Origin of the sequence: Roseiconus lacunae (genome assembly GCF_008312935.1) — a bacterium.
Classification (GTDB): Bacteria; Planctomycetota; Planctomycetia; order Pirellulales; family Pirellulaceae; genus Stieleria; species Stieleria lacunae.
The window spans coordinates 57,672-173,014 of record NZ_VSZO01000010.1; the positions used below are offsets into that span (position 1 = coordinate 57,672).

Annotated in this window: 73 protein-coding genes, 1 tRNA gene and 1 pseudogene (2 of these 75 cut by a window edge); 32 read left to right on the forward strand and 43 right to left on the reverse strand. The window is 54.8% G+C overall.

Translation table 11 applies throughout. The features are described 5' to 3' along the window. A protein-coding gene (locus tag FYC48_RS14335) for a hypothetical protein (protein WP_149497414.1) crosses the window boundary here: on the forward strand, positions 1–1,440 show its end. Its footprint begins 2,304 nt before the window's first position; 1,440 of the gene's 3,744 nt are visible here — the last part of the coding sequence; its start codon lies off the left edge, out of view; the stop codon is at positions 1,438–1,440. A 210-nt stretch (positions 1,441–1,650) separates the two neighbouring features. Here the strand turns inward: FYC48_RS14335 and FYC48_RS14340 are convergent, their stop codons facing one another. After that, complete coding sequence (locus tag FYC48_RS14340; protein WP_149497415.1) at positions 1,651–2,490, reverse strand: hypothetical protein; 840 nt, start codon at positions 2,488–2,490, stop codon at positions 1,651–1,653. 152 nt (positions 2,491–2,642) lie between these two features. Here FYC48_RS14340 and FYC48_RS14345 point away from each other — a divergent pair, with 152 nt between their 5' ends. Beyond that, complete coding sequence (locus FYC48_RS14345; RefSeq protein WP_149497416.1) at positions 2,643–3,395, forward strand: SDR family oxidoreductase; 753 nt, start codon at positions 2,643–2,645, stop codon at positions 3,393–3,395. Between the two features lie 36 nt (positions 3,396–3,431). Here FYC48_RS14345 and FYC48_RS14350 read toward each other — a convergent pair whose 3' ends face one another. After that, a complete protein-coding gene (locus FYC48_RS14350) occupies positions 3,432–3,998 on the reverse strand; it encodes a sigma-70 family RNA polymerase sigma factor (RefSeq protein ID WP_149497417.1) in 567 nt (188 codons plus the stop codon). A 165-nt stretch (positions 3,999–4,163) separates the two neighbouring features. On the opposite strand from FYC48_RS14350, the gene FYC48_RS14355 reads away from it, so the two are divergent. The 4 genes from FYC48_RS14355 to FYC48_RS14370 all read left to right on the forward strand — a co-directional run bounded on the left by FYC48_RS14355 (position 4,164) and on the right by FYC48_RS14370 (position 9,405). Further along, positions 4,164–4,748 (forward strand): EF-hand domain-containing protein, encoded by a 585-nt coding sequence (locus FYC48_RS14355; RefSeq protein WP_149497418.1) that lies wholly within the window; start codon positions 4,164–4,166, stop codon positions 4,746–4,748. 9 nt (positions 4,749–4,757) lie between these two features. Beyond that, the gene (locus tag FYC48_RS14360; RefSeq protein WP_149497419.1) at positions 4,758–7,247 is read left to right on the forward strand and encodes a serine/threonine protein kinase; all 2,490 of its coding nucleotides are present in this window, start codon (positions 4,758–4,760) and stop codon (positions 7,245–7,247) included. Positions 7,248–7,538: 291 nt separating this feature from the next. Next, positions 7,539–8,165: a DUF3124 domain-containing protein gene (locus FYC48_RS14365; protein WP_149497420.1), complete on the forward strand. Its 627-nt coding sequence runs from the start codon at positions 7,539–7,541 to the stop codon at positions 8,163–8,165. Positions 8,166–8,553: 388 nt separating this feature from the next. Further along, entirely contained in the window at positions 8,554–9,405 is an 852-nt protein-coding gene (locus FYC48_RS14370) for a DUF1206 domain-containing protein (RefSeq protein ID WP_149497421.1), read from the forward strand. Between the two features lie 154 nt (positions 9,406–9,559). Here the strand turns inward: FYC48_RS14370 and FYC48_RS14375 are convergent, their stop codons facing one another. From FYC48_RS14375 to FYC48_RS14395, 5 genes are all read right to left on the reverse strand, one after another. Continuing rightward, entirely contained in the window at positions 9,560–10,960 is a 1,401-nt protein-coding gene (locus FYC48_RS14375) for an alkaline phosphatase PhoX (protein WP_149497422.1), read from the reverse strand. A 304-nt stretch (positions 10,961–11,264) separates the two neighbouring features. Continuing rightward, positions 11,265–11,984 carry a hypothetical protein gene (locus tag FYC48_RS14380; protein ID WP_149497423.1) on the reverse strand — a complete coding sequence of 240 codons (720 nt, stop codon included), beginning with the start codon at positions 11,982–11,984 and terminating at the stop codon, positions 11,265–11,267. Further along, a complete protein-coding gene (locus FYC48_RS14385) occupies positions 11,981–13,669 on the reverse strand; it encodes a nucleoside recognition domain-containing protein (RefSeq protein WP_149497424.1) in 1,689 nt (562 codons plus the stop codon). The genes FYC48_RS14380 and FYC48_RS14385 overlap by 4 nt, the downstream gene beginning before the upstream one ends. A gap of 114 nt (positions 13,670–13,783) precedes the next feature. Next, positions 13,784–14,917, reverse strand: a complete 1,134-nt coding sequence (locus FYC48_RS14390; protein ID WP_149497425.1) for an NAD(P)/FAD-dependent oxidoreductase — start codon at positions 14,915–14,917, stop codon at positions 13,784–13,786. A gap of 507 nt (positions 14,918–15,424) precedes the next feature. Further along, entirely contained in the window at positions 15,425–15,856 is a 432-nt protein-coding gene (locus FYC48_RS14395) for a Fur family transcriptional regulator (protein ID WP_149497426.1), read from the reverse strand. A gap of 264 nt (positions 15,857–16,120) precedes the next feature. On the opposite strand from FYC48_RS14395, the gene FYC48_RS27800 reads away from it, so the two are divergent. From FYC48_RS27800 to FYC48_RS14420, 5 genes are all read left to right on the forward strand, one after another. After that, entirely contained in the window at positions 16,121–16,438 is a 318-nt protein-coding gene (locus tag FYC48_RS27800; RefSeq protein ID WP_160149521.1) for a hypothetical protein, read from the forward strand. Between the two features lie 387 nt (positions 16,439–16,825). Further along, positions 16,826–23,467 carry a choice-of-anchor M domain-containing protein gene (locus tag FYC48_RS14405; RefSeq protein ID WP_160149522.1) on the forward strand — a complete coding sequence of 2,214 codons (6,642 nt, stop codon included), beginning with the start codon at positions 16,826–16,828 and terminating at the stop codon, positions 23,465–23,467. A 36-nt stretch (positions 23,468–23,503) separates the two neighbouring features. Next, positions 23,504–24,739, forward strand: a complete 1,236-nt coding sequence (locus tag FYC48_RS14410; protein WP_149497429.1) for a GTP-binding protein — start codon at positions 23,504–23,506, stop codon at positions 24,737–24,739. Between the two features lie 176 nt (positions 24,740–24,915). Continuing rightward, positions 24,916–25,383: a thioredoxin domain-containing protein gene (locus FYC48_RS14415; protein WP_160149523.1), complete on the forward strand. Its 468-nt coding sequence runs from the start codon at positions 24,916–24,918 to the stop codon at positions 25,381–25,383. Between the two features lie 112 nt (positions 25,384–25,495). Then, positions 25,496–26,347, forward strand: a complete 852-nt coding sequence (locus FYC48_RS14420; RefSeq protein WP_160149524.1) for a hypothetical protein — start codon at positions 25,496–25,498, stop codon at positions 26,345–26,347. Between the two features lie 286 nt (positions 26,348–26,633). Here the strand turns inward: FYC48_RS14420 and FYC48_RS14425 are convergent, their stop codons facing one another. Further along, a complete protein-coding gene (locus tag FYC48_RS14425; RefSeq protein WP_149497432.1) occupies positions 26,634–28,013 on the reverse strand; it encodes a hypothetical protein in 1,380 nt (459 codons plus the stop codon). A gap of 446 nt (positions 28,014–28,459) precedes the next feature. Then, on the reverse strand, positions 28,460–29,956 hold the full coding sequence (locus FYC48_RS14430) for a sulfatase family protein (RefSeq protein ID WP_235034257.1): 1,497 nt from the start codon (positions 29,954–29,956) through the stop codon (positions 28,460–28,462). Positions 29,957–30,375: 419 nt separating this feature from the next. On the opposite strand from FYC48_RS14430, the gene FYC48_RS14435 reads away from it, so the two are divergent. From FYC48_RS14435 to FYC48_RS14460, 6 genes are all read left to right on the forward strand, one after another. Next, complete coding sequence (locus tag FYC48_RS14435; RefSeq protein ID WP_149497433.1) at positions 30,376–31,458, forward strand: ThuA domain-containing protein; 1,083 nt, start codon at positions 30,376–30,378, stop codon at positions 31,456–31,458. 69 nt (positions 31,459–31,527) lie between these two features. Further along, complete coding sequence (locus FYC48_RS14440) at positions 31,528–33,063, forward strand: sulfatase family protein (RefSeq protein WP_235034258.1); 1,536 nt, start codon at positions 31,528–31,530, stop codon at positions 33,061–33,063. 403 nt (positions 33,064–33,466) lie between these two features. Continuing rightward, on the forward strand, positions 33,467–36,385 hold the full coding sequence (locus FYC48_RS14445; protein ID WP_149497434.1) for a protein kinase domain-containing protein: 2,919 nt from the start codon (positions 33,467–33,469) through the stop codon (positions 36,383–36,385). 138 nt (positions 36,386–36,523) lie between these two features. After that, positions 36,524–37,444: a GGDEF domain-containing protein gene (locus FYC48_RS14450; RefSeq protein ID WP_149497435.1), complete on the forward strand. Its 921-nt coding sequence runs from the start codon at positions 36,524–36,526 to the stop codon at positions 37,442–37,444. 111 nt (positions 37,445–37,555) lie between these two features. Continuing rightward, positions 37,556–39,895, forward strand: coding sequence for a TonB-dependent receptor domain-containing protein (locus FYC48_RS14455; RefSeq protein ID WP_235034259.1), 2,340 nt, complete (start codon positions 37,556–37,558; stop codon positions 39,893–39,895). Between the two features lie 148 nt (positions 39,896–40,043). Then, on the forward strand, positions 40,044–40,766 hold the full coding sequence (locus FYC48_RS14460) for a hypothetical protein (protein WP_149497436.1): 723 nt from the start codon (positions 40,044–40,046) through the stop codon (positions 40,764–40,766). Positions 40,767–40,894: 128 nt separating this feature from the next. Here FYC48_RS14460 and FYC48_RS14465 read toward each other — a convergent pair whose 3' ends face one another. The 5 genes from FYC48_RS14465 to FYC48_RS14475 form a co-directional block, all read right to left on the reverse strand. Further along, positions 40,895–42,373, reverse strand: coding sequence for a serine hydrolase (locus FYC48_RS14465; protein ID WP_149497437.1), 1,479 nt, complete (start codon positions 42,371–42,373; stop codon positions 40,895–40,897). A 35-nt stretch (positions 42,374–42,408) separates the two neighbouring features. Further along, a complete protein-coding gene (locus tag FYC48_RS27805) occupies positions 42,409–42,738 on the reverse strand; it encodes a hypothetical protein (protein WP_160149525.1) in 330 nt (109 codons plus the stop codon). A 263-nt stretch (positions 42,739–43,001) separates the two neighbouring features. Then, positions 43,002–43,754, reverse strand: a complete 753-nt coding sequence (locus tag FYC48_RS14470; RefSeq protein ID WP_149497438.1) for a trypsin-like peptidase domain-containing protein — start codon at positions 43,752–43,754, stop codon at positions 43,002–43,004. A 78-nt stretch (positions 43,755–43,832) separates the two neighbouring features. Then, complete coding sequence (locus FYC48_RS27810; protein WP_160149526.1) at positions 43,833–43,991, reverse strand: hypothetical protein; 159 nt, start codon at positions 43,989–43,991, stop codon at positions 43,833–43,835. Between the two features lie 77 nt (positions 43,992–44,068). Further along, positions 44,069–45,121 carry a DUF1559 domain-containing protein gene (locus tag FYC48_RS14475; protein ID WP_149497439.1) on the reverse strand — a complete coding sequence of 351 codons (1,053 nt, stop codon included), beginning with the start codon at positions 45,119–45,121 and terminating at the stop codon, positions 44,069–44,071. 1,098 nt (positions 45,122–46,219) lie between these two features. On the opposite strand from FYC48_RS14475, the gene FYC48_RS14480 reads away from it, so the two are divergent. The 3 genes from FYC48_RS14480 to FYC48_RS14490 all read left to right on the forward strand — a co-directional run bounded on the left by FYC48_RS14480 (position 46,220) and on the right by FYC48_RS14490 (position 56,208). Next, the gene (locus FYC48_RS14480) at positions 46,220–54,634 is read left to right on the forward strand and encodes a choice-of-anchor I family protein (protein WP_149497440.1); all 8,415 of its coding nucleotides are present in this window, start codon (positions 46,220–46,222) and stop codon (positions 54,632–54,634) included. Positions 54,635–54,676: 42 nt separating this feature from the next. Next, on the forward strand, positions 54,677–55,306 hold the full coding sequence (locus FYC48_RS14485) for a PEP-CTERM sorting domain-containing protein (RefSeq protein WP_149497441.1): 630 nt from the start codon (positions 54,677–54,679) through the stop codon (positions 55,304–55,306). 248 nt (positions 55,307–55,554) lie between these two features. Beyond that, complete coding sequence (locus FYC48_RS14490; RefSeq protein WP_160149527.1) at positions 55,555–56,208, forward strand: acetyl-CoA carboxylase biotin carboxyl carrier protein subunit; 654 nt, start codon at positions 55,555–55,557, stop codon at positions 56,206–56,208. Positions 56,209–56,228: 20 nt separating this feature from the next. Here the strand turns inward: FYC48_RS14490 and FYC48_RS14495 are convergent, their stop codons facing one another. From FYC48_RS14495 to FYC48_RS27815, 11 genes are all read right to left on the reverse strand, one after another. After that, complete coding sequence (locus FYC48_RS14495; protein ID WP_149497443.1) at positions 56,229–56,705, reverse strand: hypothetical protein; 477 nt, start codon at positions 56,703–56,705, stop codon at positions 56,229–56,231. Next, positions 56,702–57,703 (reverse strand): DUF1559 domain-containing protein, encoded by a 1,002-nt coding sequence (locus FYC48_RS14500; protein WP_149497444.1) that lies wholly within the window; start codon positions 57,701–57,703, stop codon positions 56,702–56,704. Before FYC48_RS14500 ends, FYC48_RS14495 begins: the two co-directional genes overlap by 4 nt. Then, complete coding sequence (locus FYC48_RS14505) at positions 57,703–58,506, reverse strand: PEP-CTERM sorting domain-containing protein (protein WP_160149528.1); 804 nt, start codon at positions 58,504–58,506, stop codon at positions 57,703–57,705. Before FYC48_RS14505 ends, FYC48_RS14500 begins: the two co-directional genes overlap by 1 nt. Positions 58,507–58,759: 253 nt before the next feature. Beyond that, complete coding sequence (locus FYC48_RS14510) at positions 58,760–59,638, reverse strand: DJ-1/PfpI family protein (RefSeq protein WP_200836611.1); 879 nt, start codon at positions 59,636–59,638, stop codon at positions 58,760–58,762. Between the two features lie 329 nt (positions 59,639–59,967). Continuing rightward, entirely contained in the window at positions 59,968–67,188 is a 7,221-nt protein-coding gene (locus tag FYC48_RS14515) for a condensation domain-containing protein (RefSeq protein WP_149497446.1), read from the reverse strand. Next, positions 67,185–67,745, reverse strand: coding sequence for an FcoT family thioesterase (locus FYC48_RS14520; RefSeq protein ID WP_149497447.1), 561 nt, complete (start codon positions 67,743–67,745; stop codon positions 67,185–67,187). Before FYC48_RS14520 ends, FYC48_RS14515 begins: the two co-directional genes overlap by 4 nt. Further along, positions 67,742–68,632 carry a TauD/TfdA dioxygenase family protein gene (locus FYC48_RS14525; protein ID WP_149497448.1) on the reverse strand — a complete coding sequence of 297 codons (891 nt, stop codon included), beginning with the start codon at positions 68,630–68,632 and terminating at the stop codon, positions 67,742–67,744. Before FYC48_RS14525 ends, FYC48_RS14520 begins: the two co-directional genes overlap by 4 nt. Positions 68,633–68,649: 17 nt before the next feature. Next, positions 68,650–70,221, reverse strand: a complete 1,572-nt coding sequence (locus tag FYC48_RS14530; protein WP_149497449.1) for a long-chain-fatty-acid--CoA ligase — start codon at positions 70,219–70,221, stop codon at positions 68,650–68,652. 15 nt (positions 70,222–70,236) lie between these two features. Beyond that, the gene (locus FYC48_RS14535; protein ID WP_149497450.1) at positions 70,237–71,091 is read right to left on the reverse strand and encodes a hypothetical protein; all 855 of its coding nucleotides are present in this window, start codon (positions 71,089–71,091) and stop codon (positions 70,237–70,239) included. 1,465 nt (positions 71,092–72,556) lie between these two features. Next, positions 72,557–73,303 (reverse strand): phytanoyl-CoA dioxygenase family protein, encoded by a 747-nt coding sequence (locus FYC48_RS14540; RefSeq protein WP_235034260.1) that lies wholly within the window; start codon positions 73,301–73,303, stop codon positions 72,557–72,559. A 382-nt stretch (positions 73,304–73,685) separates the two neighbouring features. Next, positions 73,686–73,862: a hypothetical protein gene (locus FYC48_RS27815; protein WP_160149529.1), complete on the reverse strand. Its 177-nt coding sequence runs from the start codon at positions 73,860–73,862 to the stop codon at positions 73,686–73,688. A gap of 787 nt (positions 73,863–74,649) precedes the next feature. Between FYC48_RS27815 and FYC48_RS14545 the strand changes: the two genes are divergently transcribed. Then, positions 74,650–77,625: an FG-GAP-like repeat-containing protein gene (locus FYC48_RS14545; RefSeq protein ID WP_160149530.1), complete on the forward strand. Its 2,976-nt coding sequence runs from the start codon at positions 74,650–74,652 to the stop codon at positions 77,623–77,625. After that, positions 77,622–80,672 carry an FG-GAP-like repeat-containing protein gene (locus tag FYC48_RS14550; RefSeq protein WP_149497452.1) on the forward strand — a complete coding sequence of 1,017 codons (3,051 nt, stop codon included), beginning with the start codon at positions 77,622–77,624 and terminating at the stop codon, positions 80,670–80,672. The genes FYC48_RS14545 and FYC48_RS14550 overlap by 4 nt, the downstream gene beginning before the upstream one ends. 111 nt (positions 80,673–80,783) lie before the next feature. Here FYC48_RS14550 and FYC48_RS14555 read toward each other — a convergent pair whose 3' ends face one another. Then, positions 80,784–83,408, reverse strand: coding sequence for a CRTAC1 family protein (locus FYC48_RS14555; RefSeq protein WP_160149531.1), 2,625 nt, complete (start codon positions 83,406–83,408; stop codon positions 80,784–80,786). A gap of 1,713 nt (positions 83,409–85,121) precedes the next feature. Between FYC48_RS14555 and FYC48_RS14560 the strand changes: the two genes are divergently transcribed. Continuing rightward, positions 85,122–86,354, forward strand: a complete 1,233-nt coding sequence (locus FYC48_RS14560; RefSeq protein ID WP_149497454.1) for a DUF1559 domain-containing protein — start codon at positions 85,122–85,124, stop codon at positions 86,352–86,354. A 145-nt stretch (positions 86,355–86,499) separates the two neighbouring features. Here the strand turns inward: FYC48_RS14560 and FYC48_RS14565 are convergent, their stop codons facing one another. The 4 genes from FYC48_RS14565 to FYC48_RS14580 all read right to left on the reverse strand — a co-directional run bounded on the left by FYC48_RS14565 (position 86,500) and on the right by FYC48_RS14580 (position 92,146). Further along, positions 86,500–88,620, reverse strand: a complete 2,121-nt coding sequence (locus FYC48_RS14565) for a transglutaminase family protein (protein ID WP_149497455.1) — start codon at positions 88,618–88,620, stop codon at positions 86,500–86,502. Between the two features lie 186 nt (positions 88,621–88,806). Next, a complete protein-coding gene (locus tag FYC48_RS14570; protein ID WP_235034261.1) occupies positions 88,807–89,937 on the reverse strand; it encodes a serine hydrolase domain-containing protein in 1,131 nt (376 codons plus the stop codon). A 362-nt stretch (positions 89,938–90,299) separates the two neighbouring features. Further along, entirely contained in the window at positions 90,300–91,226 is a 927-nt protein-coding gene (locus FYC48_RS14575) for a cobalamin-binding protein (protein ID WP_149497456.1), read from the reverse strand. Then, the gene (locus tag FYC48_RS14580) at positions 91,226–92,146 is read right to left on the reverse strand and encodes a LysR family transcriptional regulator (RefSeq protein WP_149497457.1); all 921 of its coding nucleotides are present in this window, start codon (positions 92,144–92,146) and stop codon (positions 91,226–91,228) included. The genes FYC48_RS14575 and FYC48_RS14580 overlap by 1 nt, the downstream gene beginning before the upstream one ends. A gap of 145 nt (positions 92,147–92,291) precedes the next feature. On the opposite strand from FYC48_RS14580, the gene metE reads away from it, so the two are divergent. Next, entirely contained in the window at positions 92,292–94,604 is a 2,313-nt protein-coding gene (gene metE, locus FYC48_RS14585; protein ID WP_149497458.1) for a 5-methyltetrahydropteroyltriglutamate--homocysteine S-methyltransferase, read from the forward strand. A gap of 45 nt (positions 94,605–94,649) precedes the next feature. Here the strand turns inward: metE and FYC48_RS14590 are convergent, their stop codons facing one another. The 3 genes from FYC48_RS14590 to FYC48_RS14600 all read right to left on the reverse strand — a co-directional run bounded on the left by FYC48_RS14590 (position 94,650) and on the right by FYC48_RS14600 (position 99,238). After that, positions 94,650–95,600, reverse strand: a complete 951-nt coding sequence (locus FYC48_RS14590) for a hypothetical protein (protein ID WP_149497459.1) — start codon at positions 95,598–95,600, stop codon at positions 94,650–94,652. 213 nt (positions 95,601–95,813) lie between these two features. Beyond that, positions 95,814–98,621 carry a serine/threonine-protein kinase gene (locus tag FYC48_RS14595; RefSeq protein ID WP_149497460.1) on the reverse strand — a complete coding sequence of 936 codons (2,808 nt, stop codon included), beginning with the start codon at positions 98,619–98,621 and terminating at the stop codon, positions 95,814–95,816. Beyond that, complete coding sequence (locus FYC48_RS14600; protein ID WP_160149532.1) at positions 98,618–99,238, reverse strand: RNA polymerase sigma factor; 621 nt, start codon at positions 99,236–99,238, stop codon at positions 98,618–98,620. The genes FYC48_RS14595 and FYC48_RS14600 overlap by 4 nt, the downstream gene beginning before the upstream one ends. Before the next feature lie 249 nt (positions 99,239–99,487). Between FYC48_RS14600 and FYC48_RS14605 the strand changes: the two genes are divergently transcribed. The 3 genes from FYC48_RS14605 to FYC48_RS14615 all read left to right on the forward strand — a co-directional run bounded on the left by FYC48_RS14605 (position 99,488) and on the right by FYC48_RS14615 (position 102,869). Next, positions 99,488–100,387: a hypothetical protein gene (locus FYC48_RS14605; RefSeq protein WP_149497462.1), complete on the forward strand. Its 900-nt coding sequence runs from the start codon at positions 99,488–99,490 to the stop codon at positions 100,385–100,387. Between the two features lie 185 nt (positions 100,388–100,572). After that, a complete protein-coding gene (locus FYC48_RS14610; RefSeq protein ID WP_149497463.1) occupies positions 100,573–101,904 on the forward strand; it encodes an alkaline phosphatase D family protein in 1,332 nt (443 codons plus the stop codon). Between the two features lie 278 nt (positions 101,905–102,182). Next, positions 102,183–102,869: a DUF374 domain-containing protein gene (locus tag FYC48_RS14615; RefSeq protein ID WP_149497464.1), complete on the forward strand. Its 687-nt coding sequence runs from the start codon at positions 102,183–102,185 to the stop codon at positions 102,867–102,869. Positions 102,870–102,902: 33 nt separating this feature from the next. On the opposite strand, the gene FYC48_RS14620 is transcribed toward FYC48_RS14615, so the two are convergent. Further along, positions 102,903–104,378 carry a sodium:solute symporter family protein gene (locus FYC48_RS14620; RefSeq protein ID WP_149497465.1) on the reverse strand — a complete coding sequence of 492 codons (1,476 nt, stop codon included), beginning with the start codon at positions 104,376–104,378 and terminating at the stop codon, positions 102,903–102,905. Between the two features lie 37 nt (positions 104,379–104,415). Next, positions 104,416–105,585: a type III PLP-dependent enzyme gene (locus FYC48_RS14625; RefSeq protein ID WP_160149533.1), complete on the reverse strand. Its 1,170-nt coding sequence runs from the start codon at positions 105,583–105,585 to the stop codon at positions 104,416–104,418. Positions 105,586–105,807: 222 nt separating this feature from the next. Between FYC48_RS14625 and FYC48_RS14630 the strand changes: the two genes are divergently transcribed. The 5 genes from FYC48_RS14630 (at position 105,808) to FYC48_RS28820 (ending at position 109,074) form a co-directional block, all read left to right on the forward strand. Continuing rightward, a complete protein-coding gene (locus FYC48_RS14630; protein ID WP_149497466.1) occupies positions 105,808–106,056 on the forward strand; it encodes a hypothetical protein in 249 nt (82 codons plus the stop codon). Positions 106,057–106,250: 194 nt separating this feature from the next. Next, on the forward strand, positions 106,251–107,018 hold the full coding sequence (locus FYC48_RS14635; RefSeq protein WP_149497467.1) for a CPBP family intramembrane glutamic endopeptidase: 768 nt from the start codon (positions 106,251–106,253) through the stop codon (positions 107,016–107,018). 177 nt (positions 107,019–107,195) lie between these two features. After that, positions 107,196–107,588 carry a suppressor of fused domain protein gene (locus FYC48_RS14640; protein ID WP_261345070.1) on the forward strand — a complete coding sequence of 131 codons (393 nt, stop codon included), beginning with the start codon at positions 107,196–107,198 and terminating at the stop codon, positions 107,586–107,588. Between the two features lie 50 nt (positions 107,589–107,638). Beyond that, positions 107,639–108,649: an imm11 family protein gene (locus FYC48_RS14645; RefSeq protein WP_149497469.1), complete on the forward strand. Its 1,011-nt coding sequence runs from the start codon at positions 107,639–107,641 to the stop codon at positions 108,647–108,649. A gap of 38 nt (positions 108,650–108,687) precedes the next feature. Continuing rightward, positions 108,688–109,074, forward strand: a complete 387-nt coding sequence (locus FYC48_RS28820; protein ID WP_390622134.1) for an Imm44 family immunity protein — start codon at positions 108,688–108,690, stop codon at positions 109,072–109,074. Here FYC48_RS28820 and FYC48_RS14655 read toward each other — a convergent pair. The 8 genes and pseudogenes from FYC48_RS14655 to FYC48_RS14690 form a co-directional block, all read right to left on the reverse strand. Next, positions 109,032–109,409 (reverse strand): annotated as a pseudogene (locus tag FYC48_RS14655) (class I SAM-dependent methyltransferase); the annotation flags it as partial. The gene FYC48_RS28820 and the pseudogene FYC48_RS14655 overlap by 43 nt on opposite strands. 293 nt (positions 109,410–109,702) lie before the next feature. Then, positions 109,703–110,029 (reverse strand): carboxymuconolactone decarboxylase family protein, encoded by a 327-nt coding sequence (locus FYC48_RS28160; RefSeq protein ID WP_261345071.1) that lies wholly within the window; start codon positions 110,027–110,029, stop codon positions 109,703–109,705. Positions 110,030–110,223: 194 nt separating this feature from the next. After that, entirely contained in the window at positions 110,224–111,249 is a 1,026-nt protein-coding gene (locus FYC48_RS14665) for an NAD(P)/FAD-dependent oxidoreductase (protein ID WP_149497471.1), read from the reverse strand. 13 nt (positions 111,250–111,262) lie between these two features. Beyond that, on the reverse strand, positions 111,263–111,961 hold the full coding sequence (locus FYC48_RS14670; RefSeq protein WP_149497472.1) for a class I SAM-dependent methyltransferase: 699 nt from the start codon (positions 111,959–111,961) through the stop codon (positions 111,263–111,265). Then, complete coding sequence (locus tag FYC48_RS14675; RefSeq protein WP_149497473.1) at positions 111,951–112,418, reverse strand: Rrf2 family transcriptional regulator; 468 nt, start codon at positions 112,416–112,418, stop codon at positions 111,951–111,953. Before FYC48_RS14675 ends, FYC48_RS14670 begins: the two co-directional genes overlap by 11 nt. Positions 112,419–113,230: 812 nt before the next feature. Further along, positions 113,231–113,305, reverse strand: a tRNA-Pro gene (locus tag FYC48_RS14680). A gap of 17 nt (positions 113,306–113,322) precedes the next feature. After that, positions 113,323–114,750 (reverse strand): hypothetical protein, encoded by a 1,428-nt coding sequence (locus FYC48_RS14685; protein WP_149497474.1) that lies wholly within the window; start codon positions 114,748–114,750, stop codon positions 113,323–113,325. Then, a protein-coding gene (locus FYC48_RS14690) for an MlaD family protein (protein WP_149497475.1) crosses the window boundary here: on the reverse strand, positions 114,750–115,343 show its 3' portion. It continues 501 nt past the right edge of the window; only the last 594 of its 1,095 coding nucleotides appear in the window; the start codon falls outside the window, past its right edge — the gene reads right to left on this strand; its stop codon occupies positions 114,750–114,752. Before FYC48_RS14690 ends, FYC48_RS14685 begins: the two co-directional genes overlap by 1 nt.

Here is a 115,343-nt window from a genome sequence, read left to right on the forward strand (position 1 = left end):
ACTCGTGATGGAAACCTTTGGAAATTCAATTCCAATTTGACCGGACAAAACCTCCAGATCTTTGAAGTCGCTTCCGGTGCGATCTCACCTCCCGGAACGTCGGCCGGTGCGTTTCAAGTTGCCCCGGCACTCGACGGTCGATTTTCAGGTAGCGGTTTTGCCAGCCCAAGCGGTCAGTCACCCAAAAGCGAAGTGATTTGGGCGGAACCTCGGATCAAGCTGTCCGGCCCGATCCTATACGATCCCGAAAGCGGCAGCCTCAAACTAGGCGCCCAACAATTTGCATGCGATTGGTTCGCCGGATCGCTCACCGGTGCGATGACCCCGATCGAAGGCGGCACCGAAGTGACATTATCGGGTCCGTCACGGATCAAACTCGATCTGTTGGCGACGCGTCTATCGGAATTGTTTGGTGCGTCGATCAACGCCGACGGTATTCATGAAAGTGAATTAACCGTCAAAGCATCGATCCCCGACCAGGATGACATGACCTATGACATTCGCACCGATGTCGGCTGGCAACGCTGCGATATCGCCGGTGTGCGTTTGGGACAAGCTAAACTACCGTTGCGAATTACCGAGACGGCGATACGTATCGATCGATCAACGGTACCAGTGCTCGACATCGCTCCGGCAACCGTTACTTCGATTCAAGCAAACTCACCTGAGGCCGCTCCTGCTCAAGCAACATTTGGATTGTCAATTGACCTGACCCAACCGAGCACGATCGTCCAACTCGATCAAGGGACATCGATACAGTCGCTTCGCATTTCACCGCAAGCCGCCGCGTCGTGGCTGAAGTACCTCACCCCGCTCGCCGCAGGCGCGGCGCAAGTCGAAGGAATCGCTTCGGCAACATTCGATGAATGTATCATCCGAACCGATGATCCCGCCGCCAGCGTGATTCGCGGGAACCTGGAAATCGGTCAAATGACCCTCTCCAGTGGCCCCCTGGCCAACCAACTGATTCAAGGTGTTCGCCAAGTTAAGTCGATGGCCCAATTGACCGGCGGTCAAGCACAATCTGTCGAATCCAAGACGCTGATTGAAATGCCACCTCAAACCGTTCCGTTTGCACTCGCAGACGCAGCAGTGGTCCATCAACGGATGTACTTCAAAATCGACAACGCCGAACTCATGACGAGCGGTCGTGTCGGACTCGATTCACAACTCGCTCTGGTCGCTCAAGTACCGCTCAATGCGAACTGGCTCGGTAGCGACTTAAAGGGCCTCGCAGGCCAAAATCTTGCCTTCCCCATTTCGGGCACGATTTCTCGGCCGCGTCTTGATGAGACCGCAGTTCGTCGTGTGATGGCCGAACTTGTCCCTAAGGCTGGTGCCGAAGTCATCCAGAATCGTTTAGATGGATTGATTCAAAAGCAGCTCGGCGACCAAGTTGACCAGATCAACGCCGGACTCGAAAAGATTTTCGGCTTTTAAAGCTGTGTGACACTTGGACGTTCGACGCGATCGAGCGATCCCCTTCGACTCCAGCACACCCACCTGACGAGCCCGGGATCCGTTCGACAATCAAACTCGCAATCTAAAAAGTGAAATCATCGGGACTCGCACCGTTGGTTCTTAGACCACATCGGAATGCAGGGTCACGCCCCACTGGTGGGCTCTCCTCGGACACTCTTGTTCGAAACATCATTGCTTGTTGGGATACTCGCCAAGCCCGCGTTCAAGATAGCTATCTGTCGCTGACCTTGGGTTGGTCCAGTACGATGCCACCTGATAGATCTCCTCGTGATCGAGTTCAAAGACCAAAGGACGCGAGGTCATTCGTGCGAGGGTGTAGGTCCACTGAGTACCGTTTGACTTCGGTTCCGGGTTATAACGAAGCACCACCAATGCTTCCGGATCATTAGTCTCGGCAAACCCGAAACACATGCCAAAGACTCCGGTCGAAGAATCCGACCATGCTGCCAACGGGCTAGCCAGTAATCGCAACTCTTGCTTGCTGTTGGAATCTTCGACCTCAATCATCTGAACCGAGAATCGCCGAATGATTTGACGCATCAACAACGCTTGTCGTCGAGCATCAGCGGGCGCAGCGGCTTTAACCCGGAAAGGCACATCGACCTGGGACATTTTTTCGGGGGTCCAGACCTGCCGTAATCCGAGGTCACAATTCAGTGACAATGATTTCAGCAATGTAAATTCGCAAAAGACCTTGCCGTTTCCGCGAACCGAAAGAGCCCCCACCATTGCGGGCTCGGATTCATGATTCCAAACGAACGCGACGCCATCGGTAAAGAAGTTGCGTACGGGATTGGTGTATCGCAAAATCGGTTGTTCGTCGAACTTCAAGGTCTGGCCAGACGTTCCGGCGATGGACATCTGAAAGCCGGACGCCTGCTGGGTGAGATAGTCGAGACGCTCTTGACGTTCTTGCTCGCGATTGTCGGGTTGGTCTTCGGCATGGACATCTCCCTGACATCCCAGTCCGGCCAAAAAGATCCAACATGCAATAGCACTCGTCGTCATTCGCATCATTTCGGACCTCACTGCTGAACGAAATAGAAACCAACCAGTGACAAGGGAATCGGTACCTACCGATATCGCACTTGACGATTGTAAAGGATATCGCGAAGACGTTTCGCCGCAGGCTTTAAATGATTCCCCAAAAAGATGTCGAGATGAATGAATCACGGAAGACGGCGATCGTAACCGGGGGTTCGGGAGCGATCGGCGGAGAAATCTGCCGAAGGCTTGCTGCTGACGGTTTTAATGTCGTCGTTCACTATGGCAGCGACCTGTCGGCAGCTGAGCGAGTCGTTGAAGCCATCAACCACAATCAACGCAAGTTCGGATCGGGGCAAGCCATCTTCGCACACGCCGATGTTCGTGATGAACTGGAAGTGAACCGTCTTTTTGATGAAACGTCACAACGCTTCGGTGGTGTGGATGTGGTGGTCGCCAATGCGGGAACAATCTGCAGCAACCCGATCGCCGATTTCAGCCTTGCCGAATTCGACAACCTGCTGTCGGTCAATCTTCGCGGTGCGTTCTTGACCATTCGGCAGGCCGCCCGCCAAGTCCGCGAGAATGGACGAATCATTTTCGTTTCGTCGCAGCTTGCCGAGCGTCCTCGTCCCGGAACTGGCGTCTATTCGGCGACCAAAGCCGCCATTGATGCGATGCTCGTTTCTCTGTCCAGGGAGGTCGGCAGTCGTGGTATCAGCGTCAACAGCGTTCGCCCAGGCGCGACCAGCCCTGGGATGGTAGACCAGCGTTCCGATGCTGAAAGACAAAGCTTCGCCGAGCTCTCTGCGTTTAGCCGTCTAGGAACTCCGACCGACATTGCGGCGGTCGTCTCCTTCTTGGCAAGTTCAGAAGCGGGCTGGATTACCGGCCAACACTTGCGAGCCGACGGTGGGATGTCAAACTAACCCGGGCAGCCGGTTCGAGGCCAAATGCAAGGATCATCAATGGCCGTCTCCACCCATTTCACGTTGCAACCAAGCGCGTGCGTAGGCCCAATTCCGTTTCGTCGTCCGCGGTGAAACACCGAGGACTTCGGCGGTTTCATCGATGGTCAGACCCGTGAAGTATCGCAGTTCAACCAACTTGGCTAATTGCTCATCTTCGGTGGCGAGCTTCGTAAGTGCTTCATCGAGAATCAACAAGTCGTCATTGCTGCTGGATTGATCGACACTGACATTGTCATTCAATTCTTGACGCTGAAAATCGCCGCCTCGTTTGACGCGGCCTTTTCGACGTGCGTTATCGATTAAAATTCTTCGCATCGCTTCGGCGGCCGCGGCGAAAAAGTGACCGCGCCCGTCCCATCGCTGTGAATCATCACCGACAAGTTTTAAAAAGACCTCGTGGACCAACGCTGTCGGTTGCAGTGTCTGCCCGGACCGTTCTTGGTTCATGCGACTGGCGGCTAATCGGCGGAGTTCCTCATACACCAGTGGAAGCAGTTCGCTCGCCGCGGCTCGATCACCTCGTTCGATGTCCGAGAGGATTTTAGTGACGTCTCGATTCATGACCTCTCTTCGGTGGCATGGTCGTCGATCGATGACCATCAGAAAGTAATTGGAAAAGTGTGGCCCGATCTGCCTCCGCACATCGCATTGAAGTCTGTCAGGCAATTGCTTGCCCTAACCAAACGTCGAAGCGATCGACACAGTGCGACCCTATAGGAAAATAGAATGTTCCGCCGTACTCTTCAATGTGCCGTTTTCTCTGGGGCCATCGCGGTTCCTGGCCTTTTGTTCGCTCAACCACCAGGCCGTGGCGGCCCGCAGGGTGGAATGCATGGCGGCCCGCCGACGGAAATGATCCTTCAACTGTTTCAGCAAGCCGACGCCAACGGCGATGGAAGCGTCACGAAGGCGGAACTGACCACCGCGTTGCAATCACAAACTCAATCACGTGGCAATCGATTCGGTCGCATGGCCCCACCTTCGCAGGACGGCCCGAACGGCCAATTCCGACGCCCCGAAGGCCCGCCTCCCAATGGTCCTCCACCAATTGATGGCGAAACAATCCTGTCACAAGACGCACATCAACCGGGACGCCCCGGGCCACCACAACCCGGACAAATCATCCCCGAACCGATGATCGCCGCACTAACACTCGACGTCCGCCAACAACGCCAGCTCGACGGACTCCAAGCGATCGTCGACAAACGCCTGGCTTCGATCCTGACCGCCGATCAAATGGAACAACTGAAAAATCATCGGCCCCCACACGGCCCAGGAATTCCCAACGGCGATGCCGAACGGAATGATTAAGATACGGTCATGCCAAACTTGAATGAACGAGAGATTTTTCTAGAAGCGATCGAAAAGGAGTCCCCTGACGATCGCTTCAAATACTTGGCTTCCGCCTGTGGCCAGGATCATCATCTTCGGGCTTCGGTCGATGCCCTCTTGGCCGCTCATGATCAGCCCGCCGCACTACTTGACCATCCAATCGGGGACGAACTGAGTCGGTCGCCATTGTTCCGTTCACCGATGGATTCACCGATCGATCATGTCGGCCTACAGATCGGCCCCTACAAACTCAAGGAACAGATCGGTGAAGGTGGTTTTGGACTCGTCTTCGTCGCCCAACAAGAACATCCGGTGCGCCGCAAGGTCGCGTTAAAAATCGTCAAACCGGGGATGGGATCCAAGGAAGTGATCGCCCGATTTGAAGCCGAACGCCAAGCCGTGGCGATGATGAATCATCCCAACATCGCGCAAATCTTTGATGTCGGGGTGACACCCGATGGGCGTCCCTACTTTGCCATGGAACTGGTTCGCGGACTACCGATCGCAGAGTTTTGCGACCGACAAAAGTTGAGTGTCGTCGAACGGCTTGAGTTGATGATCGACGTGTGTTCGGCGGTCCATCATGCGCATCAGAAGGGCATCATCCATCGAGACTTAAAACCCTCGAATGTCTTGGTCACACTTCACGACGGAAAACCTGTTGCCAAAGTGATCGACTTTGGGATCGCTAAGGCGATGGAAGAGAAGCTGACCGACAATTCGATCTATACGTGTTTCTTTTCGATGCTCGGAACCCCCTTGTACATGAGCCCCGAACAGGCCGAGATGAGCGGGCTGGACGTCGACACCCGTAGCGACATTTACTCCTTGGGCGTCATTCTCTACGAATTGCTCGCCGGCGCGACGCCGTTTGATCGAGTGCGATTGGATTCCGCCAAACTCGACGAAATCCGCCGTATCATTCGCGAAGAAGATCCGCCGCGTCCGAGTACGCGTCTCGCCACGTCACAGGCAGTACTCTCAACAATCGCTGACCGTCGCCGAGTGCAGCCGCATGAATTGACGCAAGCGTTAACGGGTGATCTCGACTGGGTTGTGATGAAGTCCTTGGAAAAGGATCGATCGCGTCGTTATGACACCGCATCGGCATTGTCGGACGACCTCCGACGCTATTTGCAAGATGAACCGGTCGAGGCTCGTCCGCCAAGCCGACTCTATCGCCTGCAAAAATACGCCCGGCGACATCGCATCGCATTCCTAACCGGCTCACTTGTCGGTATCGCATTGCTACTCGGGACCGCCGTCAGTCTTTGGCAAATGTCAAAAGTGATCGGCGAACGCAACGCCAAGGACGAAGCCTTGCGACAGGCCAACCTCGCCAAAGCGGATGCGATCGCGGCCAAGCAAGAGCTTGAAGAATTCGCCGAAAACCTTGTCCGTGCCAACGAGTTACTTGTCCGTGGCCAAGCTCACGCGAATGCCGATCGTTATGCGTCAGCCATCGAAGACTACAACTCCGCGGTTTCGATTCAACCGAGCTATTACCTTCCTCGATTGCATCGAGCTCTGCTGTATTGCAAACTTCAACTATGGCCAGAAGCGGCCGAGGATTTTCATGTCGCAAGCCAACTCGGGGCTTCGACACTACAGCCACAGTGGTGGGGCGTTCCCGCGTTGCTGTCTTACACCGGCAAGGAAGCATCTTTTGAAAGGCTTTCGCGGCAACGCCTCGAAGCGATCGTCGGTGAAACTTCGGTTGCCCAGTGGATGCTTTTACGCGATCTTTTGGTCAGTGATTCGTCTTCGACGATCGATCAAACTAAGTCTCTCGATGATACCATTCTCTTCGACATCGCGGAGCAATGGCTTCGAAATCCGGAATTCGATGACAGACCACCACCGCCGCCGCACGATAACGGGCCCCGGCCACACTTCGGACATGAGTTAGAAAAATTCCTTGGCCTCGATTTTCGACGTGATCGGAAACCGCCTCCCGGCTCTAGCCCTGGACAGGTACAAAGCCCGGGACAGGGCCGCGGACGCCCCCCGGCTCCCAGGAGAGACCGTTTCGGGCACCCTAACTTGCCAGATAGTCGATTACCAGACAGTACGCCTACCTGTATTCGTCACTATCTGACGGGACTGGCGGCGCTCCGTGCTGCCAACTATGAAGCAGCCATAGGTATGCTTCGTCAAGCCGAACGTGACCCACGGTGGCCCTCAAGGTATCTGGTCCATGCTCCGCTCGCGCTCGCACACTACCAGAGTGGCAACATCGCCCAGGCAACCGAAGCTCTGGACAAGTCAGATTCGGCACTGAGCGACCATCTCTTCCGAACCGACGAAGAAACATCCCGACGCCCAGAATTGCCCTGGTTTGATAAACTCGAAGGCGTGATGCTCAATCGGGAAGCGTGGATGGTGATCCGAGGAACCTCTCCAACACTTACGTCTCAATTGGATCAACACCGCGCCGAATCGCTGAAGCTAATCGAACGAGCAACCTCGTTGGACTAGTACTCCGTCTAGATCAACGGTTGGGTTTGGCTCATCAGCCGACGGGCATTGGCGACGGTTACCCTAAAGCTACAAGAGTAAACGCCGGTTGACTGGCGAGGCTCATCGATCGTTTCGAATAAAGATGCATTCACGATCGTTGGAAGTCGGAACGCAACTTGCGAAGTCGGAAAAATCGGCCCCGATGTTGACAACATGGCCATGGAAAGTTGCTAATTTGAATCACAACCCTTTCTCCGGCGGCCATGATTGAAGGGTTTCTTTCGACACCATTCCAAGGGACATGAAGCGATGGCGGGGCGAATCACAGACGAAAACGCGGACGGATTGTTTCGTCGTCTAAAGCTGCTGGCTTTTTTGACGATCGTGATTCCGGCGGTGATCTTGGTTGTATTCATTGAACTGCGTTTCCGATCGATCGAACAATCCATTCCTTTTCAGCAGGCCGGAACGCGGGATCGCTATCGCGAAGAAATCGACACACTACCGACCGACCCCGTCGCCGGGCAAACGTTGTACGCCCCAGCCTACTCACACATTTATCACCAAAAGGGCGCCCCCTATCTTTTGACCGTCACACTGTACGTCCGCAACACCGACCCCGAACACGAAATCGTGGTCAGCAGCGTTCGGTACTTTGATACGGGTGGTCGTGAAATCCGCTCTCTGTTGAATAAACCACTTCGTCTCGCACCACTCGCGGCAACCGAATTTGTGATCGAAAAAGAAGATCGCATCGGCGGCAGTGGGGCGAGCTTTCTCGTGCAGTGGCAAGCCAGCCAAGACGTAACCCGACCGGTAGTCGAGACTGTCAACGTCGATACCAGCGGCGCCCAAGGCATCTCGTTCATCGTGCCTGCGACGGTGATCTCTGAAAACCATCGGCATCATGATCCAGCGGCGACAGAAGAACCGTAACTGAAATCCGGTCTAGACTGCCCGGTTGTTTTCGGGCGTGATACGTTTCAAGTGCACAGGTCAGTCGGGTCTCCGATCGTTCCCTGTTGTCAGGCCCTGAATGAATCATGCTGCGTTTCACATTAGTTCACGCAGGATTTCATCTAAATTACAGGGTTAGCCGGACGGCGTATCCCAAGGTTTCGCGGCAAGCGGCACGGGTCATGCCCTTCGACTGACTGATCCACGCAAGGTTCACCGCGACGAACGCCTGACCTGCCAAATTGAGCTGAAAGCAATCGACGCGGATGCGTCAACTTCTAACGGTTGAAGCATGTTGGCATAGTGTTTGCGTCGACGATCTCACCATCGTCATACGCAATCACTCTCTCAACCCGCACGGTTTAATATGTCCAGCAACACCGCATCGAAATTCAAATGGAATGGCTTTCAAGTCGCCCAGTTACCGCAGGTTCCTTCATGGGTTGAAACGCTAGGCAGAGCCGGACATATCGCCAAAGGCTGTGTCTATTTTATCGTGGGCATTCTTGCGTTCCGCGTCGCGATCGATGCCGGTGGTGAAATCGGTGGCGCTCGAAATGCGATCGAGGAGATCGGAAAGCAGCCATTCGGACAAGCGTTGCTACTGCTTGTCGCGATCGGCTTGATCGGCTACACCGCTTGGCGGTGGGTTCAGGCAATACAAAATACGGAAGGCGCTGACGATGACGCCAAAGGGATCGCCAAACGTGTGGGCTATGGCGCGAGTGGAGTCACCTATCTCGGTCTTGGCTTGTATGCCGGTGCACTCGTCTTTGGATTTACTTCCGGCAGCGGAGATTCTGGCCAGCAACCCTCGTTCTTACTTGATTCCACCTGGGGTCGAGCGATGCTCGGAATCGTCGGGACGGGGATCGCAATCGCGGGTGGCTATTTTGTCTACCAAGGATGGAAGGCCAAGTTTATGGAACAATATAACTTGGCACGGATGTCGGAAACCCTTCGACAAACCGCCTATCACGCAGGCCGGATGGGGCTGATCACCCGAGGCATCGCGTTCGCCATCATCGGCTACTTTCTACTGCGCTCGGCATGGTTTGGTGCCAGCGGAGAGATCGCAGGCATGGGGGACGCGTTATCGGCAATCGCCGCGCAAACTTACGGCAAGTTTCTACTGGGAGTCGTCGGATTTGGATTGATGGCCTACGCGGTCCACATGGCCTTGTTGGGCTGGTACCGCCGCTTCAATGTCCAATCCTGATACGTCGGCGAGTTGCCTTTACCGACTTCTTCGCAATCATGTTTCTACTGCTGAGTCATACGGCAGTAAGATGGAAACACTGGGAAATTATTGAAACAATCACCCGTCTTGCATCTCTTCCCAGTCGCCCCTTTCTCAGTTAACCATGATCTGATCAACCATTGACAAGTGACTCCCAAGGGCCGGTAATTGCTACGGTGAAACCGGGTGTCTGGATGTTGGCGAACAACCATTCCCCGTCGGGACTGAACGTTGCGCCCGCCCATTCTCGGCCCCGGTAGTCTCCCTCAAATCCTTTCTCGCCCTTTAGTCTGACATCATTGAGCGCCAGTGGGACCAAAGTCCCTTCCTGTGATAGCAAGTGCATTCGCTGCGGATACTCGTCATCGCCGTAATCACCGTCCTCGCATAGCACCAACCCGCCATGCGGATTGACGCAGAGGTTATCGGGCATGTTTAACGTTTCCTTCCCAGGGCTTTCGAAAAGCATCGTTAACGTTTCGCTTTCAGGATCATATTTCCAGATTTGCCCGGCACTCGCTTCGCCGCCGCTGGTCGCATCGAAATAGATTCCCCCGTCACCGCTCCAACATCCCTCTAAGCGAGCGAACGTCGTTCCGCCGAGGCTTTTCCCTTGCTTGAACACACCAAGTTCGTCGGGCTCGGTGAGCCCACGTGTATTCGCCAAGGTCGGTTCCGGGATCGTATGCCAACGCACGTCGAACTGTGCACCTTGTTCGACATGACCACGAAGATCGTCTTGACCGACAACCTCTGCGACCTGCAACTTCCCGCCGGCGGCGAGATTTCCGTTCTGCTTTGGGATAAAACGATAGAAGCCCGCGGTACCGCGATCCTCTGTTTCATAGACGATGCCAGACTTCCGATCGAAGGCCACGGCTTCATGGACGAAGCGTCCCATTGCCTTCAGCGGAACAGGGTCCTCAACGCCACTCGGATCGACTTCGAAAATCCAACCATGATTCCTCTCGAACGCCCTCTCGGCGTTGGTTTCGTAGTTATCAACCGAACCGATCCCGAGCACGGTTTCTTCGGCAGTCAGCCACGTGCCCCAGGGCGTTACTCCACCGGCACAATTCCGGCTTGTCCCTGAAATGGAAACTCGGCTCTCCAGCCATTGACCGTCTCGGGTGTCAAATTTCAAAGTCGTACATCCGGCCCCGGCGAGTCTGTCAAATGGCCGCCCTCCTTTGATCGACAGCGCGCCACGGTCGTCACTGATTTCGTGATTTCGAACGATCGTCACGATCCCATCCGACTCGTCCACCACGCCCATGCCATCGTGGGCCGCTGGCGTCATGTTTCCGTCCGACATCGGGTCCCGAGTCCACCCATAGCTGATGTATCGAAACCCCTCCGGCAAATGGATTAATTCCAAACCGGTCGTCTCATCCTTGGCAGGTACGAGCTTAAGCTTCGATCGGGTAGCGTCACCCAGTGCGACTCGTCCTCCGAGGGCCGACAATGCCGCGGCGACACCAAAGCCTGATGCCGACGAAAAGGTTTCACTCAGGAATTCACGACGGGATTTCATAAAGGATCACTCAACCAAGAAACAGCGTGCATGATGAAGGTGACTGGACAACCGGTTCAGACGGCGGGCAACTTAGCTCAACAGAGCAACGACCTGAAGTGGATTCCTGCCCAACGACGGTCTGCTAAGCAGGTTATCCAACGATGATTTGCAGCGATCACGATGAATTGACGCCATGCCCGACTTCATGAAGTTATCGTGAATATGCGTCGCTCATCGGAAACGCCCCTCGGCGACCGAAGCCTTTTCCATACCGAACACTCTGGACAAGTTCCCCGGCGGTAGCGCGTTCGATTGACTTTAGTCAGGAACGCTGATCGTTCAGTCCCAGATAGGCCCCTGGGTTTTCGGCAAGGTGAAACGACATTTTGCGCCATGCCGATGCAAATGCCTCCGCCGGCGTAAACGAATTCTCACCGTCGTCCCAGTTCAGCAGGGTCGTCCGTCGGTAGTCGATCCCCAGCTGCTCGGTGATCGTGACTTCGTACTGACGAATCCAATCGATCAACGCGAGCGTCAGCGCGGCACAAACGTCTCGTTGTGAACGTCTTGGCGGCCGAAGTTTCGGTAAGTCTTTGTTCGACCAAGGCGGACACGCGAGCGTTCCCTGCTTGGTAAACCTTGGCTGAAATTCATATCGCGGCAAGAAGACTCCACCACGCTGATGATCTCCATAGAAAACGCCAAATCCGCGGAGCACAACACATCGCCGCTTGGGCAGTTCCAAAACATAAACGCTGGAGCAATCCTTCCGATCAGCCGGTGGCTCCAGGCGGTTGAAGCCAATCTCAAGTAGCCAATTCCCCTCCGGTCGCATGATGTCCCTTCCCCAGCACCATGCCTGTTGGCTCAACAACCCGACCGCTTGCGTTAGCGGATCACCCTTGCTCGCATCTTGTCGCGAGACATCCGAGATGCAGACATCACCCGAGGCGACCTCCGGGCGATCGTTTGACCTTTGCGAAACCTGCCGGTCTCGGCACCGCTTTTCCCGCTGAGCTTGTTGCTGATCGATAAAAATCACAGCAGCAATCTTCCTCCCCAAGCCAGGGCGATCGCAAATAGTGCGGCGAATCCTGCTTGTCTTGCCAGAAGTTTCGACGTCGTCTTCCAACCGGTTTCATGTCCGATCGTCATCGCGGTGACAAGGCACGGCAACAGAACCCCCGCCAAATAAACGGCCGTCAATGACTGCGCAGCCGTCATTGGGAATGACAACCCATCATTGGCCGTGAGTAAGAATATCCCATCCTTGCGTACCGACGCGAGCACAACCGGCAACGCTGCCTGTGAAGGCAAATCGAACAATCTCATCACGGGCGACAATACTTGGGAAGCAAGTTCAAGGACACCAAAATGCGCCAGCAAGGATGCGACGATACATATCACGACAAACACCGGCATCGCTTGAAAAAGAAATTGCCGAACAGTTCCCGCTGCCTCTCGCCACATTGACGATAGCGTCGGCCACTGCATAAACGGTCGGCTCGGTGTCATCAAAACATTGAGCGAATGGCGAGCCTGTTCGCTCGACGTCAGCCGTAGATAAATCAGCGTCGTGGCCAACAGGTAAGTGAGAAAGATCCAGGTCAGCACCGCCGCCGAACTCCCCGTCGCTACCGCCGCCCCGGAGAGCACCGCCAGTGTGGCGGGTAACTGATAACTACAAGCCGATCCAAACGCGATCCCCGAGATTGCGGCCCCGCGCGAACAGCTCGAACAAGAACGAGTGCTAATCACCGCCGGCACGTTGCATCCGAATCCCATCATCACCCGAACCACGTCTCGCCCACTGAGCCCGAACGGTCGTACGAGCGGATGGATCGAGACGTTAATTCGTTCGATCAAACCGCTCGTCTTATAAGCGCCTAGAATCAACGCGAACATCAATACGGTCGGGAACGCCCAAACCAAAAGGAATGGCCCCATATTTAGCAGCCCGTAGCCAAATTCACCCTGTTGGCCGACCAGGATGATTCGCAACCAGGTCGGGCAAGTAGTATTGACCGCCAAGATCAACGGATCAAACCAATTCGCGACGATCGGATGAAGCCAATCCGCGACCGTGTTGGCACCATAAATGGTCGCTAGCGCCGGAAGAAACAGTAACAGAATTGCCGCCAACGGCCCAATGATCCTCCCTTCCATCAATCCCGGTTTGGGCTCGATCCGCCATCCGGCACGGGCCGACAAAACCGACTTCTCCAAGACAGCCGGACGTCGGAGCGCGTCGACGATCCGTTGACGATCAGGATCGGATAACGTGCGGGCGTCAACCGTAACGAATGCGACGCACGCATCGGCTTCCAGACGTTCAATCGCTTCTTGCGCGGCCTCTCCCAACTGAACTTTGTCCCAGTAAGTGACGACGACGACGCAGCGTTTCCCGACGACCAGTGGCAGCATGTCCCTTAGATCCTGATCAAGACTGGTCGCTTGGACGATCAAAAGTACAACGTCGTGTTCGTCGAGGGCGTTTAATGCAAGCCGCGTGGTTTCCGTATCAGAATTACGCAGCACCCCGGGCGTATCGATGTACTCGGTGTCTCCGAGTCGATAGCGTTCGACGACGACCGTCGATCCACGGAAATTCGTCTCACCTGCCGATCGCCCCGTCAGTGAAGAAATAAGTTGTGACTTGCCAACACTTTCCTTGCCGACGACAAGAACGGTGCTTGATTCAGTTGGTACGATTACGTTGAAAACCATCTTGATCCAATGGGTATCTGCTCATTGCTTTTCCGGTCCCACCTTCGCCTTGAACGCTTCTTGATCTGCTACAGGCAAGTCACCACTTGAAAATGACGAAAGTGGCGTGCTTGCTCAGCAAACACACTCTTCACCGCAACAGGAGAGATCGTCGAGGTACATTCCCCACTTGCGGTAGTTTTCCAGTTCTTCCGCAGCTAAGCCGAGTGATGTCGCGATCGCTTTTGCGACGACGGCAAACCGCTGTCGGTATTTGTAGATAAAGCAGAAAACGTGGTGATCGTGGCGAACGGCCGGTCCACATAGGAATAGTCCCGGAACGATCGTTGATTCATCGTGATCGGTCAGTGCCGGATACCCATCTTCACGTCGTTCGAACAAGTCGGCGACCAACTTGCAACTCCCCTCAAAACCGCCCGCAAACAGCGGAGCCGTGGGCGTCGAAAACCATCGCCCATCGAGAGCGTTCACTTCGTAGCCGCCTTCAACGCGCGTTACCGATGCGATTGGCGTGTGTGGAAAAAGCTCAACCTGTTCTTCGAACCATTCCTCTCGCATCCGTTCGAGCGAATAAGTTGACAGGGCAACGCTGGGGTCGGAACTTTCGTCTTTCCAGGGGCACCCAGTATCAAAAAGCCGAATTTGCTTGTCATGAGACGCAAGGTGATACGCCGCATCGACCCCGCTTTCGTATCCTCCAATGATGATGAAGTCGTCGCCTTCCAATTCACCATAGCTGGCAATTGTCCCGGTATGCCTACACAACTCGCTTCCGTTGAATGTGCTAAGGCGCGGATACTGAAACTCTCCCGCAGCCCAGATCACATGGTTGGCGCGGAGCGTCTGTTCGTCGATATCGATTCGAAACCTGTCACCGACTTTGGTAACGCGTCTGACATTCGTCCCTTCTCGTATCGGCAATTCAAAAAACTGGGCGACCCCCTTCAAATGCGCCGCATACTCCTCTCCGGTCGGATGTTCGACCTCCAAACTAAATGCGGGTGACACACCGATCGCGATCGAATTCAGATCCAGCATCCCGATCGAATTCGTCGGGAACGACGGAGTAATAAACCGCGTCTCGGCAGGCCATGCGGCGAAAGAAGCACCGACAGAGTGCCGATCAATCACGACAAAATTATCGACTCCGGCATGCTTTAGTGCGATGGCCACTCCCACGCCCGCGGCACCAGCGCCGACAACCACGACATCAAAGTCCTCTTGTGTTTCCTCGGGTGGGTGATTCATGTCCTGGATCATGCTTTCTCTGCTGCTGATTCACGTTCGTAGTATTCAAATCCATCGGTGCGTTTGGACGAAATTCGCACGCAGTGTCACCCACGCGATCGATCAAACGGCACCTTCAACGGAAACGGGCCCCGCCAGAGACGAGACACGTATTTTTCCCGCCCCAGTGAGAAACACCTACCGATGACTACGGCTACCAAAACACGATACGACACTTGCAATTGATGTGCAAGTGCATCGGGAGTAATTCCAACCCGTAGGCGGCGACTGTCTGGAAAGCCCCACCAATCGCTACGCCCGGCGGCGGAAGAGCCCATAAAGCGGAAAGTTTTCTTCGCGGTTGTGACGAAATTCCCGTCGAGGAACCGATCATGATTCACCGTCATTGCCGCTTGGATTCGCGACGACGGACAGGAAATCAGCCCGAGATCGGCTCACTGGTTCGCCCCAATACACGTCCCCCGTTAATCCCCCGGGACTCCTTCACGAATACCGACTGGCATCGGATCATTTGCAATCGTTGCACCGACCACGCAACAGGATCTCGAACACTTCGCCCACCCTGCTGCTCTCGCAATAGCTGCTGGGGGTCAACTCGACGTTGTCGAGACACGAAACAGTCCCACAGACCGTACAGAGAAAGTGCGGATGACATTCGGAAGCGTCTTCGCCAGGGCGTATCTGCTCGAAGCGATAGACATGGTCACCAAGTTCTGCGCGGCGCACCAAGCCGGCATCGGTCATGTCGTTTAAGTTCCGAAAGGCCGTCGCCTTGTCGATCCCGTGCTCACACAGCCGATCGGCAACATCAGCATGCGTCAGCGGTGACGCGGCTTCTCGCAGTATCGCCAACGTTGCCACTCGAGCAGGCGTCGCCCTCAGCCCCGCGTCGCGTATGGCTTCCCTGATGGATCCATCCGTTGCAAAAATCGATTTCATTCCCGCTCGCTTCCTCGGAGCCTAGCTCGGGCCCCACGGCATCGCCTACCCAAGACATTACTTTCGGTCGAACAGGGTTAGAGATGAACCACCGAACGACTGCCGAGAGTTCGCCGAAAAACGCAAGTTCGTGGCGAAGGGCAATCAACCTGCACCCAACAGCCAGGCCGCGGCAACCGCCATTTCGACCTTTCGAAACGAATCGTCGACGAACACATCAACCGATAGTCAACATACCTCGACACTGCCGCTTTCGCAACTTCGATGCACCTACACAACCAACACAATGAAAGGAACCGAGAACCGCGTCTCTCGACGGACGAAGGGGCACCCCGACCATGGTTTGCCAACGCGCCGCGTCTCTCGGGCGGACGGCAGCGAGAACGCCTATTGATAGACCTCCGCAAGAACATCGGGCAGACCTATCGCGACCATTGCGTGAGTTCCTGGCTTCGCCCCTTCGTCTTCGCCGAGCAACAGGTGGCGGCATGGCGATTCCTCGGCCGCCAAAATTGGCAGCGGCAAGACCCGTCGCCGAAACAAACGCTTGACCACATCACGATCGGTCCAAAGCAACGATGATCGAACATCGCGTTACGGCACACCCTGACCCTATTGAGAATGTGGTGCCCGGCTCGCACCGCCACTTGGACTCGTGATTGCCGCGCCCCCCTAAGTGCGGTGAACGAAGTCAATGTTAATCGAAGGCTTTCTCGTCGGCGAGGCAAAGAACGACTGACCACCATTGTGGCCGGGTCGGTTGCATTCGCACATGCACACTCTTAGCATGTGACAAAGACTTGCATTTGCACCCCGCCGAGCCCGCCCCTGTGTTCGCCCCGCCCCGAGAGGATTGGATTGATGAGCGTATTTCGTTTTGGTCGCTGGTCTCGCTCGCGAAATCGCCTCAATAGGAAAGGATTGAAAACACACAGACTGCTTCCAGTAAATCCTCGTCGATCTTCGCGATTGGAACAGCTTGAGCGGCGGCAGCTGCTTGCGGCCGAATTAGATCACTTCTTGACCTCACGACACGTTGACATCAATGTCCAACATCACTTAGGCCAGTGGGAGTTGGGATTGGAATCCGAAGAATCAGGCAACGAAGTTCAGTACTCCACCGACCAAGCGTTACTTTACGCGGGTACTCCGACGGCAACGACGCTGCCGTCCGACGCACCACTCGAATTTATCGGTGTTGTACCAGGCGAGACGTTTTATCTGCTGCCACAGTCGCAAGCTCAAAATGCTGAAGCGGTCTTCCTCGGAGTTTCCGGATACGGTCTGGATGACTCGATCGATCAATATGACGCCTCGACTGAATCCAAAGGCCGCATCGGCGCGGAACCTTCACCCTGGGCCAAAGCTTCTCTATCGAACGTGAGGCACTTCAACCCCGATGGTACGCCGGGTACGGGAGAATTCTCGATGTGGCAGTCGGGAATTTTTGGTCAAACTGTCGTCTTCATGTCTTCCTTCGATGACGGCGTTTCTAATCCGAACGCGTTTGGCCTAGACACGACCGATGGCATTTCTGCTGATGACGCGGTTTGGATTTCGGCGGGAAGCCATTCGCACTATAACTTCGGATTCTCCCAGCCTGGGCGATATGAAATCGATCTGCGGTTGTCGGCCTATCTCGGCGATGACAACATGGCGACGGCCAACGAATCCGGCTTCAGCCAGAGCGATCCGATCACCGTCTATTTTTCGGTAGCAAGCGTCGGTCAGATACAATTTGATGCGTCTAGTTACAGCGTCGACGAGTCTACGAACACGGCTTCGATTGATGTCATTCGTACCGGAGGCAGCGATGGGCGAATCAGCGTTGACTATGCCACAAGCGATGGTTCAGCTGTAGCTGAGCTCGACTACACCGCGGTGTCTGGTCAAATCGTTTTCGCTGATGGACAGACACGAAAGACGATCGAAATCCCGATCCTCGATGACGCGACCGCCGAAGGTGACGAATCATTCGGTGTCGGTTTGCTAACCCCAACGCCAGTTGGCATTGATCATTACCTCAAGGAATCCGAAGACGATGTGAATGGATTGTTGGGCGACGTCGCTTCTGCCACGGTAACGATCCGGGCCAATGATGGGTCATTCGGTGTCGAAGGGATTGACGATTCTTACCTACCTGGCGACACCCTGAATGCCCGTGTCACGGGTGTGACTCTCGAAGAGGGGCAAGAGATTCAGTGGCGGATTCGCCCCGTAGGAACTGACTTCACGGGAACCGTCCTGAGCCGATTTATTCCAGAAACCGATAACGCGGATGCCCGCGCCGGCCAACTCGACATGCAACTCGACGCGTCCTACGACGGCTATGAAATCGTCGCTGCGGTCATGCAGGATGGTCAGGCGATCGCGACCACCGAGTGGTCGGGGCCGATCTCGGTGGCCAATGCGGTCGCCCCACTTTCACTGACGTACAGCGGACCGTCGCCGTTTCGCATCGGTGAAACAGCTTCGTTAGTCGCTACGGGCCGAGAACTTGCCGACGGGGAAAGTCTCAAGGTTGTGATCAATGCTTCCCTTGACCACTACAACCTATGGAGATCGGCGCGCGGTTACGACGCTCTTGATGCGCGCACGTTTGCCTTTGAGCCGCCAAGCAACACGATCTACCCGTTGGCTCTTCAAGTGATTCGCGATGGTCTCGTTGTGGCGCAATCCGAAGCGTTTGAGGTGGACGCGCAACGAGTCGAGTTTTTCTTTGAAGGAATGCAACCGGTTTATCGTGCCGGCCAAACCTTCAGTGCCACGATCACAGTCGATCCCGACTTGGGTGACAAGGTGACGTATTCGTGGGCGATGTATGACGACGACCAGAACCCGATGAAAGTTGCTCAGGGGGAAGAAGGGCGCACGTTTGAAATGCCGCTCACGGCCGACTTGGACGGCGAGCGGATGTACATCCAGGCGAGAGTGGCTTATGAGAGTGGCAACACCGCGCTTGTCGGTGGAGCCTATCCTTATCTCACGGTGATCGACAACGCGTCGGAACAACTGTTCTTATTTAGTTCCCTCCCCGATCACTTCCATCAAGGGGCACCGGTCGATCTTCAGCTATTCGCCGACCCGGGGGTTGGCGAGGGAGATTCGATTGTGTGGGAGTGGCGTTGGCCGGGCATGCAATGGGAAACGCTACCGAGTGCCGAAGGGCTAACCCATCAAATGATTGCCGAGCAATCGATGGACGGTGTGGAAATCCGAGCCACGCTTCAATTCGCAAGTCCTGAATTCGATCCGATGGTCGCCGGACCGGTAATGATCGAGATCGATGATCACGGCAGTGCTCCGGTGCAGCAACTGACGATCGCGGGTGATCTTTCGGTCATCGCTAACCATTCAGTGACCTTGACCGGTCAGCTGCCGCCCAATGTCAGTACCGTCCTCACCACTTATCTTTGGGAACATAAAGGCGCCGGCGAATCGACATTTTCGCCTATCGCTGGTCAAAGCGGCAGCACGCTGTCGTTCCCGGCGACCTTGGATGACGACGGAGCCGAATATCGCGTCTCGATCCTGAAGCCAGACGGAACAGTCGCCTATGGCCCGTCCCCGGCGGTGTCACTGAACGTGATCTCCGGTAGCGGCGTGGTGCCTTTTGCGTTGCCTAAGGTTGTCATCTCGGAACCCGGTTATGCGTACAATACGATCGGAGCCGACTTCAACGGTGATGGACTGCAGGATGCTCTAGTCAACGGCTTCGCTGACGTCACCTATCTTACCGAGGTCGTTTGGGCACCTAATTTGGGTGATGGGACGTTTGGGGAAAGGCAAACGATCTTGCCCGGAACATCTGATTTCATTGCCAACGTTTTTCCCATTGATGCGGACCAGGACGGCGATTTGGACGTTGTCGTTGTCGGGGGCGATGCCCTTCAATACCACGCGAACGATGGGAATGGGAACTTCGGCGCGCCGGTCTCGATCGCTGGTGCCGCCAGCCACCGGGACGCGTTCGGCGGCGATCTGGACGGCGATGGCGATGTCGATTTTGCCTCGATTACCACCGATGGCATCGTTCAATGGTTCCGAAACGAGGGCGGTACCTATGTTGCTCGAGACATCACCACCGGCCTGAATGGCGGTAACGCCATGACCGCCTTCGACGCGGACACCGATGGAGATATCGACTTGGTGGTCGGCTCCAACGATGTCAAGCAAATCACGCTGCTCGTCAACGATGGTACCGGTAGCTTCAGCAGTTCGGTTTTGGCTGATAGCGACATTGACGTTCGCAACCTCTACCCCGGGGATCTCGACGGGGACGGATTGATCGACATCGTTTCGGCGTCGTACTTCGACGGCGAGTTGGCGTACTTCCGAAACCAGGGTAACAACACGTTTGAAAAGCGTGTGGTGGACGTCAACGAGTCCGGCGTGTTCGGCGGTGACGTCGGCGACATCGACGGTGATGGCGACATGGACATCATTGCCGCAGGCTTCGACGATACATCAGTGTCGTGGTACGCCAACGATGGGGCGGGATCGTTTGGCGGCCGCCAGATCATTGCCATCGACGGTTCGGCAAAATTTTCGCTCTACGACGCCGGGCTGGCCGATTTCAACGCCGACGGTCAAATGGACGTGATCACCGGCGACACCGTGAACCCGTTCGCGATTGTGATTCACGAGAATCAGTTCGGCTCCTTCACCAACCAAGTGATCGCACCGGTCGACGGCATTTATCTCGAAGACGCGGCGGTCGATTTGCGCGTTCACTTTGGCGTCCCTGTCGATGTGACTGGCACACCAGGGGTCGAGTTGCAGATCGGTGGTCAAGCAGTGACGGCGGAGTATCTGTCGGGAACCGGCACGCCCACGCTGACATTCCGTTATGTGACCCAGGGAGATGATGTTGATTTGGATGGCATTGCGTTAGCTTCGACGAGGGTGGCTTTGCCAACCGGCGCGGCGATGACCGATCCGCTTGGCGATGACGTGGACCTGAGTTTGCCCGCTGTGGATCTAAGCGGCGTGGTGATCAACGGGTCGGCACCACGTGTTGCCAACATCGCTCGACTGGATCCGGCCGAGACCGCCGCCAATTCCGTTCGCTTTGCAATCTCGTTTAGCGAACCGGTCACGGGCGTGACCACGGACACCTTCGCAGCGAGCGCCACCGATGGTTTGACGGGCGCTGCGGTCACCGGTGTCAGTGGCGATGGGGCCGACTACGTCGTGTCGGTCGACACCGGCAGCGGTAGCGGAGCATTGGGTCTGACCAACGGAAACGAGGGGATCGCTGACCTGGAGGGCAATCCACTGGCGCTACCTATCCTCGGTGGCGAGGTGTACACGTTGCAGCGTCGCCCAGCGCGGACGATCAGCAACTACTTCGACGGCGGACACGCCGACGTCACGATCAACTACGGCAACAACCACTGGAGTATCCAAGCGCCGGATTACGACCTGGAAGTCAGTGAGGTTCTGATTGTCGGTGGCCCGGACAGTCAGATAGTTGCCCCGAGCGGCGACGAGTTTGACTTCTTGGGAGCGGCGCCGGGAAGCGACATTTACGTGCTGCCGGAGAGTGGTGCCCCGGCGACCGTGCCCGACTTGGGGATCAGCAACATTCCTAGGCCAAGAGACGCTTTCGCGACTTTTGCCAACACCGATCCGCGGGTCGATTCGACCGAAGCGTGGTTGCAATTGCAAATGGTCGGGATGCGAGGTCCGGAGGGTGGTGAGTTTAGCCTATACAACTCCGGGGTGACCGAACCGACGGTCTGGATGGCCACGAGCGATGGCATCGACGAATCGGACAGTTTGTTCGCGCCAGCGGGAGCCCACGGTCATTACAACTGGGCGTTCACTCAGCCGGGTAACTACGAGATTGACGTCTTCGCCAGTGGGTTGCTGGACACCAACGGCAACGGAACATTCGACGAAGGCATCGATGCCTACACCGAAAGCGGCATCACAACGCTGTACTTCCAAGTCAACGAATCGGGCGAGCCGATGCCCTACACGATCGCGGCGGAGGTTCAGACGGTTGACGTGCAACTGGTACCGGTCGCACTACCTTCCGACGCCGGCGTCACCGACCTGCCTACCGGTATCGACGCCGTCTCGGTCGGTGATCGCTACTATGTCGAAGTTTGGGTTCAAGACGTGAGCGGACAGTTGGGTGGGATCGCTGGCGGCCATGTTGACATTGAATACACCACCGATTTGCTGGACGCGTTGCAACTAACAAACGAAAACTTCGATGTGCTGCAATCTGGCTCGATCGACGATGCGGTTGGGTTAATCAATGACTTTGGCGGCGGAACTCTGATCCAACAACAAGCGCTCTCACCGCAGTGGGCTCGCCTTGGCTATGTCGAAGTCCTCGCTACCAGTGCCGGTGATGCGGAATATCGCTTACTCCCGGGTGCACTACCGTTTGCGAGCTTCGCCGACGGAAACATCGATTTTGCAGACGTCGACTTGAGTGACATAGCGACGGTCACGCACACCGAGTCTTTGCAACTTGATTTTGCAGTTTTACGAGAACCCACCGAGACGATGGGCGATGGCAGTGTCGACCAAATTCCCGATTCGGTTTCACACCTTCACGAATGGGAACCGTTCTACGTCGAAGTTTATTTGTCGAATGTCTCCGACCTTGCCGGAGTGGAGACGATTGCGTTCGACCTGAGCTACGACACGTCGATCACGACAGCGATAAAATTCAAACCGGGGCCGTCATTTGAGTTTCCGAATGGACTTCCGCTATTCGATGACATGGGCGGCACGGTGTCAAATATCCAGTTGATCGCAACGGATCTTGGTCTTGGCACGACGCCGGTGCTTCTCGGGCATTTCTTGTTTAGTCCGACTGGCTCGGACGGTGTCTCGGTGGACGAAGCAGGGGATCAGATCCTTGGGCCATGGGAACTCCATTTGACGGGAACCGCGGCCGCCGAAGTAGCGGGCCAGGAGGTCGACATCACGACCGCGACGGCGCCGGAAACTGCGATGTGGGGGGTGCCTTACGATGTGGACGACAGTGGCGTCATTGACTTCGCTGATTTCGCAGCGTTTGCCTCGGCCTTCGGTCATACCGTGGGCGATGCAGAACCTCCGTTTGCTCGCTGGGCTGACTTTGACGGCAGTGGTTTCGTTGACTATGCCGACCTTGCTTACTTCGACGCGAACCTCGGACTTTCGATCGGCGATTTCGAACTGCTGACGTTCAGCATGGCTTATCCGACCTCTGAACTTGCTTCGTCGTTGCCGCCAATCGTCCCCGAACTTTCACAAGCGGCACTGAAATCATTCTCTAGCTTTGGCCCGTTCAACAATGGGAAAAACGCTTCTGATGTCGACAACAGTGGTGCGACCTCACCTCTTGACGCGTTACTCGTCATCAATGCGTTAGCGTCACGATCGAATGCGCGTCCGTTTTTCCTGGACGTCAATAACGATGGCCAAATCTCACCGCTGGATGCGTTGTGGGTAATCAATCGATTGAGTCGTTCTCAATCTGAGCAAGCATCTGCGACGGACGAGGCACTCAGCACGTTCGATGCGTCCACGTCATCTCCGTTTTCAGAAGAGGTTGAAGACGAAGACTTGCTTGAGTTGATTGCTGCCGAACAACAGCTCTTTTAGTTACCCTACGTTTTCATGCCAATACGTCGTTGAATCATGGCCATCACGAACAAACTCCCCGTCACTGTCCTTTCTGGATTCCTTGGCGCGGGGAAAACCACGCTTCTCAATCATGTGCTGACTAACCGCGCCGGATTGCGTGTCGCGGTGATCGTCAACGACATGAGCGAAGTCAATATTGACGCCCAGTTGGTTGCCGGCGGAGACGCCGCCTTGAGCCGGACCGACGAGAAACTGGTGGAGATGACCAACGGTTGTATCTGCTGCACCCTCCGTGAAGACCTGCTACTGGAAGTAGCGAATCTGGCCAGGGAAGGCCGTTTCGATTATTTGCTCATCGAATCGACCGGGATTTCAGAACCCGCACCGGTCGCAGACACCTTCACATTTGCGATTGGGAACGGAGTCGCCCTTTCAGAGATCGCGGAACTGGACACGATGGTCACCGTCGTCGACGCCGCTAACTTCTTGGACGATCTTCGCATCGGAAATGATCTCCACAGCGTCGGACAAGCCGCCGACGAAAACGACCCACGAACTGTCGCTGACCTGCTAACCGAACAAGTGGAGTTCGCAAATGTCATCGTCTTTAATAAGACCGATTTGGTCGATAAGGATACCCTCGGTTCACTCGAGGCTTTCGTCGAACAACTGAACCCTCATGCGTTAAAACTCCGTTCTTCGTTTGGCAACGTCGAACCGACGAGAATCATGGGGACGGGACGATTCGATTTCGAGGTCGCAAAACAGAGCAAGGGATGGCAGCTAACTCTCCGCGATGACGGCGCCAGCGAAGTCGAAGAATACGGCGTAAATAGCTTCGTTTACCGCGCCCGTCGCCCGTTTCATCCACGGCGTTTCTTCGATCGCCTAAGCCAAGACTGGAGAGGTGTGCTTCGCAGCAAAGGCTTTTTCTGGTTGGCCAGTCGGCTCGGTAAGATCGGTATCTGGTCGCAAGCCGGCCGCGTCGCTCGACTCGACTTCGGCGGATTCTGGTGGGCGGCGATCCCCAGAGAACATTGGCCGGATGTCGACTCGATTCGAGCTGAAATCAAACGACGATGGAACGACGAAGTCGGAGACTGTCGCCAAGAGCTGGTCTTTATCGGAATCGGAATGGACGAGCTCGAACTCTACGATTCGCTTCAAGCATGCCTACTTACAGATGCCGAGATGGCTGCCGGGATCGAGTCATGGAAAACGTTGGACGATCCGTTCCCTCTGTGGAACATCACACTCGACGATGTCCTTGCCGCTTCGACGGCTCCGTAGTTCTCCCGCTAGATTAAATGTTTAGCTTCAATCACCAACCGGCGGGCTGTCGCCTCCATTATTACACTGACACCGTACGAAGACGATTCGGTTCATGCTAGTCTCAAAGAGTAACCAAACACTGGTCCAATGGTGCACCATGATTCGAGAGGTCCCACATGATAGTTTTTAGCTTGATGAGACACCCCATGATCAGTGACTTGGACAGGTTTATTGGGAGAGCACGAGCGATCATTGCGACTGGGTTATTCACCGTAGCCGTCGGTTGTGGCGTTCCGCCGGGGAGTCAATCTGAGATCGATTCGATCGAAAGTCTTCCGGTTGTCAGCGGAAGCGAACTACAGACATACCTTCAATCGAGCGATTCACCGGTACTTGTCGAGTTCGGTGTCGACTTCAATTGCTCTCGGTGTGTGCAAACCAAAAGCGACGTCGTACGGTTGCGTGAATCACTCAAAGGCACGGTCGATGTCATCCGTGTCGACTTCAATACCAACGTGCAGTTGGTGTCGCAACTCGGTGGTTCGATTTGCCCCACATACGTGCTTTTCGATCAACAAACGCCCGTCCTTACTCGCAGTTTCCCGGTATCGATCGATCTACTTGAGGGAGAAATCCTTAGGCAGTCTGAAACGCAGCAGTAATGACGCCTTGCGACGTAAATGAAAAACACACTGGACCACTTCGCAACTGACCATGACGTCGATCGATCCCCGATCAACCTGTAACCGACTACTTCAAACCAACGGTTTCCCAATGCCTCCCAGTCGATGGAATATGCCCGCGTTGCTCATCGTGACTCTGCTCGCGACAGAGCTACTCGTGATGGACCGGCTTGCCCCCGCTGTTGCCTATGGGCAATTCACTGATTTCTATACTGCTGGCCATGCTGATCTCGGGATCGAGTACAACGCGAGCCTTCAGGAATTCGAAACGCACCTACACGTCGGGAGAAACGCGATTGTCAATGGTGTCCCTTTAGTTGCCGAGACCGTGTACGATCTCGAGACAACCTTAGTAACCTCCGACGGCTTCGCTCAAAGACCCGATGACAGCGGTCTCGGTTTTGCATTTGCTCCACTGGGCATCGAGACAGGGGAACATTTTTGGTGGTTGCCACAGAACTATTTCGACGCCGTCTCCGGCGGAGACGATGGTCTTCCACACCTAGGCTGGTCGGCAAATGCGGCAGGAACCTTCGTAGACGATCAGTTAACATTGGCGCTTGTTGATGTCATGTCGCCCTCGGGAATCGGACTCTATTCTCTGTGGAGCAACAGTGGCATCTCCGCAAACTTCGTCCACGCAAACTTTGACGGCATCGACGCTAGCGACGCACTGACCCTCGCGACATCGGGGCACGACCACTTCAATTTGGCTTTTGCCGATCCCAACGGCCTCACGGCAGCCGAGGGTCTTTGGACCATTACTTATGGCGTCGAAGGCGAATTGCTAACCGGAGAAACAATCTCCAGCACATTTCGAGTCAATTACTGGATCGGAAACGGCTCTCCGGTTCCCGAACCGTCTTTTGCGCTCGCTTTCGTCGGTCTGGCAATGGCAGCAATGGTACCGAGAAAAAGAAGACATCCTCGGCATAGGCGTTAATCGACAACGCCTTGCACGAACCAATGCCTGACCGGCGTCAAGCCGGACCGATAGCGTTTCTCAACAGAGACAAATCAGTTAGCGTTCGCCACGATTTCGATGCGATGACCGTGGCTAACGCCCTTCGGCGATGAGCCGAACCAAGACATCGGTCCAGGCAAAGTCCTAGGGGCCTATCGATTCTCAGATTTGGCCTCTTCTAATATCGCCTTCTGCTCCGCAAAAGTTGCGTTGAGGGATCCTGCTTTTGTGGAGCGAAAGGCGACAATAGAGAACCACTAGACTTCTAGGCTCCGCGCCGTATTTGGACGATTTGCTGAGGAACCTTCTGCAAAACTCCGATCGCGATCGGTAGATGTTCGGGGCTGTCTTGCAACAACATTTGGAAATGCGATTGTGGGTCATCAAGCCATCGTTTGTATGCCGCTACGAAGAGATCAACAAACTCGTAGTCACAAGATCGCAGCGCACGAACAAAACATCTATCCAATGCCTTAAGAATGTGGTCCGGGATGGCAGTGAGTGTTGCGAGGGCGTACACACTGGCAAAAACAAGATGCTTCTGATTCGCCTCCAACATCATTGCCGCCGATTCGACGGTCGACTCATCCAGTTCGCCTAATCGCGCGACGGTACACAGTGTCTTCGCACGAACTTCGTCATCACGGTGCTCCGCTAAATGACGCAACTGGCGAATTACTGGTTCACTGACCTTCGCCTGCCGATCAATCCCCAATCGTTCAATTGCTGCAATCGCGTGAAGCATGATCGCTCGATTTGGAGATCGCAACTTATCGAGCAGCAGTGATACCTGCCGATCATCTAAGTTGCCCGGGCAATCCAGATGTCTGATCGCGACCACTTGCTTTGACACGGATGAACTGGACGCCAGTTGCCACCATTCGCGTTGCGATTGCCCCAACAAGAATTGCTTCTGCTGAGGTTGAAAAAACGAATCGTTCGTCTTCAGCAAGAATTTCAGAGAGTTCCGTATTGGGCGTTTGAGTTCGCTGGGCAAATCATTCAGCCACTCGGGAGTCGTATCACCTCGAGCCCACGCCGCCAACGCGTTGACATACGCAAGTGATTGACAGTCAAGGAATGGGCGTGGAGAGACATCCCACTGTGTTGAATCCCAGTACTTCGCCTGTTTCTTGACGAGGCTCACATGATTGCGGATCGCCCCGAGTCCCGTCGCAACCACGGCGAGTTCGACTCGTTCGGGATGGCTTGCCGAACCGAAATTGCTTTGGTGGAGCAGGTCGCAGACGACACCATTGATCAGTGCGGCCAGCCCCATCAGAGGATCGCTGTCGATCTCCATCTCAAGCGTAATCGATCGGTTGGACGCTTCGTAGTGTCCCGCCAGACCGCTAGGGCCACTGCAATTTCCACCTCCGCAACCACCGCTGCTGCAAGAACTCTGACTCTGCTGAGGTACGACTCGTAACTGAATCCCTCCGACGTCGTGTTTCAGATGGTCTCCCAAATGCTCGATCACATGCTGCGGGTTCTTTTCAGATTCGTACAAGTCTGACAATGACTTCCGGCTCAATACTGGAAGTGTCAAACGATCGAAGCCGACACATTCGGCGATCTGCTGAAGGTGAAACTCGATCCGCGACTTTTCGGCGTCGGACAAATTTGCTTTCAGCTTGAAGAACACGATAAATCACCTCGAAGTTGTGCAAGTTTCACGGAGCCGATGGAGACGTTGAATGACCATCAGCGTACAGAAACTCCAGTCCTCGAGCAGCGCCAATTTTAGTTGCGTCGTCGCACCGGTCCCCCCACGATGACATCCAATCCTCAGTATGACGACCAGTCAGGAAACAGCGATCTCGCACACATCGTTGCGAATCACCGAACGCAGCAGTGTGATTTTGACCGATCGTCACGCTCACGTTTTATCGGTCGGTAGAAAGCCTCAACGAAACGCCCCTTGCCGCTTCCCCTTGATCAAGCTTTTAGGGTCAGCTTGTCAGCCGGCGGCGGTCAGCCCCGGTTGTTGCACGGAATTCGTAGCGTACGCCAGTCGGTTAATCCAGATTTCGCCTTTTGACGAAGCATTCGGTCTACCTCACCTTTTTGGAAGTAACCTTTGATCGATCGTTATTCTTGGCTTTGGAACTGAGAATCGTTTGGGTCACCATTTTTCCAAAGCACAATCTTTTTGACATCGTTGCTTGATTCGGGACCGTCTGTGCTACGACCTCGTATGACGTCCTCGGTTAACAGACGCAGCAGACGTTCAGCCTGCGAAGCATGGGTCGGATACAAATTTTGCTGCTCACCGGCATCCGCCTCCAAGTTGTAAAGCTGCGCGACCGGCGCATCCTCAGGGACCTGCCCTTCTTTCGGTGACGTCCAGCCTCCTGATCCCTTCGCAAGACTCAGTTTCCATTTTCCCGTTCGGTAGGCAAAGTAACCCTGGACCGAATGATGGATCACACCGTTTCGGGTTGATTCGATCGACCGGCCGAAGAGCGCAGGTAAGAAACTAACGCTATCTTCGCATGTCCCATGAGGGATTTCTTTGTCGACCAGGTCGGCGACCGTCGCGAACAAGTCGGTCAGACAGATCAGTTGATGACATTGTGAGCCTGATGAAATCTTTCCAGGCCAGCGTACGATAAACGGAATACGGTGACCTCCGTCCCAGATATCGGCCTTGGATCCTCGCATGTGGGCGCTGACGAGATGACCTTGTTGGGCAAGCTCAGGGATGCCGGCGGCTTTCGAACAGCCATTGTCACTGGTAAAGATCAGCAACGTGTCGTCGGCCATACCGTTTCGAGACAATGCTTTGGAGACCTCGCCGACCACGTTGTCAGTCTGCATGACGAAGTCACCGTAACTGCCGAGCCCACTTTTGCCTTGCCACTCAGAAGTCGGAACGATCGGCGTGTGCGGTGACCCGAGTGGTAAGTAGAGAAAGAACGGGGCGTCCTTCCCAGAGCGAGAATCGATGTACTCAACCGCCTTTCGCGTCAGGCGCGGCAACATATTGATCTCGTCATCGTGTTCGATCACGACGTCATCTTCGATCACCGCCTTCATGTTTCGGGCGTGGTGAAATCCGTGGTAGTAATCAAAACCACGATGGATCGGCCCATCAGGAATCTTCGCACCGACGGGCGGTATTTTGTGCTTCTTCTGCTTGTATGCTTCACCAGTTTTTGGATCCAGGTATTCAAAATCCAGATGCCACTTGCCAATGACGGCCGTCGCGTAACCTTGCTCTTTCAAAAAGCCGGCAACGGTCATCCGATCGGCATCGATTAAACTTGGAGCAAACCCAGTCACGACACCCTTTTGCAAACGGGTTCGCCAACTGTATCGACCTGTCATGATTCCATACCGTGTCGGCGAACAAACAGACGATCCTGAATGTGCGTCAGTAAAGATCATTCCTTCACTGGCCAGTCGATCTGCATGTGGCGTCGGAATTTTGCTTGTCTCCGGGGCGAGGCATCGCACGTCCCCATACCCCAGGTCATCACAAATGACGTAAACGATGTTGGGTTGTTCAGCGACGACGGACTGCCCGGTGATCACCATGCAGTGGATGATCGCCCCGAGAAGCGATGCTTTGAATGTTGGTACCATTGGTTACCCTGATAATTTTTTGCCGACCGGAGAGGGCGTTGCTGCTTTGTTTAGAATTGCCATTAACGGAGATCATAAATCATCGACGGCAGGCGTGTGGCTTTCCTATTCGGTCAGACTCATTGCCTGACGTGTTCGATCATTTACCGAAGCTGAGGCCAACTGATTCCTGGTGCTGCATGTCCACTCAAGGTTCGGATCGACCATCAGCCGACAAGCGTTCGTTGCGGCGATTGTGGCGCAGCGGCGGGAAACACCAGAGGCCTGATCTCCATGACCGATTCCAAGCATGCCAGACGGATCGCTGTTAAATTTTCAATAACAGTGTCACACTCGACATCGCCGCGACAACGTTTGATAGACATCTGCCTATCTTTCGTTGCTAAATGTCCTTCGAACTGCCCATCCTAAGCTACCGCATGAACCCTACGTCGTGTTTTCCCCTGCCGCTCAGACTGACGACACTCGGCCTGCTGACGCTCGCACTTATCGGTTTCACCGGAGCCAATGAGTCGCATGGCCACGAACCGCTTGTCTACCAAGGATCAAACGGGCCGGGAAAGGGCAAGCACATTGTGTTCATCGCCGGTGACCACGAATACCGGAGTGAGGAAACACTGCCCGCATTGGCACGAATTCTCGCGAAGCATCATGGTTTTAAGTGCACGGTTCTGTTCACGGTTGATCCGAAAACCGGTGAAATCGTTCCCGGCAACAATAACATTCCGGGACTGGAAGCACTTCAGTCCGCCGACCTAATGGTGAACTTCCTTCGGTTTCAGGACCTTCCTGATGACCAGATGCAACACATCGTCAACTACCTCGACCGCGCCGGCCCCGTGGCCGGTTTACGAACGGCCTCCCACGCCTTTCGAATTCCGAATGAGAGCAAGTTTTCCAAGTACTCCTATAAGTCAACCGAATCCGGATACGAAGGTGGGTTTGGGCGACAAGTCCTAGGCGAAACATGGGTCGGTCACTACGGCAAGAATCATGTGATGAGCACTCGTTTGGATTTAGTGTCAGAGCAAAAATCGCACCCGGTCCTGCGAGGTGTTGATTCGGCATGGGTGGTCGCCGGCGGTTACTGGGCCGACCCGATGCCCGGAAGCACCGTGCTTGCGATGGCTCAACCACTCGACGGCATGTCACCGGATTCGAAACCCGCCGCCGACAAACCACCTTGCCCAGGAACATGGGTTCGAACCTACCATGGAAAGCAGGGCAAAGGCCGAGTGTACACGACGCTCTACGGTGCCTCAGAAGACATAGAGAATGAAGGTTTCCGCCGCATGTTCGTCAACGGCTGCTACTGGGCGATGGGTATGGAAGACGCCATCAATGCCGAGTTCGTTGTCGACTTGGTGGGCCCGTATCATCCGACGCCCTACAAGAACGGTGGGCACCGGCTGGGGATTAAACCGGCAGACTTGGCCGGCTTTGAAAGCCCGATCATGCCGACCGACCGACCTCTCTCCCAACGCAAGACCGACAAGCGATAAACCGGCCGATCGAAAGTATTCAAATGCGATTTGGCAATCAAGCCGCCTTCCCACGATTGAAATCACCACATGCTCACCTTTGATACCGCGACTAAGATGACGCTACATAAACATCCTTCTCCCCGACAACTGTTCGCGGGTCTGAGTTTACACCTCACCTTTGTCTTCAGTGTCTTCTTGGCGTGCTGCGTTCCCAGTGCGACAGCAATGGCGGTGACGCCGCCGAACATTGTATTGATCCTCGCCGATGACCTTGGCTATGGCGACGTCCAACCGCTGAACCCCGGCTCTAGGATCGCGACCCCCGCATTCAACCGACTCGCCAAAGAAGGCCTGACCTTTACAGATGCCCACACGCCATCGGCGGTTTGCACCCCGACACGCTATGGCCTGATCACTGGGCGTTACTGCTGGCGAACGCATCTAAAACGTGGTGTGATCAATGGCTATGGCAGACCGCTGATCGAGCCTGAACGCCCAACGCTGGGAAGCATTTTTTCTGCGGCCGGATACCGGACTACCGTCATCGGAAAGTGGCACCTTGGACTCGGACTCCACGGCGGCCCGGATGACCTCGACCTCAGCAAACCGTTGAGCCACCATCCCGGCACAGTTGGCTTTCAGGAATCGCTCGTCATTCCAGCCTCATTGGATTTCCCGCCCTACGTCTACTTCCGAAACGGCAATGCCACGACAACGCAAACCATCGTCGAACCCAAACGAGGCTTTCCTCAATATCTGCGACAAGGCCCTCGCGCGAAAGATTTTGACATCCAAGGGTGTCTCGATCGGCTAATCGAGGAGACTGTTGAAGTGGTCGAAACGATGAAATCGTCCGATCAACCGACGCTACTCTATTTGCCGTTGACGGCGCCGCATAAGCCAGTTTACCCATCGGCCGAATTCGCGGGCACTACCGGACTTGGTCCCTACGGCGACTTCGTTCGTCAAGTGGACGGTTGCGTCGGACGCGTGATCGATGCCCTCGACTCGAACGGTGTACTCGACGACTCAATCGTCATTGTCACTAGCGATAATGGCTCGTTCATGCGTCGCTACGACGACGAGACCCCCGACCATGTCGATGATGACACCGTCCAAGCGTATCGCTCCGAGCACCATACGTCGAACGCCCAATGGCGCGGAACCAAAGCAGATATCTGGGAAGGTGGGCACCGAGTCCCATTTTTCGTTCGATTGCCTAACGGACGGCACTCAGGCCAACGCATCGATCAAGTGATTGGATTGGTCGATATCCTGGCCACACTCGCCGACAAAATCGATATCAAACTTCCTGTTGATGCCGCACCGGATTCGGTGAGCTTTGCGAGTTTACTCGAAGACCCCAAAGCATCTTTTCATCGCCCTCCGCTGATCTGTCATTCTTCCGGCGGGATGTTCGCGATTCGCGATGGCAACTGGAAACTCGTTGCCGGAAACGGAAGTGGCGGTCGTCAGCAACCCAAAGGCAAGCCCTTCGCCGAACCCTGGATGCTCGTCAATCTTGATGAAGATCCGCAAGAGAAAAACAACGTTGCCGATGCACACCCGCGGCGATTTGAACGAATGAAACGCCAGCTCTTAGACATCAAAGGCGACGACTAAGAAAGCGGCTGAGATCTATCAACTGGCGTATGGCTGCGCCAGTGATTGCAACACACTCGCACAGACGTTGTGCGACTTCTTCAAAATTCAAGGCGAAACACCGCGTTAGACGCGGGCAGCCATTGAACGCCTCGGCTGGAATACCGAACGATTGCTTCGTTCGATGGTTGGCGATCGTACCGATCCGTGGCATCAGCTTTTGTGCCCAACCGTGACCTATGATCTATGCTGAGCGGCGATTCGCGGGCCGTAAGTTTTCGGTTTTGTACCGGCGGCTAGCGCCTTGACGCTGAGTAAACCAAACTCAACCACAGGGAATTCCGCTCGCAGGTGAATTCTCGCGAGTGCTCACCGCCGCACAACCACTATAAACCGCATCTCTGGTGCCAGCACGATCCAAACCATGACCCGACCTGAGCCCTTTCATCCGCGTGAACTCAATTCGGGACGTGGCTCTATTCGTGGGTATCGGCGTGATCACGATGATTCACTCTTTGGTGAAGCGACCATAGGTCCTGGGTCCAACCTACGATCGACAAAGCTTGCGTCCAAGGACACGACAGATCCGAACGAAAGTCGCCGGACTGGATGTGGGACTTCGGAACAAGACGCCGACACACGAGTGTCAACAACGACCGATGCGACAACTGTCAATGGCACCGACGGTTCGTCTCGATTCCGGGCCGCCGGTGAACTTGGGCGTGGCGGTTGGGGGATCGTCCAGCGTGCGCGTGATCAGGTGCTTGACCGAGAAGTCGCGATCAAACGAATCATCGGTGACAATGCGGACGAAGATCTACGAGAACAGTTTCTGCACGAGGCAAAGATCACCGGCCGATTGCAGCACCCCGGCGTAGTGCCCGTTCACGAACTCGCGCAGTCAGACGGGGGCGATGTCTTCTACGTGATGAAACTGCTTGACGGAGAAACGTTTCGAACGCAAATCCGAAGGCATCATCAACAGTACCATTCAATCGGCAAACGAAATGCGGAGACGCTTAGCGAGACCATTAAACCACTGCTTGAGCGTTTCATTGATATTTGCAATACAGTCGCTTACGCGCACCAGCAAGGAATCCTTCATCGCGATTTGAAACCCGCCAATGTGATGATCGGTGAGTTTGGTGAAACCATTGTTCTCGATTGGGGGCTTGCAAAAACGGTCGATGAAATCGATCACGAGGGTGGCGTGACGCTACGTTACGGTCTCGGTGACGGAACGTCTGATTCAACACAAAGCACTTCACGTCGTCGAAGTGAACGCAACGGCGTAGTGATCGGAACGCCGGCTTACATGTCGCCAGAGCAAGCGAATGGACAAACGTCGGCGCTCGACCACCGATCGGACGTGTTTTCACTGGGCGTCATCCTGTATGAAATCGTTTCCGGACAACACCCGCACGCTGGATTGAAAACGGACGCTGTTCTTCATCGTGCCCGCGATGGCGAATACGAATCGTTAAAAGCCCGCCAGCCTCACGCGTCTGTTGCTTTGGTTGCGATCGTCAACAAAGCTATGGCGCTAGCACCTCGAGATCGCTATGACAGTGCCCTCGATCTTGCCGATGATGTACGCCATTGGATGCTCGGAGAACCGGTCAGTGTTCATCCGGGAACTCTATCGGACAGGTGCAGTCGCTGGATTAAGCGGCACCGAACGCTTGCCACCGGATTGGCCTCCTCGGCTGCGATTCTATTGATTTCGGCTTCGGTATTTTCGATCCTGATCCATGGGGCGCATCAAGCTGAAAAACAAGCCCGCCGATCGGCCGAAGCGGCCAACCGAACGGCGCTCAAGCGGCTGATCGAAGCTCGAGATGCAACCGACACTTGGCTTATCGACCTTAGCGGCGTGTTGCGATATTACCCGGGCCTGCAGGCCGAACGCCATCGGCTGATCCAGAAGGCCATTGCGCAATACCAAGACTTGGCGACCGAACAATCTGTCAGTGAAACAATCCGATCGACCGAACCGCTCGAAAAATTAGAACGCGGCAAATGCTACCTTCGACTCGGGGACTTGCATCGACTCACAGGAGAAATCGGCCTGGCTTCGAAAAACTACGATCACGCCCAACAAATCTTCGAGTCGATCGACGTCGCGTCCACCGGCAAGCAGCTGCGGCGCAACGGTTTATCCCTCCGATTGATCTCGACCGCCTCCGTTGACCAACCGGAGGCGCCCCCGGCGCCGATGGATAACAAGCTTGCCCTACAACATCACCTCAACGTCGAATTAGCGAACTGCTTGATCGGTCAAATTTTGGCCGTGTGTGTCCAAAGTGAATCGACTAGCAGCAACTCATTGCCAACTACCGCTGCCACTGTCCTTGATTCGACATTGACCGAGTCGATCAAAACGGCCGAGCAACTTTTGTCGGCCGTTCTGCCTCCGAGTTCGAATTCTGACTCGGTAGACGAAATTCAGATTAAAGCGGTTTCATCGCAACTACGACTCGACCTCGCGATCGCTCATCGTTCGGACGTTGATCCAACGATTCGTTTAGCCCATGCCCAATCGGCCGCCGACTGGGGCACCTGGCTTTCGAGTCATCGCGAACAGGCGAACGATCGGGCACATTTGCTCGACGCCGATGAAACGCTAGCCCTGCTCTACGAAGAGACAGATGCTCCCAACGAAGCCATCGAAGTATGGTCAAATCTGATCACAACAATCAGAGAACAGACTTCGCGACTTCCTTCGATACACCCTCGCCTACTTCAAACGGCAGCACATGCACGCATTCGTCGTGCGAAACTGCTATTGAAAACCGGCGATCGCGCGGCAGCAATCGAGGACTACGAAAAGGCGATCGAGCAACTCAACCACGCTTGGCAGGCGTCTGATCCAGATGACTTCTATCGCACCAATCTTGCCACCGCGGAGTTCAACCTAGGAAAAGTTTACTCGACGGATCCTGATCACTCCGCCACAGCCCAAAGCTTGCTTCGCCGCTCGTCGCAAACCTACAAAGAGTTGCTTCAGCAACGCCCCACCGTCGAAGTCTTACGCCGCCTTACCGATGCGAAGGCAAAACTAGCCGAACTAACGATCGGAACCGATGACGAAGTTGCGCACTTGGATGATGCGCTGGTCGGATTTGAGGTCTTAGACGATCACACGGTCATCGATCGACAAGATCTTCTGCGTTGGCTGAAATTACTCGTCCGCCGCGTGACGTTGACCGATGGCGGACATGTCAACGGCAATCGACACAAGCAGCTTGAGCAAATCCAATATTTGGCCGATAGCCTTCACGAGACGCCTCTGCCAATCGACCTGCAATCACAAATCGATGCACTGCAGGACCAATCCGAGTGACCGGCCTTTTCCGCGCTTTTTTGCAGCAAAATTAAAGTGTGGTCGTCCAAATGACGGCATGGCGATTCCGAACGGCCTTTGATTGACCAGACCGAATTCGACATCCAACCCTCATCGACCCCGACGCAATTCACCATCATGACGGCTGATTCTTTTTGCGATCCGGCAACGGCACTTCCTGAAGCGGACCACACACTCGCGCACAGCCACGGTCGGTCGCCGTCGATCTCCGAAAGCGACAAGTCATGCTTGGTGCAGATCTATCCGCCCGATGTCGTCGATGGGATGGTGCTTCTTGATCGTCCCCAAATGATCATCGGACGTGACGCCGACGCCGACTTACTCTTGCCAGACCAAAGTGTCTCACGTAGTCATGCGGAACTTCGATGGACTGAGAACGGCTATGAAATCCGAGATCTTGGCAGCACCAACGGAACCTTGGTGAATGAGTCGAGTGTACGCTCGGCAATGCTTCGATCGGGCGATACCGTCAGGATTGGCAGCTTTATCTTCCGATTTCTCTCCGCAGACAGTATCGAAACGCAATATCACGAGACCGTTTACAACGCATTGGTTCGTGACGTTCTAACTGGAACGATGAATAAGCGTTACTTGCTTGAATCGATGGAGCGAGAGATCGCCCGAGCCGTTCGGCAACAGTCGTTGCTCTCTGTGATGATGCTGGATATCGATCATTTCAAAAGTATCAACGACACCTACGGACACCTCGTCGGCGATGAAGTCCTCAAGGAATTCGGCCAACGGATGACGCACGTTTCACGCGTGGATGACCTGCTTGCCCGGTACGGTGGCGAAGAATTCTGCCTGCTGATGGCGGGAACGGATCTTGATGAAGCGTACGAAATCGCAGAACGCTGCCGGCATGCGATCGCCGACCGAGCGTTTGAGACCGAAGTTGGCGACCTAGCTGTTTCGGCAAGCTTTGGCGTGGCATGTCTTGACCCGGTTCGTCCGATCTCGTGCCTTGATTTCCTTCAGGCTGCCGATCAGAAACTTTATGAAGCAAAGTCGCAAGGTCGCAATCGAGTCTGTCGGTAAACATTTTGGCTTTGTAGTTGCGACGGACGATTGGCAATCTTGATCGTCTTTGCGATTGAGGGTGGATTCTAAATATCGCCACACTGACCGCTCAACGGAAACGGATTTCCAATGGACGCCTCACCCGATTTCATTCGGTTCTTTGTCAACGTGCGAGTCGGCATCGCAGTCGGCATGATCGGCTGCGCCATGTTGACCACCACCGTTCCGATCGCCGCTCAGGATCACGATGGTCATGTAGAAGAAACCTCCCCCGAGGATTCTTTACTGCTACAGGATCCGATTCGACGATCCGAAGCCGGTTCTCGACGCCACGACGAAACCACGACACCCAACCAAGCTTCCGACCAAGGACTTCTCAGTGACCGTCGACTGAACCGACTTTTTGGTGAAGTCGATCAGCTCGACCAACTGCCCGATGTCCGACGACCGCTGGCAAAATCGCCGGCGGCGAATGCAGTGTTTTCGGCCGAGGCGGTCGGCAGGCGTACCGCGGACGTTGGAAGCTTACTAAAGCAGTCCAAAGCCGCCCAAGGTGTCGCGATTCAGCACCGAACACCGATCACCAGCGATACACGTGTGCGTGGTCAACGTGTCGGACAAATCCTTGCATCGGGATCCTACTGGGCACCTGCTCGTATGGACCTCGATACCATGATGAGCAAAATTGATTCGCGGTTGATCGACGATCTCATTCTGATCAAAGGCCCCTACGCGGCGCGCTATGGACCAAGCTTTCGCGTCGTCGACTTAGAATTTGTCCAATCGCCGCGCTACGATCGCGCAGAAATCCATGGCAGTTCGAGTGCGACTTACAGCAGTAACAGCGATCACTGGTATGGACGCCAATCGGGTTGGGGGGGCAACCAAGAATATGGATTCTACGTCAGCTACGGTCACCAAACGGCAAACGACTACGAAACCGGAAAAGACGGGTTCTTCATGCCCTCCAGTTTCAAATCACGCGATGTCTTCGTCGCCTTCGGAGTGGACTTGTCCGACCACGAGACACTTGAGATCAACTATCTGCGACTCGACCAAACCGACGTCGAAATCCCCGGGCTCGTCTACGACATCAACTTCTTAGTTACCGACGGCTACGAGTTTACCTACACGAACATAGCTCCCACGTTTCTGGCCGACGAGTTTCGTGCAGAGGTCTGGTACAACCGAACTCGATTTGAAGGCGACACCAGTCGTCCCGGCAAAAAGAAACAGATTCCTTCGTTGCTAGTTGAATTGGAATCGACCAGCGGTAGCGACGGTTTTGCAAGGACAGATGTCGATGCACTCAGTGGCGGCTACCGATTCGAGAACACCGTGTTCACTCAAAACGGGCAATACGCATTCGGAACTGACCTGATCATTTTGAATCAAGAACTTAACGATATCGAACCGTTTGCACCGCCGGATGACAACAACTTTCCGATCCCACGGAGCCACTCCGTTGACATTGGCGTCTATGTCGAAGATGTCGAGCAATTGACTGACCGTTGGTCGATGACAACGGGGGGACGAATCGACGGCGTCTTTGCCGACGCGCAAGACCATGTCCCGGGTGTTCCAATACTGCTTTCCGATTTGAAAGAAGCTGAACTCGAACAAGCGTTCTTCCTTGGGATGGTGTACCTGACTTCGGACTACCGGATCACGCCGGATTGGCACTGTAACTTAGGCATGGGCTTTGCCTCTCGCGCCCCAACGTTAACGGAGCTTTATGCGGAATCATCGTTTATCGGAAGTCTGCAACGTGGCGTCACGTTCTTATTAGGCGACCCTAAATTGAAACAGGAAAAACTGTACCAACTCGACGCAGGTGTCCGCTACACCGATGGGCAACATCGATTCGGTGTCCAAGGGCATTGCGCATGGATCGAAGACTTTATCACCTACGACCTCCTCGATCCCCCAGGAACCTCAGACGGTTTCCAACAAGGCGCCGTGTTTACGAACACCGATTTGGCGGTACTCAGTGGCGTTGAGCTTTATGGTCAACGCGACGTCTCCGACTACATCACACTCTTTGGGACGCTTTCTTATATCGAAGGCACCGACCTGACGCGAAACAGCCCTTCCCGGTTGTCGCCATACCTTGATCGAAGTGCAATACGTGGTGTTGAGGAAGAACCGCTTCCAGGAATCAACCCGCTTGAATCTCGAGTCGGGATTGTGCTCGAAGATCCCAATCCGCAACCTGGTTGGGGGATCGAACTGCTCGCCCGTATCGTCGACAACCAAGATCGCGTGGCGAAGACCCTCGAAGAACTGCCAACACCCGGATTCACCACCTATGATGTGCGAGCCTACTGGCTGATCGATCAATGGCTCTTCACGTCTGGGATCGAGAACTTCACCGACAAGTTTTATCAAGAACACATCGATTACCGATCAGGCCGTGGCGTCTACCGCCCCGGCATTTCATTCTATTTTGGTACCGAAGTTCAATACTAACCGAGTGGTTACGACATTGAATCGCGTCATCCGAACAAAGATTGGCACGCAGTATGCACCCACCTGACTGTCTGCGGTAAGTGACGTTTCGCACGTCCATTTTGACATGCCCGCAGGAAATCCGCAGTCAAACGGAGCGAACGATTTGATGGTCCAGTCAGAAGTCATTGATGCAAACGAACTGGCTCGTTTGCAACGTCAGCGAGAAAATACGATCGCACCCGAGCTACATAGCTCGGTGATCGCCGGAATGGTTTCCGCAGCCGCACGGTTCATACCGCTGCCGTTCGTTGACGATTTGGTTCGGTCGAAATGTCGAAAATACGTGGTTAAGTCGACTCTTGATTCGGTCGGTCGCGGCGAACTGCTGGTTGAATTTAATTCACTTTACAACGAACCTGGAGGCATGTTCTCTGGCGCCGCCGCGATGGCCGCAAAAGTACCGCTGAAGATTCTTCTGTTTCCGATACGAAAGGTCGTCGCCGTGATGACGTCGGTTCGTGGTGTGCCGCTGGAAGTAATTCGCTGTATTTTAATCGGCCGAACGGTACGACGAATGGCAGATCGCGCCGACCGACCGTCCAAGGAAGCATTGCGCAAAGCATTTGACTCGGCATTTGCGCGCATGGATTTTCGCGTCGTTCGCGCGGTGATCAGTGATGCCCTCGAAGGAATTGATCGGTGGTCGGATGCCGCAATTCGGCTCGCCAAGAAAGTGGCAGCGAACGAATCCGTTCAATCAATCGAATCATCAGAGCGGAAACCACTTGACGACGGAGCCGAACGAATTGAGAAAAGCCTCAACCAGCCGAGAATCACTCAGTTGTTTAGTGAATTCGATTCGAAGCTGGACGGAATTCTGAACAAATAGTCGAAAGGTTGCTCCAGGTTGAACTTATCTCGACGATCGTGATTTCATCGGCAGCCTTGCAACCGCGAATCCATTTTTGGCTTTCGCAAACTTGATTGTAACCGCGTTCATCCAAATCGGAATGAAGATCAATTTCCGATCCGCTTTGCCTGCTGCTTGATACCGTTTTGGTGCAATGTCAACGCATAGGCCGGACCTTTCGATCGTACATGAAACTCTAGCGTCGCCTCGACCGACTTGTAGGACCACTTCGTTGGCGAATCGGCATACACTTGTTGCGTCGGCTGATTCGTGATACCAACCATCATTCGCCCACCTTCGTATTTGACATCGAAGATAAAGTTTGGAGTGAGTTGATAGCGTCCGGCCAGTCTTTCTGGGGCAATCGTGCCAGGCTTGGAGTCCATTTCTCCCGCATCGGTTTGTTTCTGACCGGATCCATGCCTTGCGAACAAGTATCCCATCATCTCGTCACAGGCCGGAAACGCTTGAGGCTCACCGGTATTGGTGCAGACAATCGCAGCAAGATCGGCTTCGGGAATGACCCAGATCAACGCAAACGAATTTGTATTGCTGCCCCCGTGGTTCAACCCGGATCCCAACGGAGTCGGGGCACAGATCCAACCGCACGCATAATGATTTCCCGGTGTAGACTCAATTAATGGTTCATGCAAATGATCAAACGTTGCTTGAGTTTTTAAAACCGGAGACGGCTTCCCCGCGAGGTGCCAACGCGCGTATTTCGCATAATCTTCGACCGACAAATGCACCGTCCCACACGACGCGTAAACCGAGGGATTCTCCGCACCGGGGGCTCGTGGATCCACGGGTTTCCCATTCGCATCGTGTCCCCAAAGAAGCGGCGGAGTCGATTTCTCGGCGGATTCTAGCGTACGAAAGTCCGCCGATCGCATCTCTAAGGGTTCGAACACGAGTTCCTTCATTAATGTTTCAAAAGACCTTCCAGCACGGGTTTCCAGCATCGACGCGGCGATGGCATAACCCAAGTTGGAATAGACAAACTGACCGCGCGGCGACGCAGGTGCCTTTGGTAGAACGATTCGCAACATCCGTCGGCGTTCGAGTGCTGGCGATTCCTTTTCCGCGAAAAAGCGAGCCCACTCGGATCTTGAGACATCGCTGATGTTGACCGCGATACCACTTTGGTGTGACAGCAGTTCGTCGAGCGTGACGTCTCTCAATTTTGGATGAAGATGCTCATCAGTTGCCTTCGGCCAAACCTCACCGAGGGTGGTCGACCATTCGATCTGCCCCGCTTCAACCAAGACAGCCGCGAGTGTCGCGGTCATTGACTTGGTATTTGATCCAATCGCAAAACGGTCACTTAATTCGGCCCGATCGGAAGCTCCACGCTTTCGATCACCGGAACAGTTCGATTCCACCACGCCATCTTTATTGACAACAATCACAGCCAAGGCTGGCACATCATGCTTGCGGCGGAGTTCGGCGACCTTTGCTCCCAACCGCGGTTGCGTTTCTTGGGCACGACCGACCGCAGGCACCACCATCGACAGTACAAGCACGACGAATAGAATACGCGACGGACGATTCGCGGTATTCGGACAACGGTTGTGACAGAGCATCATTCGCGCACCTTTTGAGAAAACGTTACCAATCGACCTTACGGCCCGGGCGGTGATAATTCTAGGCGCCGAACGAAGACAATTCGTCTTAAAAAGTCAAGTTTCGCGGAAAGGAAGCGTCCGTCCCAAGCTTTATCAATCCGCATCAACTGAAAAGATAACGTTGAACGCGTTGGCCCCCGCTGCTTTTCGAATGCCTCCCGTGCTTGATCCAGTCGGTAGCGATTCGTCACTAAGCCACCAACATCGATCGCCTTGTCGAAGGGACCACATCGAGATCCGATCAAGGAAATTTCATCGATAACGATCGCCGCGGGTAATTGTTGGTGTGGGTCGGCAACCGTTGTTTTCGCCACGGAATCGGGCACTCAAATGTAGCAGGATGAGATCGGTTCTAATAACCATCAGCCGAAGAAGCTAACGTCCGATTTGCTCGTCGGGTAGCGGAACGCTTCGTCAGGTTCGCTCGCTTCGGTACGTACCGACCGGCTTGATAGGATGTCGCCCCCCTGGGCTAACGAAAACACCGGAACCCGAGTTACCACGGCTTCCCGTGCGTCTTTGTATTGACGCACGCAAAGCTGCGAGAACCCGAATTCCGGTGTACGTTTTTAGCGCCGAAGCGATGTGATTAGGAATCCAACGATCCGGTATAGCGTTTCCAATAGTCTGGCATCGAAATCCCGACCCCGGCGACTCCATCGGTCGCCTCGTCCGCATGAACGTGCATTCCGACCACCTCCCCGGACTCATCCAACAATGGAGCTCCGTCGGCGGCTTGCAATGACAAGCGTTCATTGATAAATCGGTAAGCAATCGTTCCGTCCGGATTGACCGCCGTGATCTTTGCCTCATGAGTCGTTTGACTCGCAGGGGCACCTCCATAAACTGCGGTCGCAAGGTAGACCTTACTATCGACAGTCACCGGGGCAGCCGCTAAACCAAACGCCTTCATGCCAACTTTACCGGGCTCAACCAAAGCGACGTCGTACAAGATACTTGATTCATCGGACAGTTGATCCGTTGGCGGATCAGCCATCATCCCAATGACCTTCATGCTGTCGCTGGCACCATAGGCCTCGGTCGCACCGATCGTTCGAATCGATTGCCGAATCCGCTCGACCTCGTCGAGTTCGGTGAAAGGGGTTTCACGTTCCTCCGCCGCATGCAGAACGGTGACCAGGTAGGTGGTCTTCTTCTCGCCAGTCGGAAAACGACAAGCAAATCCAGTCGCATTGACCTTGTCCGGCTGAATCGCTTTTTCGCCGAGTGCAAAATACGCTCGCCAAATCGCGTTCGCAGGGACATCAGGTCCGCTCACCGTTTGTTGCTGCGCCAGCGGCGACGGTTGTTCGCTGAGCGGCTGAGGTTGACAACCAGACATTGATGCCAACGATAAAACGGCAAACGCCCCTCGCATCACGAGGGACGCTTTCTTTTTTATTCGAGTCAAGGTCACGATTTACAGCTCGCTCTCGCCATCGATGACGGCTTCATCTTCGGCAGCGATTTGGGCGGCTACGTCGCTGCTAATTTCTGGCGCTTCGGGAGCACCGCCGCAGCCGACGGCGACGAAGAGCACGAGCAAACTAAGCAGTGCGAGTGAATTTAATCGCGTCATTTCAGATCCTGTTGGTTTTTGGGGTGTCAATATTTTTTCGGTGACGAATTCATTGCAACGAAAATTCATTGCAGTGATTACTCGACGATATTCGGGGCGACTTCGCCGTCATCGACGACGCAAAGCTGCATCCAAACTGTCGCGTCAATCGCGAAGTCGAAGTATTGAACCGATCCGTCGCACATGACGGCGTGAACACCGGTATGCGAAGAACCGAAGTAGTGGTTCCAGTTAGTGCCTTGATTCTGGTCGCGATCGGGAGCGTAAGCTTGCGAATCGCTCTTAGGCGGGAAGTGCCAACGCAGTGTATCGGTGTCCCATCCAGGATTGTTCCAACGCTCGTTGTCGCCGCCATCGAGACCATGCTCGGTGTAAGGCAGTGATTTCTCGGCGAACACAATGCTGTGAGTCAGACCATCACGAATACCAGCCAAGGTTCGTTTATCACCTTCCTTGGCCCAGATGATCGCCCCGCCTTTGGTCTTCAGCAGACCACCGTTGCTTCGGCTGCGGGTTGAAACGGCGGGCGCTCCTAACGGAGCTTCGGGAATATAGTTGACTGCCGTATCGGGACGGCCGTGGTAGTACCCCGCATTACCGGCGTAGTCGACTCGTCCAAATTTGGCACTTCCGTAGCCGGTCGGTGGACGACGGGTAGGGCAGTAATAAACGGGAACGAGGACTTGAGCGACGTCATCCTCACCACCGTTGTTAGGACGGTTCGGCCAGTAGGCCGCGTCATCGGTTGCCATCTCGTAAACAGCATCCTGTTCGAGAAACGGCAGGATGCGAAATTGCGCCGACCAACCGGCAGCATTAGCAGCTCGGCAGCAAGCGTTCGCGTCGCGTCCGGCTGCGGAAGTCGATCCGGGATCTCCGTCCCAAGGTCCGGGTGGGAGTTGCTTGAAAACGCTTTCGTAGTTCAGCGTTGCCAACCCGATTTGCTTCAGATTGTTCGTGCACTGCATTCGGCGGGCTGATTCGCGAGCGGCTTGAACCGCAGGCAAAAGCAGACCAACCAAGATGCCGATGATCGCAATGACGACCAATAGCTCGACAAGCGTAAAACCAGTCCGAGGCGGGCGGGAGTTTGACTGGGGGGCGGGGTGGGGGAATGACGGCGCCGTCATCTGTGTTTCCTCTAAGTTACCAAAGTGCGAGGTTCTAAAGTGCAGTTTTCTGCCGTCGTAAATTCGCTTGACGGGCAGAGGTAAACGACTTGTTTCAACTGTTCGGTTAGACAAACGATCGGCTCACGTGTCGACGATGTCGAGTCACATTGGCCCTGTTGATCGCTGTGTTGCTTGAAAGAACTCAGCCCCATTCGATCAGTCATCGCGAGTGCTTTGGGTTGATAAAGATTCACACAGGAAGTCAGTACCTGGTTGAAAACCGGTGAATACAGCTTGCGTGGCTGCCGCGTTTGTTGCTGGCCCACACCTCGCCGACAGTGGCGACGCATGCCCGATGCTAACGCGTTTGGGCTCACGGTTCTCGGATTGTTTCCCAAAGCAACTACCTAAACTGAAATGAGATAGTGGCTATTTTCTTACAGTGGCATTTTCAAATCGAACATGCATTTTCTAGCGGGCGTTCGATTTGGCCGACACGTTATCGTTGGTCCTCAAAAATGAAACTAAGGTCGGCTCGAATTAACTTGATATTCACCATCGATCCTTCGGTCTAGCTTTACGCTTCGTTAACAAAGGGATCTGCCCCATAACAACCAATCTCACAAGAACCAAAAATGAACCTAATGTTAGGTTTTCGTGAGGGAGGGGGATCGGATCCGACCCGCAGCCTCAACGGTTCGACGCTTCGAATCGGACGACCATGGACTTTGCATGCGTCACTTCTAGCAGGACTGCCATCCGAGTTCCAACTTGCGCAACCGGCTTCGCCGATCCGCAACACACGGCAATTTGCAGTGTATTTCCCACAGGTCCGGGTGTCACCGGGACCGCACTACCGATCACCGGATGGGTGTAATCGACGAACCAATCAGATGTGGCACCTTGTCATCATGACGTTCATATTTGAATGTTTGACAAAGAAAAGGACACCCATCGATGTGCCTTTCATGAAGATGCCAGGACTGCTGTTGAGGGTAATTTTGTCGTCGCTAGACTTCCGCGCGATTGGTACAGGCCACGCCATGCATAAAGTCCGGCAGTGTCTGTTCAAACATGTGAGTTCGAACACAAACAGAACAAAACGGAACGACACCGGTGAAGAAAAACAATCGACGACGAAGCAATCTTTTTAAGAATTTGCAGCGTGCAGGGAAAAGAAATCCTATAAGGAAAAGTAAGAAACTAAACATCCAGTCGCTCGAAGCTCGTCAGTTGTTGGCGGCGAATGTTCTTGACGACGCACTGAATTTGTCCGCGGATAGCTCGATCAACGTCCTGACCAACGACACGTCAGGCAGCGAAGTTCAATCGGTCTCTGCCTTCCAAGCCGACTTTGACCGCAACACCTACGACCCTGGTGTAAACGCGACGGACTGGTTCCTTCCCGAACGCCCCGGCCAACCCGGAGTCCCCCAACGATCGTTGATCCCGAATGCCGTTTTCGGTGGGACGGGGAACCGCGGTGACCTTGATTTGTTCATCGATGCCGATGACCAAGCAAACGGTAACGACCTCGATACGCGACTGGACGCATCGCTCGGTATCATGCTCCCGATGCTTCGGGATAACAGCCCGGTCGATTCGTCAGCGACCAACATCGGCTTGATGCAGTATGCCAGCGAAGGCGGCGGCGATACCTGGATTGCGATGGCAGCGGCACCCGAAAACAATGGCGAATTGTCGGCCTCGGTTTCCGGAGCATTCTTCCCCTACGATGCCGGTTGGGTCGGCGGCACCTACGACAGTGGCGGTGGCTTGGTCGGTCAATCGGCTGGCGCTTCACCTGCCCCGACGGTCGTCAGCGTCTCTGGCAACGGCCGATTTGAAGCGACCGTGCCAGGCGTGACTGATAGCTATAACGATGGCTTCCTGTTTTCGGTCGGTGCCGACAACGAAGACAACTACACCCGCACCCGTCCGATCGACGGTGGCAAGTGGTCGGTCGCACACCGCGATAATGCCGCAGAAATTGGCGGCGGCGAAGAAGATGACATCAACCTGCTGTACATCCCCCGCAGCACGCAAGGTTTGATCGGCGGTGTCGTCAACGGTGGTGCGTCGGGTGTGAGCCCGATGCGCCAATCGTTCGGAGATTTTTCCGTTGAACGTGAATCAGATGGGTTTTGGCGAGTCAGCGTTCCTGGTCATGACATCACCTCCGGTGTGATCATTGCCGAGACTTACGATCTATCCAACGATACGCCTCCGAATGCTTACTTCAGCTATGACGACGCGGGCGATGGATCGGGCGACATGCTGATTCGTCAGTTCGCTTGGAACAGCAACACCGAGACTCCACTGAACTCGGACTTTGTGTTCTTTTTCGTCCCATTCGAAAACACGCTTAGCCCGACCAACCCGCTGACCGTTTCTTCGGTCGGTTCCGACGCGGCTAACCTAGGCGATAACGTCTCGGCGAAAGGCTTGGCCCTGAGCATCAACGCGGACGGCACGGTTGACTATCAAACCAACGACGCGATCCGATCGCTTGGTGCGGGACAAACCGACGTTGATAGCTTCGTTTACGAAGCGACCGACGGCACTGACACGGGCACCGCGACGGTGACGATCAACTGGGTCGGCGTCAACGATGCCCCCGAAGCTATCAGCACCCCGGCTGACTTGGTGATCAACGAAGACGCCCCGGCAACGGCGATCGACCTAACGACCATCTTTGCCGACGTCGACACGGATGACGTGCTGACTTATACGGTCAATTCTGGTGAAAGCGGATTGCTGAGCGCTCAAATCGTCGGCGATGAAGTCTTGATCAGTTCGTCGAGCGACCAGTTCGGTTACAGCCCAATCTCGATCACGGCGACCGACCCCTCTGGCGAATCCGTCACGGTCTCGTTTGGCGTCTCGGTGATTCCACAAGACGACGACGTAGTCGCGGTCGACGATAGTGGTGCCGTCACCGACAAGTTGACGACGACCACGATCGACGCACTTGCCAACGACTACCATCCCGACACAACGATCTACTCGGTTTCAGCCGCAGAGATCTTCGGAAACGTTGACGCGACCGGAAATGCCAACACCGTTTGGAACGTCGTCAACACAACGGCATCGCCAAACGACCTGACCGTTCAAAGCGATCCGAACCTTGGCGACGTTGAAATCGGTCGTGGGGGCGAGGATTTGTTCCCAAGTGACGGCGTCCTGCTAGGAACCATCGCTGACAACACCGCTCCTTACTCGACCGTCGAAGTCTACGGTGCGTTCAGCTCGTACGGATTCGCCACGGGTGTTGGCATCGGTGGCGGCGAACGAACCGCCCCGGTCAATGCCGCGTTCTTCCCATTCGCCGAAGGTTGGACGTCGGGGCACATTGCCGCCGACGGCACACTGCTCGGTGGTGTGGGGGTATCGCAAGCAGATGTTCAACTGGTTCAACCGGGATTGTTCGAAGTCACGATTCCCGAAGCGAACAGCCCATTCGACGGCATGCTCTTCGCCATCGGTGCGAGCAACGATGACAACATCGTCAGCGTGCTACCCGGCTTCGACAATCGCTGGTTGATTCGCCAACTCGACAGCGATCAAGGCACTGACGGATTCAAGAGTGCCCCGATCAGCTTCGTCTACGTTCCCGGAGCGACCAGCGGCTTGATCGGTGGCGTCGCGCAATCGCAGGAAGGTTCGTACTTTCCGCTGCAAAGCTACGGCGATTTCTCGATCGGTACCGACACCGACGGCGCGCCGCTGATTCAGATCAATGGCTACACCCCCAACGACGGTGTCTTGCTGGCTCTTCCTGCCGGTGCGGACTTTGCCGACGTCAACGGAACGCTGACCAACGTTCCGACCAACCAAGCAATCTTTGCAACCCCGTCGGGCAACGGATTCCGTATCGACCTGCGTCAATCGGAAACGTACACGTTGCCGCCGAACCCCGGTGACTTCCAGTTCATGTTCTTGCCCTACGATTCGCCGCTGGAGCGATTCGACGGTTTGGACTTCTCGGTCAATAGCTTCGACGGCACGAGTGCCCGCGGCGCAACGATCAGCCTGAACGGCGACTCGTTCAGCTACGACCCAACCACGGCGGACGCTTCGATCAGCGGCCTGGGCAACGGCGAGTCAATCGAAGACACATTCACCTACACGATCCAAGACGGACGCGGTTCGACTTCGGTTGCCACCGTGACGATCACCGTTCAAGGTGAAAACCAAGCGCCGTCGGCCAACGACGATGTGATCAACCTGAACGAGCAAAACATCGAAGATGCTCGTTTAACGGTCTTAGGCAACGATGTCGATCCCGATATCGAAGTCTTACTGGGAACCCCGTCGGGTATTCCCGCGGCAAACCTTGCTGTTGACGGATCGAGCGTCTGGTCGGTTGCCCAAACCGGAACCGGGGACAACATGATCACGATCGCGGGCGGAGCCACCGGCAGCGTCGAAGTGCTGCAAAACGGCACCGCTATCGATCCTTCCAACGGCGTCGTCTTGGCAACGATCCGTGAAAACTTCGAAAGCCCGAACACGAACTACCGGTTCGTTCAAGCTTACGACAACGGATCCGGAGGAACCTCGCTAGCACTGCAGCAATTCGGTGCCGACGCGGCGGCTGATGCCAACGTTTCGGTCGCGTACTTCTCGTTTGCCGACAACTGGGTTGGCGGTCACGTCGACGCCAGCGGTTCGCTGACTGGTGGCAACGGAGTCACCGCAACCGACATCATGAAGACGGAGTTGGGACGCTATGAGGTCTCGATCCCAGGTGTCACCGACGCGGCTGTCGATGGATTCTTGTTCGCAATTGGAAACGAGAATGCTGACAACGTCGTCTCGGTCCAAGCGATCCCCGGAACTAGTCGCTTTGCGATCGGCGTTCGTGACAACACACAAGACTTCGGTGACGGCGAAGACGGCGGATTCTCGTTCGTCTTCGTTCCGCGTAACGCACAAAACTTGGTCGCCGGAACGATTGATCCCTTCGTCGAAGGTCCCGACACGCTAAGCCGTGTGATCGGCGACTTCTCGGTCGAACGCCAAGAAATCGAATCAGGGGGATGGGAATGGAAGGTCTCGATCCCAGGCCAATCGCCTGACACCGGCATGCTGGTTTTGACCAACCAAGATGATGTCGAGATCGAAGACAACTTCCTCAGCTATGGCGACGACGGTGAAGGTAACTTCATCATCCGCTCGCACGACATGCCGAGCATCGGTCGCCAGAACCAGCCTTTCAGCTTTGCATTCGTGCCTTTTGACGCGTTGCAACAACCGGCCGCTCGACCGGTTCCCGGCTTGCTGAGTGTCGATTCGGTGGTTTCACCGACCGCTCTCGGATCGACCGTTTCGGTGAATCCTGATGGAACGATCACATACACTCCATCGGCCGCCGTTGCCGAACTTTACACCGGCGAAATGGCAACCGACACGTTCACCTACACGATGAGCGACGGCTTTGGCGGAACGTCCACCGCGACGGTCACGGTCAATATCTCTGGATTCGGTGACGCCCCAGAGCTGAACACCTCGGCGGGTGAGACTTACTACGGTATCGGTGACCTGCCGGTCGGCGTCGACGGCGGAGTCAACTTGGCTCCCGTCGGAACGCTGTTCACCGATGGTGCGGTCGCAACGTTCGAACTGACCAGCGGTCAGCTTCCGTCGGACAACCTTTCGATTCGCAACTTGGGAACCGATGTCGGCCAAGTTGGCGTCAGCGGAAGCGACGTCACCTTCGGTGGCACGGTCGTCGGAACGTTCGTCGCCGGCACGGGAAGCAGCCCGCTATCGATCACGTTCAACGCCAATGCGGACGAAGCCGCCGTTGAAGCAGTGATGCAAGCGGTCACGTTCGAAGCCACCGAACCGACACTGCTGGGCGGCCTGCGAATGGTCGACATCAGCTTTATCGATGGTAATGGTGTCGCCAGCGAAACCCAAACGAAAGAAATCGAGTTGGGCTTGGTCTATCGCCGAACGCTTCAGCAAAACGTTGACTACGGCTACGGTGTTTACAACGGTTTGTCGGACGCTCAAATTCGCGAAGCAACGCCGAACATCGTCTCGGCTCCCGAAGGCGATTTGCTGGTCGATTTCGACAGCAGCGGAGTCGCATCACAAGTCTTGCTGCAATTCGCAGACATGTTCGGCACCGGCCCCGATCAGATTCCGGTCGATGCCATCATCACGTCGGCCAACCTGGTGGTGACGACCGACAACCAAGGTCAAGGCGGTGAGTTCTATCGTATGAACATCCCGTGGGACGCATCGACGGCGACTTGGGATTTCTTCGGCGGAGGCGTCCAAGTCGACAGTGCGGAAGTCACCGGGCCGGTTCAATCACAGATCGGAACGGCTGCCGGCGGCGGAACCACCGGAACCGGCGAACACTCGATCAGCGTCCTTCCCGATATCCAGGACTGGGCGAACGGATTGACGAACAATGGTTGGGTGATCGAAGGTTGGAGTGGCCGAACCGATGGTTGGGCGTTCCGCAGCTCGGAAAACGGTGACCCGCTGACCGGGCCGCGTTTGGAAATCGAATGGGTTCCCGCCGGAACTCAAATTGCGACCTTCCGCGATGGCGTCGACAGCTACACCGGGACTCAAGACACTCTCATCTCCGCAGGTTCTCCCGATACGGACCAATCGGCACTCGAAGGCATCTTCATCGATGCCAACGATGGACAAGGCCGCGGCCTGATCCGCTTCGACGACATCATCGGTGAAGCGGCCGGGCAAATCCCAGCCGGTGCCCGAGTGATCACCGCACGACTGCGGACCGCTTCGATCGAAAACAACGCCCAAGGTGACGGAGCTCGCTTCTTCCCGATGTTGTCTTCTTGGGAAGCGACTGACACCTACAACAGTTTGGTTGATGGTGTGAGTATCGACGGAGTGGAAGCGGCGACGGAGTACACCGCCGCCGCCGGTAACCCTAACCGCGACCCGAACGTTCAAGCTGGATTCCATGACTGGGATGTCACCGCCGACGTTCAAGCCTGGGTCAGTGGACAACGCGATAACTTTGGCTGGTTGTTCGAGCCGTGGGAAAGCGGTACCGACGGATGGGGATTCCAAACGTCCGATTCGGCCGAGCTTCTTTACCGCCCGCAACTGGAAGTCGTTTACGCGATCGTTGATGAAGCGGAAATCGAAGTCACCGGATCGAACGATCAGGACATCCAAAACGGCGACACCTTTGTCTCGCCTCTCGACGGAACTGACTTCGGCAGCGCCGACGTGGCAACCGAAACGGTGACGAAGACCTTCACGGTCGAAAACACCGGTGCGGCGTCACTGAGCATCACCGGTGCCTCGATCACCGGCGACGAAGCAGCCGCGTTCAGCTTCGGCGTGACCCCAACGTTCACGATCATCCCCGGCGGCAGTGCTTCCTTTGACGTCACCTTCGACGCAACCAAACAAGGCTTGCACGACGCCACGATCGAACTGATCAATGACGACCTTGACGAAGGCGTCTTCAGCTTTGCGATCCGTGGAAACGGCACCGATTTCCAAGCGTTGTCGGCCACACCAGACGGATCGACTTCGTTCGCCCCGATCGGTGGCATCGAAAGCGGACTCAGCGGAGCGGAGATCTCGGCCTTTGACCCGGCGAGCAAACAACTGTTCGTGACCTCGGGATCGGGATTGCAAGTCGTCGACTTGTCCAACCCCGCCAGCCCGGTGCTACTAAGCACCATCGCACCGACGTTTGACGGAGCTTCCGACGACGCGGTGACGAGCGTCGCGGTCAGCGTCGGCGGCATCGTCGCCGCGGCCGTCCCAGGTTCGGACGAGCAAGCCGCCGGAAGCGTGTTCTTCTACAACGCCGCCGACGGAGCATTCCTGGGCAGCGTCCAAGTTGGTGCACTGCCCGACATGGTGGCCTTCACCCCAGACGGTAGCCGATTGCTGGTCGCCAACGAAGGCGAACCCGGCGGTGATCCCGAAGTCGACCCGACCGGTTCGGTCAGCATCATCGATCTTTCGACCGGTGTTGCGACCGCCACGGTTCAGACCGCCGACTTCACCGCCTTTGACGGCAGCGAAGATGTTCTGCGAGCGGCAGGCGTCAAACTGACCGCCGGCAAAAGCGTTTCCGAAGACGTCGAGCCCGAGTATGTGACCATCACTCCCGATGGTAGCACCGCCGTGGTCACGCTTCAGGAAAACAACGCCGTCGCGATCATCGACATCGCCTCGGGAACGGTCGCCGACATCCTGCCACTTGGCTACAAGGATCATTCGGCAGCCAACGCCCAAATCGATCCGACCAACAACTCGCCAGACGCGTTGACCTTGGGCAGCTTCCCGGTTCGCGGATTGTTCCAACCCGATGCGATCGCGAATTATGTGTCGGGCGGTTCGGTGTACTTCATCACCGCCAACGAAGGTGACGCCCGCGACGCCGAGGAAACCGACATCCAAAGCGTCACGTTGGACCCGACCCTGTTCCCCAACGCGGCCGCACTCCAAGATGCTGCCTCGGCCGGCGAACTTGAGATCACCAACTTGATCGGCGATGCCGACGGCGACGGCGACTTCGACGCACTTTACTCCTACGGTGCCCGGTCGTTCTCGATCTGGAACGAAGCCGGCGAGTTGGTGTTCGACAGCGGCGACTTGCTCGCACGTGCCGCCGACGCGTTGGGACTTTATGACGACGGACGCAGCGACAACAAAGGCACCGAGCCTGAAGGCGTTGTGATCGGTCAAATCGATTCGAGTGTCTACGCCTTCGTCGGACTCGAACGAGCCAACGCGACGGCTGTGTTCGATGTCACCGATCCAAGCAATGTTGTTCTGACGCAAGTCCTCAACGACACCGCCGATGTCAGCCCCGAAGGACTGACGTTCATCTCGGCCGCAGACAGCCCCAACGGTTCGCCGCTGTTGGTTGTCAGCAACGAAGTCAGCAATACGCTCCGGGTCTACTCGATCGGAGATTCGATGGTCCCCGAAGTCGAAGGCGTTGTGATTAACGACGGCGGCGCTTCGAGATCACAAATCACTTCCGTCACCGTTACCTTCAACACCGAAGTTGACCTGACGGAAATCCAAAATGCGTTCACCCTGACGAACATGGACACGTCCGCCGAAGTCACCGGGCTGTTGGTCGACGCGACCCACAGCGGGGGCAAGACCGTCGTGGTTTTGACCTTTGACGCCGCAGACGCTTCTGTCGTCAGTCGCTTAGGAACGGGGGTTCTGGGTAACTCGCTGATCGACGCGAATTACCGGCTTGATATCGCCGCCGCCAACGTCGTTGCCGGAAGCAGCGCGATGGCAACGGACTACCTCTTCGGTGGTCAAACGGCGTCGGATGCATCGAACGATGACTTTTTCCGACTCTACGGCGATGCGAGTGGTGACGGGGTGGTGAACTTCGCCGACCTGGACAACCACTTCGCACCTGGCTTCTTTGCCACGCAAGGTAGCGCTTCTTATGACGCCACGCTCGACGGAGACGGAGATGGCGTGATCAACTTTGAAGATTTGGACAATCACTTCGCACCCAATTTCTTCAAGTCCCGTTCGTAACCTTTATTTCTGAAACAACTACTTTTACTTCGATTGGTAAACATGATGAGAAAACTCATTTCCTTGATGCTGCTTGTCGCGGCAATGCCTTCCGTTCAAGCCGAAATCTCTTACGACGTTTTCTTCCGAGCTAACGGTGTCGATGCCATCGGCAATACCGTTTTGGAAGTGGCTCCCGACACAACGGTTCGTGGTGTCGAAATCATCTTGCGTGAAGAAGCGACGGGCGGTGACACCAACGGCTTGACCGACGGCGGTGGACTTCGTGGCTACGCGATCCAGTTGAATTCGTCCGTCGCCGATCGATTCGAAAACGGAACTCGAAATCCGAATTTTCAACTTTCGGGAACTGGTAACGATGGCGACACTTTCACTGCTTTCAATTTTGCCGGTGGAACGGAAGGCGTCACTATTTCCCCGACAACCGCGGAATTGTCCCTCGGAACGGTCGACCTGATCGGCCCCACAGTCGGCGGACAAGTCACGTTCTCACTGGCCGATTTCGATGCCAACAACCCCAACTTTCAGTTGGCCAGCGGATCAATCGATAGCCTGATCAACTTTGGCAACACGCTGACATTGTCTTCGGTCACCGCCATCCCCGAGCCCTCGAGCTTCGCCCTGATCGGAACGCTCGGTAGCGTCATCCTGATGCGTCGCCGTCGTCGTTAAGACGCACGTATCGAACCGAGTCCATCGTTATCCGCCAAGGCACACGTCTGCAAAGACGAATGTCTTGGCGGTTTTTCATGCGCCAACACCATCGCGGTGTAATGGATTGCCAGTCGCATGCCGGATACGCCCCTAGATACACGCGCCGGATCCACTCACCGGAGCTCAAATTTCGACATAAGCGAGGCGGTTTGATATCTTGGGTCATCCGTGTATCGATTTTCCGTCTCTGTAGACCAAGGTTCCCGGTGACGTCGTCGTCCAATCCCTACGCTCCTACAAAATCCGCTGAAGAAGAGGATCGTGATCGATGCCCGATTTGTGGACAGCATGTCAACTTTGTTCGCTATTACTTCCCCTTCGGATTTTGCCCGCATTGCGGTAATTACTTGGCGGTACGGAATTGGAACTCCGCCTCGTGGCCGTGGGCATTGGCGGTCGCGGCACTGGTGATCGTCCCGGTGCTGACGGATTATTCGATCGCTGGCTTCGACATCCATTTCATGGAGAACGGACTGATTTGGATCTTTCCAATGACCATTGTCCTCGAGTCCATCTATAGCCGCGTGACGGGTCGATTGGTTCCAGCGGTGATGTGGGGAAGCCTTGCATTCCCCGATGATGACCGATTGCCGCGGAAGTCATCCCGTGACGCCGATTATTTGTACGTCGATAAGTTTGAGAAAACCTTCGACACGAACAACGTTCCGTCGACAGCGGTCGTCCATCGGATTCTGGTCCGTGTAGGCGAATCGATTGAACGAGGACAATCAGTCATCGAAGTGATCGACGAAGGCATCTGTAGTCAAGTTCCCGCGCCGATCGCGGGCATCGTACGTGACATTAACGTGACGATCGGAGAACGCGTGGACTGGAATCAACCGCTGCTCATGATCGACTGATCAATACAAAGAAACGTTATTTATCGCGAGCTTGACAAACGAATCACTCCGCAATCGTTCGGCTCTGACTTGACGGTGATCGACGCGATCGGTCGTCGCTCATCCAGGAAACGTCCTTGAAATCGGTCGATGGGCAAACCGCCGCCTGGGGGCGGTACGAGCTGAAACACCAGTAACTTGTACACTCCTTCGGGAGCACCGTCTCCGATCGCGTCGTAACTCGCCTGAAAACTTCCGTCGGACTGCACCGTTGCCGCCGGCACGCGCGCCGATCGTCGCTGATCGGCGCGCGAAGAATACTTCGAAGGCTCGACGGGAACGAACTTGATCGTCGCCCCGACCGCCGGTTCTCCATCGATCAGCAAGGTCCCGGTCACCGGATACAGCATCGGCCCCAAAGTCGTCTCCGGCTTGGAACATCCAATGAGAAAACCGACGCCGGCAAGGAATCCCGCGATGCTGACATTAAGAAATCTCTGACGATTTGCGACACTCAATACTCTTCTCCGGTATGGTCCCCCCGCGACCGCGAAACCAGGGCATAAAGGATTTCGACATCGATCTCTCTTGGTAAAAACCGAATGCTGCCGTCCAAGAAAACACTGTTCGCGCCGCCAACATGAAACGAATAAATCCCCTGACGATTGTTACAGTTTACATTGCAGGGTCCCAAACCCGTCGGTGACCAACTCAGCCCATCAGGCTGATACGAAAGGATCCACGTACAGCCGCGTCCGGCCCAGGGTGCCCAGGCTCGTGCCGCCGAAGGACTTGGCTCATACAGACGCCCGTTGACCCAAGTATCGGTTTTTGCAGCTTGTTCGATAAACGTTAGCGTATGACTTGAACCATCGGTGGTCATCGTTCGCTTGGGACGTTTGAACGAAAGCCCTGCTCCGAGAAATCCGCTCGAGTTTTCACCGACCGGGGAAAGCGCTCCCATCGCCCAGGGATCACGAGTGAATGGCGTCGACGGAATTGCGTAAGGAAATCCCCAGCTATAGACCGCCGTGAAGTCCGTTACCGCGGCACTGCGGTCAAGATGAACATCTTGAGTCGCCCCCACGACTCGTTGGATTCCCTGTTGCGTCGCCCCACCCACCGCAGACGGGCACCGATAGAGTGGAACGGCTTTCGTCACAGCAACTTGATTGTCTTGGTGAAACCATTCAAGTGATCGATCGTAGCGTTCCCAAAGCCCGCGTTGTTCGATGTAGGGCAGAAGCTCCGTGAATGGACTACCAGAAACTCCGTTCTGAAAATTACCAGTTGGCAAAATCCCATAAGGATCTCCGTAGGTCGCCGCGGGTAAGTACGTCTCGGTATTTTCGTACAGAAGCGTCGCCAAACCTATCTGCCGCAAGCGATCCTGGCATTGCATGCGGCGGGTCGATTCACGGACCGACTGCACCGCCGGCAACAATAGCGCGACTAGGATCCCAACAATCCCAATCACGACCAATAATTCAATCAAGGTGAAAGCGATACGTCGCATCAATTGGACCGGGTGTTCGACCGGGATCCCGAAACAATGCGTCGTCGGCGGCGGATCAAGACACCACCGACCGAAATCAACGCGATCGAAACGAAGCTAGAAGGTTCTGGAACCGCCGTGATCGTACTGATCGAAAACCGACCGGCATTGGTATCGAGTCCATAAAAGCCAGCGGGTATTGCCGCCGTTTGCATTTCGGCTTCAAACGAAAATCCACTATCGGAAATCACAAGTGTTGCGTCATCGATATCTAGCTGCCAAATCACCGCGTTGGCATCCATGTTCTGTGTCAACGTTAATCCCTCGCCGAATGTCGCGGTGGGATCGTACTGCAAGGCAAGCTCACCGATGACTCCGACGCCAAGTCCCGAATTGAAACGCAAGACACCGTCAATCCCGATCTGCTCGCCGTCGGTTAGGTTTGGACCGAAGGCACCGAATCCCGGCGTCGCCGCGTCCCAACTGGCAAGGAACGAAGCAACATCAGTCGCCGAGGAGTCAAAGTCCAACGTCGTTGCTTGCCGCGCCCTACCGGTTGGTTGAACCGGGGCGGCATCGTTGATCGACAAGTCAACCCCGGTCGGAGCCCGCTCAAACCCAACCGCCGGCGATCCGGCTACGTCTAGGAGCTCGGTCCGGGTCAAACCGGCGGCGTCCGTCCCGGTAAAAAAACGATCGGCGAACGCAGCATTGGTCGGTGTATCGTACAACGCAATGTTGGCGGTCCCGCCGGTGACAAGTTCGGCGCGGACGGCGTTGACAACCACGAAAGTGAGTGCCAAGCAAGCAAATGTTCGTAGCATCATTAGTCCTCTAAAGTTTCAAGTTGCAATGTCGAAGAAGCAGCGACCATCCTTGGAAATGATTGAAATCGCGAATCCCCCTCCCACGTCAAGGTCGGGTCCAGATGAACAATTTGCCTCGGTCTCCTCCAGGAAAGGCAGTCGTTTTCAACCACGTTCTCAGGCGATCACTTCTATCTTTGAAAGGGGTATATCCGGCGAACCGCGGCTGGTGAAATGCGTCGATTCCGTGCGATAATTTTGGATCAAAACACTAAGGTTCTAATGCCTTAAGGTCACGAACCATTTGTCGAAATGGTTCGTGCATATGCATCAGCAAACCACTGATTTGCGGGTCAGCCTTTGATTGGCTACCTTTATCGATCGGTGGCGAAGGGTCGTACTCCGCGAACAACTGAACCGCCTCGGCGTATTGCTGATTGCGAAGGTCTTGCACCATCTTCAAACCGAAGTCCAATCCACTGGTGACGCCTGCTCCGGTAATTCGATTGCGATCGACCACGACGCGTTCGTCGACAGGAGTCGCCCCAAATTCGCCTAGCAAGTCACGGGTGATCCAATGAGACGTGGCCTTGTAACCTTTCAGTAGTCCGGACGCACCCAACAGCACCGATCCCGTACAAACGCTGGTGACGAAGTCCGCTTGCTCACCGACTTCACGAACGAAACGGCGAGTTTCGTCATCTTTGGCGGCATCAAGCGTCCCGCCGGTTCCGCCGGGGACGAAGAAAATGGTGGGGCGTTTAGGGCATTGATCGAACGTCACAGTCGGACGAATTTCAACATTCGTATCGGTCAACACCGGCGTTTCTGTCTTGGCGACCAGATGAACGTTCGCGCCCATCATCAACACAAACATGTGATGTGGGCCGAATAGGTCAAGCGCCGTAAATCCGGGATAAAGCAACATCACAATCTGCTCATCACCAACCCAGCCTGGCGGCCACTGCATTGACTCATCATGAATACCAAGCAATGGTTCCTTCGTCGTCGATGGGGTCTCGTCATCTCCGATGGCGAGTCGGCATCCGCCGACCACGTTTGCCGCAAACATAGAAACCAATGCCGAACGCAAGAAGGTTCGACGTTGCCGCAATCCGGAATCGGGTTTATTCATTAAGTCGTCGGGCATTAGGAATTCTCTGTGATTATCTATTCGGGTTTGTGAGATCTGTTTTGGGTGTAACCGTGATTCCAATAATTCGACTTGCCAAGTCCATCGGTTAGTGACCCTTGGGTCAATCTGCTGGCAAAGCTATTCTGCAGTTGGAGCGGATCCGGATTTGCGGTGGTGAAGGACACGGCACGCTGACGATTCGGAGAATCGAGCGACAATGCCATTCAACTTTCCAAGTTGAAAGCGAAGCGATGCGACAATGCCGCTCAACTTTCCAAGTTGAAAGCGAAGCGAATCACTTCTCCGGTTTGAAAACACTGCCAGTGTTGGAGGATTGCGGCGGTTCACCGGTTACCTCCATCTGTTTTTGAATCTTCTTGACGCAGTAGCCAAGCGTTGCAACCGGGGAACCCCACAATGCTGGAATGGGTCCCGACGCATTCAACCACGTCTACTGCCCGGTAGAAATGATCCCAAGTGTTTTCGGCGAGCCATGGTTTGCTTTCCGAAGCGACGACGAACTCGACATCGATCGAGAGACGTGTGGTGGGTTTGATCGCCGGCGATCGCAACAGCGGCCCAAGCCTGCGACGTATGTCTTCCGCTTGCAGGCCATCAAGATTAGTCGCTGACTGCCAACGTGATGTATCAACGTTACCGGCGACTCCATGAAGGGGTTGATGAGGAATCGCATCGAGCAACACACAGCGGTTGATTCTTTGATGCCATTCCGGCCGATGATTTAGCATGAGGTATAGCACTGATGCCGAAAAACTGTGGGCATAGACGCAGATCGGCAACGGCCTCCGTTCGATTTCGGACTGTAGCAGGCCTTCCCAGCAAGACGCCACGCCCTCAATCGTCGTGGGAACGTCACCGTAACCATCAATCCCCGGCAGCGATAACGAAACACAATCGGTATCGGTTGCAAGTTGTCTAGCTAACGGTTCATACAGATCGCCCAACCCGGGTAATCCCGGGAGCACGATCGACAACGATTTCGGTTCTGATGCTTGGCACGGCAGACGACGGACCAACCCCATCGAATGGTCGATGCAGGCGGACTGATCAGTGATCCCGTTGACCAGCGCTGCTTGGCTGGCGATCGTCGATGCTTCGAAAAGCTGCGACAACGTTAGCGTGACGTTCATCTGATGTTCGACTTCACGCAACAGCATTGCCGCAGACAAGGAATGCCCTCCGACGAAGAAAAAGTCATCGTCACGACTGAAGTCATGATGCCCTAGCAATCGAGACCAAATCGTCGCGAAGGCTTGTTCGACGGAATCATCAAATTTGCTGGCTTTGTCTTTTACGTTAACGGCGACAGCGTTTGCTAAGATCGAATCGCGATCCACCTTCCCCCGCGACGTCATCGGAATCGCATCAAGACACAACCATCGATCCGGTCGCATCGAAGAAGGCAATGCCTGTGACACTTCTCGCCGAATTGTTTCATGTTCCGAATAACCATTCTCCACCACCGCGGCGACCAATCGGGTTAATGCTCCGTCCCTGTCTGCAACGACAGCGACGGCCTCGACCCCTGGGTGCTGTCGGATTCGATCGGCAACATCGTCCGGAGAGACGCGCACCCCGCGAACCTTGATCTGATCGTCTAAACGTCCCAGAAAGTGATACACACCGGATTCATCGCGGCGCACACGGTCGCCGGTCCAGTACGCGATCTGTGTCGGATCAATCGGATGTGGACGAAAACCACCTTCGTGAACCAGAGTGTTGGACTTCCAATATCCGGCCGCGACTCCAGAGCCAGCGACGACCAACTCGCCAATCACGGTTCCACCGTATGGCACACGATGGAACGGCTTTCCATCAGGATCAACAACGATTAATTCCGCCCCGGCGAAAGGGCGACCGATCGGAACCTCACAGCGATCTTCCACCGAACGGACTTGGTGCGCAGCACAGATAATCGTCGCTTCGGTTGGTCCGTAAGTATTCCACAATTCAATGTTGGGAAAGGCTTGAACCCAGCTCGCCGCGAGTTCACGATCAAGTTTTTCACCTCCGACAACGACGGCTCGCAGTTTCCCCGATTGACCCGATGCGATGACTTCGAGCGCCCAACGATGGAAGAAAGCCGTCGGCAGATCCAACACGGTGCATCGTGATTGCTCCACCCACTGACAAAACATTCGCGAATCGAGACGGACTTCTTCGGGTACAAGACAAAGTGTTGCCCCCGATCGAAGCGTCGGAAAGACTTCTTCAAAGAACAGATCGAACTCAGGTGAGGCGTACTGGGCGACACGATCTTTGGGACTCAATCGTAATAATCCTGCGAACGCCTGATTGTGTATATCAAGTGCGTCGCCGGTAACGACAACTCCTTTCGACTCACCCTGCGTTCCCGAGGTCATCGCCAGACACGCTGTCCCATTGGGAAGCGTCATGTCCCGCTGTGCTTCATTCGAAAAAACGAACGGATGTCCGTGCCGATAGTTCTTGCAACAATCGATGAGTGTTCGGATCGTGCGATCCGGTTGTAGATGACGCAGTGTCTGATCGGTTGGCCGGTCGGTTTCTTGAAGACGCGTCTGCCGCTCTAACTCCTTGTATGACAGTTGCACCATTCCGTCATCGATGGCGATCTGTTCCGGTAGCCGTTGTGATTGCCGGACTAGTGCGACTTCGAAATCAGATGGTTTGATGACTTCAGAGCGATCAAAACTACTGGGAGTACCATCGCCATTACAAATGCCCATCAGTGGTGAGTTGACTCCAGTGACCAAGTCCGTCGCCAGTTCACTGATTTGCTTCACGACCGATGCGGCGGTTGACTCGCGAAACAAATCGGTCGCATACTCGAGCGAGAGCGCAGCGGAACCGTCGGAGTTCTCGGAAATCGACACCGTCCACTCGAACTTCGACTGATCGATCGTTGGAACGACCGGACGCAACGTCGCTTGACCGAGATCAAATGACCTCACCGGTTCGGCTGCGTAACTGAGCATGACCTGAAATAGCGGTGACCGGTCAAGTCGCCGTTCCGGATTCACTGCAGCAATGATTTCGTCGACGGACAGCTTTTGATGATGAAGAGCTTCATCAAGCGTTTGCTGGGCATGCCGTAACCAATCGCCAACAGTCACATCGTTCTGCAAATCAGGGTTGTCCAACCGCAAGACCAATGTGCCGACAAAAAAGCCCATCAGGTCGGTCGTGCCGGAACCATCCCTTCCCGCATGAGGCATTCCAACCGCGAAGTCCGAACCGCCACTTCGACGATGCAGATACAATCGGAGACACGCCAACCAAAACGCGGCCTTGGTTAAGTTCAATTCACGGCACAGTTCGCCAATCAACTCGTTGACGGCGGCGTCTAGAGGATGAACGACACTTCGACCGGCAGACGAGAGTTTCTTTGGAACTTGAAAATCAGGCCAAAGCTGAACGTCTTGCACCTTCTGGAACTTGGATTTCCAGTCGTCGGTGACTGACGCAGTCGACTCTTTCAGCGGACGAGCACAGTACGACGCGTAGCGACCGGTGGGAGCATTCTGACGGATTAATTGGTCATCAACCGCGTTACCAGCGATAGCGTAGAATCGTTGCAGTTCCTCAATAAAGATCCGCATCGACCATGCATCGATGATCACATGGTGAAACAGAATCAACAACATTGACCGATCACCTTCGACATTCGCCAACGACGTCTTCCAGAGCGGTCCGGAGGCAAAATCGAAAGGTTCTTCAGTTTGACGATCGATCCACTCTCTCGCTCGCTGCCGATCCGAAAAGGACTGTGCTTCGATGATGATCGTGGGATCGCGATGGAAGCGTTGAACTGGTTTTCCATCGACTAGATCGATTGTCATGCGAAGCACCTCGTGTCGACGGCCAATCGCGTTCAACGCGAAACGCAGTCGTTCGACATCAATGGATCCACTGATATCCGCAATCGCGGGGATTACATACGCCTTCCCCTGCCCGAGTTGCTGCAGTATCCACAATCGTTGCTGCTGTGGCGTTAACGGCGCTACGGACAGTTCCATATCACCACGCTGCACATTCGAGTCAGTTTTCGATTGATCGAGCAACCCTACGATGGTCGATCGTAACTCTCCCAACCGATCGATTGAAACAAACTCTTTCAACTGTAGCGTGATACCGAAATGATCCGACAACTTTGCCGTGGCTATAATTGCCAACAATGAATATCCACCCAACTCCGCGAATCGGTCGCTCGGTGAGATTTCATCCTGCTGCAAAATTTCTGCCAGGATCTCACGAATCCCAAACCAGGTTGGATCGTTGGCAACAAACGACAACTGATCATCATGTCGGCTAAACGGGCCTTCAATCGATCGTAACTGTGTTGCCAATGCTGCGCGATCGAGCTTCCCTCGTGTAGTTAACGGCAACCGATCGACACGCCCGATGACCTGCGGAATCATTCGATCGGGAAGATAGGTTCTCAACCACTCCTGCCACTGATCGTAGTCGACCGCTTTGCCAACGTAGAGCATTCCCAGCCGATCTTGATCAGCCAAACCCACCGCGACTGCTTGAACGCTGGAATGTGACTCGACGACCTTTTCGATCTCCGCCGGTTCAATTCGAAAACCATGCAAGTTAATTTGATCATCACACCGACCAACAAGTTCAACGCGCCGACAAGCTGGATCAGAATCATTCAGCGATATCCGCGCCAGATCACCAGTTCGGTAACAACGTGTCGGGTACGGATCACCGGGGAAAAGCTGACGATCAAACGCGCCGCTGGCATGCCTAACGTATCCCGTTGAAACACCCGTCCCCCAAATACAAAGTTCACCAACCGAGCCGTCGGGCACCGATCGACCAAGTTTGTCGAGAATCGCGATCGCGGTACCAGCTATAGGCCTGCCGAGATGAACTTGCGGCTTTTGAAGCGGAGGTCCCGACCACTCCGCTATCATCGCATTGACGGTTGTTTCGGTGGGACCATAGGCATTGAAGACACGAGGAACGGTTCGCAGTACATCGCCAAGTGTCTCGGCCGAAAGCGAGTCTCCTCCGAAGGCGACGAGTCGGACATCGCGGTAGAAGTCGGTGGTGCGGTCGAATGTTTCACGGATCGCGCGATGATAGGAAGGCGGTAAGTTCAAAACACTGACCGCATAACGTTCGATCAATCGTCGAATCTGCCGCGGCGAACGATCTTCGTCGCATAGAACAACTGCCCCACCGGCACACAGAATCGGAAAGATTTCTTCGACAGACATGTCGAAGGTCAACGAGGCGAATTGCAGTACCACGTCATCCGAGGACAGATCGTATAGATCGATCATCGCATGACACAAGTTCACTAAACTATGATGGACGATCGGGACTGCCTTGGGTATTCCACTCGTCCCTGACGTTAATAGAACGTACGCAGTGTGTTCGTCAAACAAAGACGGCGCGTCTGCCAGCTCGCTTGACTTGCCTTTCGAATTGAGCGCATCGGCCAACTCAGTAGCTGATGTCTGACGTATGATCTCGGAGTGACGTTCTGAAGGTTCATCCACCGCGATCGGCAGATAGGCGGCACCACACCGCAAGACGGCAATTAGCTCAACGATCGTCTGCCTGTCGCGTCTCGCATTGATCGCGATCAGATCCCCGGGACCGAAACCAGCTGCACCAAGCTTATCGGCAAGGACACGGCTGCGATGATTGAGTTGCCGGTAAGTCAAGTCACCATCGGCAGCGAAAACACAGACTTTGTCGGGGAATGCTTCAAAGGCCTGCTCAATCCAATCAATCACCGTGTCTGGCGTCGTCCTCGCTGCTTCGCGTCGATCAAATTCAGACCGATGATCCAACTCCCCCGACTCCGAACGGACGGCTAAGGAATCGATCGACACCGACGGTTCGTCACAGACCTGTTCGAGCAACGAAATCAACAAGTTTGACCAGGACCGAACCAATTCGACCGAATAGCGTGTGCTTTGATACTTCCAATTTAAGCGCCGTCGGTTCGGAAGCTCATAAACCTCCAATGTGAGGTCGTCCTCGATTTCCTGGTACAACGCAAAATCCAATATCGTTTGCCGTTGCCAATCCGATTGATCGTTCCAAGCTTCGAAAATGTTTTGGTACGTAAACGAATAGGGAAATGTCGCCCGCCCATGATCTGACGCGATCGCGTGACCGGAAGCACGCAACTGTTCCGAAAACGGCAGGTGACCGTGCTGTACGGCCTGCAAAAACGTTTCGGAAACCGTTTGACAAAGCGATGCGAAGCATGTGCCCTTGGTAATCTGACATCGCGTCGCGACAAGGTTGATGAAGCACCCCACGCTGGACTGATACGCCCCACGAAGTCCTCCGGGGCGTCCTGAAACCGGTGTTGTAACCACTAAATCATCTTTGTCACCAATTCGATTGAGCAGCACAAAATACAGCGACAAAAGCACCGCCGAAGGTGGGCAGCGAAGTTCTCGCGCCAAGTTTTCCAAAGCGACATTGTGGTGACTCTCTAGGTCGACCGAGACACAACCGACCTGTCCCCCGACGTCCGAAGGTGCGTCATCACTGGAAAGATCGGGTTGCAAACCGACATCGCCTTCCGCCCCGATCAAAACCTTTTTCCAGTACGCTCGATCCGCCTCTGCTTGCGGGGATCTCAGGTAATCTGATTCCCATCGAAGGTACTGAAAAAAGCCGGTGTCAAGCGACTCTGTTGATGCGTCGTCAATGCGACTTGATTCTCCGTCCGTTTTATTGCCCGCAACCTCCTTAATCCGAAAGTACTCCGTCCATAGTTCACCCACCAACGGTACGGCGGACAAACCATCGATCACGATGTGATGGACCTTGATCAACACCCAGGTCGCTTGCTGATCGATCGCATAGTACGTCTCAATTGGCGGGCGAGACTGCATCTCCATTGGCTGTTGTACCAGTTTCCGAAACTGTTGCAGAAGATCACCACTTGGTTCAATTGATCGAGAAGCAGCCAGCGTATCCGCTGGCACAACCGTTTGATGCAGTGAGCTTTGAGAGTCGTCGTACGACACTGTCACACGTAGCGCCGGATGACGCCGTACGATCGCCTTGAGTGCTTCATCGAATCGACCTGGATCGAATTCATGAGAGGCATCGATCTGAAACAACAGCGGAACATGAAAGCTCGAATCAAGCTGTCGGGACTGACCGATGTACCACAGCCCTTGCTGTGTTTCCGACAGTGGAAACGAATCGCCATCCCGAAGCTTAAACGAGTCCGAGAGATGCTCATTGAATCGCGGTCTTAGGTCGGTTGGGGAGATTGCCTTTCCGTCCAATTCAATCTGTCCCAAACGATCGGCAAGCATTTCGACGAGTTGGTCAACCGTCGGGTAATCGAACAGCACCGAAGTCTTCAATTCGATTCCATACATCGATTCCAAGATTAACTTGAATTCGACAGCTTGACTGGAATCGGTCCCTAAGTCTGCAAACGCTTCATTGGGAAGGATCTCGTCAATCGACTCGAATCCTAGAAAATCCACCAACTTTTCGCGGACTTCCAGCGAGAGTCGCTCCGATGACTTTCCACCGATCCTGGCGTTGTTTGAAACCGTGTCGATCATGCTGCCCCCAGGACCACCAGCTTGACCTCGCCGTCGCTTCGACCGCGAGCATGATCATGGAACCGACATGCGGTCTTTAAGATCGAAAGATTACGTCTCGTTTTTGCCGATGTAATTCGAACCTCACCGCGGAACCCACGCGGGTTCAGCTCCGTGTGATAGTGACTATCGATCTGGGCAATCAGATAGTTCGACAGCTGTTTTTCAAAAAACGACTCGAGAGTGAAATCGTCGAGTGCTGGCAACAACCGTTCGCGAATGCAGACTGCCAGCAACACGTACGCGAGCTGGTTGTAACAGATATTAAATTCGACTGCGTTGAAGTGTCCGGTATCGTCGATATAGCAAGAACGATCGATCTCAAAATCACCGACCGCGACCATCGAATCCCACCATCGACGCTGTTCGGATGCGAAACCGATTCGGGCTGACTTGAGGTATCGACATGAATCTCGATAGGGCGTGAGAACTCGATTGATGAAGTCATGATCGACTTCAAAAACCTCGAATAACGCATCCGTCGTGATCGCTTGCTTTGCAACCAAGATTGAACTCATCGGACAAGTCCCCGGTAAAACGGATGATCATCGTAAATACCGATGCGATAACTCTTGCTATGCTGTCCGGGTTTGACCGCGGTCGACATGTGGATCAAGAACCGGTTGTCCCAAATAATCAAATCGCCTTCTGACCACGCATGCTCATGGATGTGCTCGGGTCGTTCGATAAATTCGAACAGCTCGGCCAGCTTCGCCGTGTTTTCTTCGTGGGACAAACCTTCGATCGCGACCGAGAAACCACGGTTGAGATACAGGATCTTTTCCCCGGTCACCGGGTGTTCGATCACGGCAGGGTGACGAACGGGTGGGACTTCTTCGTTAATTCGGTCGAGCAGTTCTTGAAGCGATCGATCGATATCACTTGCCTGAACTTTGTACCTCAGTTGTCCCGCGTGAATGACGACCGCGTCATCGACCAGATCACGTAAGTGATCGGGCAGCTTGCGGTACACCTTTTCCATATCGATGTACAGCGTCCCACGGGCATCATGTGGGAAAACCTGTGGATAGATCGATGTCCAAGACAACGGTTGTTGCTCGAACGAACAATCGGTGTGCCAGTAGTGCCCCGTACGTGCGACGCCGACTTTCTGTCCGTTTTCGGCGATATTTGACGAGACAAAAATCTCGGGATGATTGGGATGATGATAGTTTGATTGAAAATAGACCTGAGGCCGCCCAAGCTTGCGCGCACATTCGACGTATTGTGATTCGTCGAGTTGCTGGTCGCGGATCACGATCAACCGGTGTCGGTAGATAGCATCGCGCAGCAGCTGCCATTGCGGTGCGTCGGCGCCGAGTTCGTTGACATCGATGCCGGTCACGATCGCTCCGATCTGGTCTTTCGGCGGCGATTGAATCTGAAGTGTTTCGGTGGTCGTCATTACAAAAGTACCTAGGGCTAGTTCACCTTGCGTTGCTGGTTTTCCCAGTACGGTTGGCGAAGTGTTTTCTTGAGGACTTTGCCACTGGGATTGCGTGGCAACTGATCGACGAACTCAAAGGACTTTGGGACCTTGAATTCGGCGAGCTGAGATTTCGCAAAACGGAGAAGCTCGCGAACCTTTGGCTTCTCCGATCCGTGGCGAAGTTCGATGAAGGCTTTGGGAGATTCGCCCCACTTGGGATCGGGAACACCGATAACAGCGACATCACCGATCGCGTCATGTTGCCGGAGTACGGTTTCGATCTCGGCGGGAAACAAGTTTTCTCCGGCGTAGATAATCATGTCTTTGAGACGATCGCAGACGTAGAGGCACCCGTCTTCGGCTAGATACCCGGCGTCGCCGGTTCGAATCCAACCATCGGAAAGAGTGTCTGCAGTTTCCTCCGGACGCTTCCAGTACTCGAGCATCACCGATGGAGATTTCAGCCATACTTCCCCGACCGCGTTTGCCGGTGCCGTAGTGCCATCGGGTTGAATGATCTTGCACGATACACCGGACAGCGGTCGTCCGGTCGCGAGACGCCGATCATCCCGGTTGTGATCTTCCGGACGCAGGCACACAGCCATGTTCCCGGTCTCGGTCAACCCATAGATTTGGAAGAATTCGGCCTGAGAAAACGCTTGCTGAGCGCTGGCGAGCAAATCACCTGAGATCGGTGAACCTCCATATAAAAATCCACGGACACTGGAAAAGTTGGCTGATTCGAAAGTGGGTTCTGCCATGGAAAACTGAATCATCGCAGGCACCATCGGGACCTGAGTAATTCGATGGCGTTCGATCAGCTCGATCGCTTGCCAGCCGGTGAACGCGGGCATCAGATATCCCGTCGCACCAACCAAGTAGCCTTGGATGGCCCACCACAGTCCACCAATGTGAAACTGTGGCAAGGTCAGCAACAGCCGGTCACCGGCATGAAGCCCCATCCAATCATCCCCGACACTTCGCATCGAACGACGCAATTGAAAGAATGATCGATGAGCTAGAACGACGCCTTTTGGGACACCGGTGGTCCCCGAAGTGTAGATTTGCACGAGAGGAGTTTCGGAAGTGGCCCTGCAGTCGATCGCGGCAAAGTCAGCTTCGTCACGCCAACGGGCGAATTCATCAAACGTCAACAACTTCACCCCGGCGGGTAGATCACAACCGCTTGAACGCAATTTGTCGAGCGCCGGTGTATCAATCATCAGCAAACGAGCTTCGCTATCTTCAATGATCCGAATCAGCTCCGTCGGCGATAGCCGCCAATTCACAGGCACTAGTACGCAACCCGCCATGGCGCACCCGAACAAAAGCTCGTAGCTGGCGATGGCGTCACCGCCAATCACAGCCACTCGCGTCCCTTCATCGCACCCTTCGTCTCGCAATGCGTTGGCTACTCGATGGCTTGATATCTGCAACTGATCGAAACGGATCGAACGATTTTCAGAAACAAATGCATCGCGATCACCACCCGTCTTTGCCAAAACGTGACAGGCACTACAAAGGGTGTCGCAGGTATCGACGGTACTAAATGGCAATTCGTTCATGACAACTCCGTCGCGCTATTTCACTGTCGAGGGACGACATCGCCTTCGTCGGATCAACACTCGACCGGCGGCAATGACCAGCAATGCCGAAACGCCCGATGGCTCTGGTACCGCCGTCACTCCGGCGAAAGAGAAGCTGCCGACATTCAGACCGGATTCCATGTACCAGCTCGTGCTGAATTCGTCGGTGATATGCAAGTCACCGGAGAGCAGAAGGTTTCCGGCAAGACTCGTGTCAGCCGGCACCGATCCAATACTGAGATTTCGAATATCAAACAGGGGCAGCGTCTGCAAGAAAGTATTGGTCAACAGCCAACCTGAGTTGTCCGCGTCGACCCGAGACCCATCGTAGTGAAGTTCGTAGTTTCCGAACTGAAGCCAGGAACTGCCCGTGGCGATCACCGCATCGTTGGCATACCAAAATGAATCACCTCCTGAAAATGTGGCTGCGCCTTTCGCACCACTTGAGGCGATCGTAGAGGGATCAAAACTCAACGGATTCAAAGCCGCCGAATCGAACGAATAATCCAGATTGCTGGTTGATGGGCGAACCCAAAGGTTACGCAGGTCACGAAAGTCAGTGACGATTGAGCTTGGTGCGGGGCGTCCCGGCATGGACGCATCAGCATGGAGGCCAAATTCCATGAATGACTGTCCCGGGGTCAATGCGACCCCGACATTCTGCAGGGCCACTTCATCCGCAGCAGCGGCGAACGCGTCGCCATCGAAATTGATACTCAAGGTCGCACTTGTCACGAGATCTCCGCGAGCTGTCGATCCGAGCAATACGCCGGCAAGCACAATTCCATAACTGAGTACACTGAAAAGACGGCAGGATTGAATGGTGGGCAAAGATTTAGGTTTGGGCATGATCGGTCGTCCGAACTGAAACCGGACATTAAGGATGAAGACATAGGGGTAGCGAGAGTCAGACAGCGACTAAGAAATCGCTGCGTCGGGGCGCCAAGCAACATCGGCCGCGCCCATGTGGGCTATGGTCGTGCCAACTTTGTGAGGAGCAGGCAGGCGGTCGCCCACATGAGAGCGACGGATGCGGCTGGGCGAATCCAAGCGTCAAACGATCGCAAATAGCGACCGAAATCACGCGCTAGAAGAGAGCTGCGGTGAAGAAGGCAGACGACAGTCCACACGTGACCACCAAGCGATCAAACATCGCCAAACAATCACACATGACAGACCTATGGCTTGGCTCTAGCCCGCTAAACGAGGGCTTCAGCGAGGGCTTCGTTCCAGTTCGAGTTTGGGTCTAGCTAAGTGGCGTTGACCACGGCTTCCGAGCAATCACCAGGGCTAACGCCCATCGGCTGAAGACTCGTATCCGTATTTTTTTTCGAATGAAACAGAGCACTGACGCATCAAGTCATCACGCAAGTGGCTGACAATCGACCGACGTCACTCCGGACGACAGCTCAACAAGAAACCCAACGGGGGACAGGCCCGTCAGGCGGATCACTCCTTGATTCCATGGTTTCATTGCGGTGAATCAACCGTGCCAATAGTGGCGGAGTGACGGGAAGAGGTTCGGTGAGACCGGGGATCCAGGTATCTTTGAGGAGCCGCAGCGCCACATCGATCCCGCGGCACTTGAGAGCAGCATCGAGCAGCACGACGCGGGGCGATCGCTTCGGTGACAACATTCCGGTTTCGTGATCACCATCGGCGGAACCAACACGAGCGGATGCTTTGCGTTGCCCAAGGTTTGTTCGCTCACCACAGCAAGAGAGAGCGGCTTTCGGAGGAGTCGATTTTCGAGAACAACACGACGAATCGGATGCCTCAGTGTCGTTGGTTGCAACGCAGCAGTTTTGTTGACAGCGTTTTTCCACACGTGCGACCAGGAATGCGGGCGGTGCTACACCGTTCCGATCAGCCCAAGCAAGCTTTTCTTCATCGGTGTGGCAACAGCATTTATCCCAGCAATAATCCGCAGTCGAGCAACCACAGGGGCAGGCTTCGCAGGGGAAGCGTTCATTGGAGGGCTTGGATTGTCGGACCGGCAGGGGGACCCCAAGCATACCGATCGCAAGCGTCAGAATCAGTCCAGCAGCGACCGGGCGAACCGCTCGGGCCGGAAAAAGATGATTCGGTTGGACGCGTCTAATAAACAATCGAGGGCTGCCTGATGAAGGCGTAAAGCCCGCTCCTCACATCCGCCATCATCGTGTGAAGCCTCGACGATGTCAATCAATAGCCGCGCAATACATGCTGCGGCATCTCGTCATCCCTCGCTACTTTCGTAGCGGAAGCCGCCAAAGCTTTCGACAGTGGACCAACCGAAACTCTCGGCGGCTTTTTGATTTAACCACGTCGATTTTCACAGCAACTGACCCTCTTCCAATCGAACAAAGTCATGCCAACGATAGCCATCGGGTAGTCGCTCGCTGGCCGCGAACTCCAGATGCAAAATGCGGCGATGCCTCCTTGTGCCTGGTGAAGATGATCCGCTGGCGTGCGTGATCAAGGGACGCATCGCCAGAACTTCGCCAGCTGCGGCACAAATCTTGACAGCATGCTCGACCCCGACCCCCGCGCTCTGATTCGAAACATGCGACCCGGGGATGACCTCCAGCGGCCCGTTCTCGTCAGTCACTTCGTCGAGGTGAATGCGAAGGGTCAGCATTTCGCCGAGTATGTCATCGGAGGCGATGACATGCGGAACGCCAGCCTTCGTCGTCGGCCGGGAAAAGTGGGCCGAATCGCCGGCGTGACCTTCAACGGCGATGGACGTGTCCTTGTGCCAAGCAAGCGCCCATGTACGGTCGGGCGGTTTGTCAAAGAACAATGCACGGACCAAACCGAACCGTCCCCCTAAATGAGTCACCAAAAACGAGCGAATCGGATCGCGCTGCCAGATCGAACTGACCTCGGGGACGCTACCGATCAGATTGCGTGCCGCATAAACATGACCACGACTCGACTTGGCCAAGACACCCACACCGTCTCCTGCGAAGGATCGCCGACAAGCATGAACGAGACGCGCAACGTCGGCGACACAAACCCGCCCCGTAAGCATACAAAAACCATGCTTTCGCAGATCACCATCCAAGCGACTTTGGTGCATCGAGGGCTTCAAAGATTTCTGATTTCCGAGGCGAGGAACTCCCCAAAGCGTCGACCGGCGACTTAAAACTCCGACCGCTACGCAGCCTCTACTTTAACTTCAAATGATGGCGAATCGCAAATCCCCTCTCCGCTCTCCCCTCTCGAGAGCGAACCCGCCAAACAACGCCCACCGACCGCAATCGGCGTTGCCGACTCACGACTTGCGAGCCTTGGTATCCACGGATTACCAGACCTGTGTCTTGCCTGGCGAGATCGACTACCTTGCCTGACAAGGTTGAGCAGGAGAATGCGACTCAAGACGCCCTCGGACTCAGACCGTCGCAATCTCACGACAGGATCACTCACCGCGACTCGCGTCACGCATCGAACACGGCAAGGAATCAATTGCCGTAGTTTTCCTTCTGCTGCTCGTTGAGCATCTTTTCGTAATTTTCGGCGTATTCCAATTCTTCTTGAGTCTGTGGTTCCGACTCCTCGAATCCGCCTTCACTGCCACAGCCTACGAACACGAACAGCAACACAAACAAGGGCAACGCAACGTACTTTGGAGCGACCATTTAATTAGCCTTAGCGAGTGAAAGAATGCTTGAAAACAAGATTGGAATTGTGCGTTTACAAAAGTTTGCCGTCAAGGATCTCATGATCCGTTCTCGACCATCAGTCTATTTACCTACCTAGGAGATGATAAGAATCTGAAAGAAAGACCAGAGGAGATCGACAATCGATATCAAACTATCGCACGAGGAAAATGTGAGCCGACATTTAAAGTCCGATCCGAGATCACGATCAATGGATCAGCATCAAGACAGACTCGGACTAAACGGCCTACCGCTTACAAACACGGATCACATTCCCTTTACCTTGGATCCTCAAACACACTCCGGTCAAATCAAATCCTTACAACGACGACAGACTGAATCAGCGCAGCACACTATAGACCTTCACGTACCAAGCCATTGCACGAACGGAGTAATTCAAATAAATGAGTTTCGAATTGCGCCCGTCCTGGCCCCGCTGGCTTTTTCATAAACCAAACTTTCCCAAAGCTCTGCCCGGCATGACTCGCTGCCAACAGCTTACAGTGAATCAAGCATATCACTCCGGAGCATTGGGAATGCCAACTAATTGATGCTGGTCACCTACTTCATCATTTACAATAACTCTCGTGTTATACCTATTCGCAAAATGCTATCCGAACTATCTCGCGGCGAGAGCGAAAACGAATTGACTTGCCGAGAATGGCTGGTGAGTGACTGCATGGAGAGATGGAGAGTGCACGCCCCTACAAAAATGATTTGGGATCGCGCAATCCCCACAGAAAGCTGCTGCCCCAAACAACCCGAGATGAATCGCTGGCGTGTGACCAGCGTTTCACTCACGCTTGTGATAAGCATCGCGTCACTGCTGGTACTCACTGGCTGCGACGAGACTGGCCGCGAGGATCAAAACGCCGCCCCACGAACCTTGTCAGCACCTCAGGACACATCGCTGAGCCTGGCGAAGCGAGCGATCAACAGACAAGACCTGCGATCCGCCGAAACCCATCTCCGCGATCACTTGATAACACACCCTGATGACCTCACCGCGATCGAAATCAGTGGCGATGTCGCGAATGCGTTGCGAAAACATGGAATGTCAGCGAGTTTCTATCGTGAAGCACTCGAGTTATCGGACACTGCAAACCTTGCTTTGCTTGACAAATTCACACGAATGCAGGTCTCACGCGGGCAAGTCTTTTCCGCAGTCGATGCACTGACTGCATTCATCGACCGATTCCCCGATGAGCCACAAGCGCGATTCGATCTCGTTGGCCTGCTCAACCTTATCGGGCTACCAGAGCGATCGATCGACTCATTGCGATGGCTGACGAAGCAAGGAGGTGGTGGGCTTGATTCCCTGCTGGTCCTGGCAAACCCGACCCGCGTTGAACCTGATGTGCAGTGGTGCAAGGAAAAACTGAAGCAGCCTGATGCGGATCGACGGCTAGAGTATTCACTCGCACGTTTTGATGCGCTAAAGCTAAGGTGGGAGCACGTCATTGACCGAACCGATCGAATTTTGAACCGTCACACAAACTTCCTTCCCGCATACCTTCTTTACGGCCGTGCCCTCGTTGAAACGGGACAAATAGAGAGGATCCCGGAATGGAACCGCAATGTTCCTGACGGGGTGCAACACGAAGCCGAATATTGGAGTGTTGTCGGCAACTGGGCTCAGCTAACAGGACAACATGGCTTGGCCGTAAAAAGCTTTCTGAACGTGCAAACGTTAGCCCCAACGCTCTACCCCACCGACCTTACCGCGTTGCACCAAAGTCTACTGCATTTAGGACGCCCAGAAGACGCAAGCATTGTCGCTGAGCAAGTGAATCGATTCAGTCGCCTTCGGGATAATTTAAAAACATTTCTCGAACGCAAAGCCAATTCCCAATCCGCTGCGATCATGGTCGCTGAATCACTGGCGGACCTGGGGCGTCTCTGGGAAGCTGACGGCTGGTGTAAGTTAGCACTGACACTATCGGTAGATAAAATTGATGACCTCCGTCCGCGATTCGAGTCCATACGGTCAAGACTAAAATCGGAGACGTCATGGATCGCATCGTCACATCAGCTAGAACGATTGATCAATTTAGATGGAGTCGATGACCAAACCATTGTTGGCCCGAAGACTCCGCCGCAAGCACTCCCGAGTAGCGACGCGAACTCGTCGACAGCGCCTTTTTTTGATGACCAATCTCGAGAGCGAAACTTCATCCACACCTGCGAGCTAGCCCCAGAAACCAAAGAGGAAGGGCACTGGATCTACCAAAGCGTTGGGGGCGGCGTCGGCATAGTCGATTTCGATTTGGACGGGTTCCCCGACATTGCAATCACGATGCTCGACGGGGCACCGTTGAAGACGAATTCATCACCGAACCGTCTATTTCGGAACCTTGGCGATCGGTTCAATGAATCGGGACAGTTGGCTTCGTACCGTGACAACGGATTTTCACAAGGCATCACCGTCGGCGATATCAACGAGGACGGCTTCCCTGACATCTTTGATTCCAACATCGGAACCAACCGCCTATACATCAACAACGGGGACGGGACGTTCCAAGAGACCGCCGTGACCTGCGGCCTTAGCGACAACTCATGGACAACCTCGGCAATGATCGCAGATCTCGATGGCGATTCGATCGCTGACCTGTTTGCGACCAACTATTGCGCCGGCCTAGAACCCTATCAAGCTCCTTGCCAAAATCGCGGCCGACACTCCACTTGCCCGCCGCTTCAATTTGAGGCAGAGAGAGACCGCGTCTGGCGTGGAAATGGCGACGGTACCTTTTCAGATGTCAGTGACGTTTGGCTGAACCAATCGACACCGGGACGAGGCTTAGGACTGGTCGGCGGATTTTTTGATGAACGTCCTGGCATGGACATTTATGTCGCCAATGACATGTCAGTGAACCATCTTTGGTCTCCAGAACGCCGTGAAGGTCACTTCCGCCTATCCGACATCGCTGCCGTTCGAGGTGTCGGTCTCAGCGGCCAGTCTCACTCACAGGCATCTATGGGAATCGCGACAGCCGATGCCGATGGTGATGGCGACACTGATTTTTTTGTGACTCACTTTGCGGACGACCACAACACCTTCTACGAACAGGTCGCGAGCGGAATTTGGAAAGACCAGTCCTACCTTAGCCAACTCGGGCAACCATCGATGAAGCTTCTCGGTTTTGGCACCGAGTGGGCAGACTTTGATAACAACGGGACACAAGAATTGGTAGTCGCCAATGGACATGTTGATAACGTTTACCGTTCCGACGTCGGCTTTCGAATGCCGGCACAGCTATTCTATCGACAGTCAGACGGAAAGTGGGTGGAACACGATCGTGCAGATCTCGGAGACTACTTCCGGAGAGACCACCTCGGACGGGCACTGGTCACCGGCGACATCGATCGCGATGGGAGAGTGGATCTTATCGTGACCCACCTTTACGAACCGTCGGTGCTGCTGATCAACCGCAGCGAACCCTCCGGGAATTCCATCGGAATCTTACTAAAATCGACCCAATCGCAACGAGACGCGATCGGAGCTTCCGTCAAAGCCCGAATCGGGAATCGCGATGCGACCTTTGCGTTGACCGCCGGTGATGGATACATGTGTTCGAACCAACGCAGGGTTTCGATTGGCATGGGCAGCCATCGCCAAGCACAGAATGTGATCGTCACATGGCCATCCGGCTTCTCACAGTCCTTTGGCAATCTCGAAGCCGGCCATGACTATTTGTTGGTCGAAGATAGCGACAGTGCATTTCAACTCGAAGGGCATCAGTGAAATCTCACACCCCAATCGCGATTCTGGCACTAACCCTTGCGTGCCTTGGCTGCCAACCAGGAGATTCGGAGACGACTGCACGAGAGCTCTTACGTCGACAACAAAGGCAAAACTCCCGAGAAGCGACCGTCAGTCGATCGCCAGAAAGCAAACTGGCGGAGGCAAATGTATTTTTTCAGCAGCGAAACTATGTCGAGGCATCACGAATCCTGCGTCCGCTGCTGATCGAAGAGCCGGATGCCGCCGACGTGCTCACCCTTGCGGCGAACTGCCTAGCCGCCGAAGGCGACATCGAAGCGGCCGAAGAACTGATCGACCGCATCTCGCCCGAAGCGACTCCGGAATTCATCCTCGCGATGGAAGCCTCCGCGGGTTGGTTGACCACCGACCGACAGTACGAAAAGGCTGAGCAGAGGCTGACGACAGCGCTCTCGTTAATCAAGGATGACTCGACCGAAACGATGGCCGAGCAGCGCACGAGACTGCAACATCGCATCGCCGCCCTGCTCAACAACCAAGGCAAACGCCAAGAAGCGGCTAATTACCTGCGACGATTAGCTGAGAGCGGTGACATTACAGAAAAGGAACTGTTTGCCCTCAATACGCTTAGCGATGCCTTTATCGATACGACCATGCCTAAGCCAGACGTCGGAAACGAGCTCACCCCCGCCGCCCTAGCGGTCGCCCGGCTTTACCGCGCTGACAGAAAGCTCGACGAGGCTCTGCGACTGGCAAGACGCCTGAACGCCGCCTTTCCGGACTCTGTCCCGATCGCCGCTTTCTATTGCCGTTTGCTCCTCGAGATGAACGAGGACGACACGCTTCGCAGCATACTGACTAAATCACCGAGAAACGCCACAGACCATCCCTCGTTTTGGTTTGTAACCGGCACGCTACTTCAACGTGACGAGCGGCATCAACGGGCAGCACGTTGCCTCGTCGAAGCGATCTCGTTAGACCCAACCGATCGAATGGCGTTCCTTGCGCTCTCCCGGTCACTCGAAAAACTCTCACTGCTCGATGAAGCCGTGTTGGCACACGAACGTTATCAATGGCTTTCAGAAGCGGCACACATCGTTGACCGAATCGGCAGACGTCCGGGGACTCAGGAAGAAATTGTACGGCTAGCGGAGTTGCTGCAAAAACTGGAGCGATTACCGGAGGCATCCGCATGGCTCAAGATCGATGCTACGCTGCGTCCCGGAGCCGTCAATTCGTCGCGGCGTCTCAACGTCGAGCAAGCAATCTCATCGACGCGGGATGCCGATGGCTGGCGAAACGCAAGTGGTTTGCTTAGGGGAGATCTCGGAAAATGGTCCCCACCCGATCCGCACGAACTCACCAGCTCACTCGCCCTAAAAGATACGAGCGATTGGCCTGACCACACCACCGAGACGCAACTGGGTCAATCCAAGCCTCCCATAGTACTCGACAATATTACAGATCAGGTGGGCTTGTCGTTTCAATATAACAATGGGGCCGATCCGAACTCGACATCTCATGCGCTACATCAGCTGACCGGCGGAGGCATTGCAGCGATTGACTACGACTTGGACGGTTTCCCTGATCTATATCTAGTCCAGGGCGGAGGCGATGCATTTGACACTAATGGATCCCAAGCGAACGTGCTGTTCCGAAATCTTGACGGAACTCGATGGCAGAATACCGGGCCCCGCACCGGACTCGGAGATCTCGGCTATGGCCAAGGCGCAACTGCGGTCGATATCAATCAAGATGGTTTCACTGATATCCTGGTCGCTAACATTGGTCCCAACGTCTACTACCAGAACAACGGGGACGGCACCTTCACATCTCGCCAACTCGGTAATGGGCAGATTTCGGATCGATGGACAAGCTCTATTATTTGCGGAGACCTGAGTGGTGACGGCTTGCCCGAACTGATCGAGATCAACTACGTCGACGACGATTCAGCACTCACCACCCAATGCACTCCCCAGCACGACATTTGTAACCCGAGTGCGTTTCGCCCCGCTTTGGACCGAGCCTGGCAAACCAACCCTGACGGTACCATCGAGCAGTGGAACGGTTGCCTGGGCATGCAAGACAGACCCAATTATGGGTTCGGGGGAATCATCACAAACTTCGACGGGCTCGCGGGCAATGACATCTTCATCGCCAATGACACCGAAGCCAATCATTTTTGGAGATCCGTGCCCCCAGATCATACGGTTGCCGGCAAAGAATTGCAGAGTAATGAACACAACTACCGACTCAACGAATGCGCCGCGATACTCGGATGCGCTTTCGGAGTTCTCGGGCAGCGAAACGGATGCATGGGAGTCGCCGCAGGTGACTTCGATCGCAATGGGTTGTTGGATCTCCATGTAACAAACTTTTGGAATCAATCTGCCGACCTTTATCTGCAGCAGCCTGGTAGCCAATTCATCAATGGTGCCGGCTCTGCCGGGATCTACGAACCTTCACGACTGACAGTCGGCTGGGGAACCCAAGCGGCCGACTTTGATCGGGACGGGCATCTCGACATAGCGGTTCTCAATGGAAACCTAGTCGACCACCGATGGAAAGGCCGCCCCTACCAAATGCTCCCCCAGTTATTTCGTGGCGGTTTCGGAAAGTTCAATATCGAAACTCCTCGTGATCCTTATTGGTCAACACCGGCCCTGGGGCGAATCATGGCCACCCTTGACTGGAACCGGGACGGCAAACTCGACTTAGTGGTCAATCACTTAGACCGCCCCGTCACCCTACTTGAGAACCGAACGACCGTAGGCAACGGTGTCCAATTTTGCTTAGTAGGCGTGCATTCCGAGCGAGACGCGATCGGGGCAACCCTAAAGATCCGATGCGCAGACGAAACATGGCATGGCTGGGTTACCGGAGGAGATGGAATGCTATGCACTAATCAAAAGATGGTGGAGTTTGGTATCGCAGAACATGCCTCGATCGATTCGCTAGAAATCACTTGGCCTACCGGTGACGTTCAGCAGATTGATGGCCTACCGGCCAACCGCTGCTTCACGGTGGTCGAAGGTCTTGGAGTCGTTTTGGAATCATCGTACGACTAAACACCGATTCGAATGCCGTGTCCCGAACGCATCCGCGGCGGCTCGGCATTGCCCAAATCCGACTCAAACCGGGTCTCGCGGCAAGCGTTGCTTGCGATGGGTTGACCAGGATCAGTTTCCCGAAAGCTTTTGACGTTGCTGAATTTCATCAACACCCTCGACAACAAAATAGCGTTGGCCGACATCGAGCTGTGTGAACCTTTGTGATTTCCCCGACGGCCAGTCGATCGTAAGTTCATCAACATGTTCAAATGCCCCGAGACCGAAATGCAGGACGGGCTCGTTGCTACACATGTAACCATCCCCAGCGGTTTGCCAAGCGTGCCATTGTTGAGTACCACAGCGCACGTGTGCCACCGCACCAATCGCATCTCGTTCGCTATCAACTCCGAAAAGCTCTAATTGCAACCACCGCTCGGCCGATGATTCATTCCGCAAGAGTGCCATCGGACGATCTAAATGGCTGCTCACCAAGTCTATTTTTCCATCTCGGTGAAGATCCAGTGTCGCTAACGTGCGACCGAGCTGTTCTTGCTGCCAGTAATGACCTATCTGTTTCGCTTCTTGCAGCGTGAATCCTGACGCGGCCCCGCAGAACAGCTGTGGCTTCATTCGAAATGGAATCCCTTCATCGGTGGCGTTGAAAACGTGACCACTAAGTGCCGCAAGATCCATCCAGCCGTCATTGTTAAAGTCGGCCGCTTGCGTACCAAACCCCAACACCGAAAAGGTTGGCTCGAAGAGCCCATACTTCACGGCCTCGTCGGCAAAGTACCCGGAGGACGTTTGCAAAAAAAGATTGACCGGCTCATGATGAAAATTCGTGACGAGCAGGTCGAGTGTCCCATCGCGATCCAAGTCCGCATGTGCGACTCCCATACATGCCTGGCTATCTCCCCCACGACCGATACTACATCCACGAAGGCTAGCAGATTCTGTCAGCTGATACGGCCCTAGTTCCTTTTTCGAGCTCGGCCCGCTGATCCAAAAGTGATTCAAATCCCCATCATTGGCGACGAAAAAGTCATTGCCATACTCGTTGTCAAAGTTTGCGATGACGAGGCCAAATCCATGCTGACGCGTCTCGTCGCCTCGTGGGAAACCTTCCCAAGGTAAGAATTGACCATCCCCCTGATTAAGAAAGACTTGATCCGCGGCCGCTAAGAAACGCTGGGGCTGACATTCCAGATAGCCTTCGTCACATCGTGCGTCAAAAGAGCGTTCATCATCGATATAGTTGACTTCGATGACTTCTGGCAGCATGTCACCGTTGATATCGGCGATGCCGACACACGAGGTCCAAGAGTCCGCAAGCGATTCCAGCGAGTCACTGACATCGACAAAGGTTCCGTCACCTTGATTTAGATAGACTTCGTTTCGACCGATATTGCCCACAACTAAATCTTGAAATCCATCTTGGTTTAAATCCCCCGCCGCAACGCCCTGGCCGAAGCCTTGAGAGTCAACCCCGGCCAGACGAGACACATCAACAAATTGCTCGTCAGCTTCGGACCGAAACAAACGGTTCGGTTGAGAGCCCTTGTCTTCCCGCGGATCATTCCCTGCGTTTGCGAAATACAGGTCATTGCATCCATCCAGGTCGAAATCCGAGACAGCGATCCCCCCACCATTGACCTGATACGGATAGAACCCTTTACCGTCTTTTGGAAAGCCACTTTGGAATGTCATGTCGATACCACACTGCTTTGCCACATCAGTGAAACGGAGCTTCTCTCGATTCTCCATGGGACTCGATGACTCAACTGGCAAGCGAAGTCCATTGACATCGGGCAGCTCGATCTCGCTAACACTAAAACCGATCAGCCGCGTTAGTCGAGCTTGGCGGATTTGATGTTCACTCCCGGCTCGTTCCCATTGCTCGATGGCTTCCGCGCGGAGGCGAATCTGTGGAATCCGTTCGCGAAGATCACCCATTTGCTGTGCGTCATAGATCAGCCATCCGACCGATTCCCACGGCCGCGCGAGTCGTCGCAATTGTTCAGCGATCCAGAGCTTCTCTTCATGCTTCGCGTCTTTAGCGATCCGAAAGATACGATCTAAAACCACAAGATTATCGCGGATATGCGCTACCTTGGAGTCATTCCCTTGCCTCGCTAAGACTTGCATCATTTGGCGCAGAGACTCTCGATCGGTTGGGTCAAGACGCACGGCCTCTCCGAAAGCCCGAATCGATGCATCCGCCTCACCTATGTGAACCAACCAATTCCCGATTGCGCTCCAGTACTCCGGATGGCCGGCGATACCTTCCGGGACTTGATTGAACCAATCGGGGAGCTCGTCAAAGCGTGCTGTCTCGGACAATACACGGCCATGAAATGCTGCCGCGGCGATACTCTGCGGAAACGCCGATCGAATCCTTTGAATCTGTTCGAGAATTTGATCCGGTGGCAAATTGAACTTGGTATAGCGTTCTCTCGCTTTCCCCAATTGAAGCAGCGTGACTTCGCCTTCCTTCTCGAATTCGTCAAATGAAGCCAAATAAAAAGGTCCCGAAAGGTCAACCAAACTCAGTATTTCGATCGGCGTGACCGCCCGTAACCGAATCAACTCACGGACGTATTGACTGGCTTCGTAACGACGTCCCTGCGCGTTCAGTAACTGAGCCAACAGTCGGTTGATTCCGACATTTTCGGGCTCCAGTCGCAACCCGTTACGCAAGTTCGCTTCGGCGGCCGAAAAATCTCCGACCTTGATACGCCAGTCGAAAGCATTCACCAAAATCTTTGGGGCGTTCACGGGATCGATCTCGGCCACTCTCTCCGCAAGTTCGGCAGCGCGTCCAAAGTTCGATTGGTTTGCAGAGAGCTCTACCGCCAATTGAAGTGCGAGAAGATCGCCCGGATCTTGAATGAGTGCTTGCTGAACTAACCGATCGGCTTCTCGCCAATTTCCGTTTTGGTGTTGATCAACGGCCTGCTCCGTCAAGGAGAGAGGAGACGCCCCGACACGCGCGCCCGAGGAGCCGCTTCTAGGATCGGCGGACTGATCGCCCCGCTCCGACATGCAGCCAGACAGAATCACCAGGCTGAAGCCAATCCATATTCCCCATCGATCAATGCCCCGAGAAACTCTGCAGTGAGAAACGATCAAAGTGAAATGACGGACCATGTTCAAGATCGCACCAGAGATATCAAGCGACTTAATTACCGGGAACTGAGTACCGGTGAAAGTAGAAACATAATGTCCGATCCTAACGCAAGAAAGAGTGTCGGATCTCTGACACTCGCCTCTGCATTCATCAACCTGGACGACAGAGCAACATGTTTTCCATGAATCGACCAGGGCATGCCACCTATCACTGGAGCTTTCATAAAGACGATCGTGCGATTTCGTCTTTCCTAACGGTACCCGACCCACCCAACATGGTTTACTTGTTTAACTAGATAGTACGAACCGACGTGACAGAAAAATAGTCACAGAGGATTCGGCAAACCCACCAGGCTAAAAGTCCGCCCGCCGTACGGATCTACCGTTCCAATACAGGTTCGGCACGACCAGTTATCGCCATTATGAAGTGTCGCGACAACGCTGAAGGCGTCGTATCAATGGAAATCGTTTTACACGCTTCAACAGGCGACATTGATGCCAACCCTAACCATAGGGCAGATAGTTAGTTAATGAACCAACTTACAGCATCTGCCACGATGGAGACCAAGAGAACGCACCGACCGCAAGAGCATTAGGCATAAGAAATTTTCCCAAGGCGACGAATCCATTTTCATGTTCGCGGAGAGACTCGGACGCGAGTCAATACTTAGCGTTGCAGCCCTCGATCAGTAAAGAACGCTGCAATCTGACTCGACGTCACTTTGCCCAAGATGAAGGCGATCCTCGCGAGATTGATGTTCGACCTTCCCGGAAGAAGAGTGATTAGAAACCCATGTCAGTCTCGAGTGAATTGGTCAACTCAAAACATCATGGTCTAGCCGAATCGAGATCGCCACGTTTGATAGATCGCCCTTAATATCCAATCAAAACAAATCACCAAGCTGATACTTGGCACCGTTTTCCCTTTGGTCCCGCAACATGAATAGATAGACCTCCAACAGACAACACCGAGTAGTTGAACACGAATGATTCGGCTTAAGTCTTTTCACTCTCCCACTGGGAGAGTGTTTTCCAGATCTTTAAACCCAAAGACTCGTGTTTACCTGCTTAAAAATACGTCATTGGCTTATTGCAAAAGCACAGAATCGTAAAACCGCATTCAGAGCCTTTCTGAATCTTGGGCCCGATGACATTTGATTCGACTGTGTTTGCCACCGGATTGGCTTGCAACTTAGTGGCGACACCTGAGCGTTTGGCATCCGATCTTCTCCAGCTAGACGGAGTAGCTGGCAAGATCGCGGTGCGACCGACTGCCGACAGAGAGATACGGCGGTTGCTTTATATTTGTTTAGTTTTTTACCAACGAAGTCAGAGGAATTTATGCGACACAGATATCACAGGAATCACAACAAGGCGTTCACATTAGTTGAATTACTTGTGGTGATTGCCATTATCGGAATTTTAGTGGGGCTATTGCTTCCCGCTGTTCAAGCCGCACGTGAAGCGGCTCGCCGCATGAGTTGCAGCAACAACTTCAAGCAAATCGGCCTAGCGCTACACAACTATCACTCGGCGTACAAGAACTTGCCGATGAACCGCGGTGGGACCTACCGGACCCATGTCCACGGCGACAACGGTGACTTTAACAACCGCCTGAGCCTAAGCTGGATGGTAGGCATCCTGCCATTTCTCGAACAACAAGGTCTCTGGGATCAGATCAGCAATCCTCTCGACTTGAATCGCGATGGGACGAAACGTACTGACGGAGGAGCCTTACCTTATCCTGCCATGGGTCCGGTCCCTTGGAACGATAACTATCAACCATGGTTGACACAGGTCCCTGCCTACCGGTGCCCCAGCGATTCGACCGTCGCTGCACCCTATCGTGTTGCGTTCACCAACTACTCCGCATGTGCGGGCGATGCCTATTTCGAACAACACCACGGTGGTGTAAATGACGAAGGGGTCGCTAGCAATAATGGAACCTGGGGTTCTGAAGCAGGAAGCCGCTGGGCACGGGGTGTGTTTCACAACCGACACTTCACCAAATTCCGCGACATCCGTGATGGTTTGTCGAACACCGTGATGTGTGGCGAAAATATCGTTGATGATCGTAAACGTCGCGTTGCAACGGTTCCTTACCGTGTTGCCGAAGCTGCGGACATGGCACAACCGCCAAACACGTGGGAACAGTACCTTGATCCTGAACGCCCGAATTACTGGGATCCTTCACTGACCAATGCAGACCCCGGGCTTGATGAAGCGGATCGTCACGGTCGTGGCCGCCGATGGCCCGATGGCCGCCCTCAATTTTCGCAGTTTAATACGATCCGCCCACCCAATAGCTACTGCGTCTACCGGGGTCACGGTGACTTCGGCTACGGCTCTGCCTCCAGCTTGCACCAAGGTGGAGTTCACATCCTGATGAGCGACGGCGCCGTAACCTTCATCACTGATAGCATCGACTCAGGTGACCAAAACCAAGTGCCTTACCATGATCTCGACCCGACCTACGGGACCGCCGGGGCCGGACGCGAAAGCCCCTACGGTGTCTGGGGTGCACTCGGAACGAAGGATTCTGGCGAGACAATCGAAGAAGCTATCGGTCAGTAACGACAGAATCCATTAAATTTAGAGCGATGTATCGAGAGGCTAGGTTCCTAGGAACCTAGCCTCTTTTCGTGCTCGCAAAAAGCATGAATTGCCCCCCACAGGAAACCTGCGATCCGGCAACATCACCGTAATCATCTGCGCGTCTTTAATACCATCGCAAATCAGTGATATGGTCACCGAGGGCCTCCGGTGGCGGTGGGTTTCCGGGATCTGGAGCGCGGTGGAGCTGCTTCACGACGCAACGTGCTTGCCTTCGTGATCGAGCTTCCTGGAGGTCAACCGGTAAACCGGGATAGGCTTGCCCATTGGGCTCCCACTGATGCAAACAGATCTCCCAATGCCGATCGTCAGGATGCGAAAGCACCAGGGTCAATGGATCTTGCGCCGGAAGTGTCGGATGCAATCCTTGCTGTGGACAAAAACTCCGATAACGCAATCCGACCAGCCTGCCATCCCCAACACGATCGTGAACGGCGCGCAGCGGAATTTCCCAATCGCCATAACGTAACGTCCAGTCGTCGAGCGATTCGGGGTTGTCATTGTTTCGCAACCGGACTTCGATTCGATGCGTGCTTGCATCGATCGTCCTTGAACCACCCCGCTGCATCGAGACGTCTCCGACGAGCGGCCAAAATTCCATCGCCCGTCGAAGCTCAACCTGGGTATTGCCAAGCTGAAACCGAGAGAGCAGCAGATCTTTGTCTCGCATCAGGTGCTCAACAATCGGCTCTCCCAAACCAAAACCCTCACGATTTAGGTCTTCAAGCACCTCACGCAAGTCAGCTTGCAAAAAGAACGGTAGCGAATAACGCTCGTGCAACTCGCCGCCCCAATCGACCAGCGGTTGATCGCAGTGATGGGCGGCCAACATGGCCACGATCGATCGGAGCAGCGCGGCAAGTGACGTCGTCGTTTCGGGAACCGGCCCCATTCGGAACGAACGAAACTCGACCAGCCCCAGTCGACCGCGGTTACCCAAGTACGGATTCCAAAGTTTTTCAATATTGATTTCCGCCCGATGCGTGTTTCCACCGGGGTCGGCGAGAAACGGTGCGAGCGCCCCCCAGATAGTCTCCGGTGCTGGGTTTCCAACTCGGCGAAGCAATTCGAGCGTCAAACGAAGCTCATTCATCGTCCCCCGCACCCCTTCATCGACCCGTGGTGCCTGACTGGCCGGACCGATCGACGCAAACGCGTGCAGGTAAGACAAGGATGGATGGCGATTGAAATAACGAACCAAGCTGGGCAGCATCCCTGGGATTCGCAGAAACGGACTGGCCTGAGGTGTGGGGCCTCCCAATGTGATCTGACCACCACCTCCGGAGTCACTCTCTTCGCCGTTGTACTGCAGCCGAAAAGAATCCAACCCCTCGGCGTTGGCTGCCTGCTGCAGCTGCGTGAGGTCTCGCCAAAGGTCGCTGATTTGATTTGCGGGTGCCATGTTGACCTCGATCACCGCGGGATCAGCCGTCACTGTCATCCACGCGATCGAATCGTCGATCGGTGGCGGAAACCCGGTCAACATCATCGCCGGGATCTCCAACTCATTGGCCGTCTCGCCAATCGTTTCCAACACCCTCGCGAACAACTCGATATCCGAGATCGCCGGCAACTCCACCTGCAGGGCGTCGCCGCTCGGGACACAGCAAATTAGATAGCTTCCGTCACGAGCAAGCTCGTCACAAACCTCAACACCTTCGACACGATCCTGCCCGAGCAACGCCCTGCCGAGGTCGGGACACTGCTTGATGTCTGTCGGAAGCGGAACATCGTCACAACGAAACACCAATCGACCTGCCTGAGGTTCCGGCAACACGCTGGCGGAGAGGCAACGTTGGTTGAGCCGATCGGCGAGCAGACGAGCGTATTGGACTGGGTCTAGCTTGACAGGGTCCGGTGATTCGCCTGCCCCGCTCGCGTTTTCCAGTGACCCGACTAACAACGGATCGGGCGGTCCTTTCCAAGTCGTGCGGCCTTGCCGATGGCTATAAAGGCCGTAGTTCCAACGTGGCAGATCCTCGTCTTCATACTGACGACCGACACATCGAAAGACGGCGGAGCCGGGCGAAGCAGATGCCAAGCGTGCGAAGACACGTTCGGCCCGCTCACGCTTGTCATCACCCAACGCGCAAAACAACCACTCGGGGGCCTCCGAAAAACGATCCGTGAACGTCGGCTCGGCACCGATCCAAATCGGCAACCCCAGTTGTGACACGGCCGCATCATGCGCTGAAAGGGCGCGCAGGAACCCATCATCTGATTCCATTCGACGTCTACCCGACGGATCTGTTGAAAGGATTGACGAATCAGGCCACCACGTTGTCGCGCCGCCTCCGGAGAAAGCGATGGCTGGGACGAAGCCTAATGTAGTGCAACAACCGGACAGTGCAACGACTGGCAATCGGCAATCAAACGACACAAAGATTCATCGCGGCCACATCGACTCTTCAACTCAACGTGACGCGGTCAGTTTTCCGGCCGATTGCCGCAATGCTTCCCGGGCGGCCTCGTTTTCCGGTAGCGGCGCGGATTCAAAGGCCGGCAACAAATGCTCCCAGACCAACGCCAGTTGCCCTTGCAGGTCTCGCGAGTTTGCGGTCATCACGACGACGGCATCAAACTTTGGCATGACAACACAGAATTGCCCGTCTTTTCCGTCGCCACGATAAACCCCGTGTCGACATCTCCAGAACTGAAAACCATAACCTTGTCGCCAATCGGGATTGCGGCCACTAGGAGCATCTGCATTCTCGGTTTGTTTGCTGGTCGCAAGCTTGATCCAATCGGCGGGAACGAGTTGCTTGCCGTTGTAACGCCCGCGCTGCAGATACAGTTGGCCGAACTTCGCGATGTCTTCCGTTTTTAAATACAGACCATAACCGCCGATCGAAATCCCCTGTGGGCTGGCATCCCAGGTTGGCTCGTCGATGCCGAGTGGTTCAAACAACCGTGGCATCAGGTAATCGCGAACGGTTTGTCCGGTCACTTTTTGCACGATTGCCGACTGCATATACGTCGCCGGTGTGTTGTAGAGAAACTTCGTCCCGGGTTGATTGGGGACCGGGGTTTCAAGAAACTTCTTAACCCAATGATCCTCTTCGGCCAGGCGTGGAAGTGGGTCATGCCCTGCCGTCATCGTCAACAGGTCACGGACTCGCATCGCCTTCAAATGGTCCGATGGGTTGGCCGGTGCCTCATCGGGAAAAAACTTTAATACTGGGTCATCAATATCGAGACGACCTTCTTCGGCCGCCAAACCGACAGCCGTCGATGTGAAACTCTTACTGAGCGACCAAAGTATATGCGGCTTGTCTGCCGCCTCGGGAGCCCACCAACACTCCGCAACCACCTTTCCATGCCGAACCAGCATGAAACTATGCATGCTATCGACTTCGGCATCGGCTGCTTTGATGAAGGAAGTGATCGCCGACGAAGCCACGCCTTGCGATTCCGGTGTCGCTCTGGGGAGGGCCGTGGACGGCGGAGACTCCGGGTTGGATCCTTCAGCCGCATCGACGACGGCGGCGGTCATCAATACAACAAACGCAACAACACTCTTGATGGGGACGGCGGGCAATCGCATGTCAGAGATTCTCGGGAGGAGACAAAAAGTCGACGGTCGTCATTGTAACGCGGCTGCGCAGCGTCGTTGGACAATACCACGAGTACGCCGCTGCGGTACGACCGTAGGACGAGCCGCACGGCGTCAGTCGCGAGTCTGGAAAGCTCGCTGACGTCTTCGGTACGAGATCGCCCCAGAGCCTTAAAACGCCCCGCAACACGTTGAAGCGTTGCGTCGAATCCGTTCACGCCGCACGTCCCTCGCCGAGACCAGATACAAAGCGGGCTCGCGGTAAGCGCCGCCGGCTGGCAAGTCGGCCTCGGTTAGTTTCGGAATCCAAGCCATCTTCGAACGTTTGGTGGCATTGACGATGCCCCGTTTTATCACGGAGCGCTCGATCGATGAACAGGAATGTACGTTAGCGAGCCGTCCGGCGGCGGATGCGTTTCTGGATCCAACAGGTGGGCTAGGATTTCAAGGCTATCGACCAGCCTTGGCCCTGGACGGTTGAAATATGCATTTCCGTCGACGACGTAAACTCGTCCGCTGCGGACACAGTTCAATTCGTTGTATCCCGAGTACGCGGCCAAAATGGGAAGGTCCTGTTGGGTTCGACGGATGTCAAAACCACAGCACGCGATCACCATGACCTCGGGATCGGCGTCGACAATCTCCTGCCAAGTGATGGTCTTGGAATGCTGCCCTTCGCTGCCGATCAGTTCGGTGCCGCCGGCCAAGCGAACCAACTCTGGTGACCAATGGCCACTGCTAAAGGGTGGATCGATCCATTCGAGCAAGACGACTCGAGGATGTTCCTGGCTCTCTTCCGAACGTTGGACGACTCGATCGACACGATCACGCAAATGTGAAACAACTCGAATTGCCTGATCGAGCACACCGGCTGCTTGCCCTACACGGCGGTGGCATTCGAACACGTCCTCCAAGCACGTCGGTTCGAGGTTGACCACCTGCGGTCGGCCGGGCAGGCTGCAAGCCGCCGCACTGACTTCGGCTTCTGCAACCGCACAGACATCGCAAAGCGCTTGGGTGACAATCAAATCGGGACGCAATTGTTGAAGTGTTGGCAAATCCAACGTATAGAGCGCGTTCCGCGTTTTCAGTTGCTCCCGGACGAGTGTATCAATTTCAGCACTCGATGCATCGTGCGGGATCAGTGCCTTAGTCACCTTGGGAAGCTTGCCCGCGAACGTCGGAAAGTCACATTCATGAGTCACGCCAACGAGCTGATCGCCAAGACCAAGCTCACAAACAATCTCTGTTGCACTGGGAAGAAGCGAAACGATACGCATCAACGGTTCTCCCCACGTCTGCTCTCAATTGCACGGCTTTCACGAGCCATTTCGACGAATGATTTCATGTAGTCAATGTCTTTGTCCTTCGTTCGCAAGCCAAGAAAAATCTGCTTGTCGACACCTTTTTCGCCAAGGCGAATCGGATGGATGGCGAAGCGATCTCGCCGTTGTTCAACCAGCCAACGAGGAAGTGCGGCAACGCCTCGGCCGCTGGCAACCATTTGCAACATGATGTCGGTGGTCTCGATCAACTTATGCCGTTTCGGGATCACACCTGCCGGCGTTAGGAATCGGCTGAAGACATCAAGTCGGTCGGTGGGGACCGGGTAGGTAATCAATGTCTGATCGGCCAATTGTTCTGGTTGGACGTATTTCTTTCGACGCAACGGATGGGCGTCATCGACGACCAAGACCTGTTCATAGTCAAAAACAGGTTCAAAGCTTAGTGCTTGTTTCTTAAGTGGATCCGGCGTGACCAATACGTCAATATCATGGGCGAGTAGCGCATCGATTCCGCCAAACTGAAACTTCTGAATTACGTCCAGATCAACTCCCGGCCAAGCCTGCAAGAATGGGGCGGCGATCTTTAGCAACCACTGATAACAAGGATGGCACTCCATCCCAATTCGCATGATCCCGCGTTCGCCTTGCGCAAACTGTTGAAGCTGCTGTTCCGCCCGCTCAAATTGGGGCAGCAATCGATTGGCCACTGCGGCCAGGTACTCACCGGCTTGGGTCAGACGCAGGGTGCGACCTTCTCGCGTCCAGATCTTTAATCCCAGGGCGTCTTCGAGCTTCCGAATCGAGTGGCTCAGCGCAGGCTGTGTGACGTACAGGAGGTCTGCCGCCGCGGTCAACGAGCCATGTTCGTTCACGGCACGGACGATCTCCAGGTGAGAGCGTTCAATCGTGGGCATCCTTCCGGCCTCAAGAGAGATAAACAGAATTCATGGTTCCGTGAAATATGATCATTTTTGTTCATGGATTCAAGCGGATATGTTTGCCCGGGAATCTTCCACCAGGCCTCTTTTCTATCCGCGATCGAAAGGAACGACAGAACACATGGTTAACGCGCACAATTTGGGTTTCCCACGTATCGGTGCCAAGCGAGAACTGAAATTTGCTCTAGAGAAATATTGGAAGGGACTCATCTCACAAGCTGAGCTAACTTTGATCGGCAATGAACTGCGTTGTCAAAACTGGGAAACTCAAGCAGGGTTGGACTGGGTGCCGGTCGGCGATTTTTCCTACTACGACCAGATGCTGGACATGAGCTTCACGCTTGGGAATCTTCCCGATCGCGTGCGTGATTACCATGGCAACGCACTGGACAACTATTTTCGTGTCGCCCGCGGACGTTCCGCACCATCGGCAACGGACGACCAGAATCCGGCAGGCGTTGCTGCCGGAGAAATGACGAAATGGTTTGACACGAACTATCACTACATCGTCCCCGAGTTTCAATCCGACACGACGTTTTCGTTGGATGCGTCGCGACTGATCGAACAAATTCGTGAGGCAAAGTTACAGGGGCAGAACGTCAAGCCGACGATCATTGGCCCGGTGACCTACTTAGCGCTCGGTAAGTCGAAGGATGCTTCTGACAAACGAGCATTGCTGCCGCAACTGGTCGAAGCCTATCGGCAATTGCTTGAGCGAATAGCTGCCGAAGGCGTCCAGTGGGTGCAGATCGATGAAGCCATTTTAGTGACGGAATTGGAGACGCCTTGGCAGGAGGCGTTTGAAGAGGCGTACCAGTCACTCTCGCAATGTCCTGTCAAGCTTCTATTGACGACTTACTTCGGTCCGCTGCTAGATAATTTGTCTCTGGTCACGAAGCTGCCGGTCGACGGCGTGCATTTAGACGCCGTCAATGCCCGCGAAGAAGTTGATGCATTGATCGAGTCGGCACCACAGGATCGCGTTATCTCACTCGGCGTTATCAATGGGCGTAACGTATGGAAGTCAGACTTGAATGCGACGTTGGATTGGCTCGAACCAATCGCGAACTCACTGGGGGATCGACTTTGGATCGCGCCTTCCTGTTCGTTACTTCATGTCCCCGTGGACCTTGATAGTGAAGCGAAGCTTGATCCCGAAATCAAGCAATGGCTTGCGTTCGCGAAACAAAAACTGGACGAACTGCGAGTCATCAAAATCGCACTGCGGTACGGGAGAGGAGCCGTCGGGGCCGACTTGGCTAACAACGCGATCGCGATCGAATCACGCCGGAATTCGCCACGGGTGAATCGTGCGGAAGTACAGGAATCGCTTTCCAAAATGAGCGAACAATGGGGAAATCGCCGAAGTGCATACGCCCAACGCGCGGAGACTCAGGCAGAGGTCCTGAACCTGCCAAAGTATCCGACGACAACGATTGGTTCGTTTCCTCAAATCGCGGAAATTCGTCGAACCAGAAGGCAGTACAAAGCCGGAGACATCGACGAGGCTGCTTATCGCACCGCAATGCAGAACGAGGTCGCCCGTTGTGTCCGGGAGCAGGAGTCGCTCGGCCTCGATGTATTGGTGCACGGCGAAGCCGAACGGAACGACATGGTTGAGTACTTTGGTGAGCAACTCGATGGCTTCGCCTTCAGCGAGTTCGGTTGGGTTCAGTCATACGGTTCGCGCTGTGTCAAACCACCGATTCTATTCGGCGACATCAGTCGCCCCAAGCCGATGACGGTCGAATGGATTTCGTACGCTCAATCCCTGACCGACAAGCCGGTCAAGGGCATGTTGACGGGACCGGTGACGATATTGAATTGGTCGTTCGTGCGCGACGATCAGCCACGATCCGTCTCGTGTCAACAGATTGCACTCGCGATCCGTGAAGAAGTACTCGATCTGGAAAAAGCCGGCATCAAAATCATCCAAATTGATGAGGCGGCGTTACGCGAGGGACTGCCACTACGTCGTTCACAATGGCAAAACTATCTCGATTGGGCCGTCTTATCATTTCGCATCGCGGCAAACGGTGTCGCCGATAGAACTCAGATCCATACCCATATGTGCTATTCGGAATTTAATGACATCATCCGATCGATCGCTCTCATGGATGCCGATGCGATCACCATCGAAACCTCTCGTTCCGACATGGAACTGCTCAAAGCATTTGAGGATTTCAACTATCCCAACGAAATCGGCCCCGGGGTCTACGATATACACTCACCCAACATTCCAACCGAAGAACAGATTGTCGATTTGCTAACGAAGGCCGGAGAGCGAATCCCTGCGGAACGATTGTGGGTCAACCCTGATTGTGGACTAAAGACACGACAGTGGGACGAGGTCATTCCGGCGCTGACCAACATGATTTCTGCCGCCCGAAAATTGCGTGGTGCTGAAGTCGCCGTTGCTTGTGGTAACGAATGACATCAGGTGGACGTGATGTGCGCCGCTGGCTAATCGGACCATCGATCAGAATGATCGGCGCAGTTCAATTCGAAGGATGTCACTATACCAATTGCTTTCTGTCAGTACGGTTCCATAGCCGACATACAAACTGGTCGGCGAGACGCCGTCGTAGCAATTAGATTTGATCGAAAAGCGGGAGCCAATTTTGAAGTTAACGATCGCGTCGTTAATGGCAGAGTTGCGCTGTCCGGTTGAATCGCTGCGTAGACCGCTAAAGACGTGCCAGCCGACGATTTCCGCAACAGGTGTCACGTCAAACCGGGAACCCTCGTGAACTTTGTAGCCGGCGCCCAATCCGTATCGAAGCACTTCGCCGGAAAAATTTCGACGCTCGTTTGTTCCGCCCACCGGCGGCGCCAGCGAACCACCGATGGGGATCCAGTACCGGAGTTCTGATTCAATGGTCAGACTGTGATTGGGCCGATGCAGGCTCAGCAATCCGGGTTCGAGGCTGACATGATCGGTGCTCAAACTTTTACTCGCGTCGCCGGTCGGAAAGTAGCCACGTAACTGTGCGGTCAGGAGGGTGGATTCGCTTTCGAGTAACGAAGCCTTTAAGCCGGCTTGGATATCGTACAGGTCTCCGGCGTTATCATTGGCGACCGGGTCGATCCATCGGATCGGGATCTCGGCGAACAACGAAAAATTCTCCCAACGATGCCACTCAAGATATGTCGCCAGTTCTTGATGGTTGTCGATACCGCGTTCGAGTTCCGGTGCACCGTCAACACCGTACTGGGCGTAGAAGAACTCTGCCCGATCGGCGAAGCGACTGGAATACGCAGCGTCAAAACGGACCCGGGCCTGGGTTCCCAAGACGGCGGAATCGATGTAGCCGACACCGCTATCACCGACCACGATCTGTCCCTGAATCGGCTGGCTTGCGACAAGCGATCCAAAAAACGCGATACTAAACGCCATCCAAGCGACACGTTGACTTACTTGATGACGCATGTCTTTTGAAGTGGCGTTGAACGACGAAGTGACATTTGCCCGCACAGGTCTCGGGTGGAATCGCGTTCAAGACACTTTATGTTCCCACCAGCGGGACAGTGTCGAGGAAAAACGCAAGTCCTGAGTACTTCCCCAAAACATCTGCAACCGAGACGACAGATGTGTTACTCGACGGACAATCGAGTACACAGTCTTGTTATCGGCATCATTGCGTCAATCGTTCAGCCTTTCCGAGACTGACTTTTCGAAGCCCAAGTGTTGCTCCAGAAATTCCTGGATCTCCGGATTCTTGGGTTGCCGAAGAAGTGCGGCTCGCTGACTGGCGATCGCTTGATCGACGAACTCCTTAGCGGTCTCCCAGTCACCTTGTTGTGAATGCAAGAACCCGATTCCGCCTAGCAATCGTCCTCGTAGACTATGAACGCGTGCTTCGGTCTCGGTAAATTCGGGAAACTCGTCGGTCATGATTTTCAGCCGATCGATCGCCGTTTGAAACCGAGACATCGACTGCTGCCGACGCCCGAGCATTGCGAGAGCTCCGGCAGCACTGTTCGCCGCATTCGCAGACTCATAGTGGTAAATCGGTATTCCGGGAAATTCGTCGATCAGCTTGGCGAACCGATCCGACGCGTCGTTTGCATACGTGAGCGCAAGTTCTTTTTCACTATCAGATTCGGTAAGCAGTAAGTTCCCCAGATCGACCTCGGCGACAGCCAATCGAAATTGGCGGTCTCGATTGTCGGGCTGAAGGGTAAGTGTACTCTCCAGGTTTTTGATCGCCCGCATGTAAGACCGACGCGCGTCCTTGACTCGATCGGGGAGCTTTCGAAGTAGAACCCCCAGGTTGATCTGAGACCGCGCCAGGTCGGCCAGAAAACTTGATCGATCCTCAACCTGAATCGATCCGTCTTCGGCCAGCTCTTTCAAAAGCTCGATTGCCGCATTGAAATTGACTTCGGCAAGGGAAAATTCACCGGTTTGCGTGAGGAGTAGACCAAGGTTATTGAGCGTTCGGCTGCGTTCTAACTTGTAGTCGGTATTGGCCGGAAATTGCCGGTGAAGCTTGGTTTGTAACGCAAGCCCAAGATCAAAGTGCTTGCGGGCGTCATCGGCGGCCGTGATGCGGAGTGTTTCTCCCAGCATGGTGTGAGATCGTGCCCATTGGGCCTTTAATTCAATGTCACCGGGAGACTCATCGATCAACGATTCGAGTACTTCGATGGTGTCAGCAAACGCATTTTCGGCTTGTTGAGTTTCACCTAGTAAACTGTGCAGGAGCGCGATCCGGTATCGCGTCCGGGCATACTGACTCCACAGTTGTGGATTGCTGGGCCGCGATTGTGACAAACGTTTGTAAAGTGACAGGGCACGCAAAAGCAGATCACGACGCGCCGTTTGCATTTGTGGGACGTGCTCGAGCGAGTCGCTGGCATAGCTGGTGACCATGTCATGGATCACGTTGAGTGATACCGAAAAGAACTCTTCTGCTTCCGCACGAGCTTCGCTTTCGCGTCGAACGTGTTGCCGAAGGCGCATCGATGACAACAGCGAGATCGTTGCGACCAAAATGAGGAGCAACGCGATACCGCTTGCCAGCGATGCTACGACCGGATTCCTGCGGCACCAACGAATCGACCTTTCGATCCGTCCGACCGGTCGGGCAAGAATCGGTTCACCCCGCAAATAGCGGTTTAAATCGTCTGCCAAGTCGGCGGCGGATGGGTACCGTTTGGAAGGTTCTTTTGAAAGCGCCTTAAGCGTGATCGTTTGCAGGTCGGCATCGATGGCTCGGTTTAACTCGCGCGGTTCGACGGGATCTTCGTCGATGACTTGACGCAGTGTTTCGATCGCAGATGCAGATCGAAAGGGCGGCCGACCGGTGAGACAAAAATACAAGGTCGCCCCAAGACTATAGATGTCACTTGACTTTGTGCACCGCGACGCGTCCTGGGCTTGCTCGGGCGACATGAATGATGGCGACCCCATGACCTCGCCCGTATGCGTGCTGCTGGCGATCCCTTCGTCCGTCGCCTTTGCCAAACCAAAGTCGGCGACATAGGGCCGTTCAGAAAAATCGGCAGCTCGGTCGACACCTCGGCGGTCGGTTGGGCTTCTTGCTACGGAATCTCGACCGTGCAGGCCTGGATCGAATGTGTTTGAAGATACAACCGTAGCAGCATCTGAAAACGACGATTCTCGGCTTTCGCGTAGCAGGATGTTTTGAGGTTTCAGGTCGCGGTGCAAAATTCCATTTTGATGGGCATGATCGACCGCAAAAGCGACTTTGGCCATCAACGCGGCCACTCGCCGGTTTTCGATCGGGCTCTTTTGAACGACCGACGAAAGGCTGGGGCCATCGATGAATTGCATCGAAAAATACAACGTGCCGTCGACTTCGCCGACGTCATAAATCGTCACAACATGATCATGGTCCAAACGCGCCGCCGCTTGGGCTTCGGCTCGGAACCGTTTCTTCCACGTCTCGGCACGCTCCGGTGTCAATATCGAAAGCTGATCGGGGCGGATTAGTTTCAACGCCACGATACGGTTCGCACTTTTTTGGCGAGCCTTAAAGACGAGCCCCATACCGCCGGCACCGATTTGACGTAGCAACTCGTAGTCACCGAACTCGCCGACAAACGCATCGCCCTTGGGTTTGCTCTTTGCAGCTCCGACGGTCGGTCTTGAGCTCATGTCTTGAGTTTGGGCCAACGTCGGTTCGTCGTAGCAGTCGGCCTGAAATCGATCAGGCTTCGTTTGCTCGGCGAGCGGGTCGAGATCGAAACTGAGGTCTTTGCCGAACGCGTCGGTCGGCCAAGCGAGGTCGACGTCGCCTAACAATGTTTCCAATCGATCGTCCTCGGCGACACCAACGTCGGCTAATCTTTCGAGACGCTCTTGGCATGCCTCACACTCGCCGACATGCTCGATCAATTCATCGCTCGGATCGTCGCACGCTGGGTCACGGTTGCCGCCGAGCAGCAATCGCAGCGAATCTTCGTTGGGGCAGTCGGCCATCATCGGCGAGGCGGCAAGAGTTCGGCTTGTTCCAGGATCGCGACCTCCTCCTGCAGCATCTTCTTGACTTTGCTTTTCGCCACCCAGATGGCACCGACTTTCATTTCTAAGAGTTCGGCAACCTGTTCGCCGGATCGTCCATTGCGTGTGAGCTCTTCGAACGCCTGCCATGTTTTCGGCTGGACGCGATCGCGGACCCGCAGCATTGCTTTTTCCAGCAGTTCGCGTTTCCACTCAGCCTCTAATTGCTCGGCGAATTGATCGCCATCGCCATGCTGTTCGAGTAACTGATGGACAACGGTGTCACCGGTTGCGATGGCTTGACGCTGCCTCTTGGTTAGCAGGTCTGCCCAAGCACGCCGGGCAATGGTGCGCAAAAAACCACGAAAACTGAGCTGGGTGTCGTACTCAAATGAGGCTGCTTGCCGCGAAAAAGCCAGCAGGACTTCTTGGACAACGTCATCGGCATCGGAACATTGCATCCCCCACCGACGGCACCAGGCGGAAACCAATGGGGCGTATCGGGCTTCGAATCGACGCCATGCCGCGGAATCTTCGGGCCTTGACCGCAGTTGCCCGAGAAGCGTTGCACTGGTGGAAAGGTCGAATTCTTCGCTCACGTCAGCCGTCCGGAAACGAATTTTAAAAAAACGAGAGAATCGCCATTAGGTTTCGGAAATCTCCCGGAAGTACCTGTCAAGAAGACCGCCGGCACCCGGACTCAGTATAGGAAACCGGTGCCAAATAGCCAGACGAGCACTGCGTTCGTGAATCTGCACTGCGTTGGTACAACACCGAAATGCCGATTCATCGCTCTGGTGCGGTCGTCCATAAAATCGTCCCTCGTCCACAACATAATCGAGATCGCCATGTTATCGCGTAACGAATTCGTCCGACAATTCACCGACAGACTGAAAACCGATTACCGACGCCACAACGCATGGTTTGCTAACTTCGAAGATTGGACCCAAGAAGAAATACTAACGACGTTGATCAATGCGGCGTACAAGCTTTACGCCGCGACCGCATCAAACGCTCTCGAGCTGACTCTTTTGGGTGGAACCGAAATCCGAACCGATTCGCAATTGGTTCGATCGTTTGGTGTCACCGCCGCCAACGGAATCCAAGACGAGGCGACACGAAAAATCGTCAGGCAAGAATTCTTGCGTCGTGATGCCGCCGCAAAGCAACGCTATCTTCTGTCTCGAAATAGACGAGTACGAGCGACACCCGTGACCAAGATCGGTAGCATCCTGAGTGAAAAAAAATGGAGCCCGATTTTAAACGACACCTTGATCATCGGAGCTGCGACCTTCGGTCAGGTCTTTAAACTCGCACTCACCCAAAACGAACGCGCCGATTGGGAGGCACGGCATGGAAAAAAGGTGACCCGTTATGCCGTGCTGCGTTCGCAATTCGACATCGATGAATGCAAGCAGGCTTGGAAAGAGTTCTTTCAAATGAACACCGGGATGTTCTTCAATGATGATGATGGAAATCCGCGGGTTTTCGCGCGAGAGCTGATCGGGCTGTGTGCATTTGGGTACCGGCCAGAGTTTTCATGGCACCAGCTAGGGTTCTATCGCCAAAAAACCGGGAAGCGTATCACGCCGACGTTTCGTCGCTACGTCGATGCCTTGGCCGAAGTCAACTTTCAAGAGCGGGATCGGGACGCGATCATGGAAAAGTTGGGCGACTTCTTGTTCGGTGACAGAAAAGCGATCGCGTTTCGCACCGGGATGGTACGAGCCGGCGACTTGGTCAGCTAAGACGCGGCAAGGATCTGTGCGGACATTCGTCGCCTCCCAGCGGCAGGTAGTCCTTCTTGGTCGCGTCTAATTCGTGAACCCTCGATGAAGGATGACGCTTTGGGCTACCTGTGACCCTCTGCCAAAGTAGACTGCCAGCTCAACATTGACTCATGAACTGATTGTGGTATTGCGAGGGGAAGGGGATGCGTTCAAAGAACTCGAAGAATGCCGGCGCCGGCAAAGAACTGACTCGACGGGAAGCTCTTGTGGTCGGGGCCGCGGCGACACCGCTGTTGGCAACCCGGCCCCGGCAAGCCGTTGCCGCCGAATCCGAAGGAAACCCAGTGGGTCCCATTTTGGGGCACGTCGATCACGAGACGGCGATCATCTGGTATCGGCCAATTTCGGATGGTGAGTTCGTTGCAACGCTTACAAACACTCAATCAAAAGCAAGCGTTTCGGCGAAGGCAAACGCGTTGCCTGAAAATGACCACTGCGTCACATGGCAATTCGATGGTTTGGAAGCCGATGCCGAATACACATACTCGATCACTCAAAAGGGGCAAGCGGTCGCGCGGGCGAAGCATCAGCGTATTCATACCGCACCGCAACCGAAGCACCCATCGCGGACCGTTCTCGCCATGGGGTCCTGTGCTTCGAGCACGGACTTTTTTGATGTCTGGACTCAGATTGCGGCGAACGACATCGATGGTCTGATGCTGTTGGGGGATACACCCTACATTGACAACAAAACTCTATCGGTCAATCGATTGCGGCATCGCGAATTTTTATCGATCCCGACTCTTGCGATGATCGGGGCATCGACGCCAATTTGGGGCACGTGGGATGACCATGATTTCGGTGGCAACGACACCGATGGGACGATTGCCGCGAAGCACCTGATCCGCCAAGCATTCACCGAGTATCGGGCTCAGAAGCAATTTGGCGATGGCGAGCATGGCGTCTATACCAAGTTTCGCCGTGGTCCCGTCGAAGTGTTCATGATTGACCCACGATATTTTTCACAAACAGAACCCAGCCCCGTTGATCCCGATAAACCAACCTGTCTTGGCAAACAGCAATGGCAGTGGCTCTGCGAAGGCTTAAAGTCGTCGACGGCTCCGTTCAAGTTGCTTGCGACCGGAATGATCTGGGACGACAAACGAAACAGCGAAAAGGACGATTGGCAAACGTATGCACACGAACGAGAAGCCATCTTCGACTTCATCGGAGAGCATCGCATCGGTGGTGTGGTCTTGATCGGAGGCGATATCCATGTATCGCGTCACCTCAAGTATCCGATGAAAGATCGAATCGGATACGATTTGCACCAGTTCATCATCAGTCCATTGCACGATCGAGTCATCCCGTCACTGAATGTCGAGCACCCAGATCTTCTCTGGGGCGAACCACTCAAGAACATGTTTTTGACAGTGGCCGTCGACGCGACCGGCGATCGGCCCACGCTCGAAGCGAAATGGATCGACCGTCTGGGAAAGCTGCATCACAGCGTTCGTATCGAGCTTGATTCGTAGTTTTGGTTACGCACGGGGGCAAACCAATCACTCGACCAAGCGATTGTGTGTAGAAAATTGAGCGGAGATTTCAATCAGTGCGTCTCCTGTCGAAATTGACTGCGACGACGTCAGACAGTTCGCAAACTTTGGCATGCCTGCTGAACAAGAGGAGACGACCAACACACCACCATCACCCCCCGTCTATTGGGGAGATTTGATTTCGACGCCTTTGAAAACTCTCGGATGGCAATACACTCTAGTGCCAGATAAACCGACGAGCTTTTAACGGAAACTACATGACGCTCCTGCTAACCGTTCAATCTTGGATGTTGGGGTTCGTCATGTTGGGGTTGCGTTTGACGTGCCGTGTGAAAGTACACAACGATCCACGCGGACAATTGCGAGAGCGTGGCCAGGCATACGCCTTTTCAATTCTTCATGCCCACTCGGTCGCGGCTGCGATCAATCGCGAGCCTCGTACCGCGGCGATGGTGTCTCAGTCCGAGGATGGGCAATTGCTGATCCCCGCATATCGCCTGTTGCGGATCAAAGCGATTCGTGGCTCAAGCCAACGGACCGGTCGCCGAAAAGGCGGCCGGGAGGCACTCGATCAGTTGGTCAAATATGTCGCGATCGACTCACCCGTTGTTCTGGCCGTCGACGGCCCACGCGGGCCACGTAACCACGTCCGTAAAGGCATCACCGTGTTGTCTAGGCAATCGGGGGCGGCGGTCGTCAATGTGGCAATGGTACCAAGGAAGCGAATCGTATTAGCTGGCACCTGGGATCGAATGCAAATCCCATGGCCGTTCAGCTGTGTGGATGCCTACTTCGGCGAGCCCTTGATCCCCGACGAGAACGAATCAATCGAGGACTACCGGGTTCGAATTCAAGATTCACTCAACCAGCTCGAAGCTAAGTATGACCCCGTTGAATGCAAGGCAGCAGGCGACAAAGCCGCGGCTCGCGAAACCAGGGCGTAACTAGCTGTGGCGATTCGCATTTCGCAATGCGAATCAATTACCGACGAACGATTCAGCCCTCGCAGCGGGCTGTAGCTGCTTGTCGCTGACCCACTGTGGGGCGATCGATCCGATGATCATGCCAAGCACGCTGGCTGCCAATCCACACAACTGCGAAGGGACGATGAATTCGTCGCCGAAACCAAAGCACATCACAGCCCAAACCATGACGCCAAGCACGATCGCCATCAGTGCGCCTTGCGTCGTCGCCTGCTTCCAGTAGATTCCAAATACGAGCGGGACGAGTGCCCCGGCAAGCACGATGCTGTAGGCCGCTTGCACCATTTCGTACATCGTTTTGCTGCTGGCAATTGCCTGCACCGTCACAATGATAGCGAACAGCACCACCACAATTCGCAACGATAACAGAATGGATTTTTCCGACAGCTTCCTCCGCGAGGATCGCAAAACATTTTCGACGAGCAAGTTCGCGGGTGCCAGCAACGTACCGCTGGCCGTCGAGAGGATCGCTGATACCAGAGCCCCCATGAAGATCGCCTGAGCCCAGAACGGCATCGTCGTCAGTACCAGATCTGGCAGCGTCCGTTGGATCTCACGTTCGTCGTCGCTTGCAAAACGCTCCATGAACGCAGGATCGATCACGGTCGCGGCGTATGCGATAAACATCGGCACGAAGGCGAAGACAAAGTAGAACGAGCCCCCCAACAACGTGCCGCGCACCGCCGTCCGTTCGTCCTTAGCACTGGTGACGCGTTGAAAGACATCTTGTTGCGGGATCGAGCCAAGTGCCGCCGTCAAAAAGCCAGCGACATAGGCGAACCACTCGCGAGTACCGCCTTGTGGGAACAGTTGCAGCTTACCAGCGTGACGCGCGGATTCGAAAACCGGTGTGAAACCGCCTGCCAAATTAGCGACCAGGAATGCGACGATCAGCAAGCCGATGACGATCACAACGGTTTGGATCATGTCCGTTAGCGCAACCGACCACATCCCACCGAGTGCCGTGTAGATCACCACAACGACCGCCCCCACCACGATGCCAACTTTCAGTGTCATCCAAGTCGCACCGGCGGATTTTCCGAGCACTGAAAGCACCAATCCGAACGCCGTGAACTGCGCCGCCGCCCACCCCAGATAGGAAAATGCGATCACCGCAGAGGTCAGAATTTCGACCCGCTTGCCATAGCGCAAGCGGTAGTAATCACCGATCGTCAGCAAGTTCAGACGGTAAAAATACTTGGCAAACAGAATCGCGACCAGTACTAAGCAAACTGAAAATCCGAACGGATCTCCCGGGATCGCCGAGAGACCCTCATTCGCGAAAGTCGCCGAAACCGACAACACGGTTTCCGCGCCAAACCAAGTCGCAAACACGCAGGTGAAATTCATGTAAAGCGGTAGGGATCTACCGGCGATCATGAAGTCCTTGGAATCTCCCACCAACCGAGAGGCATACAAACCGATCCCGATGGTCAGTGCAAGATAAAGCAGTACTGCGATAGTGAGCATTAAACCCTATGACGTTGACGAATTATGACGAGTGACGTCAATCGATTTGGATCGTGCGGGCGACCGGCAACCCGTTAAAGGGGCTGGCGCTGGCACCTGCGTATGCCCCCATTGAGGGCACAAGCAATAGTTCACCGACTTCGAGAACCGGGAGGTATTGGTCACGGCTAACCACATCGCTGGAATCGCAAGTCGGTCCGGCAATGACACAGGCTTCGGCACCGCGATCCCATGCGTTTTCGACAATCAGTGGAAAGTCTGCGTGGTCGAATACCTTGCCCGAGAAGCTACCGTACAACCCGTCGTCGATGATGTACCAAGGCGTTCCCCATCGAGTACTTTTGCCGATCACGCGGGTGATTAACGTGGTGCACTCGGCACTCAAGCCACGACCAGGTTCGGCGATCAACCGAATCGGTAGGTCGCCAAATGATTCGCGCAAGCCTTCGGAAACGACGAAGCCGAACGAGTCCATCGTGGGTGCGTTTTCCAAGTAGGGAGCCGGGAAACCGCCACCGATGTCCAGGATTTCCAAACCGAAGCCCAGTTCAGCAGCCTGATCCCAGAACCCACGGACCGATCGTAGGACTGACCGGTAGTCTTCGGGGTCGATGCATTGGCTGCCGACATGAAACGAAAACCCACGCACATTCAATCCCAACTGGCGGGCGCACTGCAGGATTTCAAGGGCGTCTTCGAGTGGTGCACCGAATTTAGACGACAGGTTGATCATGCTCGAGTTCCCCGAAACGGCCAGTCGCATCAGCAGCGAGGCATCGGGGGCCAGTCGGGCGATCTTTTCGGCCTCGAAAGAGTTGTCAAACACAAACCAACGGACGCCCGCGTCGTAGCAACGCAACAGGTTTCGGTCGGTCTTACAGGGATGGGTGTGCAGCATTCGGTCTGGGGTGAAACCGGCCGCCAACGCGGCGTCCAGTTCGCCCTCGGAGCAAATATCGACGAAGGCGTTTTCGGCGCACAGCGTCGAAAGAATGTTCAAGTCGCAATTTGATTTTGCGGCGTAGTACAAGTCTACGCCTGGCAACGCTTGACGCATCGCATGATAGGTGTCGATCAGTTTGGATTTAGAGACGACCAGAAGTGGTGTCCCGTACTCGAAAGCGAGTTGTCGAGCCAAGTCAAAATCAAGAACCGCACGAGCTTCACGAACGAATGCGGTGCGCGCAACACCCTGTAGTTGGATCAAGGGGGATCCTCTCCATTGTTGGTAAAAGAAACGACAAACAAAGCAGCCTCGAGGGCTGTTGGCCGACCTTTCTTAAGCTGTCATCTGACCGCAATCATGCAGCGACAACGCGTTGACCTTGGGGGATCTAAAGAGCCTTACGGTATGGCGACGTACCGGCATTGGTGTGGGCTGATCTCGCTACGGACCGTCCTGCCTCGGCTGTGCCGCTACCATCGAGAGTTGGCGTCACAAACCGCGATTGAAAACCAGTGTCAGTCTTCGACTTTTGGGGTGCTGTTGCAACATCATTTTTCAAAAATGGAGCAACAACTCACTCGCCCGAAAGACTGGCACGCCGAGCCGGCAAAATGTCATTTTGCCTCGCGCGGTATTCAAGCAACAAAACCAAAATCGTCAAGCGGTTACCGCCCCAAAAAACCAACTTTCCCCAAAAAGGTGTCAGGACTCTTTTTTGACCCAAAAAGCTAATTGGGGCAGCAGAAGACGACTCCCAATCCGAGGCGAGTCGTCAACTGACGCCCCCGCCCGTCCGTATTGTTCAAGTGCGTGTCGGCCCTAAAAAAAGCTCTGACACCTCGCGCCCTGGCCGGCGAAAGAACGTGACTGGTTTTGTTGCAGGCCATCAGACCTAGCCAATCACTTTCCTTGCCACAGTCGACGACATGCATCACGAGCAACCCGAACGACCACAACCGACAACGACACCACCTTCGATCATGTTGCCTCTTGTTGTGGTTGTCGTCGCGACATTGGTAACGCAGCTCTGCAGTTTGGCCTGCACCTACGACGGTCGTTTCCTGACGGTACTAGTTCCGAGTGCTTTGGTGTTGAGTTTGATCACAGTACCGTTGGCAATCACGGGGCTTTCCCTCGGGCAGCGTATCGGCCTTGGCGCGCCACTGCTAACAAGCCTTCTCAACCGAGACCCCGGATCAGGAAGGTGGCTCGTCACGGATGCCAAACTATCGATTTCACTCGGGCTTAGTCTCGGTACCCTGTTGCTGTTGCTTCGCTATTTTGCATTACCATTTTTGCCGCCAGAGCTACCGGCATTGGGACATCGCGGTGTGCTAGGTGGGCTTTTCGTATCGATCGGCGCGGCGGTCGCGGAGGAGGTCTGGCTGCGTCTCGGTGTGTTGACGATTCTCGCTTGGGGCTTCCTGTGGGTCATTGGCAGCCGAGAAGTATCGCAGTCCGTCGGATGGGTGTCAGTCGTGATTTCTGCGATCGCGTTCGCGGCCATCCACCTACCTCAGTTGGCTTCCCACGGTGCGGCCAATGGCATTGGAATCATGGCAACGATGGCGGGCAACACAGTCGTGGGTATCCTGTTTGGTTACCTGTATTGGCGGCGGAGCCTGCTCGCCGCAGTCTTAGCGCATTTTGCTGTCGACATTGTCCTGCATGTCGTATCCGCATTGATGGCTTAAGCCCGGAAGACAATCGCCGCACACTTGAGTCGTCCAAAGCGGCCTCAAAGATTAGCGAAAGCGACAAGGGATAGGAGAAACGGTGCCGATCGTTTTCCACCGTGAACTGTTCCATCAACATCCCGCTGGGCAGCAAAAGAGTCCGCGTACCTTTTTTGCGATGAATTCTATCTAGAGCTGGGACCGGCTTTCTCGTCCGCGTCTGGTCTTTCCTCGAATCCCACTGATGCTTGGCCAGTTGTTTGCATGCGAGAACTCGCACGCCGCATCATGAATAACCAGGTGCAGCTCCGTGGCGACTTTGGCGTTCTCTCCAACGAAGATCCGCCAAAATCATTTTGCGAACAAACACGATTCGCCGGCTGGTTATTTGCCGCCCCCCAAAACGAACAGCATCGTTGCGTTTTGTCGAATGGCACTACGGTGAAGCTCTACCAGTTGTTTCCTCTCTACGCTGAGGAGATAATTCTCCAACGAGACAAAGGCTTTGCTGCTTTGATAGAGCAAGTTGAAAAACACGGGCTCCCGAACGGAGTTGAGGAAGGGCGCGCTCCGCTCGTGTCATTTTGATCTCTCCAATGACTTATTGCTTGACCTTCACTATCTAGAATATTGCTCGCATGCCACAAGAACTTTTTTCGCTTAAGTTTGAATACGATGATCCCCGGTTTTCGCAGTTCAGCTTTCCGGAAGATGCGCCATCGTATTTTGGCAACCCGCATCTGTCCAAAGATTTTGACAGTGACAACGCCGGCAAGCTGGATTGGAATCCGCATAAGCTCGCTGATGTGTGGGAACCGCAAAAGGTGATCGGCGATGTTGCTGGATTTTGCGATTACCCAACCGTCGACAACAAGCCGGCTTTCAGTGCCCGCGCGGTTGCAGTGCTGAGAGATCTGCTCGAACCGTGCGGAGAGCTGCTGCCTTTGTTGACTCCAATCGGCGAGTACTTTGCCTTCAACATTCAGGTTGTGTCCGATGCACTTGATCGAGAGCGTTCCAACGCTAGTTTGGGCGATCCTGGCAGCAGCAAAGAAACCGCGTTTGGAATCAAACACTTCATATTTAACGAGTCACTACTCGGTGATCACGCGATCTTCCGAGTCCGCGAGTATCCCCCCATGGTCGTAGTGAGCGATCAATTTAAGACTCGTGCCGAAGACGCAGGTTTGAATGGCCTGCACTTCGCCAAGATTTGGCCCTACGCTGCCGACGAGTCTTGGGATGACATCGATCGCCAACTGAGCCGGAAGCGAAAACGAGAGGGAAAACTAGCGGAACTTCGTGGCCAGAGTGTCGAAATCAAGCTGACAATCAGTGACGAGCCGAAAGATTACGACGAACCGACTGAAGAGCAGTATCGCAACGCGTTTGCTCTCGCTGACAAGATCAAGTCAGCATTCTCCAAGCTCGGTGCGGACACCGGCGGCTTCATGGGTACCGTTTCATCAGTTGATCCCGGCGAGCAAGGTTTCTCGATCAACATCGTGTGCCCGGATGCACAAGAAGCGTTTCAGGTTTGCGAGCCGATTTTGCGATCCACTAAGTGGCCATTTCCGATGGATGTCATCATCGTCCCTGGTAATCCCTACGATCGAAAGGTCAAACCGCAGATCATTGAGATCGTCTAGATCGCACACGCAAGTTGGGTTGAAACATGAAGTTCTGGATGAGCGGTGAGTGTGATGCCAAGGTCTACGATGATTATCGAATCGTGTGGGCACAGATTGAGAAGGACGTGAATCGCATCTTGAAGTCCAACGACTATGGATCGGGCGTCACGAAGTTGAATGTCATCCCCATCATCCTTTCTAAGGCTGCACAGAATGACCTGTTCAATGAGATTAAACGGTTTGATCGCAAGAAACGCGAGTCCGAATTTCGTCTTCACGTTTCCCTCGCCAGGTTCCGATCCGCAACGCTGACAGAGAAGTACGACTTGATTATTCGCTCGATCCACCTGATGGAACAAAAAAAGGGGATGGGGGTTTTAATAGCAGGTGTAATGGCGAATCGCTCCCCTTTTCTTAGACCGTCGTACACTTTCCGGGCGTAAGCCTCCCGCTCTGACATGTGATGCCATGTGTCGAGGGTGAGGACACCATGAACACTCTCGGGTTTCAACTCAGGGTCATGAAAGTCGACTTTCTGAGTAACAATATGCGCTGGCCCGAGCTCCGGTAAGTGATTCGCCAAGTACTCGATCATTGCGGCTTCGGCGTCGATCGCAATAACAGTTCCATTTCCGCCAACGGCTTCACTCAAGTGAGCAACCATGTAGCCTGTTCCTGCTTCTATGTCGGCGACGGTTTGTCCCGCTTCAAGCTTCAACGCGGCAACAATTTCCTCCGGGTGCTGCCATTCATCCCGAGACGTCCCGAGATGGATCATTCCACCTCGCCGCAAGGCTTTCTGGGTCGGCAAACGCGTGATGGTGGCCTTTGTCTTGGTGTTCCTTGCTTTGCATAGCTTCGTCGTTCTGAGCTTGGTGTGGTTCGCTTATCGAGGTCGACGATTCGGTATCCGCACTGACCACTGAGGAATCCTGTTGTGTGCTACACCCAGCACAGCTGAACAGAATGGCGAAGAGAAACGCTTGAATTGCGATAGCTTTCATCAGCACGAATTTCCGGGTGAAGTGGGTCTTGAAACGAGACCATCAAACCGCAGAGCCTTGCACCGCGTCATTCACAACCACACTCACCCACGATTTGTTTCGTGGTAGCGTTGACTCGGTTGCCGAATTCGACCATGCCAATTTTCAGGATCAGAGTCGCGAGTGCCTGTTCGTCGAAGCGACGTGCGGATTCGTTCCATATTTCATCAGGTACCGGATTGGTCCGATCGGACATACGAGTCACCGCTTCGGCGAGCGCGAGTGCAGCTCGCTCCGAGTCGCTGAAACAGGGAGCTTCGCGCCAAGCGGCAAGAGCAAACAGTCGATGGTCCGATTCCGTTCCTTTTCGATCCTCGCGAGTGTGCATGTCCAAGCAAACGCTACTCCCGTTGATTTAGCTGATTCGCAGGTTGACAAGATTCAACGTTGTTTGAGGTACCGCGTCGGATTGCTTCGTTGCCTTCACCAGCTCACAAGACCTGGCATGACGTCGGGGACCACCAACATTGGATTCTTCATCCGCGCTTGCATCAAATTCCCAATGGCTGTATTAATGTTCGTAAGAGTTTGATCGCTTATTGTTCGCCGTCATTTGCTGGAATGCGCGGGGGCTTCCTGGAATAGCGATTTGTTCAACATGATCGCTGCCATGGCACCGTCGGTGACTGCCGTAGCGACTTGGGGAGCACCAACGGACGCGTCGCCGACGACATAAACGCCGGCTACGGAAGTGGCACCGTAGGGATCTGTCTCTGCCGTGTCGCTGAACACTCCTGGTACGAAAACGAGCTTGCAACCGAGCTGTTTGGCAAGTGACGATCGAGGGATCATCGGAGCTCGAATAAAGAACGCGTCGACATCCAGCACTCCGCCGTCGGAAAAATCGATGCCTCGGATTTTTCCGCCTTCGCCCGTCACTCGTTCAATAGCCTGTTCACGAATTCCGATACCGTGTTGACGCAGTCTCTCTCGTTCGGCGTTTGTCAAACTGGAACTGCCGCCAGAACAGTACGTCAAACTGTCCGTCCAACCTTTTAGTTCGATACCCCATTCGACAGCAAGTTTTTGATCTGCCATGTATGCCCAGGGTTTACCGCGAACTTCCCAGCCATGGCAATACGGGCAATGGTAAACGCCGGCTCCCCATAGCTCTGCAAGCCCATTAATGTGGGGCAGATCGTCTTTCACCCCAGTTGCAAGAATCAGTTTGCTGGCCGTAAACGACTTCCCAGAATCGGCCCGCACTTGAAACCCCTTGTCGAGTTGGCGGGCGCTGACAATTCGACACTGATGAAAAGCCACGTCATATGGTTTCAGTTGGTCCCGACCGATTTTGAGTAACTCCGACGGACTGATTCCGTCTCGCGAGAAGAAGCTGTGGACGGAAGGAGAGGTGCGATTGCGATGTTCGCCGGCATCACAGACCAGAACCTTTCGGCAACACCGCCCCAGGACCAACGCCGCGCTCAACCCCGCAGGTCCACCGCCCACCACGATCGCCTCGTAGTCGAACTGTATCCCTTCTTTGCTCCGGTCCCGCGCAGCGGAGATCTGCGGCAGGAACGCCGTCCCGGCAGTCGCAGCGACGGCAGTCATCATTTCTCGTCGATCCATTTCTCATTCCTCTTCATCTCGCATAGGACACCCACCCTCGGAAAGCCAACCCGGCATAGAACAAACTAACGTCGGTAAACCCCGCTTCATGCAGCAGCGATTCATCTTGCTGTGGATCGAGAATCGTGAGATTTGAGTCGATTGCCTCACTTGCCCGCGAGGCTTTTTGCGGATCGACACCGGAACTCACCACATAAGCCGTGTAGCGAGAAAGCCATAGCTTTCGCCCGCCTTCTGTTTGGGGAAAACTCAATTGGAGCGTGATCAATGGGGCGTTCGGTTTAAGTCGCCCTCTAATGGCGGTCAGCATGTGATGCCGCTCTTCGAGTTCGGCAAAGTGCAGGGTCAAGAGACAAGTCGCTGCGTCAAACGGCCCCTCCGGTGCAACGTCGATTTTTCCCTCGTGCAGTGCGACTCGCGAAACATGCGGACCGAGGGTCTGCCTCGCAAGATCCAGCATGGCCGGTGAAGGATCGACACCATCAAAGGTCCAGCCTGGTTGTGCCTCCGCAAAGACTTTTAACTCAAGTCCGCCGCCAGCTCCTACCACGAGAATGCGACCATCGCTGCCAACTCGCTCAATCAGCAACAACGTTGCCATTCGCTGCATTTCTTCGAATCCGGGCACCGCTCGTCGCGGCGAATCGGCGTACTGTGCGACCGCCTTCGGATCGTGAAACGCCGCTTGCTGCAGTTCTTTGTTAGACGCCATGTGTATTCGGTTTCGCCTTCAGTGAGATGCCTTTGGCTTTGAGTCGTTTGTGACAATCGGCGCTCAGCGAAGCGAGGGTCACTTCGCCAAGTCGCCGCAGCAATCGTTTCTCCGCTTCGTTAAACGCCTTGCCCAGGGCCGCGTTCACGGATTGCTCCACCAGGCAACCGGGCGATTCGGTGCGATTACCGATCGCCAAAAGTGACGGGCTACCGACCGCCTCGTAAATGTCCAGCAAAGTGACCTGGGTAGGATCACAAGCCACAGTCCAACCGCCCCCATGCCCCTTCTCGCTACACACGTAGCCCTGCTCACGCAGCCCGGCCATCAACCGACGCACCACAACTGGATTGGTGTCCATTATCTTCGACAGGCCTTCGGACGTGACCGGTACTTCTAACTCCGCCATGTGCAGCAAGATGTGCAGCACACCGGAAAGCTTGCTATCTCGTTTCATGTAACTTATGCTATTACGAGACGAAGTGTGCGTCAAGGTTCATCGCCAAAACCCTGCTATGCTTCAGTCAATAGAGGAGGGCTACTTTGCCACAGGCTGACTGGAACGCGAGGTTTGCCGAAACCGATTTTGCTTACGGCACGGAGCCCTAATCGTTGCTTGCGAACAATGCAAACCTTCTGGCAAACCCGGTTCTGTCAATTGTAGAAGGCGAAGGACGCAACGCGTTTCTTTTGGCGACAATAGGATTAAATGTGCACGCGGTAGACAGCTCGCACGTAGGCCTTGCGAAAGCGGAAGGACTCGCCGCCAGTAGAAGCGTCACCATTTCGGCAGAAGTCGCAGATCTGCAGAACTTTACATCTGAGCCAAACGCTTACTGCGGAGTCGTTTCGATATAGCGACCACTTCTTTCTGTCGATTGTGGAGATCGTGGTGTCGATTAGCTTGGCGTCGGGCGAAAAGCCTATTGAGCCAGAAACGCAATGCCTTGGTCAGTCGCGGCATGGCCTGATGAGGTCTTGACAACAGCTCGGAGTGCACAGATCCGCGAAGTATCAGCCCGTAAGGCGTGCTGTCATTTATAAGAACTGGCTGTAAGTGAGACGTGTCCAATGCGTTGACTGGCGACGGGATTTGAACTCGACAACGTCTTGCAATCAATCAACTTACGGCAAGCAGCGACCTGATTCGGAATTGATAAGGGAGTCGGTTGAACTGGCAGTCAACGCCACGATATTGGCGTAAACCCTTGCCATTCAAAGAGAAACAGCTCGTCGCAAATTGATGTGACGAGCTGTTTTGATTTGAAGTCGGGATGACAAGATTCGAACTTGCGACCTCAGCACCCCCAGTGCTGCGCTCTAACCAGGCTGAGCCACATCCCGATGCCAATGACGCCTCACTAAAAGACGTCGATGGCGATTTTGTGAGGGGCAAGCATAGCTGTCCACTCAATCATCGGCAACGGCAAATCAGCAGTTCTAAACCGCCATTTCTGAGCCGACGCGCGATCGGCCGTTTTCTCGCCCCCCGTTGGTGTTTCGAGCAAACTTTTGAGGTCTAGCTCGGGGTTTTCCGGGCTGAAACTCTCTGGCGACTGTGCCGGAGGGGGTGGAACTGCTTGAGGACTTCGCAATTCAAGCTCAAACTCAGGTTTCGGCCGTGATTTCACGCCGTCTTGCCGCGACTCACTCGGATCGGTGATCATCGCGGGATCGGAATCCATCGGCTCGGGCATCTGATCTTGCAGCGCGTCACGGATTTGTTTGGCCGTCAAGGCGAGTCGAATTTCGGCGGCTTCACAGCCACATGCGGTTCCCCATTCACTCGCCCGCCGGACCAGCCCCCAGGCTCGCTGGAATTCAGAGCGTGCGTAGCCGATCCTTGCGGCCCGGATCAAGCGATCGACCGCCAAGTCGAACCGGCCTGCGAATGCGTACGAATCAGACGCGGCGACTAAGACATTCGGGATAGCACGATAGTGACCGATACAACGCAACAGTTTCGCTTCTCGGTCCCGATGAGCCCCCGCTTGCAAGTACTGTTGTTTGGCATCGTGAATTTCTGCGGCCACGTCATGCCGATCGGCGTGCAACGAAAAGTCACATGTCTGCTCGGCCAATCGGCACGCCAAACCCAAATGACGTTCGGCCTCGTCAACCATCATCTGTTTGATCGCGATGCGTGCCCGGGCGAGTTCGATTCTCGCTTGATAGGCCTGCTGGCATTCGACTTTCGCGCGCTCTTGCTCGACATCTTTACTTAAACAGGGAAGGCTGGCGGCACAGCAATCACGGTCCGTTTCACGGCAACACTCTTCCGACGGCCCGCACAGACAGCACGTGTCGACGATTTCGCAAGGGGGACGGGTCGACGAGGCATAGCTGACAAAACACTCGGCGTCAGCGAGTCGACCTTCGGTCATCGCAATCTCGGCGGACAGCAACCACGTATTACCGGCCGAGGCGCCGGCGCGAGAAAGCTCGACTCTTGCATCGACCAACCAGTCCGAAGCGGCCGCAAGTTCTGATTGACTAACCAAGCACGCGGCGAGATTGTATGCAGCGGTCCCGGATTCGTAGGGATCGTCGGTTGCCCAGGCACGGAGAAGGGCTTTGCGATAGTTCTTTTCGGCTTCTTGAACGCGGCCCTCATGAAACGCTTCGTGCGCGTTGGTCACATAGCGATCAAGCGTTTTGTCTTCGACGACGACTTGTTTGGAGGCCGTCGCGCATCCTGTGGCAAGCAAGCCGCAGCACACGAGACACACCCAGGCAGCGAAACTACAAAACCTTCCGCGGTCCGCGTGGTCGATCCATCGATCTCGCATCAACGAACTCCTCCACCGTGGACCGACGAAGGAGACACTTGTTTGCTTTGCGATCGACGATCTTGGTACCGTCGAAGCAGCCAGTGGTCGTTGATGTCACCGACAAGATCTTGAGCGTCATCGACGGCGTTGTTAATCCGTTCGGTCGTCCCGGGCAAGTCGTCCGCTTCACTACGGACGATCCGCACGACGTCGCGAGTTTCTTCGGTTAGCGTTTGAATTCGCAGAGCCGTTTGCCGTAACGTTTCGAGTGTTTCGGCAATGTCAGCGGTCGTCTTGTCCGCATTTTCATCGATCCCCATCGCGACATCACGAACGCTATGGGCCGCTTCGGTCGCCGCGATTGCCGAACGGTTGATGTCGGCGATGGTTTGGCGGATTTCGGTGTCGACTAATTGATCGACACGGCGAGTGAGCTTGGTAATTTCGTCTTCGAGCTGGGCGGTTGTTGCACGAAGCTGGGCTAATGTCTGAACGGCTTCGGGACGAACTGCCTCGCTGGTTTCCCGGACTGAGTCAAACGTTTCTTCCCCGGCGCGAAAGGTTGGGTCGATCGTCTGTTGCAGCGAGTCGCTGATTCTGTCGGCGGCCCC

Excerpts from the sequence above, each read along its gene's own strand:
- FYC48_RS14340 (WP_149497415.1), bottom strand. The coding sequence starts at position 2,490 with ATGACGACGAGTGCTATTGCATGTTGGATCTTTTTGGCCGGACTGGGA.
- FYC48_RS14345 (WP_149497416.1), top strand. The coding sequence starts at position 2,643 with ATGAATGAATCACGGAAGACGGCGATCGTAACCGGGGGTTCGGGAGCG.
- FYC48_RS14350 (WP_149497417.1), bottom strand. The coding sequence starts at position 3,998 with ATGAATCGAGACGTCACTAAAATCCTCTCGGACATCGAACGAGGTGAT.
- FYC48_RS14355 (WP_149497418.1), top strand. The coding sequence starts at position 4,164 with ATGTTCCGCCGTACTCTTCAATGTGCCGTTTTCTCTGGGGCCATCGCG.
- FYC48_RS14360 (WP_149497419.1), top strand. The coding sequence starts at position 4,758 with ATGCCAAACTTGAATGAACGAGAGATTTTTCTAGAAGCGATCGAAAAG.
- FYC48_RS14365 (WP_149497420.1), top strand. The coding sequence starts at position 7,539 with ATGGCGGGGCGAATCACAGACGAAAACGCGGACGGATTGTTTCGTCGT.
- FYC48_RS14370 (WP_149497421.1), top strand. The coding sequence starts at position 8,554 with ATGTCCAGCAACACCGCATCGAAATTCAAATGGAATGGCTTTCAAGTC.
- FYC48_RS14375 (WP_149497422.1), bottom strand. The coding sequence starts at position 10,960 with ATGAAATCCCGTCGTGAATTCCTGAGTGAAACCTTTTCGTCGGCATCA.
- FYC48_RS14385 (WP_149497424.1), bottom strand. The coding sequence starts at position 13,669 with ATGGTTTTCAACGTAATCGTACCAACTGAATCAAGCACCGTTCTTGTC.
- FYC48_RS14390 (WP_149497425.1), bottom strand. The coding sequence starts at position 14,917 with ATGAATCACCCACCCGAGGAAACACAAGAGGACTTTGATGTCGTGGTT.
- FYC48_RS14395 (WP_149497426.1), bottom strand. The coding sequence starts at position 15,856 with ATGAAATCGATTTTTGCAACGGATGGATCCATCAGGGAAGCCATACGC.
- FYC48_RS27800 (WP_160149521.1), top strand. The coding sequence starts at position 16,121 with ATGCACCTACACAACCAACACAATGAAAGGAACCGAGAACCGCGTCTC.
- FYC48_RS14410 (WP_149497429.1), top strand. The coding sequence starts at position 23,504 with ATGGCCATCACGAACAAACTCCCCGTCACTGTCCTTTCTGGATTCCTT.
- FYC48_RS14415 (WP_160149523.1), top strand. The coding sequence starts at position 24,916 with ATGAGACACCCCATGATCAGTGACTTGGACAGGTTTATTGGGAGAGCA.
- FYC48_RS14420 (WP_160149524.1), top strand. The coding sequence starts at position 25,496 with ATGCCTCCCAGTCGATGGAATATGCCCGCGTTGCTCATCGTGACTCTG.
- FYC48_RS14430 (WP_235034257.1), bottom strand. The coding sequence starts at position 29,956 with ATGGTACCAACATTCAAAGCATCGCTTCTCGGGGCGATCATCCACTGC.
- FYC48_RS14435 (WP_149497433.1), top strand. The coding sequence starts at position 30,376 with ATGAACCCTACGTCGTGTTTTCCCCTGCCGCTCAGACTGACGACACTC.
- FYC48_RS14440 (WP_235034258.1), top strand. The coding sequence starts at position 31,528 with ATGCTCACCTTTGATACCGCGACTAAGATGACGCTACATAAACATCCT.
- FYC48_RS14445 (WP_149497434.1), top strand. The coding sequence starts at position 33,467 with ATGACCCGACCTGAGCCCTTTCATCCGCGTGAACTCAATTCGGGACGT.
- FYC48_RS14450 (WP_149497435.1), top strand. The coding sequence starts at position 36,524 with ATGACGGCTGATTCTTTTTGCGATCCGGCAACGGCACTTCCTGAAGCG.
- FYC48_RS14455 (WP_235034259.1), top strand. The coding sequence starts at position 37,556 with ATGGACGCCTCACCCGATTTCATTCGGTTCTTTGTCAACGTGCGAGTC.
- FYC48_RS14460 (WP_149497436.1), top strand. The coding sequence starts at position 40,044 with ATGGTCCAGTCAGAAGTCATTGATGCAAACGAACTGGCTCGTTTGCAA.
- FYC48_RS14465 (WP_149497437.1), bottom strand. The coding sequence starts at position 42,373 with ATGATGCTCTGTCACAACCGTTGTCCGAATACCGCGAATCGTCCGTCG.
- FYC48_RS14470 (WP_149497438.1), bottom strand. The coding sequence starts at position 43,754 with ATGTCTGGTTGTCAACCTCAGCCGCTCAGCGAACAACCGTCGCCGCTG.
- FYC48_RS27810 (WP_160149526.1), bottom strand. The coding sequence starts at position 43,991 with ATGACGCGATTAAATTCACTCGCACTGCTTAGTTTGCTCGTGCTCTTC.
- FYC48_RS14475 (WP_149497439.1), bottom strand. The coding sequence starts at position 45,121 with ATGACGGCGCCGTCATTCCCCCACCCCGCCCCCCAGTCAAACTCCCGC.
- FYC48_RS14485 (WP_149497441.1), top strand. The coding sequence starts at position 54,677 with ATGATGAGAAAACTCATTTCCTTGATGCTGCTTGTCGCGGCAATGCCT.
- FYC48_RS14500 (WP_149497444.1), bottom strand. The coding sequence starts at position 57,703 with ATGCGACGTATCGCTTTCACCTTGATTGAATTATTGGTCGTGATTGGG.
- FYC48_RS14505 (WP_160149528.1), bottom strand. The coding sequence starts at position 58,506 with ATGCTACGAACATTTGCTTGCTTGGCACTCACTTTCGTGGTTGTCAAC.
- FYC48_RS14510 (WP_200836611.1), bottom strand. The coding sequence starts at position 59,638 with ATGCCCGACGACTTAATGAATAAACCCGATTCCGGATTGCGGCAACGT.
- FYC48_RS14515 (WP_149497446.1), bottom strand. The coding sequence starts at position 67,188 with ATGATCGACACGGTTTCAAACAACGCCAGGATCGGTGGAAAGTCATCG.
- FYC48_RS14520 (WP_149497447.1), bottom strand. The coding sequence starts at position 67,745 with ATGAGTTCAATCTTGGTTGCAAAGCAAGCGATCACGACGGATGCGTTA.
- FYC48_RS14525 (WP_149497448.1), bottom strand. The coding sequence starts at position 68,632 with ATGACGACCACCGAAACACTTCAGATTCAATCGCCGCCGAAAGACCAG.
- FYC48_RS14530 (WP_149497449.1), bottom strand. The coding sequence starts at position 70,221 with ATGAACGAATTGCCATTTAGTACCGTCGATACCTGCGACACCCTTTGT.
- FYC48_RS14535 (WP_149497450.1), bottom strand. The coding sequence starts at position 71,091 with ATGCCCAAACCTAAATCTTTGCCCACCATTCAATCCTGCCGTCTTTTC.
- FYC48_RS14540 (WP_235034260.1), bottom strand. The coding sequence starts at position 73,303 with ATGCACCAAAGTCGCTTGGATGGTGATCTGCGAAAGCATGGTTTTTGT.
- FYC48_RS27815 (WP_160149529.1), bottom strand. The coding sequence starts at position 73,862 with ATGGTCGCTCCAAAGTACGTTGCGTTGCCCTTGTTTGTGTTGCTGTTC.
- FYC48_RS14545 (WP_160149530.1), top strand. The coding sequence starts at position 74,650 with ATGAATCGCTGGCGTGTGACCAGCGTTTCACTCACGCTTGTGATAAGC.
- FYC48_RS14560 (WP_149497454.1), top strand. The coding sequence starts at position 85,122 with ATGCGACACAGATATCACAGGAATCACAACAAGGCGTTCACATTAGTT.
- FYC48_RS14565 (WP_149497455.1), bottom strand. The coding sequence starts at position 88,620 with ATGGAATCAGATGATGGGTTCCTGCGCGCCCTTTCAGCGCATGATGCG.
- FYC48_RS14570 (WP_235034261.1), bottom strand. The coding sequence starts at position 89,937 with ATGCGATTGCCCGCCGTCCCCATCAAGAGTGTTGTTGCGTTTGTTGTA.
- FYC48_RS14575 (WP_149497456.1), bottom strand. The coding sequence starts at position 91,226 with ATGCGTATCGTTTCGCTTCTTCCCAGTGCAACAGAGATTGTTTGTGAG.
- FYC48_RS14580 (WP_149497457.1), bottom strand. The coding sequence starts at position 92,146 with ATGCCCACGATTGAACGCTCTCACCTGGAGATCGTCCGTGCCGTGAAC.
- metE (WP_149497458.1), top strand. The coding sequence starts at position 92,292 with ATGGTTAACGCGCACAATTTGGGTTTCCCACGTATCGGTGCCAAGCGA.
- FYC48_RS14590 (WP_149497459.1), bottom strand. The coding sequence starts at position 95,600 with ATGCGTCATCAAGTAAGTCAACGTGTCGCTTGGATGGCGTTTAGTATC.
- FYC48_RS14595 (WP_149497460.1), bottom strand. The coding sequence starts at position 98,621 with ATGATGGCCGACTGCCCCAACGAAGATTCGCTGCGATTGCTGCTCGGC.
- FYC48_RS14605 (WP_149497462.1), top strand. The coding sequence starts at position 99,488 with ATGTTATCGCGTAACGAATTCGTCCGACAATTCACCGACAGACTGAAA.
- FYC48_RS14610 (WP_149497463.1), top strand. The coding sequence starts at position 100,573 with ATGCGTTCAAAGAACTCGAAGAATGCCGGCGCCGGCAAAGAACTGACT.
- FYC48_RS14615 (WP_149497464.1), top strand. The coding sequence starts at position 102,183 with ATGACGCTCCTGCTAACCGTTCAATCTTGGATGTTGGGGTTCGTCATG.
- FYC48_RS14620 (WP_149497465.1), bottom strand. The coding sequence starts at position 104,378 with ATGCTCACTATCGCAGTACTGCTTTATCTTGCACTGACCATCGGGATC.
- FYC48_RS14635 (WP_149497467.1), top strand. The coding sequence starts at position 106,251 with ATGCATCACGAGCAACCCGAACGACCACAACCGACAACGACACCACCT.
- FYC48_RS14645 (WP_149497469.1), top strand. The coding sequence starts at position 107,639 with ATGCCACAAGAACTTTTTTCGCTTAAGTTTGAATACGATGATCCCCGG.
- FYC48_RS28820 (WP_390622134.1), top strand. The coding sequence starts at position 108,688 with ATGAGCGGTGAGTGTGATGCCAAGGTCTACGATGATTATCGAATCGTG.
- FYC48_RS14665 (WP_149497471.1), bottom strand. The coding sequence starts at position 111,249 with ATGGATCGACGAGAAATGATGACTGCCGTCGCTGCGACTGCCGGGACG.
- FYC48_RS14670 (WP_149497472.1), bottom strand. The coding sequence starts at position 111,961 with ATGGCGTCTAACAAAGAACTGCAGCAAGCGGCGTTTCACGATCCGAAG.
- FYC48_RS14675 (WP_149497473.1), bottom strand. The coding sequence starts at position 112,418 with ATGAAACGAGATAGCAAGCTTTCCGGTGTGCTGCACATCTTGCTGCAC.
- FYC48_RS14685 (WP_149497474.1), bottom strand. The coding sequence starts at position 114,750 with ATGCGAGATCGATGGATCGACCACGCGGACCGCGGAAGGTTTTGTAGT.